The organism is Haloactinopolyspora alba (assembly GCF_003014555.1).
Taxonomy (GTDB): Bacteria; Actinomycetota; Actinomycetes; order Jiangellales; family Jiangellaceae; genus Haloactinopolyspora; species Haloactinopolyspora alba.
The window spans coordinates 280,637-369,711 of record NZ_PYGE01000004.1; the positions used below are offsets into that span (position 1 = coordinate 280,637).

At 70.6% G+C, this 89,075-nt stretch carries 87 protein-coding genes, 1 tRNA gene, 1 pseudogene and 1 riboswitch (1 of these 90 cut by a window edge); of the genes and pseudogenes, 46 read left to right on the top strand and 43 right to left on the bottom strand.

Annotated features, from left to right (window positions below; genetic code table 11):
- Positions 1-44: the start of a class I SAM-dependent methyltransferase gene (locus tag CLV30_RS07890; protein ID WP_106536636.1), read on the bottom strand. 682 nt of this gene lie to the left of the window's left edge; 44 of the gene's 726 nt are visible here — the first part of the coding sequence; it begins with the start codon at positions 42-44; the stop codon falls past the left edge of the window.
- An 88-nt stretch (positions 45-132) separates the two neighbouring features.
- Between CLV30_RS07890 and CLV30_RS07895 the strand changes: the two genes are divergently transcribed.
- The 4 genes from CLV30_RS07895 (at position 133) to CLV30_RS07910 (ending at position 3,644) form a co-directional block, all read left to right on the top strand.
- Positions 133-861 carry a PadR family transcriptional regulator gene (locus CLV30_RS07895; protein WP_106536637.1) on the top strand — a complete coding sequence of 243 codons (729 nt, stop codon included), beginning with the start codon at positions 133-135 and terminating at the stop codon, positions 859-861.
- Positions 858-1,298 (top strand): DUF1707 SHOCT-like domain-containing protein, encoded by a 441-nt coding sequence (locus CLV30_RS07900; RefSeq protein ID WP_106536638.1) that lies wholly within the window; start codon positions 858-860, stop codon positions 1,296-1,298. The genes CLV30_RS07895 and CLV30_RS07900 overlap by 4 nt, the downstream gene beginning before the upstream one ends.
- A 50-nt stretch (positions 1,299-1,348) precedes the next feature.
- Entirely contained in the window at positions 1,349-2,098 is a 750-nt protein-coding gene (locus tag CLV30_RS07905; RefSeq protein WP_106536639.1) for an endonuclease/exonuclease/phosphatase family protein, read from the top strand.
- An 826-nt stretch (positions 2,099-2,924) separates the two neighbouring features.
- Positions 2,925-3,644, top strand: coding sequence for a Fic family protein (locus CLV30_RS07910; RefSeq protein WP_106536640.1), 720 nt, complete (start codon positions 2,925-2,927; stop codon positions 3,642-3,644).
- A 246-nt stretch (positions 3,645-3,890) separates the two neighbouring features.
- On the opposite strand, the gene CLV30_RS07915 is transcribed toward CLV30_RS07910, so the two are convergent.
- Genes CLV30_RS07915 through CLV30_RS07925 form a run of 3 tightly spaced genes read right to left on the bottom strand, consistent with a single transcriptional unit; the run spans position 3,891 to position 6,293 of the window.
- Positions 3,891-4,811, bottom strand: a complete 921-nt coding sequence (locus CLV30_RS07915; RefSeq protein ID WP_129710861.1) for a hypothetical protein — start codon at positions 4,809-4,811, stop codon at positions 3,891-3,893.
- The gene (locus CLV30_RS07920; protein ID WP_106536642.1) at positions 4,811-5,674 is read right to left on the bottom strand and encodes a hypothetical protein; all 864 of its coding nucleotides are present in this window, start codon (positions 5,672-5,674) and stop codon (positions 4,811-4,813) included. The genes CLV30_RS07915 and CLV30_RS07920 overlap by 1 nt, the downstream gene beginning before the upstream one ends.
- Before the next feature lie 19 nt (positions 5,675-5,693).
- Complete coding sequence (locus CLV30_RS07925; RefSeq protein WP_129710860.1) at positions 5,694-6,293, bottom strand: hypothetical protein; 600 nt, start codon at positions 6,291-6,293, stop codon at positions 5,694-5,696.
- Between the two features lie 105 nt (positions 6,294-6,398).
- Here CLV30_RS07925 and CLV30_RS07930 point away from each other — a divergent pair, with 105 nt between their 5' ends.
- On the top strand, positions 6,399-6,848 hold the full coding sequence (locus CLV30_RS07930) for a tetratricopeptide repeat protein (RefSeq protein ID WP_106536644.1): 450 nt from the start codon (positions 6,399-6,401) through the stop codon (positions 6,846-6,848).
- Between the two features lie 66 nt (positions 6,849-6,914).
- On the opposite strand, the gene CLV30_RS07935 is transcribed toward CLV30_RS07930, so the two are convergent.
- On the bottom strand, positions 6,915-7,730 hold the full coding sequence (locus CLV30_RS07935; protein WP_106536749.1) for an HAD family hydrolase: 816 nt from the start codon (positions 7,728-7,730) through the stop codon (positions 6,915-6,917).
- Positions 7,731-8,203: 473 nt separating this feature from the next.
- Between CLV30_RS07935 and ssd the strand changes: the two genes are divergently transcribed.
- The 8 genes and pseudogenes from ssd to CLV30_RS27790 form a co-directional block, all read left to right on the top strand.
- A complete protein-coding gene (ssd, locus tag CLV30_RS07940; RefSeq protein ID WP_205740501.1) occupies positions 8,204-9,331 on the top strand; it encodes a septum site-determining protein Ssd in 1,128 nt (375 codons plus the stop codon).
- Positions 9,331-10,524, top strand: coding sequence for a TadA family conjugal transfer-associated ATPase (locus CLV30_RS07945; RefSeq protein WP_106536645.1), 1,194 nt, complete (start codon positions 9,331-9,333; stop codon positions 10,522-10,524). Before ssd ends, CLV30_RS07945 begins: the two co-directional genes overlap by 1 nt.
- Complete coding sequence (locus CLV30_RS07950; protein ID WP_129710859.1) at positions 10,518-11,342, top strand: type II secretion system F family protein; 825 nt, start codon at positions 10,518-10,520, stop codon at positions 11,340-11,342. Before CLV30_RS07945 ends, CLV30_RS07950 begins: the two co-directional genes overlap by 7 nt.
- A gap of 23 nt (positions 11,343-11,365) precedes the next feature.
- Positions 11,366-12,097: a type II secretion system F family protein gene (locus CLV30_RS07955; RefSeq protein WP_165358459.1), complete on the top strand. Its 732-nt coding sequence runs from the start codon at positions 11,366-11,368 to the stop codon at positions 12,095-12,097.
- 86 nt (positions 12,098-12,183) lie between these two features.
- Positions 12,184-12,603, top strand: a complete 420-nt coding sequence (locus CLV30_RS07960) for a TIGR03668 family PPOX class F420-dependent oxidoreductase (protein ID WP_106536647.1) — start codon at positions 12,184-12,186, stop codon at positions 12,601-12,603.
- 234 nt (positions 12,604-12,837) lie between these two features.
- Positions 12,838-13,020, top strand: coding sequence for a DUF4244 domain-containing protein (locus CLV30_RS07965; protein ID WP_106536648.1), 183 nt, complete (start codon positions 12,838-12,840; stop codon positions 13,018-13,020).
- 155 nt (positions 13,021-13,175) lie between these two features.
- Positions 13,176-13,508 carry a TadE family type IV pilus minor pilin gene (locus CLV30_RS27245; RefSeq protein WP_106536752.1) on the top strand — a complete coding sequence of 111 codons (333 nt, stop codon included), beginning with the start codon at positions 13,176-13,178 and terminating at the stop codon, positions 13,506-13,508.
- Positions 13,505-13,843 (top strand): annotated as a pseudogene (locus CLV30_RS27790) (Rv3654c family TadE-like protein); the annotation flags it as partial. The gene CLV30_RS27245 and the pseudogene CLV30_RS27790, both read left to right, overlap by 4 nt.
- Before the next feature lie 127 nt (positions 13,844-13,970).
- On the opposite strand, the gene CLV30_RS07980 reads toward CLV30_RS27790, so the two are convergent.
- From CLV30_RS07980 to CLV30_RS07990, 3 genes are all read right to left on the bottom strand, one after another.
- A complete protein-coding gene (locus tag CLV30_RS07980; RefSeq protein ID WP_106536649.1) occupies positions 13,971-14,852 on the bottom strand; it encodes an EamA family transporter in 882 nt (293 codons plus the stop codon).
- A 114-nt stretch (positions 14,853-14,966) separates the two neighbouring features.
- Positions 14,967-15,329 (bottom strand): hypothetical protein, encoded by a 363-nt coding sequence (locus CLV30_RS07985; protein ID WP_129710858.1) that lies wholly within the window; start codon positions 15,327-15,329, stop codon positions 14,967-14,969.
- Positions 15,330-15,412: 83 nt separating this feature from the next.
- Entirely contained in the window at positions 15,413-17,707 is a 2,295-nt protein-coding gene (locus CLV30_RS07990) for a DEAD/DEAH box helicase (protein WP_240723170.1), read from the bottom strand.
- Between the two features lie 100 nt (positions 17,708-17,807).
- On the opposite strand from CLV30_RS07990, the gene CLV30_RS07995 reads away from it, so the two are divergent.
- Together CLV30_RS07995 and CLV30_RS08000 are read left to right on the top strand one after the other, a co-directional pair.
- Positions 17,808-18,146 carry an STAS domain-containing protein gene (locus tag CLV30_RS07995; protein ID WP_106536651.1) on the top strand — a complete coding sequence of 113 codons (339 nt, stop codon included), beginning with the start codon at positions 17,808-17,810 and terminating at the stop codon, positions 18,144-18,146.
- Positions 18,147-18,373: 227 nt separating this feature from the next.
- On the top strand, positions 18,374-20,632 hold the full coding sequence (locus CLV30_RS08000) for a sodium-translocating pyrophosphatase (protein ID WP_106536652.1): 2,259 nt from the start codon (positions 18,374-18,376) through the stop codon (positions 20,630-20,632).
- Positions 20,633-20,731: 99 nt separating this feature from the next.
- Here the strand turns inward: CLV30_RS08000 and CLV30_RS08005 are convergent, their stop codons facing one another.
- A complete protein-coding gene (locus CLV30_RS08005) occupies positions 20,732-23,260 on the bottom strand; it encodes a beta-L-arabinofuranosidase domain-containing protein (RefSeq protein WP_106536754.1) in 2,529 nt (842 codons plus the stop codon).
- Positions 23,261-23,541: 281 nt separating this feature from the next.
- Between CLV30_RS08005 and CLV30_RS08010 the strand changes: the two genes are divergently transcribed.
- Positions 23,542-26,838 (top strand): LamG-like jellyroll fold domain-containing protein, encoded by a 3,297-nt coding sequence (locus CLV30_RS08010; protein WP_106536653.1) that lies wholly within the window; start codon positions 23,542-23,544, stop codon positions 26,836-26,838.
- 96 nt (positions 26,839-26,934) lie between these two features.
- On the opposite strand, the gene CLV30_RS08015 is transcribed toward CLV30_RS08010, so the two are convergent.
- Together CLV30_RS08015 and CLV30_RS08020 are read right to left on the bottom strand one after the other, a co-directional pair.
- Positions 26,935-27,363, bottom strand: a complete 429-nt coding sequence (locus CLV30_RS08015; protein ID WP_106536654.1) for a VOC family protein — start codon at positions 27,361-27,363, stop codon at positions 26,935-26,937.
- A gap of 62 nt (positions 27,364-27,425) precedes the next feature.
- Positions 27,426-28,121 (bottom strand): biliverdin-producing heme oxygenase, encoded by a 696-nt coding sequence (locus CLV30_RS08020; protein ID WP_205740500.1) that lies wholly within the window; start codon positions 28,119-28,121, stop codon positions 27,426-27,428.
- Positions 28,122-28,290: 169 nt separating this feature from the next.
- Between CLV30_RS08020 and CLV30_RS08025 the strand changes: the two genes are divergently transcribed.
- Complete coding sequence (locus CLV30_RS08025; protein WP_106536755.1) at positions 28,291-28,941, top strand: LysE family translocator; 651 nt, start codon at positions 28,291-28,293, stop codon at positions 28,939-28,941.
- Positions 28,942-29,018: 77 nt separating this feature from the next.
- On the opposite strand, the gene trxA is transcribed toward CLV30_RS08025, so the two are convergent.
- A complete protein-coding gene (gene trxA, locus CLV30_RS08030; protein ID WP_106536656.1) occupies positions 29,019-29,363 on the bottom strand; it encodes a thioredoxin in 345 nt (114 codons plus the stop codon).
- The gene (locus tag CLV30_RS08035; RefSeq protein ID WP_106536657.1) at positions 29,363-29,761 is read right to left on the bottom strand and encodes a MerR family transcriptional regulator; all 399 of its coding nucleotides are present in this window, start codon (positions 29,759-29,761) and stop codon (positions 29,363-29,365) included. Before CLV30_RS08035 ends, trxA begins: the two co-directional genes overlap by 1 nt.
- Before the next feature lie 87 nt (positions 29,762-29,848).
- Between CLV30_RS08035 and CLV30_RS08040 the strand changes: the two genes are divergently transcribed.
- Positions 29,849-30,091 (top strand): antitoxin, encoded by a 243-nt coding sequence (locus CLV30_RS08040; protein ID WP_106536658.1) that lies wholly within the window; start codon positions 29,849-29,851, stop codon positions 30,089-30,091.
- Complete coding sequence (locus tag CLV30_RS08045; RefSeq protein WP_106536659.1) at positions 30,085-30,429, top strand: type II toxin-antitoxin system PemK/MazF family toxin; 345 nt, start codon at positions 30,085-30,087, stop codon at positions 30,427-30,429. The genes CLV30_RS08040 and CLV30_RS08045 overlap by 7 nt, the downstream gene beginning before the upstream one ends.
- A gap of 63 nt (positions 30,430-30,492) precedes the next feature.
- Here CLV30_RS08045 and CLV30_RS08050 read toward each other — a convergent pair whose 3' ends face one another.
- From CLV30_RS08050 to CLV30_RS08070, 5 genes are all read right to left on the bottom strand, one after another.
- Positions 30,493-31,146 (bottom strand): class I SAM-dependent methyltransferase, encoded by a 654-nt coding sequence (locus tag CLV30_RS08050; RefSeq protein ID WP_106536660.1) that lies wholly within the window; start codon positions 31,144-31,146, stop codon positions 30,493-30,495.
- 15 nt (positions 31,147-31,161) lie between these two features.
- Positions 31,162-31,782: a CG0192-related protein gene (locus tag CLV30_RS08055; protein WP_106536661.1), complete on the bottom strand. Its 621-nt coding sequence runs from the start codon at positions 31,780-31,782 to the stop codon at positions 31,162-31,164.
- A gap of 97 nt (positions 31,783-31,879) precedes the next feature.
- A complete protein-coding gene (locus CLV30_RS08060) occupies positions 31,880-32,158 on the bottom strand; it encodes a type II toxin-antitoxin system RelE family toxin (protein WP_106536662.1) in 279 nt (92 codons plus the stop codon).
- Positions 32,155-32,439, bottom strand: coding sequence for a type II toxin-antitoxin system Phd/YefM family antitoxin (locus CLV30_RS08065; protein ID WP_165358457.1), 285 nt, complete (start codon positions 32,437-32,439; stop codon positions 32,155-32,157). Before CLV30_RS08065 ends, CLV30_RS08060 begins: the two co-directional genes overlap by 4 nt.
- Before the next feature lie 113 nt (positions 32,440-32,552).
- Positions 32,553-33,527: a helix-turn-helix domain-containing protein gene (locus tag CLV30_RS08070; protein WP_106536664.1), complete on the bottom strand. Its 975-nt coding sequence runs from the start codon at positions 33,525-33,527 to the stop codon at positions 32,553-32,555.
- 71 nt (positions 33,528-33,598) lie between these two features.
- Here CLV30_RS08070 and CLV30_RS08075 point away from each other — a divergent pair, with 71 nt between their 5' ends.
- Positions 33,599-34,231: an HD domain-containing protein gene (locus CLV30_RS08075; RefSeq protein ID WP_106536665.1), complete on the top strand. Its 633-nt coding sequence runs from the start codon at positions 33,599-33,601 to the stop codon at positions 34,229-34,231.
- Here CLV30_RS08075 and CLV30_RS08080 read toward each other — a convergent pair.
- Together CLV30_RS08080 and CLV30_RS08085 are read right to left on the bottom strand one after the other, a co-directional pair.
- Positions 34,185-35,168, bottom strand: coding sequence for a phosphotransferase family protein (locus tag CLV30_RS08080; RefSeq protein ID WP_106536666.1), 984 nt, complete (start codon positions 35,166-35,168; stop codon positions 34,185-34,187). The two genes, CLV30_RS08075 and CLV30_RS08080, sit on opposite strands and share 47 nt — an antisense overlap.
- Before the next feature lie 3 nt (positions 35,169-35,171).
- Positions 35,172-35,483 carry a DUF2470 domain-containing protein gene (locus CLV30_RS08085; RefSeq protein WP_205740499.1) on the bottom strand — a complete coding sequence of 104 codons (312 nt, stop codon included), beginning with the start codon at positions 35,481-35,483 and terminating at the stop codon, positions 35,172-35,174.
- A gap of 18 nt (positions 35,484-35,501) precedes the next feature.
- On the opposite strand from CLV30_RS08085, the gene CLV30_RS08090 reads away from it, so the two are divergent.
- Both CLV30_RS08090 and CLV30_RS08095 read left to right on the top strand, forming a co-directional pair.
- Entirely contained in the window at positions 35,502-36,986 is a 1,485-nt protein-coding gene (locus CLV30_RS08090; protein ID WP_211300021.1) for a DUF7059 domain-containing protein, read from the top strand.
- A gap of 130 nt (positions 36,987-37,116) precedes the next feature.
- Positions 37,117-37,230: riboswitch (SAM riboswitch) on the top strand.
- A 35-nt stretch (positions 37,231-37,265) separates the two neighbouring features.
- Positions 37,266-38,645, top strand: a complete 1,380-nt coding sequence (locus CLV30_RS08095; protein ID WP_106536668.1) for an aminotransferase class V-fold PLP-dependent enzyme — start codon at positions 37,266-37,268, stop codon at positions 38,643-38,645.
- Here CLV30_RS08095 and CLV30_RS08100 read toward each other — a convergent pair.
- Together CLV30_RS08100 and CLV30_RS26930 are read right to left on the bottom strand one after the other, a co-directional pair.
- Positions 38,528-39,361 (bottom strand): TetR/AcrR family transcriptional regulator, encoded by an 834-nt coding sequence (locus CLV30_RS08100; protein WP_106536669.1) that lies wholly within the window; start codon positions 39,359-39,361, stop codon positions 38,528-38,530. The genes CLV30_RS08095 and CLV30_RS08100 overlap by 118 nt on opposite strands.
- A gap of 9 nt (positions 39,362-39,370) precedes the next feature.
- The gene (locus CLV30_RS26930; RefSeq protein ID WP_205740498.1) at positions 39,371-39,643 is read right to left on the bottom strand and encodes a hypothetical protein; all 273 of its coding nucleotides are present in this window, start codon (positions 39,641-39,643) and stop codon (positions 39,371-39,373) included.
- 43 nt (positions 39,644-39,686) lie between these two features.
- Here CLV30_RS26930 and CLV30_RS08105 point away from each other — a divergent pair, with 43 nt between their 5' ends.
- The 4 genes from CLV30_RS08105 (at position 39,687) to CLV30_RS08120 (ending at position 42,840) form a co-directional block, all read left to right on the top strand.
- Positions 39,687-40,490, top strand: a complete 804-nt coding sequence (locus tag CLV30_RS08105) for a M28 family metallopeptidase (protein ID WP_205740497.1) — start codon at positions 39,687-39,689, stop codon at positions 40,488-40,490.
- Between the two features lie 102 nt (positions 40,491-40,592).
- A complete protein-coding gene (locus CLV30_RS08110) occupies positions 40,593-40,991 on the top strand; it encodes a MerR family transcriptional regulator (protein ID WP_205740496.1) in 399 nt (132 codons plus the stop codon).
- Positions 40,992-41,040: 49 nt separating this feature from the next.
- On the top strand, positions 41,041-42,039 hold the full coding sequence (locus CLV30_RS08115) for an aldo/keto reductase (RefSeq protein WP_106536671.1): 999 nt from the start codon (positions 41,041-41,043) through the stop codon (positions 42,037-42,039).
- A 108-nt stretch (positions 42,040-42,147) separates the two neighbouring features.
- Entirely contained in the window at positions 42,148-42,840 is a 693-nt protein-coding gene (locus CLV30_RS08120; RefSeq protein WP_106536672.1) for a YggS family pyridoxal phosphate-dependent enzyme, read from the top strand.
- A 219-nt stretch (positions 42,841-43,059) separates the two neighbouring features.
- On the opposite strand, the gene CLV30_RS08125 is transcribed toward CLV30_RS08120, so the two are convergent.
- Positions 43,060-44,334 carry an MFS transporter gene (locus tag CLV30_RS08125; RefSeq protein ID WP_106536673.1) on the bottom strand — a complete coding sequence of 425 codons (1,275 nt, stop codon included), beginning with the start codon at positions 44,332-44,334 and terminating at the stop codon, positions 43,060-43,062.
- A complete protein-coding gene (locus CLV30_RS08130; RefSeq protein ID WP_106536674.1) occupies positions 44,331-44,909 on the bottom strand; it encodes an ArsR/SmtB family transcription factor in 579 nt (192 codons plus the stop codon). The genes CLV30_RS08125 and CLV30_RS08130 overlap by 4 nt, the downstream gene beginning before the upstream one ends.
- A 138-nt stretch (positions 44,910-45,047) precedes the next feature.
- Here CLV30_RS08130 and topA point away from each other — a divergent pair, with 138 nt between their 5' ends.
- Together topA and CLV30_RS08140 are read left to right on the top strand one after the other, a co-directional pair.
- Positions 45,048-47,675, top strand: coding sequence for a type I DNA topoisomerase (gene topA / locus CLV30_RS08135; protein ID WP_106536675.1), 2,628 nt, complete (start codon positions 45,048-45,050; stop codon positions 47,673-47,675).
- Between the two features lie 31 nt (positions 47,676-47,706).
- Complete coding sequence (locus CLV30_RS08140; RefSeq protein ID WP_106536676.1) at positions 47,707-48,924, top strand: serpin family protein; 1,218 nt, start codon at positions 47,707-47,709, stop codon at positions 48,922-48,924.
- Here CLV30_RS08140 and CLV30_RS08145 read toward each other — a convergent pair.
- On the bottom strand, positions 48,912-49,625 hold the full coding sequence (locus CLV30_RS08145; protein WP_165358456.1) for a DedA family protein: 714 nt from the start codon (positions 49,623-49,625) through the stop codon (positions 48,912-48,914). The genes CLV30_RS08140 and CLV30_RS08145 overlap by 13 nt on opposite strands.
- A 233-nt stretch (positions 49,626-49,858) precedes the next feature.
- Here CLV30_RS08145 and tmk point away from each other — a divergent pair, with 233 nt between their 5' ends.
- From tmk to CLV30_RS08160, 3 genes are read left to right on the top strand one after another with little or no spacing between them, the layout of a single operon-like run.
- Entirely contained in the window at positions 49,859-50,482 is a 624-nt protein-coding gene (gene tmk / locus CLV30_RS08150) for a dTMP kinase (protein WP_106536678.1), read from the top strand.
- The gene (locus CLV30_RS08155) at positions 50,479-51,636 is read left to right on the top strand and encodes a DNA polymerase III subunit delta' (RefSeq protein ID WP_106536679.1); all 1,158 of its coding nucleotides are present in this window, start codon (positions 50,479-50,481) and stop codon (positions 51,634-51,636) included. The genes tmk and CLV30_RS08155 overlap by 4 nt, the downstream gene beginning before the upstream one ends.
- Positions 51,637-51,645: 9 nt before the next feature.
- A complete protein-coding gene (locus CLV30_RS08160; RefSeq protein WP_106536680.1) occupies positions 51,646-52,443 on the top strand; it encodes an MBL fold metallo-hydrolase in 798 nt (265 codons plus the stop codon).
- Positions 52,444-52,548: 105 nt separating this feature from the next.
- Here the strand turns inward: CLV30_RS08160 and CLV30_RS08165 are convergent, their stop codons facing one another.
- The gene (locus CLV30_RS08165) at positions 52,549-53,202 is read right to left on the bottom strand and encodes a GNAT family N-acetyltransferase (protein ID WP_106536681.1); all 654 of its coding nucleotides are present in this window, start codon (positions 53,200-53,202) and stop codon (positions 52,549-52,551) included.
- A 43-nt stretch (positions 53,203-53,245) separates the two neighbouring features.
- On the opposite strand from CLV30_RS08165, the gene CLV30_RS08170 reads away from it, so the two are divergent.
- The 5 genes from CLV30_RS08170 (at position 53,246) to CLV30_RS08190 (ending at position 58,235) form a co-directional block, all read left to right on the top strand.
- Positions 53,246-54,019 (top strand): hypothetical protein, encoded by a 774-nt coding sequence (locus CLV30_RS08170; RefSeq protein ID WP_129710857.1) that lies wholly within the window; start codon positions 53,246-53,248, stop codon positions 54,017-54,019.
- A 137-nt stretch (positions 54,020-54,156) separates the two neighbouring features.
- Entirely contained in the window at positions 54,157-55,038 is an 882-nt protein-coding gene (locus CLV30_RS08175) for a PSP1 domain-containing protein (RefSeq protein ID WP_106536683.1), read from the top strand.
- Positions 55,035-56,645, top strand: coding sequence for an alpha/beta hydrolase (locus CLV30_RS08180; protein WP_106536684.1), 1,611 nt, complete (start codon positions 55,035-55,037; stop codon positions 56,643-56,645). The genes CLV30_RS08175 and CLV30_RS08180 overlap by 4 nt, the downstream gene beginning before the upstream one ends.
- Before the next feature lie 30 nt (positions 56,646-56,675).
- The gene (locus CLV30_RS08185) at positions 56,676-57,911 is read left to right on the top strand and encodes a L,D-transpeptidase (protein ID WP_106536685.1); all 1,236 of its coding nucleotides are present in this window, start codon (positions 56,676-56,678) and stop codon (positions 57,909-57,911) included.
- Between the two features lie 248 nt (positions 57,912-58,159).
- Positions 58,160-58,235 (top strand) — tRNA-Thr (locus tag CLV30_RS08190).
- A 728-nt stretch (positions 58,236-58,963) separates the two neighbouring features.
- Here CLV30_RS08190 and CLV30_RS08200 read toward each other — a convergent pair.
- Together CLV30_RS08200 and CLV30_RS08205 are read right to left on the bottom strand one after the other, a co-directional pair.
- Positions 58,964-59,461 carry a GNAT family N-acetyltransferase gene (locus CLV30_RS08200; protein WP_420841962.1) on the bottom strand — a complete coding sequence of 166 codons (498 nt, stop codon included), beginning with the start codon at positions 59,459-59,461 and terminating at the stop codon, positions 58,964-58,966.
- Positions 59,462-59,647: 186 nt separating this feature from the next.
- On the bottom strand, positions 59,648-60,295 hold the full coding sequence (locus tag CLV30_RS08205; protein ID WP_106536688.1) for a dihydrofolate reductase family protein: 648 nt from the start codon (positions 60,293-60,295) through the stop codon (positions 59,648-59,650).
- Between the two features lie 479 nt (positions 60,296-60,774).
- Here CLV30_RS08205 and CLV30_RS08210 point away from each other — a divergent pair, with 479 nt between their 5' ends.
- From CLV30_RS08210 to CLV30_RS08230, 5 genes are read left to right on the top strand one after another with little or no spacing between them, the layout of a single operon-like run.
- Entirely contained in the window at positions 60,775-61,851 is a 1,077-nt protein-coding gene (locus CLV30_RS08210; protein WP_476729786.1) for a FecCD family ABC transporter permease, read from the top strand.
- Positions 61,848-62,618, top strand: coding sequence for an ABC transporter ATP-binding protein (locus CLV30_RS08215; RefSeq protein ID WP_106536689.1), 771 nt, complete (start codon positions 61,848-61,850; stop codon positions 62,616-62,618). The genes CLV30_RS08210 and CLV30_RS08215 overlap by 4 nt, the downstream gene beginning before the upstream one ends.
- A 47-nt stretch (positions 62,619-62,665) precedes the next feature.
- Positions 62,666-63,679: an ABC transporter substrate-binding protein gene (locus CLV30_RS08220; protein WP_106536690.1), complete on the top strand. Its 1,014-nt coding sequence runs from the start codon at positions 62,666-62,668 to the stop codon at positions 63,677-63,679.
- Between the two features lie 3 nt (positions 63,680-63,682).
- On the top strand, positions 63,683-65,356 hold the full coding sequence (locus tag CLV30_RS08225; protein ID WP_106536691.1) for an ABC transporter ATP-binding protein/permease: 1,674 nt from the start codon (positions 63,683-63,685) through the stop codon (positions 65,354-65,356).
- Complete coding sequence (locus CLV30_RS08230) at positions 65,353-66,981, top strand: ABC transporter ATP-binding protein (RefSeq protein WP_106536692.1); 1,629 nt, start codon at positions 65,353-65,355, stop codon at positions 66,979-66,981. The genes CLV30_RS08225 and CLV30_RS08230 overlap by 4 nt, the downstream gene beginning before the upstream one ends.
- Positions 66,982-67,204: 223 nt before the next feature.
- Here CLV30_RS08230 and CLV30_RS08235 read toward each other — a convergent pair whose 3' ends face one another.
- The 5 genes from CLV30_RS08235 to CLV30_RS08255 form a co-directional block, all read right to left on the bottom strand.
- Complete coding sequence (locus CLV30_RS08235; RefSeq protein ID WP_106536693.1) at positions 67,205-68,800, bottom strand: alkaline phosphatase D family protein; 1,596 nt, start codon at positions 68,798-68,800, stop codon at positions 67,205-67,207.
- Positions 68,801-68,823: 23 nt separating this feature from the next.
- Positions 68,824-69,636 (bottom strand): ABC transporter ATP-binding protein, encoded by an 813-nt coding sequence (locus CLV30_RS08240; protein WP_106536694.1) that lies wholly within the window; start codon positions 69,634-69,636, stop codon positions 68,824-68,826.
- 16 nt (positions 69,637-69,652) lie between these two features.
- The gene (locus CLV30_RS08245; protein ID WP_106536695.1) at positions 69,653-70,459 is read right to left on the bottom strand and encodes an ABC transporter permease; all 807 of its coding nucleotides are present in this window, start codon (positions 70,457-70,459) and stop codon (positions 69,653-69,655) included.
- The gene (locus tag CLV30_RS08250; RefSeq protein ID WP_129710856.1) at positions 70,456-71,187 is read right to left on the bottom strand and encodes an ABC transporter permease; all 732 of its coding nucleotides are present in this window, start codon (positions 71,185-71,187) and stop codon (positions 70,456-70,458) included. Before CLV30_RS08250 ends, CLV30_RS08245 begins: the two co-directional genes overlap by 4 nt.
- Positions 71,188-71,279: 92 nt before the next feature.
- Entirely contained in the window at positions 71,280-72,278 is a 999-nt protein-coding gene (locus CLV30_RS08255; protein ID WP_106536697.1) for an ABC transporter substrate-binding protein, read from the bottom strand.
- Positions 72,279-72,663: 385 nt separating this feature from the next.
- Here CLV30_RS08255 and CLV30_RS08260 point away from each other — a divergent pair, with 385 nt between their 5' ends.
- The 3 genes from CLV30_RS08260 to CLV30_RS08270 are packed head-to-tail and all read left to right on the top strand — an operon-like array spanning position 72,664 to position 76,466.
- Positions 72,664-74,946 carry an arylsulfatase gene (locus CLV30_RS08260; protein ID WP_205740492.1) on the top strand — a complete coding sequence of 761 codons (2,283 nt, stop codon included), beginning with the start codon at positions 72,664-72,666 and terminating at the stop codon, positions 74,944-74,946.
- A 2-nt stretch (positions 74,947-74,948) separates the two neighbouring features.
- Positions 74,949-75,791 carry a DeoR/GlpR family DNA-binding transcription regulator gene (locus tag CLV30_RS08265; RefSeq protein ID WP_106536698.1) on the top strand — a complete coding sequence of 281 codons (843 nt, stop codon included), beginning with the start codon at positions 74,949-74,951 and terminating at the stop codon, positions 75,789-75,791.
- A 48-nt stretch (positions 75,792-75,839) separates the two neighbouring features.
- Positions 75,840-76,466 carry a histidine phosphatase family protein gene (locus CLV30_RS08270; RefSeq protein WP_106536699.1) on the top strand — a complete coding sequence of 209 codons (627 nt, stop codon included), beginning with the start codon at positions 75,840-75,842 and terminating at the stop codon, positions 76,464-76,466.
- Positions 76,467-76,584: 118 nt separating this feature from the next.
- Here the strand turns inward: CLV30_RS08270 and rox are convergent, their stop codons facing one another.
- Positions 76,585-78,006 carry a rifampin monooxygenase gene (gene rox / locus CLV30_RS08275; protein WP_106536700.1) on the bottom strand — a complete coding sequence of 474 codons (1,422 nt, stop codon included), beginning with the start codon at positions 78,004-78,006 and terminating at the stop codon, positions 76,585-76,587.
- A 335-nt stretch (positions 78,007-78,341) separates the two neighbouring features.
- Between rox and CLV30_RS08280 the strand changes: the two genes are divergently transcribed.
- A complete protein-coding gene (locus CLV30_RS08280; protein WP_205740491.1) occupies positions 78,342-79,160 on the top strand; it encodes a TrmH family RNA methyltransferase in 819 nt (272 codons plus the stop codon).
- An 8-nt stretch (positions 79,161-79,168) separates the two neighbouring features.
- On the opposite strand, the gene CLV30_RS08285 is transcribed toward CLV30_RS08280, so the two are convergent.
- The 6 genes from CLV30_RS08285 to CLV30_RS08310 form a co-directional block, all read right to left on the bottom strand.
- Entirely contained in the window at positions 79,169-80,128 is a 960-nt protein-coding gene (locus CLV30_RS08285) for an ABC transporter permease (protein WP_106536701.1), read from the bottom strand.
- Between the two features lie 18 nt (positions 80,129-80,146).
- A complete protein-coding gene (locus tag CLV30_RS08290; RefSeq protein ID WP_106536702.1) occupies positions 80,147-81,091 on the bottom strand; it encodes an ABC transporter permease in 945 nt (314 codons plus the stop codon).
- A complete protein-coding gene (locus CLV30_RS08295; RefSeq protein ID WP_106536703.1) occupies positions 81,078-82,214 on the bottom strand; it encodes an ABC transporter ATP-binding protein in 1,137 nt (378 codons plus the stop codon). The genes CLV30_RS08290 and CLV30_RS08295 overlap by 14 nt, the downstream gene beginning before the upstream one ends.
- The gene (locus tag CLV30_RS08300; RefSeq protein WP_106536704.1) at positions 82,211-83,278 is read right to left on the bottom strand and encodes an ABC transporter ATP-binding protein; all 1,068 of its coding nucleotides are present in this window, start codon (positions 83,276-83,278) and stop codon (positions 82,211-82,213) included. Before CLV30_RS08300 ends, CLV30_RS08295 begins: the two co-directional genes overlap by 4 nt.
- A gap of 23 nt (positions 83,279-83,301) precedes the next feature.
- Positions 83,302-85,119 carry an ABC transporter substrate-binding protein gene (locus CLV30_RS08305; RefSeq protein WP_106536705.1) on the bottom strand — a complete coding sequence of 606 codons (1,818 nt, stop codon included), beginning with the start codon at positions 85,117-85,119 and terminating at the stop codon, positions 83,302-83,304.
- Between the two features lie 158 nt (positions 85,120-85,277).
- The gene (locus CLV30_RS08310) at positions 85,278-86,141 is read right to left on the bottom strand and encodes an NAD(P)H-binding protein (RefSeq protein ID WP_106536706.1); all 864 of its coding nucleotides are present in this window, start codon (positions 86,139-86,141) and stop codon (positions 85,278-85,280) included.
- A 113-nt stretch (positions 86,142-86,254) separates the two neighbouring features.
- On the opposite strand from CLV30_RS08310, the gene CLV30_RS08315 reads away from it, so the two are divergent.
- Positions 86,255-87,229: an AraC family transcriptional regulator gene (locus CLV30_RS08315; RefSeq protein WP_106536707.1), complete on the top strand. Its 975-nt coding sequence runs from the start codon at positions 86,255-86,257 to the stop codon at positions 87,227-87,229.
- Between the two features lie 45 nt (positions 87,230-87,274).
- Here the strand turns inward: CLV30_RS08315 and CLV30_RS08320 are convergent, their stop codons facing one another.
- The 3 genes from CLV30_RS08320 to CLV30_RS08330 all read right to left on the bottom strand — a co-directional run bounded on the left by CLV30_RS08320 (position 87,275) and on the right by CLV30_RS08330 (position 88,795).
- Positions 87,275-87,535, bottom strand: coding sequence for a hypothetical protein (locus CLV30_RS08320; RefSeq protein WP_106536708.1), 261 nt, complete (start codon positions 87,533-87,535; stop codon positions 87,275-87,277).
- A 441-nt stretch (positions 87,536-87,976) separates the two neighbouring features.
- The gene (locus tag CLV30_RS08325; protein WP_106536709.1) at positions 87,977-88,246 is read right to left on the bottom strand and encodes a hypothetical protein; all 270 of its coding nucleotides are present in this window, start codon (positions 88,244-88,246) and stop codon (positions 87,977-87,979) included.
- 48 nt (positions 88,247-88,294) lie between these two features.
- Positions 88,295-88,795: a DUF6098 family protein gene (locus CLV30_RS08330; protein ID WP_106536710.1), complete on the bottom strand. Its 501-nt coding sequence runs from the start codon at positions 88,793-88,795 to the stop codon at positions 88,295-88,297.
- Positions 88,796-89,075 lie beyond the last annotated feature (280 nt).

The following is an 89,075-nucleotide window of genomic DNA, read 5'->3' on the forward strand; positions in this document are numbered from 1 at the left end:
CTGTCGAACGATGCCGCTCTTCTGCGGAACTGATCGCTGTCCACGCGACGAAGCTTACCGGGGGACGGTTGTCACCCGACAGTTCCCGATATATCGTCTGAGTATCGCGACAGTTCGATCTGGGGAGGCATCATGATCGGAGCGAGTCATGCGGCTGGGCCGCCGTGGATGCGCGGACACGGGTGCGCGGGCGGCAAGTCCGAGTCGGCGGCCGATGCCGCCGCGAGTTGGTTCGCGGCGATGAGCGGACGGCGCGGTGGTCCCCACGGCGGCCCGCACGGAGGTCCGCATGGGTTCGGGCCACCGTGGGCGATGTTCGGCGGGCCGCCGCCGTGGATGGGGCACGGCGGGCCGCCGTGGGGACGCCGTGGCCCGAAGGCACGTCGCGGCGACGTCCGGGCCGCCATCCTGGCCGTGCTGGCAGACCGGCCGATGAACGGTTACCAGATCATTCAGGAGATCGCCGAGCGCAGCGAGGGCGTGTGGAAGCCCAGCCCTGGGTCCATCTACCCGACGCTGCAGCAACTCGAGGACGAGGACCTGGTCCGGGTCGGTGAACAGGGCGGACGCAAGATCTATCACCTGACCGCCGAAGGCGAGGAGTACGTCTCGACGCACGCCGAGGAGGTCGCGGCGCCGTGGGAGGCCATGTCGTCGCCCACCGATGACGACGTCAACGGCCTGCGCTCGCTGATCGGGCAGGCTGCCGCCGCGTTGTGGCAGATCCTCGCCACCGGCAGCGCCGACCAGCAGGCCAGGGCACGCGAGGTGCTCGCGGACACCCGCCGGCGCCTCTACGGGATCCTGGCCGAGGGCGACGAGCCGGACGACCCGGACGACGAGGACGGAGGCCGGACATGACCCAGACCCGGTCGCTGCGGATCGGCGACGCCGAGCGCGACGCGGCGGTCTCCGCGCTCGGCGAGCACTACGCCGCGGGACGGCTGACGAAGGACGAGTACGACGAGCGGGCGTCCGCGGTGACAGCGGCTCGCTTCGACGCCGATCTCGATCCGCTGTTCACCGACCTTCCCGCCGACGAGCGGGCGGTCGACACCCGGTCGGCGACACCCGCACGGCGTGTCGGGCGCGGCATCCCTGACCGCGCGCCCCGCGCCCGGGCGATGCTGCTGATCCCGCTGGCGGTGATGTTCGCCGGCGGCATGCTGTTCATGATCGCCAGCAGCGCGCCGTGGATGCTGTTCATCCTGTTCTGGCTGTGGGTCTGCGGCGGCGGTTTCGGGTTCCACCGCGCCCGGCATCACCACAGGACGGCCTCGGCCCACTTCCACGGCTGAGCTCGCCGCGCGAGCCGCCGTGCAGGACGGCGCCGTGAGACGATCCGGCCGTGAGTGCGCCACCAGCGTTGCGGTTCGCGACCTTCAACATCCGCAACGGGCGCGCGTTCGACGGGTTCGACTCCTGGCCGCTGCGGCGAGGGGCGACCGCCGCCGCCGTCGCGGCGCTCGACGCGGACGTGCTGGGTCTGCAGGAGGTCTACCAGTTTCAGCGCAGGTTCCTCGCGCGTCGGCTGCCGGGCCTGCGGTGGCACGGCCGAGGACGCGACGGCGGCCGCTCGGGTGAGCAGTGCCCGGTCGCGGTGGCGCACGAGCGCGTCGCCGTCACCGAGTCGCGGACCCGGTGGTACGGCGACGAGCCCGACCAGCCCGGCACCCGCCTGCCGGGAGCGTCGTTCCCGCGTATCGCCACGCTGCTGCGCTGTCGCGACACCGCGACCGCGACGGAGTTCCAGGTGGCGAACACCCATCTGGACGAACGCGTCGACGCGAACCGCGCCAGCAGCGTCCGCCAGCTCGCCGGCTGGCTCGACCTTTCCGTGCCGACGGTCGTGCTGGGAGATTTCAACACCACGCCCGGGGCCGCTGCGTTGCGTCCGCTGACCGAGGCCGGGCTACGGCTCGCACCGGTCACCGGCGGAACCAGCCACGGTTTCACCGGCCGCACCGACGGGCGCCGGATCGACCACGTCTACCTGAGCGCGCACTGGACCCTGGTCGACGCCGCGGTCGTCCACGAGCGCCCGGGCGGGCGGTTGCCCTCGGACCACTGGCCGGTCCGGGTCATCGCGCATCTGTGACGCCCGGGTGTCGGGGAGATCCGGGAGACCCGGGAGAATTGAGGCCTTCCGTCCTCATCCGTGGGTGGGCGATCGGTCGTTGCGCGGGGGCGAAGCGGCGGCATGGCCTTGGTGGTGGCTTGGCGCGCCGCAGCGTTCCACAAATGTGGCACTCCGGGCGCACCAGGGCACCTCGGCGGTGCCAAGACGCCGGCAGACACGCTTCGGTGCCCCGATCTCCCGTGATCATCAACGATCCCCCGGGTGATGGGGGCATGTTCACCGCACTGAGCAACCGCCGGAGCGGACGCGGGACTGCCTTTCGGGTTCGTGAGCTGCAAGGACACTGCCGTGATCCGCGGCCCTGCGGGCCAGGCGCCGTCGTGGGGCCACGGCACGGTGTGGCCGTCGTGTCGCTACAGCGCCCAGGGCCACGTCACGGTGTGACCATCGTGTCGCCACAGCGACACCAGATCCGCACCGTGCGCCGCCGGGCGCAGGCAGCCCCGGCCTCCCTCCTGCATTGATCATGTTCGCTCGCGGACGCGCCGCGACCGGGAACGGCCATACAAACCGGCGACACGACCGCCAGCGGACATGATCACCGGGAAACGCTCCAGGCGGCGCCGTCGGCGCCGTCGGCGCCGTCGGCGCGGGCGGCGCGGGCGGCGCGGGCGGCGCGATCACCCACGGATCGGGTCGAAGAGCCAGAATTGAGCGCCTCCGGGTTGATCTTGGAGTTCTTCGGCTGAACTTTGGACATTTCGGTCTCTGGGGCCGAACTTCTCCAAGATCAACGCGGCGGCGCTCATGATCGTGCGTGGGCCGCTCGGCTACGCTCGCGCGCATGAACGATCCGCTGGCCGGCGTCGCCGCACTGGACGGGGTCGGCGTCGCCGCCGCGCACGCACGTGATGCCGTCGACGCGCTGCTGCGGCACCCGGCGATGCGCCGGGACGCGGCAGCGGTCGCGGCCGAGTCGGCACTACGCGGAGCGCGGGCTTCGACCTGGCTCGCCGGCGGCGACCGCGACGACACTGCCGACGCGACGCTGCAGGGTGCCCTGCGGACCGTGGCCGAGGTCCCCGCGATGGCGGAGGTGTGGGAGCGCTCGCCACGCCAGGCGCTGGCGCGCCTGCACATGCTGGCCGCCCGTGACCTGGTGTCCGACCCCGACGAACTGGGCCGCCCGCGTCCGGACGCCGACAACGCCCGCCTCGACCAGCTGATGACCGTGGCCACCGCGTCGACGGACGCGCCTGCCGTCGTGGTCGCCGCGATCGTGCACGGTGAGTTGCTGGCGCTGCGTCCGTTCGGGACCGCCGACGGGGTGGTCGCCCGGACGGCCGAACGCGTCGTGCTGGTGGCACGTGGCGCCGACACGAAAGCCGTCAGCGTGCCGGAGGCGGGGCACGTCGCACTGTCGCGGGCGTACCTTCCGCTGCTGGACGCCTACGGTTCGGGTGCGGCCGACGGCGTGGGCGCCTGGGTCAGGCACTGCGCCGAGGCCTACGCCAGGGGCGCGGAGGAAGGGCTCGCGATCTGCGACGGCCGGGCCGGGACCTGAGGCACCGGAACGGGCTGCGTCCACGTGCGAGCGGCGCCCTGCGTGAGGTAGGGCGCCGCCGCTGACACAGCTGGACGGGGTACCAGTGCGTGCATCGTGTCCGTCGCCTCGGCTAGCCCGGGACGACTGCCCTTACATGGGTTGATCGCCGCGTGGGTTCCCATCTGCCGTGCAGTGGACCTTTACGGTCCGTACCTCGTTTCTATGCCCCCGAGCTGCGCTGACGAAAGAGCAACCAGGAGATCTTTACGTTTCGCAGACCCGCTCCGCCAGCCGGGCCAGCTCGGCCAGCAGCGCGGCGTCGAACGGATGGACGACCAGCGTTGAGCGTTCGCCCTGGGCGTCGTCGAACTCGTACTCGATCTCCGCAGCCGCGAGCTCTCGGGTGCCGTCGCAGTCGCCGACTCGCCACACGATCTCCAGCTGTCGGCGCCCCTCGGCCGGGACGGTGACCGGGGCGGCGTCGGCCGTGAAGCCGAGCGTAGCCGATGAGACCTCCTCGACCAGGACCTCTTCGTCGATCGGATTGGTGACCGGCACCATGGTACGGAGGTGGTCGTCGTGACGTGTCGTCGTCGCCTGCCCGAACTCGACGGCGCTCCGGTCGCACTCGTCGGCTCCTGACAAGGGGCCGCCGGTCGCACCCTGCACCGCCACCTCGCGGGTCGAGGTGTCGCCGCCGCTGCGTACCCGCGCCTCGATCGTTCCCGACGGTTCGACGGCGCAGTCCCGCCGCATGGACAGTTCGACCGTCGCCCAGCTCCGCGGCGCCGCGGTGACGGCGTCGTCCGGAGCTGTGCCCCCGAGTAGCTCGTAGCCGGGCACTCGAAGATCGAGCAGTTCGACCTGCTCGGGTCCGGCGTTGTAGACGTCGACGGTCACGTTTGCCGCTCCTGCCGGGGGTGCGCTGGTGTACGAGAACGACGCCAGCGCGAAGAGTTCGCCGCGATCGTCGCTCGTCGCCGCGTTCACCAGGACACCGGCGACGACTCCGGCCGCCAGCGCCGCGCCGATGGCGACCCGCCGGCGCCGTCGGTGCGGGTCGCTGTCGGGTGCGACGGGCGCATCGGGCTCGTCCGGTGCCGCGGTGTGCGGATCGTCTCCGCTGTGGGTGACCGTCCCGAGATCGAGCGGATCGCTGCGGAACTCGTCGTTGTGCCCGGACATCAGGACCGCTCCTGCCGGCCGCACGTGCGCTCGACCAGCCGCACCACCTCGGTGAGCGTGGTTCCCGAGCCCAGTGGGAGCCGAACCGACCGGGCCCGGTCGCCATTCGTCGGCACGATCTCCATCCGGATCGCGGCCTCGTCCCACGCCGGCGCGGCACCACACTCGCGCACCGACAAGCTGACGGTCACGGTGGTGGACCCGTCGGCGCCGGCGTCCCGCGGCAGTTCGCTCGCCGAGACCGCCAGGCCGGGAATCGTCGAATCGACGTCGAGTATCCGTGCCCGTCGGTCACCGTCGGGGGTGATCTGGACGGTGGCGTCGACACGGTCCGGTTCGATCCTCGAGGTGGTCGGCCCCCGGACCTGCAGCCCCATGCCAGACGCCGAGTCGCATCCGAACTTCCACAGCCTCTTCGTGAACTCGGTGGCCGCGGTGCCCAGCCGCCTGCGCAGCGTGGTGCTGGTGCCGTCGTCCGTGCGTACCTCGAGTTCTGCCTCGATCCGGTCTTCGTCGGCCGGGCGAGTGGTGCAGTCCGGCTCGAGCGGCATGACCAGGTCGGTCCAGGTGTCCGGTTCGGCCGCGACCGCGGCCCAGTCCCCGGTGCCCTGCGTGAACCCGGCCATGGTGACGTCGACGATGTCCACTGTGCGCCCACCGGTGTTCCGGACACTGAGCGCAAATGCGTTCGATGAGGTTTCGGCAAACCTGGCCGCGCCGAGTACCACCTCGACCTCGGAGCGCGCGACGGCCTGCTCACGAGCGTCATTGCCGACGAACCCGACGACGCCGCCGATCAGCACCGCGCCCGCGATCGCTCCCGCCCGCACGGAGGTGAGCCGTCGCAGCTGAACCGTTCTCACCCCCAACGTACGGCCGCGCTCACGACGGGGCGTCCTGCTCGCCCGTCCCGCACAGCCCGCGCCACAGCGAGACCACTGCCCGGGCGTCGGACGGCGTCGACATGGTCACGGTCGTGGTCCCGGACTCCGTGCGCAACCGTACACGGATCTCCTCCGACGGCTGGGCGGCGCAGTCGGGGATGGCGGGCGTGCGGTACCGCACCCAGCGGCCCGGCTCGGCGGTCACCGGAGCGGGCGCCGGCGTGGTCTCCGGGCGCCGGAAGCCGTCGACCTGGGCGTCGACGATGTCCACCGACTGCGTGCTGGCATTCACGATCCCGAGCGTCAGATAGTTGAACTCACCGCGAGGTAACGGCGCCAGCGGCTCCAGGAGCATGCCGGCGAGGCGGACGCCGGGATCGTCGCCCGGGCCTTCGCGCACTTCCGCCGCGACGGTGCCGATCACGGCTCCGGCGGCGAGCGCCACCGCGACGGGTAGCCACCGCGGCCACCGGCGCCGCGCGCCGTCGTCGTCCGGACGGGAGGTACCGGCGGCGGGCGTACGGCCGTCGTCGCTCCCCGCCGGCGACATCGTGCCGAGGTCCACCGGCCGCCCGCGCGCGCCGTCACGGCCCGTCATGGACCGATTGTCGGGCACGGACACCGGCCACCGACAGGGCTCCGCTGACGGGGTGCGATTCGTTCCGTTTGCGAGGGGTGCGAGTCAGGGCCATGATCGGAAGCCATGTGGAACCGGGGGAACCGGCTCAAGTACGCCATGTGGGTCGTGCTGGGCGGTGTGATCGTGCTGCTCGCGGCGCTGATCGTGGCTATAACCATCGGCGTCGAGATCTCGACGGGAGCCTCGGCCGGCATACTCGCCGCCTGTGGCGTGATCTCTGTCGCCCTGATCGTCAGCAGTTCGCGGCTGTCGTCGAACCGGCAGGCTGGTACGGACCAGTCGGCGCGATCGTCGGGAGATCCGGCGGTCAGCGGGAACGTGTCCAACTGGGTCTTCCTCGCCGACGCCTATGTGGCGCGCGAGGAGTTCGAATCGGCGGAGCGGCTGTACCGGCGTGCCGTCGAGGCCGGACACGTCGCAGCGCTCGCCCGCCTCGGCGAGGTCCTGTACGAGCTGGGACGCGACGACGAGGCGGAGTACTACCGACGGCGCGCACGCGAGGCCGGCGCTTGAGGTGCGGGCGGTGTCGGCGCTGCCGGCGGTTCCGGCGGCGCGGCGCCGGGGCGTGCCGGCGGGCCGTCAGCCGCGGACTCGCCTGCGTACCGCGTACCAGGCAAGACCGGCAGCGGCCGCGCCGGCACTGATGGCCGCCGCCGCGATGGCCGGCCTGGGCGCGTCCCGCAGCGAGGACGCGCGCTGCCGCAGGGCCACCGGCTTCGAGAACACGAGAACCGGCCAGCCGTTCTCGGCGGCCGTCTTGCGCAGCAGCCGGTCCGGATTGACGGCGTACGGGTGCCCGACGGCCTCGAGCATTGGCAGGTCGGTGGCCGAGTCGGTGTACGCGTAGCTGCGGCCCAGGTCGTAGCCGCGCTCGGCCGCGAGGTCGATGATGGCCGTGGCCTTGTTCTCGCCGTAGGCGTAGAAGTCGATGTCGCCGGTGAACCTGCCGTCGTCCCCGACGACCATGCGTGTCGCGATGATCGTGTCGGCGCCGAGCATCTCGCCGATCGGCTCGACCACCTCGGCGCCGCTGGAGGACACGACGACGACGTCGCGGCCGGCGACGTGGTGCTCCTCGATGAGGGTGACCGCCTCGTCGTAGACGATCGGGTCGACGATCGTGTGCAGTGTCTCGGCGACGATGTCCTTGACCGTCTGCACGTCCCACCCGGTCACCAGCCCGGACAGATACTCGCGCATCCGTTCCATCTGGTCGTGGTCGGCGCCACCCACGAGATAGACGAACTGCGCGTAGGCGCTGCGCAGGACGGCTCGGCGGTTGATCAGGCCGCCCTGGTAGAAGCTGCGGGAGAACGCCAGCGTGCTCGACTTCGCGATGATCGTCTTGTCGAGGTCGAAGAACGCTGCCGTACGGGGGTGGTCGTCGCTGTCCACGGCCCGAGGATAGCTGCCGTGGCGTGTGATGCCCGTGTGACCTGGTGTGGCCGCCAACGGTAATTTTCTGGATCGAGTGTGTTTGGCCTCCGGGACATCGGGGCACGATGCATCACGGCGGCACCCCCCCCGCCGCCGTGACCCGGCCCGCCCCCCTGGCCGGGTCTCTCACACGGCTCCTGCCACCCACCCGGCAGGAGCCGTGTCCATGTTCGGGGCGGGGGCCACCTCGCTCTACGTGGCGCGACGAAAATGACCACGTTCACCATGGAATTCCCTGCGTCACCACCCCTGCAGGCCTGGTGACGCGTGGACGATCCTGGTGATGCGACCTCGGCTGCGGAAGCGCCGACTGTCCACAGCGGGTGATCCCGTCACACCGTTGTCCACAGATCGCTGATGCCCCCTGGCGGCGAGCCGGCCGGTTGCCGATCGTGGAGCGCATCCGCATCGCGAAACACCCGGAGGCCGCCGTGTCCCGTCTGTCCGATGGACCCGTCCCGCGCACCGAACCGAACGGTGCGACCCTTCCGCAGTCACGACCGCTGGTGGTCACCGGTGACGAAGAGATGCTCGACGACCTGCTGCGCCTGGCCGCGGCTGCCGGGGTCGAGGTCGAAGTCGCCGGTGACGCGTCCGCGGCTCGAGCGCGCTGGTCCAGGGTGCCGCTGGTGATCGTGGCCGACGACCTGGCGGGCGGCTTGGCGCGGCTCGCCCCGACCCGCCGCGCCGGTGTCGTTCTCGTGGGCCGTGAGCGTGACGATCCCGGTGTCTGGCAACGCGGCGTCGCCCTGGGAGCCGAACACGTGTTGTTCTTTCCCGAGGACGAGCCGTGGCTGGCCGGTCGGCTCGCGGACGCGGCCGAGGGCGATACGAGTGACGCCGTCGTCCTGGGTGTCGTCGGCGGCCGGGGCGGCGCCGGGGCGTCGGTGCTGGCCACTGCGCTTTCCGTCACGGCAGGTCGTCGCGGCCGGTCGGTCGTCCTGGTCGATCTGGACCCGCTGGGCGGCGGCCTCGATCTCGTCCTGGGCGCCGAGAACTCCCCCGGGCTGCGTTGGGACGACCTCGCCGACAGCAGGGGACGGCTGAGCGCCCGGGCCTTGCGTGACGAGCTTCCCCGTGGTCACGGCCTGGCGGTGCTCTCCTGCGGCCGGAACGACGGGACTCTCGTCTCGCCGGTGGCGTCACAGGCGGTCCTCGCCGCCGCCCGACGGGCGTGCGACCTGGTCGTCCTCGACCTGCCGCGCCGCGCCGACGCGGCGGTGGACGAAGCACTCGCCCACTGCTCGTCGGTGCTGCTGGTGGTGCCGACCGAGGTGCGGGCGACCGCCGCGGCTACGACCGTCGCGACCGGGCTTTCCGCATCCGTGGCCGACGTCCGTGTCGTCACCAGGGGAGTGTCCCCGGCCGGGCTCGGTGGCAACCACATCGCCACCGCACTCGGTCTGCCGCTGGCCGCTCACATGGCCGACGAGTCACGGCTCCCCGAGTATCTCGACCGTGGCGAGCCACCCGGCTGCGATCCCCGGGGGCCGTTGGCCACGACCTGCGCGAGCCTTCTGGACGAACTGCTGCCCGCTCCGCACGCGGGTGCGGCGTGATGGGCACGCGTGTGGCTGATCAGGGCGTCGTGGACGCGGGGCTGCTCGAGCGCGTGCGTGCCGCGCTGGCGGCGGCGGTCGAAGCGCCGAGCCCGGCGCGGGTGGCTGCGGTACTGCGGTCCGAGGGTGCGGTACTCGGCGACGCCGCCGTGCTCGACATCACCGAGGCGCTGCGCGCGGAGATCACCGGCGCCGGGCCCCTGGAGACCCTGTTGCGTCAGCCCGGCACGACCGATGTCCTGGTCAACGGGCCGAATGCGGTGTTCGTCGACCGTGGTGCCGGTCTAGAGCGCACCTCCGTGTCGTTTCGTGACGAGGCCGAGGTCCGGCGGCTGGCCGGTCGGCTGGCCACGTCCGCGGGTCGGCGCCTCGACGACGCCGTGCCGTACGTCGACGCCAGGCTGCCCGGTGGGGCCCGGTTCCACGCGGTTCTGCCGCCGGTGGCTGCGGACGGCACCGTCATCTCGCTGCGGGTGATCCCGCGGCGCACGTTCGACCTGCCGGCCCTGGTCGACGCCGGCACCGTCCCCGAGCCGTTGGCGCCGTGGCTTCGCGCGCTGGTCCGGTCGCGGCTGGCGTTCCTGGTCACAGGTGGCACGGGGAGTGGCAAGACGACCGTGCTCAGCACGTTGCTCGGCCTGTGCGAGGACGGCGAACGGGTCGTCCTCGTCGAGGACGCCGGTGAGCTGCGGCCGGTTCACGGTCATGTCGTGCGTCTCGAGGCACGGGCCGCCAACGTCGAGGGGGCCGGCCGCGTCGGCCTCGACGACCTCGTCCGGCAGTCGTTGCGAATGAGACCGGACCGAATCGTCGTGGGTGAGGTCCGCGGGGCGGAGATCGTCGATCTGCTGGCGGCGTTGAACACCGGGCACGAAGGCGGCTGCGGCACGCTGCACGCGAACTCGGCGGCGGACGTGCCGGCGCGGCTCGAGGCGTTGGGCATCGCCGCGGGTCTGCACCGCGACGCCGTCCATGCACAGGCAGTGGCGGCTCTGGACGTGGTGGTCCACTTGACCCGTGACCGGGACGGGCGGCGCCGGCTCACCGAGATCGATCTGCTCGACCGGGGCAGGCAGGGCAGGCTTGAGACGATGCCGGCGTTCCGGGTCGACGACGCGGGCGCGCTCGTGCACGGGGCCGCCCACGAAGAGCTGAAGCGCCGGTTGGCCGAGCGCGGGTGCCCGCCGTGCTGACCGTACTGGCAGCCGTCATCGCAGCGGGCGCTGCGATGACGGCGTCGCGCCGCGATCCCGGCGGCATGCTCGTGCGGCGACTGGGGCTCGCGAGCCCGGCCGGCGCGCGCCGGCTCGATCGCCCCCGGACGTCGCCGCGGGTGCTGGCGGCAGGAGGAAGCGTGGCCGGCGCACTCGTACTCGGCACGGCGGCCGGCCCTGGCGGAGTCGTCATGGGCGCTGTCGCCGCACCGTGCACAGCCGTGTGGTGGTCGCGTCGACAGCGTGCCCGTGCACGGCACCGGCGTGAGACCGACGTCGACGAAGCATGCCTGGCACTCGCCGGCGAGCTCGGTGCGGGCATGGCTGCCGGCTCCGCGCTCGCCTCGGTCGCCGAGGACTGGCCGGAACTGTTCGCGGCGGCGTCGGGGCGGGCAGCGGTCGGCGACGACCCGGTGCCTGCGTTGCGGACGGCGGCACGGTTGCCCGGTGCGGAGGCGCTGTCGGCCGTCGCCGCGGCATGGGAGGTCGCAGAACGCAGCGGGGCAGGGCCGGCGACCGTGCTGCAGGCCGTTTCCGAGTCGCTGCGCAGCTTGAACGCCGTCCGGCGCGAAGCGGAGGCTCAGCTCGCGTCGGTGCGGGCGACGACCCGGCTGATGGCAGCGCTTCCGCTGCTCACGGTGGTGGTGTTCTCCGGCGGGGACGGCGCGACCGTCGATTTCCTGACCCGGCATCCGTACGGGCTCGCCTGCCTGGTCACCGCGGGCGTGTTCATCGCGCTCGGTGTCGTCTGGGTCGAACGTGCCGCCCGTGCCGCTCGACCGGTGTGGCCGGCGTGACCGTCGCCGCTGTGTTGTGTGCCGTGAGCGCGGCGGTCCTGCTCACCGGCCCGGCCCCGGGGGTGACAAGGGTGCGGGCGATCCTCGGATCCGGCGAAGCGACCCGTCGGCACCAGCGACGCTCGCGTCCCGGAACGCGTGACGGCAGAGGCTGGGCGGCCTCACGTCGCGGCCGTGCCGTCGCCGTCGGGTGCGCGACGCTGGCCGGATGGACGGTCGTGGGCGGCGTCCGGGGTGTGCTTCTCGGGGCCGGCGCGGGGCTGGCGGTGTGGACGGTCCTCGGTCGCCTCGAACCGGCAGCGCGGGCGCGCGAGCGTGAACGCGTGACCGCGTCGGTGCCGCTCGCGGCGGATCTGCTTGCGGCCACACTGGCCGCCGGCTGCCCGCCGACGACGGCTCTCGACGTCGTCGGGTCGGCGGTGGGAGGCCCGCTCGGACGCCTCCTGCTCGACGCGAGGGCAGCGTCCGATGTCGGTGCGGACCCGGCTCGGGCGATGGCTCCGCTGCTGGCCGTGTCAGGAGCACGCCCGATGGCCCGGGCCCTCGTGTCGACCATGAGCAGAGGAACCTCCCCGGTCGCTGCGCTGCGCCGGACCGCGGCCGAGGCACGCGAGGCTGCGCGATGGGCCGGTGAGGCGAAGGCTCGATCGTTGGGCGCTCGGGCGGCCGCGCCGCTGGGCCTGTGCTTCCTGCCCGCGTTCGTGCTGGTGGGTGTCGTGCCGATGGTCGCGACGTCCGGGATTCTCGGCAGCTGACCGCGCCACGTCGGTCGTCTGCGGTGGAGCGGGCTGGCACCGGAGCCAGCCCGCGTCGGTGCGGCCCTCACCCGTAGGGTCGTGTCATGCGGCTCGAGCAGGACGAATGCCGCGCCCGGCTGTCCGCGGCGCCAGTGGCGCGGTTGGCCACCGTGGGTGACGACCAATGGCCGCACGTCGTGCCGATCACATTCGCGGTCGTCGGTGAGCGGCTCGTCACCGCCGTGGACCGCAAGCCGAAGACCACGTACGCGCTGCGGCGGTTACGCAACATCGCGGCCAACCCGCGCGTCTGCGTGCTGTGTGATCACTACTCCGACGACTGGAACCAGCTCTGGTGGGTCCGCGCCGACGGCTACGCCACGGTCGAGGAGAGCGGCCCGGACTGCGAGGCGGCCATCGCCGCGCTGCGCGCGAAGTACGAGCAGTACCGGGTGGAACCGCCGCCCGGGCCGATGATCGTCGTCGTGGTCCGTTCCTGGTCCGGCTGGGCGTACAGCGGCTGAACGCTCCGGTCGCCGGCGAGGCTTTGCGCCAGGGGACGGGGAGGATGCGGCCGCCGGCCCTGGCGTCGCGTGGGCTGCTGAGCCGGCCGGGCTGTCCACAGCCGAGCGCGCGGGCGCGGGTTGTCCCCAGATGCGCCGCGGCCTCTGGGATCCGCTCACCGAACGGACGAGATTGGTCGCAGCTCGCACCTGCGAGCTCCGGACCGGCCGGACGCCGGAACCTGGGGAGGCCCCATGTCCACGCTCGTCAACCGGCTGCGCAACGGCGAGGACGGCATGACCACGGCGGAGTACGCCGTCGGCACGGTCGCCGCATGCGGCTTCGGCGGAGTGCTCTACCAGTTGCTGACCAGCGACTCCGTCCAACAGCTGCTGAGCGGCCTGGTCGAGAAGGCGTTCGGGGTCATCGGCGGATGATCCGGACGATCCGGTGCCGGCGGGTGGAGCCCCGCCGGCACCCGCTCCGCGCCACGCCGGGCCGATGCTCGCCCGGGTACGACCGGCGCGCTCGCGCTGGGCCGCGCCGCGACCGGTCCGTCCGCGGACGGCCGCGGATCCGCTCCGAACGGGGCATGGTCACCGCCGAGATCGCCACCGCCCTGCCGGCATTGGCGCTGGTGCTCGTCGCCGCCGTGTGGACGGTCGTGTTCGCCTCCGCGCAGCTGCGGTGCGCCGATGCCGCGCGGGAGGCGGCGCGGGCCGCGGCCCGAGGCGAGACCGCAGCGGTCGTGCGTCAGGTGGCGGCCGAGACCGCGCCGGACGGGGCCGACATCAGTGTCGACCGCACCGGCGGCCGCGTGGTGGTCGAGGTCAGCGCCGCGATCGCGATGCCCGGGCCGGTGGGCGACTCGGTTCCGGCGCCCACGGCGCAGGGGCGTGCGGTGGCCTTGACGGAGATCGGATGACCAGCGTCGAGGGCCGTGACGAGCGAGGTGCCGGCTCGGTGTTCGTGCTGTCGATCGCCATGGTGGTGCTGACGGCGCTGATGGCCGTGGTGGTGCTGGCGTCCGGGCACGCGGCACGCCGGCAGGCCGCGGCGGCTGCCGACCTCGCCGCCGTCGCCGCAGCCGAGACGGTCGCGGCCGGTGGAGCCGATCCGTGCGCGAGCGCTGCGCGGGTGGCCCAGGCGAACGGTGCGAAGTTGCGCGACTGCGTCGTCGACGGTCCGGAGGTCGAGGTCCAGGTCGAGGTGGACAACACCGGCGTGCCGCCATGGCTGCCGGATCAGCGGCGTCGAGCACGGGCCGGACCGCCGGGACGGAGACCGGTGTCGCGGCGGAGTTCGGTGTCGCGGCGGAGCCCGGTGCACGAGCAGCGAGAACGACGGGCGCGGCTCGTGCTGGCCGCGGCGGCCGGCGGCGCATCGATCACGCCCGGGTGTCGTCCGCCCGCCCATTCGAGCGGGCCCTGGTCGCGCCGAGGCACGCCACGACGACGCAGGCGATGGCCGCCCACTCTCGCACGTGCAGTATCTCGTTCAGCACCACGAGCCCGACCGTGGCCGCCACTGCGGGTTCGAGGCTCATCAGGATGCCGAACACCACGGCCGGCATCCTGCGCAGCGCCTCGAGTTCGAGGGTGTACGGAATCACCGACGACAACAGCGCGATCGCCGCCGCCACGGCCAGCGGCTCCGGCTGCCACATCTGCCCACCACCGCTGCTCAGGCCGATGGGGGTCATCGCCACGGCCCCCACCACGCTGGCCATCGTCAGCCCCGAGACTCCGGGGAAGCGCTGCCCGACCTGACGGCTCAGCAGGATGTAGGCGGCCCACCCGGTGGCGGCTATCAGCGCGAACGCGATGCCGACGGGGTCGACCGCCTCGGAGCCGCCGCGCGCCAGTAGCACCACCCCGAGGCCGGCCAGCGCGACCCACATCAGGTCGAGACGGCGGCGCGAGAACGCCACCGCGACACCGAGCGGGCCGAGGAACTCGATGGTGACGGCGATCCCGAGGGGGATGCGAGAGAACGATTCGTAGATGGCGAAGTTCATGGTCGCCAGTGCCAGACCGAAGCCGACCGCGACCACCAGGTCCGGACGCGACGCGCGGCGCACCGATCGGCGCACCGCGGAGAGCCCGACGACCAGCAGGATCAGCGCGGAGAAGGCGAGGCGCAGGAAGACGACCGCGCTCGGGGGCAGCGTGTCGAACAGACCCTTCGCCACGCCCGCACCGAGCTGAACCGAGACGATCCCGCCGAGGACGAGGCCGGGTGCGGGAATCGTTCGGAACACGGAGGTCACAGAGCCAGGTTAGGGGGTGGCTCGGTGGCCGGTAAGCGCCCGACCGGTGGATCGCGGCGTCGGCCGGTGCGGGGGTGTCGAGGCGCCGACCGGCGGGTCACGAACCGGGACGGCTCACCTGCGCTCGTCGGTCCCCGTGTCGTTCGTGCTGGTGGACGGGCCGTCAGCTCGACCGTCGGTTCCGGTGCCATCGGATGCCGACGTGTCGGCGGAGGCGCTGCGGTCGCCCCCGGCACGGCGCTCGAGGTCCCTGATTCGCTTGCGCTGTCGCCATCCTTTGCGCAGGCCGATGCGCAGCAGCCACAACGTGCCGACGGTGATGGCGCCGGCGACGACGCCCAGGACGTAGGCGCCTCCGCCGGACATCGTCAGGTCGGCGCCGAAAAGCTCGAACGTGAGCGACTCGCCGCCACCGGCGATCATCACGATGGTGAGCAGCAGGATGAGCAGGAGGACGACCAATGCGGCGGCAACCACCGCGACCACCTCCGATCACGTTTCGACACGCACACCGTACCGATCACCGGTCCCGGACGAGGCGCGGACGTGCCGATCAGCGGTCATTCCGCCTCGCGCAGCACCGTGTCCAGCAGCCGGACGGCGCCCGCCTTGTCCAGCGGGTCGTTGCCGTTGCCGCACTTCGGCGACTGGACGCACGACGGGCAGCCGTCGCGGCAGGCACAGGTCGCCACGGCTTCGCGGGTGGCGCTGAGCCAGTTCTGCGCGGCGTGGAACCCCCGTTCGGCGAAACCGGCGCCGCCGGGGTGGCCGTCGTGGACGAACACGGTGAGCATGCCGGTGTCCGGGTGCGCGACCGTGGACAGCCCGCCGACGTCCCAGCGGTCGCAGTTGGCCATCAGCGGCAGCATGCCGATGGCCGCGTGCTCCGCGGCATGTGCCGCGCCGGGCGCGCTGGCGGCGTCCACCCCGGCTGCTTCGACGGCCTCGTCCGGAAGCGTCCACCAGACCGACCGTGTGCGCAGCCGACGTTCCGGCAGCTCGAGCGGAATCTCGCCGAGCACCTCGCCGGTGCCCAGGGCTCGTTTCAGGTACCCGACGACCTGGCTGCTCACCTCGACGGTCCCGAACGCGAGCCGGGCCTGCCCCCAGGTGCGCGACGTCGTCTCCTCGAGCACGTGCAGCGTGCTGACCTCGCGGGCCGTCGTCGTGTATTCGGGGGTGTCGGCCCGCGCCATCGCGACGCCGTCGTCCAGGTCGAGTTCGTCGACCAGGTACGTCTCGCCCTGGTGGACGTAGACCGCGCCGGGGTGCGCCGTGAAGTGTGCGCGCACGGCGTCCACCGTGCCGAGCACGCGTCCGGTGCCCTGCTCCACCAGGCTCACCACGCCCCCGGAGCCGCGCAGGTCGGCCAGCTCGGTCGGGCGGTCCCGCCGGGTCCAGTGCCAGCTGGGCTGCCCCTTGGAGCGCCGCCGCAGCAACCGCTGGTGCTCCAGCGTGTGCAGGACGTCCTGGGTGGACGGCCCGAAGACGGCGGCGTCGTCGGGCGACAGGGGACGTTCCGCGGCGGCAGCGCACAGGTGCGGGGCGAGGACGTAGGGGTTGTCCGGGTCCAGGACGGTCGACTCGACGGGACGGCCGAACAGCGCATCGGGATGCCGGACCAGGTACGCGTCCAGCGGGTCGTCGTCGGCGAGCAGCACCGCGAGGCTCTCCCCGCCGGCCCGCCCCGCCCGTCCGCACTGCTGCCACAGTGAGGCCCGGGTGCCGGGCCAGCCCGCGACCAGCACCGCGTCCAGTCCGCTGACGTCGACACCGAGCTCCAGCGCGGTCGTGGCCGCGACGGCGCGAAGCGATCCGTCGTTCAGTCCCGCCTCGAGTTCGCGGCGCTCGTGGGCGAGGTAGCCGGACCGGTACGAGGCCACGTGCGCCGGCAACGACGGGTCGACCTCGGCCAGCGCCGACCGGGCCATCCCCGCGACCGACTCGGCCGCCCGGCGCGAGCGGACGAACGCGACGGTGCGGGCGTCCGCGACCACCAGGTCGGTCAGCAGATCCGCGGTCTCGGCAAGGACACCGCGGCGGTGCTCGCCCGACGACGACGTGTTCAGCGGAGGTTCCCACAGCAGGAACGTCTTCGCCCCGCTGGGCGAGCCGTCCTCGGTCACCGCTTCGACCGGTTCGCCGGTCAGCAGTTCGGCGGTGCGGGCCGGATCCGCCGTCGTCGCCGAGGCCAGGACGAACGTCGGGGACGCGCCGTAGATCGAGCAGACGCGCCGCAGCCGCCGCAGGACCTGCGCGACGTGCGAGCCGAACACGCCGCGGTACCCGTGGCACTCGTCGATGACGACGAACCGCAGCGACCGCAGGAATCCCGCCCACCGGTGGTGCCGCGGCAGGATCGCGTGGTGCAGCATGTCGGGGTTCGTCAGCAGGTACGTCGCGTGTGCCCGGGCGACGTCGCGCAGTTCGACCGGCGTGTCGCCGTCGTAGGTCGTGGCCACGACGTCCGGCACCGCCAGCTCGTCCAGAGCGCGCAGCTGGTCCGCGGCGAGTGCCTTGGTGGGCGAGATGTACAGCGTGGTCCCGCCGGTGCGGCGGCCGGCCCGGGCGGCGGTCAGCGCCGGCAGCAGGTACGCCAGGGACTTGCCCGACGCCGTCCCGGTGGCCACCACCGCCGAACGCCCGGCCCAGGCCAGCGACGCCGCCTCGGCCTGGTGTGTCCACGGCGTGTCGACCCCCGCGGCGACGAAGCGGTCGCGGACCACCGGGTCGACCCAGTGCGGCCAGTCGACCGGGCTCGACGTGCGTGCGGGGATCGTTTCGACGTGCGTCACCCGTCCGGATCGATGGGGTCCGGAGACGAGGACGTCGTGCAGGCGGTTCGGGCGGGGCACGTCCGCGAGTCTTGCATCATGGTTGAATGCGGGTGGGTCCGGCCGCCACGTGTTCGTCACCGTGGCCGGACGCACCGGGAAGGCCTTGGGGAGGATCTGCGTGGACCTGTCGTTGTCGACCAGGACCGAACGCGGCCGGAGCGTGGTCGCCGTCGGTGGTGAGATCGACGTGTACACGGCGCCGAGGTTGCGTGATCAGCTCGTCGATCTCGTCGACTCCGGTCATTACCACATCGTCGTCGACATGCGCGGGGTCGAGTTCCTCGACTCCACCGGGCTCGGCGTGCTGGTGGGCGGGCTCAAGCGTGTCGGCCAGCACGACGGCTCGCTGCGGCTCGTGTGCACCCAGGAGAGGATCTTGAAGATCTTCCGGATCACCGGGTTGACCAAGGTCTTTCCGATCCACGAGAGTCTGGACGAGGCGATCGCCGCGATGTGACGTATCCGTCCCGCCGCCGGCGGCGGCCGCTCGAGTTGCCCGGGTTCGACCGACCCCGATGTGACCTGAGCGGTCGTCGCGCTCTAGACTCCGCCAATCGGCCGGAGGACTTTATCCATGCTTGAGGTCCCCGGCCAGCGATCGCACACACGCTGACTGCGCTCGGCCGAGGCCGTGGCGCGGGCAACGTTCCAGGCCCTGCCCGAGGGCCACGTCAAGGAGGACGAATGAGCGGGCTCAACCTCTCCTACGTGGTCGTCGTCGCGTTGATCGCGGTGGCGGCCCTTGCCATGGCGGCGCTGTTTCGCCGAGAGGTTCTCGCTGCCGGAGAAGGCACCGAGAACATGAAGACGATCGCGCGCGCCGTGCAGGAGGGCGCCGCGGCGTATCTCAACCGGCAGTTCAGAACGCTCAGCGTCTTCGTGGTGCTGGTGTTCGGACTGCTGTTCCTCCTGCCCGGTGACACCGGCGTCCGTATCGGACGGTCGTTGTTCTTCCTGGTCGGTGCGGCGTTCTCGGCCGCCATCGGTTACCTGGGGATGTGGCTGTCGACGCGGGCGAACGTGCGGGTGGCCGCGGCGGCCCGGGATTCCGGGCGCGACCTCGCGATGAAGGCGGCCTTCCGCACCGGCGGCGTCGTCGGCATGGCGACGGTCGGCCTCGGTCTGCTGGGCGCCGCCGTCGTGGTGCTGGCCTACCAGGAGGACGCGCCCACCGTGCTGGAAGGCTTCGGGTTCGGCGCGGCGCTGCTCGCGATGTTCATGCGTGTCGGCGGCGGCATCTTCACCAAGGCGGCCGACGTCGGCGCGGACCTGGTCGGCAAGGTCGAACAGGGCATCCCGGAGGACGATCCACGCAACGCGGCGACCATCGCCGACAACGTGGGCGACAACGTCGGCGACTGCGCCGGCATGGCCGCCGACCTTTTCGAGTCCTACGCGGTGACGCTGGTGGCCGCGCTGATCCTCGGTCAGGCCGCGTTCGGCGAGGAGGGCCTGGTCTTCCCGCTGATCGTTCCGGCCATCGGGGCGCTGACGGCGGTACTCGGCATTTACCTGACCCGCCCGCGCGCCGGCGAGAGCGGCCTGACGACCATCAACCGGTCGTTCTACATATCCGCCGTGGTGTCGGCGGTGTTGTGCGGCATCGCCGCGTTCTCGTACTTGCCGGACAGCTTCACGCAGCTCGAGGGCGGCCTGGGCGACCACGACGGCGACCCGCGCCTGCTCGCGACGGTGGCGGTGCTCATCGGCATCGTGCTGGCCGGCGTGATCCTCTGGCTGACCGGGTACTTCACCGACACCGAGAAGAAGCCCACCCGCGATGTGGGGCGCACGTCCCTGACCGGCCCGGCGACGGTCATCCTGTCCGGGTTCGCGCTCGGGCTCGAATCGGCCGTCTACACCGCGCTGGTGGTCGGCGCCGCCGTCTACGGAGCGTTCCTGCTGGGTAGTGGGTCGGTCATCCTGTCGCTGTTCCTCATCGCACTGGCCGGAACCGGACTGCTGACGACGGTGGGTGTCATCGTCGCGATGGACACCTTCGGACCGGTCGCCGACAACGCGCAGGGCATCGCGGAGATGTCCGGCGACGTCGACGGCGAGGGCGCGGACATCCTGACCGAGCTGGACGCGGTGGGCAACACCACCAAGGCCATCACCAAGGGCATCGCCATCGCGACGGCCGTCCTCGCGGCGACGGCGCTGTTCGGCTCGTACATGGACGCCATCCAGAACGAGATCGCCGCGGTCGCCGGCAGCATCGAAGGCGACACGTCCTTCCTGCTCACGATCGTCTCGCCGAACGTCCTGGTGGGTGTGGTCATCGGGGCCGCCGTGGTGTTCCTGTTCTCCGGGCTGGCCATCAACGCCGTCGGCCGCGCCGCCGGTGCGGTGGTGTTCGAGGTCCGGCGGCAGTTCCGCGACGACCCGGGCATCATGGCGGGCACCTCGACGCCGGCGTACGGCCGCGTCGTCGACATGGTCACCAAGGACTCGCTGCGTGAGCTGGCGACGCCGGGTCTGCTGGCGGCGCTGGCGCCGATCGCCGTCGGGTTCGGGCTCGGCACCGGGCCGCTGGCGGGGTACCTCGCCGGCGCGATCGCGACCGGCGTGCTGATGGCGATCTTCCTGGCGAACTCCGGCGGTGCCTGGGACAACTCGAAGAAGCTGGTCGAGGACGGTTACCACGGCGGCAAGGGCTCGGACGCGCACGACGCCACGGTCATCGGCGACACCGTCGGCGACCCGTTCAAGGACACCGCGGGTCCGGCGATCAACCCGCTGATCAAGGTGATGAACCTGGTGTCGGTGCTGATCGCGCCGGCGATCGTGTCGATGAGCGTCGGCCCGGACGAGAACGACGCGTTGCGCTACACCATCGCGCTGGTCGCGGCGGCCGTGATCGTCGGCGCGGTGTGGCTGTCCAAGCGGCGTTCCGCGGTCATCGGTGACGACGAGCCGGTGCGCGAAGGCGCCTCCGTCTGACCCGGTCGACCCACGTACGACGAGCGGGGCCGGAATCCCAGCTGGGATTCCGGCCCCGCTTTCGCATGGTCCGGCGCCGCCGGGGCGCCTCGGCCTGGTTCAGCCGTCGAACTCGACCTCGAGGATGCCACCGGAGAAGTCCGGCTTCAGCTGGGCCTCGACCCGCAGCACCTGCGCCTCGACGGCGTCGAAGCCGACCGTGTTGAACCGGTCGAGCGCGGTGCCGAACGTTCCGGCACCCGTCACTGGGCGCCACGTGGAGCCGTCGAGCCACAACAGCCGCCACGAGTCCGGCACGCGGCACTGACCGAAGCCGGTGTCGTCGAACCAGTACACCGAGGCCCGCGAGATCTCCCGCGTCTCCCGCAGGTCCAGCTGGACCCACTCGACACTGCCGCGCCGGTCCCACCAGGTGAACCGCGGGATGGACGTGTCCGCGGAGCTGGACGGCAGCCGGCCGTCGTACAGCGCCTCGTACGAGTCACCGCCGAAGATGTGTGATGCGCTGGCCCGGGGCACGAGCTGCCACGGTTTGCCGCCCATGCCCGGCACGGTGGTCGGGAACGACGTGATGCGCAGCCGGGCGGCGCCCATCGGGATCAGCGTGACGGGCTCGACGTCGGCGTCCGAGCGGGCCGGGCTCGGCTGCAGCAGCCCGACGACGTCCTCGTTGTCCGCCTCCCATTCGGCGACCCGTTTCGCTCGTGCGCGCAGCTGGATCGGGGCGCCGTCGTGCGTGAACGGGTTGGCGCCCGGGTCGACGGAGCGTTGTACGACGTCGAAGGCGTCGTTGCCGTCGCCCAGCACCAGGCCGTAGTTCCAGGGCGTCTCCGGGTGGACGGCGAGCTCCGGCCACTCGGGCGTGCCGGCGAAGCGCTCCACCCGCTCGCCGATCTGCAGCGAGTAGGTCAACGGGCCGCGGTCGACCGAGACCGAGTCGTGGTTGTCCTTCCAGCGACGCGTGGACGTGCGCATCGGCAGGTGCAGTGTGATCCGGTCGCCGTCGCTCCACTGCCGCTCGACCTTGGCCCAGCTGCCCGGCTCGGTCTTGACCGGGAGCGGCTGCCCGCCGAGCTTGACGGTGGCGTCGTCGGCCCAGCCGGGGATCCGCAGATAGAGCGGGAACCGGGTCGGGCGGGGTGCGGAGACGGTCAGCGTCACCAGCTCGTCGAACGGGTACTCGGTGTCCTGCCTGACGCTCACCTCGGTGCCGTCGCCGACCAGCGCCGTGACGTCGTTCGCGCCGTAGATCGCGGCCGCTAGCCCGTTGTCGCTGGTGGCGAGCCACATCTCCTGCGCGAGGTACGGCCAGGCCATGCCGTAGTTGTGCGGGCAGCAGCGGTACTCGTGCACGGCCGGCTTGTAGGCCTGCATCGGGAACGCGTTCTGGAACTGGCCGTGCTTGAGCCGGTCGTCCAGCTGGATGCTGTTGGCGCTGGTGATGTAGTGGGTGACCTTCTGCTCGGCGTCGAACGCGGCGGGCAGCATGTTGAACGCCAGTTCCTCGCACCGATCGGTCCAGTTGATGTCGCCGGTGAACCGGGTGAGCATCTCGAAGCTGTGCATGTATTCGGCGATCCCGCAGGTCTCGAAGCCCTGTCGCGGATCGCCGAAGCCGGGCCGGCAGTTCTCGTCACCGGCGAACCCGCCTCCGGCGAACTGTCCGTAGCGCTGCATCACCGTCCGGTAGTTGCGGTACGTGGCGTCGCGGAAGCGCTGTTCGCCGGCGAGGAGCCCGTACTGCAGCGGCTCGCGGAACCCCTGCGCGAGGTTGACGTTGTGCCAGGTCGGGATGCCGTTGGTGTAGTCGGCCGAGCCTTCGTGCATCTTGGTGACGAGGTCGAGCAGCCATTCGTCGCCGGTGCGGTTGTACAGCCAGTAGGCGCTGTCGATGTTGTCGCCCCAGCGGAACGCTCCCCAGGACCGGTTGAACACCTCGGACGGCTGCCGGTTCTGGAACGCCAGATACTTCGTCATGAACGGCACGATGCGGTCGTCGCCGGAGTACTCCTGCCACGACCGCAGCGCGCCCAGCAGCGGCATACCGGGCCAGAAGTCCGGGCCGCCCTCGAGGGACGTGCGCAGCGCGTCCGGGCCGAACCAGCCGTCGGGCGCCTGGGTCGCCAGGATCCCCTGGATCCAGCGGTCGGCCTTGGCCAGGGTGGCTTCGTCGCCGGTGACGTAGCCGAGGTCCCCGAGCCCGCGCAGCCAGTACGGCAGCTCCTCCCAGGCCCACTTGTCCGGGTCGACCCATCCGTTGGTCTCGTAGACGAGGAAGTCCGAGATCTCGTCGTAGCGCCCGCACAACCCGTTCACCTGCAGGTCGAGCTGTTGGCGCAGCCAGCCGCGCGGCCGTACGGCACCGGGCGGCAGCTTCTGGAACGGCACCGGCTGCAGCGGCGCCCGGTTCGGCACGTAGTGCCCGCCCCGCGACGGGGCCGGGCCGCTGGTGCTTCGGGCGGTGGTGCTGCCTGCCGGATCGGTGGACGCGGCGGAGGCCGAACCGGCCCAGCCGGAGGCGGACACGGCGGCACCGCCGGCGACCGCGACACCTCCGAGGAATCGACGTCGATCGACGACCGGCGTCGTCGGGTCGTGGGGATGGTGTGGAGACGTCTCCCGGGGCATGACGACTTCCTTTCCGCTCGCGTCGGAGGTCCGACCGTTGTTGAGCACGTGGGCGGTCGTGCGGAGGTTCGGGCCGATGTTCGGGTCTCTGTCGCGATGTGCACATAACTGTGCGAGTTCCGAACGATAACTGTCAATGGATGCGGTGACGCCCGTCTCGTCCGCCGCGTGGGCGGCCGTCATCGGCACCTCTTGTTGTTATGTGCGTGAGATTGTGCGTTAATGGGCGGCCATGTGACATGTGGCGGTGGTTGTGCCGCCTTCGATGGGAGGAGACGCGCATGTCGAGACGGTCGACCGGGTCCCGTGCACTCGGCCGGGTCCTGCTACTGGCCGGAGCGCTCACCGTGCCGCTGGGCCTGGCGCCGCCGGCCACGCAGGCAGCTCCGCAGGCCGCTTCGCCGGCCGGGCAAGCCGCCCCGGAGGGCGCGGCGGCCGAGGCGCCGGGCGACGACCCGCATGCCGAACCCAACGGGCTCAAGGGTGAGTACTTCACCATGTCCGAGCCAGGCGCCCGCGACTTCGCGGAGCTGGGCGGGGTCTCCCTCGACCCGGACATCAACATGCCCGGTCTGGTCACCACGTACGAGCGGATGACCGGCCAGAGCGAGCACGTCACGGCTCGGTGGACCGGCCAGCTCGAGGTGCCCGAGACCGGCCGGTACACCTTCTACGCCATCGGCGACAACGGCTTCCGGCTGTCGCTGGACGGTGAGCCGGTGATCGACCACTGGGTCGGCGACTGGGACGTGGAACAGACCAGCGAGCCGGTCACGCTCGAGGCCGGCGAGCGCTACCGGTTCGAGCTCGAGCACTTCCAGGACGTCGGCGGCGCGAACATGTACCTGCGCTGGTCCGGCCCCGGCATCGACAAGCAGCTGGTCCCCGAGTCGGCGTTCCACCCGCCGGCGGACTACGAGGTGTACCCGGTGGCCACCTCGGTCGGCGAGACCGGCGAGACCGTGCGGGCGACGTTCGCGGGTGTTGTCGGCAACGTGGCCGGGCTCGTTGATCATGTCACCATCGAGGCGGACACGACGCCGATGCCGATCCGGTCCGTCGAACCGGCACCGGACGACCCGAACGCCGTCCTGTTCACCCTCGACGAGCCGGTGCTCCGGGACGCCCGGGTGCGCTTCTCCTACGACGGCGAGGCGGCCCTGACCGTCGCCGGCGAAGCCGTCCCGGAGATCAACCGCACCGCCACCAACCGTTCCACGCACCGGCTGCTCAGCGAGTGGGGTGAGAACCTCGACCCGCAGAACCCGCTGCCGGAGTACCCGCGGCCGCAGCTGGTCCGTGAGCGCTGGCAGAACCTCAACGGTCCGTGGCAGTTCGCCGGCGCCGCCGAGGGTGAGCAGCCGGACTTCGGTGAGCCGCTGGACGAGCAGATCATCGTGCCGTTCCCGGTCGAGTCGCAGCTGTCCGGGCTGGAACGGCACGAGGACCACATGTTCTACCGCAAGCTCGTCACCGTCCCGGACGGCTGGGACATCGGGTCCGGGCAGCGGCTGAAGCTGAACTTCGGCGCCGTCGACCACCGCGCCCGGGTCTGGGTCAACGGAAAGCTCGTGGCCGAGCACACCGGCGGCTACACCGCCTTCAGTGCGGACATCACCGACGCCCTCGTCCCCGGCGGCAAGCAGGAGATCGTGGTCGCCGTGACCGACACGACCGGCACGAACCAGCCCATCGGCAAGCAGTCGACCGACCCGGGCGGGATCGTCTACACCCAGTCGTCCGGCATCTGGCAGACGGTGTGGATGGAGCCGGTCTCCGAGGTGGCGGTCGACAAGCTCGTCACCACGCCGAACGTCGACGACGGCACGCTCACCGTCGAGGTCCGCTCCGAGGGCGCTTCGGAGAACGCCCGGGTCCGCGCTCTGGCGCGCGACGACCGCGGACGCGTGGCCGGTGTCGTCGTCGGCCGCGCGAACACCGAGCTCGAGCTGGAGCTGCGTGACCCGCGCCTGTGGTCGCCGGACGACCCCTACCTGTACGACCTCGAGGTCACGCTCCGCGACGGAGCCGCCTCCGACACCGTGGACAGTTACTTCGGGATGCGGTCGGTGTCGATCGAGGAGGTCGGCGGCTTCCAGAAGCTCGTCCTGAACGGCGAGCCGATCTTCTCGCTCGCCATGCTCGACCAGGGTTTCTGGCCTGGCGGGCTGCACACGGCGCCGAGCGACGAGGCGTTGCGCTTCGACCTGGAGAAGCAGAAGGAGCTCGGCTTCAACGCGGTCCGCAAGCACATCAAGATGGAGCCCGCCCGCTGGTACTACCACGCCGACAAGCTCGGCCTGCTGGTCTGGCAGGACTTCGTCAACGCCACCATCACGAACGAGAAGGGCCGGGAGGCGTTCCTCACCGAGGGCCGCCGGATGATGTCCCAGCTGCACAACTCGCCGTCCATCGTCGGCTGGGTGGTGTTCAACGAAGGCTGGGGTGAATGGGACCGCGAAGCGACCGGCCGGATCGCCGAGTCGGTCAAGAAGGCCGACCCGTCGCGCATCGTCAACGCGCACAGCGGCGTCAACTGCTGCGATTCCAAGGGCGACTCCGGCAAGGGCGACATCATCGACCACCACGACTACCTGAACGACGACCCGCCGTTCCCGGACGAGAACCGAGCCGCGATGGACGGTGAGCACGGCGGCTTCACGCTGCGCACGCCGGGTCACATGTGGCCGGGCCCGCCCGCGGACATCTACAGCGGCGTCGCGGACAAGGAGGCGCTCACCGACAAGTACGTGCAGAACACCGAGCACTACTACCTGGAGGCGGCGGGCGCCGAGCTCTCCGGGTCGGTCTACACCCAGATCACCGACCTGGAGAACGAGCTGAACGGATTCTGGACCTACGACCGCCGCGAGATCAAGGTCGACCCGGAACGGGTGCGAGCCGTCAACGAACGGGTCCTCGCCGCCGGTGCGTCGGCCGGCGAGCGCGAGAAGCTCACCGGCGGCGGGTACTGGCGGCTCGACGAGGGCGAGGGCACCACCAGCGCGGACTCCGGCGAGAACGGGCACACGCTCAGCCTCACCGACGGTGTCGAGTGGGTTCCCGGTGTCAGCGACAGCGCGCTGAGCTTCGACGGCAACGGGCAGTACGCCGAGACCGACGGCCCGGTGCTGGACACGACGCGGAACTACTCGGTGTCGGCGTGGGTGAGCCTGGACGAGCTGCCGGGCAACTACGCCAGCGCCGTCAGCCAGGACGGCCGGCGGGTCGAGAGCCCGTTCTACCTGCAGTACGGCCACGGCGCGTTCGCGTTCAGCATCCCCGGAGGCCAGAAGGCGACGTTCGAGACGACGCCGGAGCTCGGCCGCTGGTACCACCTGACCGGGGTGCACGACGTCGACGCCGGAGAGTTGCGGTTGTACGTCGACGGGCAGCCCGCGGCGAGCCTGCAGACCGACGACGTCTCCGTCAGCACCGGACCGCTGGCGATCGGGCGCGCCGAGTACGACGGCGGCAACACCGATTTCTGGAACGGCGCCATCGACGAGGTGCACGCCTTCGACAAGGCGCTCACCGACACCGAGGTCGCCGAGCTGTACGAGTCCGAGCGTCCCTGACCGAGGACATGTGACCGGGGCCCGTGCGGAGGCGACACCTCCGCACGGCCCCTGGTCACGTACCGCCCCTGGTCACTTACGGAGGGGGAGCGCCGGCTACTCGGACCCGGCCGCCTCGCGCTCCGCTTCTTCACGCGCCGCTGCTTCGCGTTCCGCCGTGCCGAGCTCGACGCAGAACTCGTTGCCGGCCGGATCGGCGAAGACCACCCAGCCGCGACCGTTCGGCTTGCGCCGGTCGTCGACGACTGTGCCGCCGAGCTCGGCGACGCGTTCCACCTCCTGGTCGCGTGGCTGGTCCGGCTCGAGGTCGAGGTGGATGCGGTTCTTGACGGTCTTCGGTTCCGGCACTCGGATGAACAGCAGTCCCGGCTGACCGTCCGGCATGTCCAGCAAGACCTCGTCGTCACCCGGCTCGTCGTCTGGGTGTAACGGATAGTCGAGCACCTTGCTCCAGAACTCCGCCAAGCCGTACGGCTCGTGCGGTGCGGCACAGTCGACGGTGATGTGCCGGACGGTCGAGGGCATGCGTCCTCCAGGTGTCGTGTGGCGGACGGTCAGCATGACAGAGACGGACCCGTCGGACGGAGTCAGCCGCCGGGGCAGTAGGTGCCGGCGAGCTCCGCGAAGATCTCGGTGTTGAGCTCGTACGCGACCAGTACCTCATCGACGACGCGGTCGCGTTCGGCGACGCTCCAGGGCACTGCGTCGAGCCGGGCGCGGTAATCGTTCTTGAACGCCGCCGGATGCGGAATCCGCTCGAACCTGTAGAAACGCACGCCGTCACCGCCGGGGGCGAAGCCGTAGACACGGGCGAGCACCGCGCCGATGGCCAGACCGCCGGACAGATCGCCCAGGTAGCGGGTGTAGTGATGGGCGACGAACCCCGCAGGCCAGTGTTCGTTCGCGCGTATCCGCTCGGCGTAGCGGCGGGTGGAGTCCAGAACGGCGAGACCGTCGGCCGACGGTGATCCGGTCAGGTGCGCGAGGTCGGCGCGGATGCTGGGGACACGTGTCAACTGCTCGGACACGAAGTCGCCGGCCACCGGGTCGTCACGCAGCGTCTCGGCCACCGACTCGAGGGCCTCGTAGACGCACAGATGCTGGGCGATCATGGCGACGTAGCCGGTGCGGTCGACGCGCCCGTTCAGCAGCGCCGAGACGAAGTCGGACTGCTCGGCCCGCTGGTGCAGGTGGCGGCTGCGCTCGCGCAGGACGGCGGAGAACGGCGGCGCCGGGTCGACCGGCGCGTCGGGCAGCGGGTGTGGCGCACGGATACTGGGCACGGACGCTCCTCCGGTCGGCACCTCGGACCTCGGCACCAGTATGCGTTGCTTAGGCTTGCCTATCCAAATGTCGTGCTTGTTCGGAATAGTTCCAGCATCCCCCGGGTTCGCACCATCGACCCGCCGACGGGCGCGGTCGAACCGTCGTGCCGACCCGAAGCAGGTGCTCATGATCACGACCAGCGCTGTCGTCGGAATCGCCCTGGTGGCGCTCGGACTGGTGCTCACGCCCGGGCCGAACATGATCTATCTGGTGTCCAGGTCGGTGACGCAGGGCCGTCGCGCCGGCCTGATCTCCCTGATCGGCGTCGCCGCCGGCTTCTTCGTCTACCTCGTCGCCGCGGCAGTCGGCATCGCGGCTGTGTTCACGCTGGTCCCGGCGCTCTACACGGCGGTCAAACTGGCCGGCGCCGGCTACCTGCTGTGGCTGGCGTGGAAGACGCTGCGCCCCGGCGGTTCGTCCGTGTTCTCGCCGGAGCCGATGCCGCCCGACGCCCCACGACGGCTGTTCACCATGGGTCTCGTCACGAACCTGCTGAACCCGAAGATCGCGATCCTGTACGTGTCACTGCTGCCCCAGTTCGTCGACCCGGACCGCGGCAGTGTGGCCGTGCAGAGCCTGTTGCTGGGCCTCACCCAGATCGCGGTGGCGTTGACGGTCAACGCCCTGATCGTGCTCACTGCGGGCTCGCTCGCGGCGTTCCTGGGTGCCCGCCCGACGTGGCTGCGGGTGCAGCGCTTCGTGATGGGGTCGGTGCTGGCCGCGCTGGCGGTGCGGATGATCACCGACCGTTCCCGCCCGGCCGCGGCGACACCGTGACCGACTCCCATGATCATCGGCACTTTGCCGTCATATGGGCGGCGAAGTGCCGATGATCATGGGGACATGCGTGCGCGTTAGCGGGACAGGGCGTCGTCGATCTCGGCGAGCAACCTGGCTTTCGGGCGCGCTCCGACGATGGCCCACAGCGGCTCCCCGCCGCGGAACAGCATCAACGTCGGTAGCGACCGGACCTGGTAACGCGCCGCGATGAGCGGGTTCTCGTCGGAGTTGATGGTGCGTACGGCGAGGGTGCCCGCCCGCTCCGCGGCGATCTGCTCGACGACCGGCGCGACCATCCGGCACGACGGGCACCACTGTGCCCAGAAGTCCACCAGTACCGGTGTGGAAAGCGCGAGGACGTCGTCGGCGAACGTGTCGTCGGTGACGACGCGGACGGAGCTCGTGGTGCTGGTCGGCATCAGTTCTCCTCAGGTGTGACGGTGTCCGAACCGCACGTACCCGTCCGCCGGGACCTGGCGTCAGCGAGCTTGGCGGCGATGTCGGTGCGGATCTGCGCCAACCGGTCGACGAGTGCGTCGATCTCGGTGAGCTTGCGTTCGTACACCTCGATCGAGTCGGCGCAGGCGTCCCCGGTGTGGTGCCCGGAGCGCAGGCACTCGACGAACGGCCGCGTGTCGTCGAGGCTGAATCCGATGTCCTGCAGGGTGCGGATCTCGCGCACCAGGGTCAGGTCGGCCTCGTCGTACTCGCGGTACCCGTTCGTCGTGCGCCGGGCGGTGAGCAGCCCCTGAGTCTCGTAGAACCGCAACGCCCGCGTCGTCGTCCCCGCCCGTCTCGCCAGGTCACCGATCCGCATGGCGACGACGCTAGACGTTGACGCTGGCGTCAAGGCAACAACGCCGCAAGACTTCCGTGGGCGTTCATACCCGGTTATACTACCGGTGTGAAGACTGCGATCTCCGTGCCGGACGAGACGTTCAATCGCGCATCCAAGCGAGCGGCGGAGCTCGGGATGAGCCGTTCCGAGTTCTTCACGCATGCTGCCCAGCAGTACCTGGAACACCTGGATGCTTCCGTGATCACTGAGCAGATCGACCGGACGCTCGGCCTGGTGGATGACGATGATTCGTCTGCCGTCGCTGCGCAAGCGGGACGACGCTTCTTGTCGCGAGACGACGAGTGGTGATCTCGCGCGGCGATCTGTACTGGGCCGATCTTGGTGACGCTCGCGGGAGCGGGCCGGCCAAGCGCCGCCCCGTGCTCGTGGTCCAATCGGATCCGTTCAACACCAGTCGACTGGCCACGACGCTCGCGACCGTCATCACCTCGAACACGACGCTGGCGGCGATGCCCGGCAACGTGTTCCTTCCAGCCGCAGCGACCGGCTTGCCCCGGGACTCGGTAGTCAACGTCACCGCGCTCGTCACTCTTGACAAGGACGATCTCGACGAGCTTGTCGGGCACGTGCCGGAATACCTCATGCGCGAAGTCGACCAGGGACTGCGTCAGGTGTTCGGTCTGTAGACGCCACGAACCACAGCAGCGGTCGCATGGTGACGGCCAGCGTCGATCGACCCGCACACCCAGCTACGCGGGCTTGCGAGCCAACAGACACGCGGTCGGCCGCGTCTTCCCTGCGCCGGCCTCCTGGAGCAGCCGTGTCTCGACCGTCAGTCCGGCATCCGCGACGAGCTCGGCGACGCGTTCGGCCGGCAGGAAATGAGCCTCGTAGGACACCGGGTGACCGCCGTACGCGTGCGTCGGGCGCAGCAGTTCGTCGTCACCGACATAGGTCCACAGCAGCAGCTGACCGCCGGGCGCCAGGGTCCGATGGAACTCGGCGAAGACGCCCGGCAGATGCTCCGGCGGCGTGTGGAACGTGGAGAACAGCGCCAGCACACCACCGAGCCGGCCGTCGTCGACGTCCAGCGAGGTCATCGATCCGACGTCGAACCGCAGTTCCGGGTGGGCCCGGCGTGCCAGCTCGACCATCGCCGGCGACACGTCGACGCCGAACGCCGGCGCGCCGAACTGCGTCAGGTAAGCCGTCACTCGGCCCGGTCCGCAGCCCACGTCGGCCACCGGCCCTAGGCCGGCGTCGTGCACCATCTCGGCGAACGCCCTCAACATCGCGCGGCCCAACGGGTCCATGTCGGCGGGCGCGGGAATGCGGTCTACGTAGTCGGCGGCGACGGTGTCGTAGGACTCCCGCACCGCCGAGAGGTACGCGGGTTCGCTCACTCGGACGCGTCGTGCTCAGGTAGCGCGCCGCACGCCCGCGAGCGTCGCCGGTCCGCCGTCGCGCCACGTGCCCGTGAGCGTGTGCTCGGCCGCCACGTCGGCGCCGACGACGCGCGCGACGACGAGCTCGAGCCCGCCGGCACGGACGACGGTCGTGTCGCCGTCGTCGTGGCTGTCCAGCGTGTCGATGCGGGGCACCGCGACATCGCCGGCGCTGCGGGACTGGACGGTCATCGTGGGCTCACGGGGAGTGAGGTCACCGTCGACGTCGACCATCTCGACGGCCTGGGGCTTGTTCTCCAGGACGGCCTTCGCCAGCTCGGCCACCCACACCGGGTCGCCGCATCCGTCGTAGACCCAGCGCTGCCCGAGGACGGAGTGCTCGGTCGTGCCGACCAGGAACGCCTCGGCTCCCGGGAGTGGCGCGCCCCGGTAGGTCAGCGGCGCGTGCAGCATGGTGCCGTCGGGCGCACGCACGAGGAACGCCTCGAGCCCGACCTCGCCGTCGGGATCGTCGAACCGGTAGGCGCCGATCTGTTCGATCTCGGCGTGGCCGGACCATGGGCGGCTGGGCAGCCACGAGCTGAGTAGTTCCCGCTTGTTCGGAGTCAAGGTCGCCTTGTAGATGAGAGCCACGGACCGACCCTAGCCGTGCCGCCGTTTCGGCCGCGGAGCGGCGTCCAGCCCGAGAACGATGAACGCAGCGATGCGGCAGCAACCATCCGGGTCGTGGTCAGCCGGCGCGGTACGCGTTGGCTCGGTGTATCACCGCGACGACGGTGACGCGACGGTGCTCGGCGTCGATGCGGTAGATGACGCGGTAGGTGCCACGACGAGCGCTGTGCCGGTCGTCCAGCGGTGGGCGTAGCCGCTTTCCGGCACGGTGCGGATCGTCGAGCAACGGACCAACGATGAACTCGTAGGCGGCGAAGGCTGCGGCCTCCGGTAGCTGGTGGGTGAGCTGGCGTCGTGCAGTCGGCGAGATGATCAGTTCGAAGCGTTCATTGCTCACGCCGAAGCCCGTCGACGTCGCATGGCCTCGGCGAGGTCGTGCTCGGTCACACCCTCACCTCGCGCGAGTTCGGCGTCGGAGGTGGCCAGCTGCCGAAGCGCGTCGCTGTCGGATAGGATGGCGATGGTTTCCTCGAGTTCCTCCAGGTCGTCGACCGCCATCAGGACGGCCGACGGTTTGCCGTGCACGGTGACCGTGACTCGGTCGTGCTGGCTGTTGACCCTGTTCACCAGCTGCGACAGCTGAGCCTTCGCCTCGGCCAGGGCAAGAACTTCGCTCATAGTCACAAGTATGACCAATACTCGCGCTGAGGTCCAGATCTTGCAGAGCGCCGGTGGCGTGTGTCGCGCGTTGAGGTGCGCCACATGTGCGGCGCGCCTCAAACGCGTGGCGGTTACGACGCTGAGTTCGAGATGTCGACGGTGTCGGTCTTGTGTCGGAACAGCGCGCGGTACTGCCGGGGCGACGTGCCGAGGTGTTGCCGGAACGCGGCCCGGAGCGCGGCAGGGCTGCCGATCCCGCTCAGGTCGCCGATCCGCTCGATCGGAACGTTCGTCTCTTCGAGCAGTTCGCGTGCCCGGTCGATGCGGGCACTGGTGAGCCAGGTCAGTGGCGAGGTGCCCGTCTCGTCGCGGAAGCGGCGAGTGAACGTGCGGCGAGAAATGTGCGCGCGTTGCGCGAGAGTGTCCAGAGTGTGGTGGTGTGCGAGGTTGGCCAGCATCCAGTCGCGGACGGCGGCGAGCTCGGTGCCGACCGCGGCCGGACGTAGCTGTTCGACGAACTGGGCCTGCCCGCCCGTCCGCTGAGGCGGCGCCACCAGCGCCCGGGCACGGGTGTTCGCGGCAGCGGTTCCGTGGTCGTGGCGGATGATGTGCAGGCAGAGGTCGACACCCGCGGTCACGCCCGCCGAAGTGAGGATGTCCGCGTCGTCGACGAACAGCCGGTTCGGCGCGACGGAGATCCGCGGATACAGGCGCTGCAGGCGGTCCGTGTCCTGCCAGTGCGTCGTTGCCGGGCGCCCGTCGAGAAGCCCCGCGGCAGCCAGTGCGAAGGCGCCGGTGCAGATCGAGACGATGCGTGCGCCGCGGGTATGGACGGCGCGCAGCGCTCGCAGCACGTTGCCGGGCACCGTCGCGTCCGCGGGTGCATAGCCGGGGACGACCACCGTGTCGGCCTCGTCCAGTGCTTCGAGCCCGGCCGACGCCGTCACCTCGAAGCCGCCACAGCGGATCGGCCCGGCAGCCGGGTCGGCGCACACGGTGACGTCGTAGTTCGGGTCCGACCCGAAGGTCTGGACCGGGATGCCGAGGTCGAGCGCCAGAACTCCGGGTAGCGCCAGGACCGAAACGCGGTGCCGGCTCGTCTGCATGGCCCGATCCTAACGACCTGTGGCCCTCGGGCCACTGTTGAGCAGGAGGCGCTGCTTCGTAGCGTCGAGCCGTGACATTCACCCTGGATCTGCCGACCGGGCCGTTGGCCGACGCCGTACTGCGCACGGTGCGGTCGTCGGAGACCGCATCGATCGCGAACCACAGTGTGCGCAGCTTCTACTTCTCGCAGCTTCTCGCCGAGCACGAAGGCGTCGCCGACGACGCCGCCTACGACCGCGACCTGCTCTACGCCGCGACCGTCATGCACGATCTGGGCGCCGGAGACCGCGCGCACGGCGAAGCTCGGTTCGAGGTGGAGGGCGCGGACCTTGCTGCCGCGCTACTGACCGAGTACGGCGTCGACGCACGGGACGTGGACCGGGTCTGGGAGGCGATCGCCCTGCATACCTCGCCGGGGATCGCCGAACGTCGTGGGCTGCTGGCCTACCTGACCCGTGCGGGCATAGGCATCGACTTCGGGCGTGACGCGGACGTCGTCGCCGACTGGCAGAAGGAGATCCACGGTGCGTACCCGCGGCTGGCGATGGCCCGGTCGTTGACCGACGCCATCGTGGAACGGGCCGGCCGGTCCGACGCGGCGGCGCCCCGCTACTCACTCGGCGGGGAACTTCTGCGCGAGCGCCGGGCCGACGGCGTCACCGCCCTCGAGCTCGCGGTGGCATCGTCGCCCTGGGGAGAGTGAACGCAGCGTCGAGGCGGCGGCGGGCGCCGGCGAACATCCGCTCGGCGTCGCGGCGGCAGAACTCCGGCATCGCGGGCAGTCCCGGACGCGCCGGCTGCCGCGCCGTCCACGCCTGGGCGGCACCGAACATCAGCAGCAGGTCGGTGACGACGTCGTCATCGGGCGCCTGCGGGACGGTCCGCATCCTCGCATCGAACTCCGGCGACTCGACCCAGCTGAGCGACAGGAAGAACAGGTCCGCCCACGCCGGGCCGAGGCAGGCCATCCCCCAGTCGAGCAGCACCACCGTGCCGTCGGGGCGGATCAGCAGGTTGTCGTCGCGCACGTCCCAGTGGCACAGCGACGTGACGGGCAGGCGCTCGCGCAGCGTGCGCACCCGTGCGTCCAGCCGGCCGAACCGGGCCGCCGCCCATGGCGGCAGGTACGCCGCCGGGTCCTCGGCGATGCTGCGCCAGCGCGCCGACCATCGAGCGACGACGTCGGGCAGGGTCCGTACGGCCAGCCCGGCCGGCGCGGGGGTCAGCTCCGCGGACTGGCGCAGCACGGTGGTCCAGACGGCGTCGAAGTCCCCCGTGTCGTTCAGGTCCGGGTACCGGCCGTCCACGTCCTCGAGCATGACCGCGACCCAGTTGCCGTCGTCGTAGGTGGCGATGGTCGCCGGGCGGTACGGCGCGGGCTCCAGCGCCTCGAGGACGTCGATCTCGCGGCGGAACAGGCTCGGCGTGTCCGGGTTCAGCTCCGGGCCCACCGCCTTGACGAACGCCGTGCCACCGCCCCGGGTGCGCACTCGGGCGGCGCACCCGGGGGACATGCCGCCGGCGTGTCCGGTCGCGTGCACCACCTCGTCGCCGAGGCACGTGTCCACCCAGCCCCGGACCCTGGCCGGCACGTCGGTGTACGCCGTGCGCTCGCCGACGGCACGAGGTCGCGGCGGCATCGGTCAGTGTTCGCCGGTGCGAGGCCGGAGGCCGTGCGCCCGTGCCGCCTCGGCGTACATCCGGATGAACTCCGGCCGGATCTCGGGACGCTCGGTGAGCCGGCGGCTCCACGGCACGCGAACCGTGCGCGGTGCCCCGTCCACGGTCGCGGTGAAGTCGACGCCGTCGCCGTCCAGCGACGTGACCTGGGCCGCTGACGCGCCGGGCTGGCCGCCCAGCGCCCGCACGATCAGCAGCGAGTCGTCGGCGTGGTCGTCGTTCATGTGCTCCGCGACGGCTTCGATGACGTCCGGGCCGAACGGGTTCTCGGTCACCCGGTCAGAATATGCTGCGTGACCACACCACACCCGGGACTGCCCCACGACGACACCGCGCGGCTGCGCGAGGCGCTGTCCGACGCCCGATACACCGTCGACAACGTCCGTGACCTGCTGGGCGAGCGGGCGTCCGCCGCTTTGGACCGAAACGAGACCACGCCCGGCCGGCTGCAGGTGCAGAGCGACAGTGCGCTGGAGACGATGACGCGGCTCTGGTCGCTGCAGGCGCCGGTCGGCCGCCGGGCCGCGGAGGCCGCGCTGCCGGTCGATGCGCTGGTCGCCGGTGGCTTCCTGGCTGCCGACGGCGACGACGTGCGCGCGCTCGTCGACGTGCGCCCCTATGCCGACGACGCCGGCGACTGGTGGGTGGCGGCGGACCTGACGCCCGGCATGGACGGCGACCGCGCCCGGATCCCGACCGATCACGTCCTGGGACTCAATGCGGCCTCGAGCACGCTGGCACAGCTGACGGTTCCGCGGCGGGCCGAGCGCGCCCTCGACCTCGGTACCGGATGTGGCGTGCAGGCGCTGCACCTCGCCCGGCACTGCGACACCGTCGTCGGGACCGATGTCAACCCCCGTGCGCTTGCCCTGGCGGCGGTGACGGCGCGGCTGAACGGCATCGACGTGGACCTGCGCCAGGGCAACCTGTTCGAGCCGGTCGAGGACGAGAAGTTCGACCTGATCGCCACCAATCCGCCGTTCGTGGTCTCGCCGGACGGCACGCACGTCTACCGGGACGGCGGGCTCAGTGGGGACGAGGTCTCGCGGCGGGTGGTGGTCGACGGGGCGGCACGGCTGGCGCCCGGCGGCGTCCTGCAGTCGCTGGCGAACTGGATGCACGTCCGTGGCCAGGACTGGACCGAACGGCTCGGCGACTGGGTCGCCGGCACCGGCTGCGACGCGTGGGTGATCCAGCGCGAGGTCCAGGACCCGGCGGAGTACGTGGAGCTGTGGCTGCGCGACGCCGGCGACGTCGACCGGCCCGGCTACCGCGAGCGCTACGAGGCCTGGTTGTCGTGGTTCGACGAGAACGACGTCGAGGGCGTCGGCTTCGGCTGGATCAACCTGCGCGCGGCGGGCTCCGCGGACCCGGCGGTGCGCGTCGAGGAGTGGCCGCACGCCGTGGAGCAGCCGCTCGGCGCCGAGATCGAACGCTGGTTCGCTCGCGCCGACCTCGCGCGGTCCGGCGACGACGCCCTGCTCGCGGCGCACCTCACCGTCGCCGGAGACGTCACCCAGGAACAGATCGGCCGTCCGGGCGACGAGGATCCGGAGCACATCGTGCTGCGGCAGCATCGCGGGCTGATGCGCGCGGTCGAGGCGGGTACCGCGGAGGCTGGGCTGGTCGGGGCGTGCGACGGGACGCTGCCGCTCGGCCGGATCGTGGCGGCGCTCGCGCAGGTGCTCCAGGTGGACGCGGACGCCTTGCGCGCCGACCTGCTGCCGCGGGTGCGATCGCTCATCCAGGAGGGCTTCCTGCTGCTCCCGTCCGCGTGATCATCAGGGATTTCGCTGCCCCTGCCGTAAGAGTTCCCTGCTGGTCACGCCGTAGGCGGTCTCGGCATGTGAACAGATCGTCCCGAGTAGTGGACAAGCCGCGGGCATTGCCCGTAATGTCTGGCGGCAAGGTCATGAGTGCCAGCGTCAAGCCCCGGCTTGCTGGCCGGCAACCCTCCTCCGCGGTGGGGTGCCCCGGGTGAGGACCTGGCCGGGCTCGAAGTGAGCCGGGCAAGCGCGGGCCCGTCGCGCCGGGTCCGATGACCTGGGGAGACGAGCATGACGCTGACCGACCTACCGCAAGCCGGCCACCGCGAAACCGAACTGCCGGCCGCTCCCGCCGCACCGCTGCTGCCGGTCATCGGCGCCGGCACACCGGTTCCGCTGGTGACCGGAGAGCGGCGGCCGTACGCGAACCTCGACTACGCCGCCAGCGCTCCGCCGCTGCGTGCGGTGGCCGACCACGTCGACGAGATCCTGCCGTACTACGCGAGCGTGCACCGCGGCGCCGGTTACGCCTCGCAGGTTTCCACCCGTGTCTACGAGGGCGCCCGGGAGACCGTCCGTCGTTTCGTCGGCGCGCGCGGCGACGACGCCGTCGTGTTCACGCGTCACACGACCGACTCGCTGAACCTGCTGGCCCGCTGTCTGCCGGACGACGGCGAGGTGGTGGTTCTCGACATCGAGCACCACGCCGACCTGCTGCCGTGGCGCTCGCACCGGGTGGTCGAGGCCGCGGCGACGCTGGAGCGCACACTGTCCCGGCTGGAAACCGAACTGGCCCGCCGGCCGGCGGCGCTGCTGGCGGTGACCGGCGCGTCCAACGTCACCGGCGAGCAACTTCCGCTGGGGTTGCTGACCCGCATCGCCCACCGCAACGGGGCGCGGATCGTCGTCGACGGCGCGCAACTGGTCCCGCATCGCAGAATCGACCTGGTGGCGTCGCAGGTCGACTACCTCGCCTTCTCCGGGCACAAGCTCTACGCGCCCTGGGGCGCCGGTGTGCTGGTCGGTCGCAGCGACTGGCTGGACGAAGCGGAACCGTATCTCGCCGGAGGCGGCGCGGTACGCGAGGTGGCCGTCGACCGGGTGGCCTGGGCGGCGGCGCCCGCCCGGCACGAAGCCGGCTCGCCCAACGTGCTCGGCGTGGCCGCGCTGGCGCGTGCCTGCCAGGTCCTCGCGGCGCTGCCGGAGGGTTGTCTGGAGGCGCACGAGGACGCCCTGCGGCGCCGGCTGGTCGGTGGGCTGCTGCGGGTGCCCGGGGTGGAGGTGCACCGGCTGTGGCCGGACAGCGCATCCGCCGTGGGCGTGGTCGCCTTCGACGTGGCCGGCCACGACCCCGGGGCGGTAGCGGCGTACCTGTCGGCCGAGCACGGTGTCGGCGTGCGCGACGGGCGGTTCTGCGCCCATCCGCTGGCCGCTCGGCTCGGCCGGCCCGAGGGCACGGTGCGGGCCAGCGTCGGGGCGGGAACGACCGCCGCCGACGTGGACCGGCTGGTCGCGGCTGTGGAAGGACTGGTGCGCGACGGTGCCGGCTGGACCTACAGCGTCGTGGACGGCCGCTGTGAGCCGGACCCCGATCCGCGTCCGTGGCCGGACTGGGCACCGGCCCCCGAGCCGTCCGCCGGTGCGGCGCCCTGTGCCGGCCAGGCGGTTTGACGCGGACGCCGGCCCGGAATCCGGTGCCCCGGGCCGCCGCCGCGCAGGTGGTCGGCGTTGCGCTGGGCACGGACCAGAGCGCGGTACATCTCCCGCGACGTCGGCGGTGGCGGCAGGGCGGGCGCAGCGTCGCCCTCGGCGGTGAACGCCTGGAGCATGTAGGCGACGAACCGCCGCCAGGTGTCGGGTGCCGCGTCCCTGGTCGCGGCGACCACACCGGCGTTGGCCATGAGCAGCATGCCGATGTCCTCGGGAGCGAAATCGTCCCGCAGCCGGCCCGCGGACTTGGCCCGGGTGATCAGCTCGACCATGCCGTCGTAGGCACGGGCGCGTTCGGCCTCGATGCGGCCCTGGCGCGGGAACGTCATGCTCAGCACGTGCGCGAAGCCTCGATCGTCGGCCTGGGTGGCGCAGATCTGCTCGATGAAGTGGCGGAAGCCCGACCACGGGTCCGGGTCGGCGAGCGCGTCGTCGACCAGTTCGCCGTACGCGGCGACCGTCCGCTCGAACGCACACGCCACCAGCTCGGCGCGGGAGCCGAACCTGCGGTACACCGTGGCCACGCCCACCCCGGCGACACGCGCGACGTCCTCCATCGGAGCGTCGGGCCCCTGCGCGGTGAACACCTGCCACGCTGCGTCGACGATCCGGGCACGGTTGCGCGCGGCGTCGGCACGGAGTGAACGCGGGGAGCCGGAACGGTGCGGCTCGGCCATGCGCCGATCCTACGAGCTCGGCGCCGGCAGGCTTGCCAGAACCGGTGATCCGGGTTGCCATGGATGCATGACCAGGAGCGGGTCGCGACGGACGGTGGCGGCCGCGGCCATGTGCGTGCTGCTGTCCGGTGGATGCAGCAACCCGTCCGAGAGCGCCGGTCCGTCTCCCGGGTCGCCGGGGACGGCCTCGGAATCCGCCGCCACATCGGCGCCGGGAACCGCCGCACCCACGGAACCGCACACGACGTCGACCAGGTCGCCCACGTCGCCTCGGGCGCCCACGTCGGCCACGTCGCCCGCAACGCCGTCGCCGTCGCCCACCCCCGTGGAGTTCGACCCGGCGGCCGCGTTCGACGTCGTGCAGCATCTGGCAGGAGAGATCGGCCCCCGGGAAGCGGCCTCCGCGGCGTTCGACCGGGCGGCGCGGTACGTCCGGCGCGAGCTGGCCGCGCTCGGCTACCGGGTGACCGCGGAGCCCGTGCCCGTGCCGGCGGGCGACTCCTGGGGGGTTGACGTGGGCGCCGGCCGCTCCGCGAACGTGATCGCCGACCCGCCCGGATTCGATCCGTCGAGCAGGCACGTGATCATCGGCGCCCACCTCGACACGGTGGCGCGAGCGCCCGGCGCCGAGGACAACGCGTCCGGTGTCGGCGTGCTGCTGGAGATCGCCCGGCTGGCCGCCGCCAGGCCGCCGGGCGTCCCGGTCCGGTTCATCGCGTTCGGGGCCGAGGAACCGCGCGGCGAAGGTGACGACCTGCACCACTTCGGTTCACAGCAGTACGTCGCGCGGATGCCCGACGCCCAGCGTTCGGCGCTGACCGCGATGGTGTCGCTGGACCGCGTCGGCGTCCCGGCCGACCACGTCCCGGTGTGCGCCGCCGGACGGCACGGCACCGGCCTGCGGGACGCGCTGCTGGCCGCCGCCGAGAACGTCGAGACACCGGCGCAGGGGTGCGAGGACCGGGCGAGCGACCACTGGTCGTTCGAGAAGGCGGCGCTCCCGGCGGCGCGCCTGGGTAGCGTGCCGTTCGCCGGGTACCACTCTCCGGACGACGTGCCGTCCGTCGTCGACCCGCACCAGCTGCACCGGGTCGGCCGCATCACGTGGACGTGGCTGCGCTCGCTGTGAGCACCGGCGCGTCCGGGGGACGGCGCCATCGCGCGGACAGCCGCCGGGGAACCTGGGCCGCGTATTGACTTCGAGTGCACTCGAAGGCCTACGTTCGTCGATGTGACCACGCCCGAACTGGACCTGCCCGACACCACCACCCCGACCGAGACCATCGCGGAGGTCGCGGCGCGGACCGGCGTGAGCGCCCACACGCTGCGGTATTACGAGCGCATCGGGCTGCTGACCGTCCCGCGGGACCACGCCGGCCGCCGGCTGTACACGGCCGACGACGTCGACCGCGTCGTGTTCATCACCCGGCTGCGCCAGACCGACATGCCGATCCGCGACATCCAGCGGTACTTCACGCTGGTCGCCGAGGGGGCGTCGACCGAGCAGGAGCGGCTGGAGCTGCTGCTCCACCACCGGGAGGCCGTCCAGGCCCGGCTCGACGCGCTGCACCGTGCGCTGGACGTCGTCGACTACAAGATCACCAAGTACGGCGGGTCCGCCCGACCGTGACGCCGCGCCGGCGAGCGTCGGCGAAACCTCGACAAGGAGAAACACGAGGATGTCCCTACCCGAACGCGCTCTCGGGCGCTCCGGTCTCACCGTCTCCGCGCTCGGCCTCGGCTGCATGGGCATGAGCGAGTTCTACGGCAGCCGTGACGAGAACGAATCGGTCGCGACGATCCGCCGCGCCCTCGACCTCGGCGTGACGTTCCTGGACACGGCCGACATCTACGGCCCGCACGCGAACGAGGAACTGGTGGGACGGGCCATCGCGGACCGCCGCGACGAGGTGGTGCTGGCCACCAAGTTCGGCATCGTCCGCGACCCGGACGATCCCACGAAACGCGGTTTCGACGGTTCCCCGGAGTACGTCAGGGCCGCCTGCGACGCCTCGTTGCGCCGGCTCGGCGTCGATCACGTCGACCTGTACTACCTGCACCGGGTGGACCCACGCACGCCCATCGAGGACACCGTCGGCGCGATGGCCGAGCTGGTGCGCGCCGGCAAGGTCGGCCATCTCGGGCTGTCCGAGGCGGCGGCGTCCACGATCCGGCGCGCGCACGCTGTGCACCCGATCGCCGCACTGCAGTCGGAGTGGTCGCTGTGGAGCCGCGACATCGAGAGCGAGATCGTCGACACCTGCCGCGAGCTCGGCATCGGGCTGGTGCCGTACAGCCCGCTCGGCCGTGGGTTCCTCACCGGCGCCATCACGTCGCCGGACGACTTAGACGCCGACGACTTCCGCCGGAACAACCCCCGGTTCAAAGGGGAGGCGTTCGCGCGAAACCTCGAGCTGGTGGAGGCGGTCCGCGAGCTGGCCGAGAGCAAGGGCGTCACGGCGGGCCAGCTCGCGCTCGCGTGGGTGCTCGCGCAGGGCGCGGACGTCGTGCCCATTCCCGGAACCAAGCGGCGCCGCTACCTCGAGGAGAACCTGGGCGCGATCGACGTCGCGTTGACGCCGGACGAGGTGGCGCAGCTCGACGACATCGTCCCGGCAGGCGAGCGGTACCCGGACATGAGCTTCGTCGCCGGGGTGTCTCCGCCGCCTTCCCCATGATCATCGGCACTTTCCCGGCACATGGACCGGAAACTGCCGATGATCATGAGCGGCTTCGGCGCCGCGGCGTACGGTTGACGAGCCGATACCTGCGGACGGAAGGACGTCATGCTCAGCGACGCGCAGATCAGCGCGAACCTCGCGTCGGTGCGCGACCGAGTCGCCGCCGCCTGCGAAGTGGTGGGGCGCTCGCCGGACGGGGTGCGTGTGCTGCTGGCGACGAAGACGGTCCCGGCCGAGCGGGTGGCGGCGGCCGTCCGCGCGGGCGCGGACCTGACCGGCGAGAACCGGGTGCAGGAGCTGGCCGAGAAGGACGCGGAACTGTCGGGTCTGCCGGTGGAGCGGCACTTCATCGGGCACCTGCAGACGAACAAGGTCAACCAGGTGCTGCGGTACGTCACGTGCGTGCAGTCGGTCGACGGGGTCGAGCTGGCCGACCGTCTGCAGCGGCGGCTGGAGGCGCTGGACGCGACCGTCGACGTGCTGGTGCAGGTCAACACCTCCGGCGAGGACAGCAAGTTCGGCGTCGAGCTGGCGTCGGCGGCGGAGGTCGTGCGCGCGGTGGCCAAACGCGACCGGCTGCGTGTGCGTGGGCTGATGACCATCGGGCTGCCGGCGGCGGACGTCGAGCTGGCCCGGCCGAGCTACCGCGCCCTGCGCGAGCTGCGCGACCAGGTGCGCGACGACGGGCTCGAGCTGCCGGTGCTGTCCATGGGGATGAGCGGTGATCTCGAGGTCGCCGTCGCCGAAGGCGCCACCATGGTCCGCGTCGGCTCCGCCGTCTTCGGCGCTCGCTCGTAGCGTGCCGTCGACCGCGGGGCCTGGTCCGCGGGTTTTTGGTCCGTGGGGCCTGGGCCGCGGGGTCTGGGCTGCGGTCACCTGATCGCCGCGACGGCAGTGATCAGGTGACGGAGTAGCGGCTCCGACGCGGCACAGTCTCGTTGGCCGTCACCTGATCATCTCCAGGATCTGGACACGGAACGATCAGGTGACGGCCAACGGCAGAAACCGTGCCGGGTGTCACCTGATCGTTTGCTCCGCTTCGGGCGTTGCCGAGCGGTCGCGGCGCTGCGCCCGGTGGGCGGGCAGGTACAGCGGCGCGGCGACGGCCAGCACGGCGGCGCCGACGAGCATCGCCGCCTGCACCGACACAGCGTCGGCCACAGCCATCAGCACGATCCCGCCCAGCGCTCCGGCCGGCTGCGCCACCATCGAGTTCAGCGACACGACCGTCGTCCGGTGCGCACTGGTCACCTGCTGGTGCAGCAGCGTCATGTGCATCGGGTTGGCCGCACCGTGGACGATGTACGTGGCGAAGTAGGCAGCGACGAGTCCCACCGGCCCGGCGAACAGCGCCATCGCGACGACCGTTCCGCCCTGGAGCACCCGCAGCGCCGCGGCTGTCAGCGGCACGCCGAGCCGCCGTGACAACAGCGGCACCAGGGCGGCGCCCACGGCGGAGAATCCCCAGGCTGCCGATGCCGCCGGCCCCATGATCGCGCCGGCCGCGTCCGAACCGCCGGCGACCTCGGCGAGCCGTACCGGCATCACCGTCTCGAACGCCACCATGCCGAAGCCCCAGAACAGCTCCACGCAGATGACGGCGGTGAGCACCCGCGAGTGGCGCAGCAGGCGCAGGCTGCCGGCGATCACGCCGGGAACGCCGCGCACGGAGGTCCGGACCGCACGCCACCCCTGTGCCGGGCGCACCTCGACGAGCAGGACGGCCGTGGCCACGACCGCGACGACCTGCACGATCAGCCCCACCAGGACCGGCACGGCCAGGGCCTCGACGCCGGGCAGCGGGTCCAGCGCCACCAGTCCGCCCGCGGTCAGCGCGCCGACGGCCACGGCGCCGCCCAGGGCGGTGCCTCCGTGGGACAGGCCGCGGGAGATGTCGGCATCCGGGTCGGCCGCGAGCGCGGCGTCGACGTACCACGCCTCGAGCGGGCCGCTGTCGAGCGCGCGGTACACGCCTTGCAGTGCGTAGGCGACGGCGAACGCGGCGACGGATTCCGCGGTGAACAGCAGGGCCAGCACGCCGACGTTGATCACGCCCGCGGCCAGCACCACCGGCCGGCGGCCGATCGAGTCCGAGAGCCCGCCGGTGGGCAGCTCCAGCGCCAGCACCACGAACCCCTGCGCGGCGACGACCATGCCCAGCTCGGACAGCGACAGGCCCCGTTCCAGCGGCAGCAGGGCGAGCACCGGGATCAGCATGCCGGTGGGAAGCCAGCGCAGCGCCAGCAGGACGAGGTAGCGCCGGCGTGCCTGCCGCGGGCCGAGGCGTGTCATTCCGGGAACCCTTCCGACGGGATGGCCAGCCAGTGCAGCGAGACGTGCGCGGCGGCCGGGTCGTCGGCGGGCCGGGCGTTCTCCGCGTAGCGGGCGACCACCTCCCACAGTTCGGCGGACAAAGCCGTCAGGTCGGCAGGGCGCACGAACAGGATCGCGTCGGAGTGCTCGGCGGCGTCCAGCCATTCGGGGTCCCACTCGTGCTGGATGGAACTCCAGTGTTCGAGCCGGTCGAGCATGATCTGCAGCTGGTTCCGGCGGATGAACTCGTCGGCCGCGCGGCCAGCTTCGCTGTCGGCGAAGTCGGCGGAGCGCCAGCTGGTGACGTCGTGTGCGGCCCGCCACCGGCGTTCGCGTTTCGACGGCTGCTCCTCGTCCTCGACGACGAAGCCGAACCGTTCGAGTTGGCGCAGGTGATACGACGTCGAGCCGCTGGACTCGTCGAGGTCGCGGCCCAGCTCGGACGCGGTGGCGGGGCCGTGGGCGCGCAGCCTGCCGAGCAGCTTGATCCGCAGTGGATGTGCCAGCGCGCGCAACGTGTCGACGTCGTCGACGTGCTTGCTGGAGAGAGCCATGTCGGCGAAGCTACAACCGCAAAGAGAATTTTGCAAACAACGCTTTGCAGTTACTCTGCTTCGCGAGTCGGGAACAACGTCGGATACCGTGCGTTGTCGCAGGGGAGAGGCAGCGGGTTGACGAGACGAGGAGCTTTCATGGCCCCATCCACGAACGGGACGTCGCGCCATCTGGTCGTCGTGGAGTCACCGGCGAAGGCAAAGACCATCGCCGGCTACCTGGGCGACGACTACATGGTGGAGTCCTCGTTCGGTCACATCCGGGACCTGCCGTCCAAGAAGACGGACGTTCCGGAAGCCCACCGCGAGCGCTACGGCAACCCCGTCGGCGTGGACGTGGAGGGCGGCTTCGAGCCGCTGTACATCGTTCCCGCAGGCCGGGCCAAGGACCAGGTCAAGAAGCTCAAGTCCATGCTCAAGGACGCCGACGAACTCCTGCTCGCCACCGATGAGGACCGCGAGGGCGAGGCCATCGCCTGGCACCTGCGCGAGGAGCTCAAGCCCAAGGTGCCGGTGCGCCGCATGGTCTTCCACGAGATCACCCGCGACGCGATCCGCGCCGCCGTCGAAGCGCCCCGCGACATCGACGAGGACCTCGTCGACGCTCAGGAGACCCGCCGCATCGTCGACCGGCTCTACGGCTACCAGATCTCGCCGGTGCTGTGGCGCAAGGTCATGCAAGGCCTGTCCGCCGGCCGGGTGCAGAGCGTCGCGACCAGGCTCGTCGTCGACCGCGAGCGCGAGCGGATGGCGTTCACCCCTGCCTCCTACTGGGACCTCACCGCGACGCTCGACACCCGCGGCTCGGACCAGCCCAGCACGTTCGAGGCGAAGCTCGTCACCGTCGACGGCGCGAAGGTCGCCACCGGACGCGACTTCGACGCGCTCGGCCAGGTCAAGTCGCGCGGCGACGTCGTCGTGCTCGACGAGCAGCGTGCGCACGCCCTCGCCGAGGCGCTCGGCGACGTCGACCAGACCGTCCGCTCGGTCGAGGCCAAGCCGTACACCCGCAAGCCGTACGCACCGTTCCGCACCACCACGCTGCAGCAGGAGGCCTCGCGCAAGCTCGGCTACGGCGCCGCGCGGACCATGCAGGTGGCGCAGCGGCTGTACGAGAACGGCTACATCACCTACATGCGGACCGACTCGATCACGCTGTCCGACGCGGCGCTGTCGGCCGCCCGGTCGCAGGTCTCCGAGCTGTACGGCTCGCAGTACCTGCCCGACGCTCCGCGTAAGTACACCAGCAAGGTGAAGAACGCGCAGGAGGCGCACGAGGCGGTCCGCCCGGCCGGCGACACCTTCCAGACACCGGCCGAGACCGGCCTGCGCGACGACGAGTACCGCCTGTACGAGCTGATCTGGATGCGTACGGTCGCCTCCCAGATGCGTGACGCGAAGGGCGAGACGCTCACCGTCCGCGTCGGCGCCACGGCCACCAGCGGCGAGGCCGTCGAGTTCAGCGCGACCGGGCGCACCATCACTTTCCACGGGTTCCTGAAGGCCTACGTCGAGGGCACCGACGACCCCGAGGCGGAGCTGGACGACCGCGAGCGGCGGTTGCCGCAGCTGGCCGAGGGGCAGAGCGTGAGCCCCGCGGGCATCGAGGCCGAGGGCCACACCACCAAGCCGCCCGCCCGCTACACCGAGGCGACACTGGTCAAAGAGCTCGAAGACCGCGAGATCGGCCGCCCGTCCACGTACGCGTCGATCATCCGCACCATCCTGGACCGTGGCTACGTGTTCAAGCGCGGCAACGCGCTGGTGCCGGCCTGGCTGGCGTTCGCCGTCGTGCAACTGCTCGAGAAGCACTTCACCCGGCTGATCGACTACGAGTTCACCGCGAAGATGGAGGACGCCCTCGACGGCATCGCCGCCGGGAACGCCGACCGGGCGCAGGAACTGGCGCAGTTCTGGCACGGCGACGACAGCATCGAGGGGCTGAAGAAGCTCGCCGACAACCTCGGCGAGATCGACGCCCGCGAGATCTCCTCGTTCCCGCTGGGTGAGGGGTTCACCGTCCGGGTCGGCCGTTACGGACCGTACGTCGAGGATCCCGAGGGCAACCGGGGCAGCGTCCCCGAGGACCTGCCGCCGGACGAGCTCGACGTCGAGACCGCGCGCGAGCTGGTGAGCCGCGGCAACGGTGACCGCGAGCTGGGCGTGAACCCCGAGACCGACCGCACGGTGGTCGCCAAGTCCGGGCGGTACGGGCCGTACGTCACCGAGCTGCTGCCGGACGACGCCCCGAAGGGCACCAAGGCGCCCACCGCGTCGTTGTTCAAGAGCATGTCGGTCGAGACGGTCACGCTCGAGGACGCGCTGCGGCTGCTCACATTGCCGCGCACCATCGGGCAGGACGCCGAGGGCACCGACATCGTCGCCGCCAACGGCCGGTACGGGCCCTACGTCAAGAAGGGCTCGGACTCCCGGTCGCTGCCGGACGAGGAGTCGCTGTTCACCATCACCGTCGACGAGGCCGAGAAGCTGTTCGCACAGCCCAAGGGCCGTCGTGGCGCCCGCGCCGCGACCCCGCCGCTGCGTGAGCTCGGCGAGGACCCCGCCAACGGAAAGCCGCTGGTGGTCAAGGACGGCCGGTTCGGGCCGTACATCACCGACGGCGAGACGAACGTGACGGTGCCGCGCGGCACCCCGATCGAGCAGCTGACGCACGAGCGTGCGGTCGAGCTGATGGCGGAGAAGCGGGCCAAGGGCCCGGCGCCGAAGAAGCGCGCGAGCCGCTCGCGCACCAGCAGCAAGTCCTAGCGACGCGGCACGGCGCGTAGGCTCGGCCCCCATGGAGACGCACGCGTCCGAGGTCAACGAGCTCACCTCGTCCTGGCTGGCGCACACCCGCGGCGCCGGCGTGCTGTCGGGCGCGGGCCTGTGGCCGTTGCTGGCCGTGCTGGCGGCGTCCGCGGACGAGCCGGGGCGTGCGGAGCTGGGCACGGCGGCGCGGCTGGCGCCGGACGCCGGCATGGACGCCGCCCGGGAGGTGCTCAAGGTCCTGGACGATCTGGACGGCGTGGACGCGGCGCTTGGCCTGTGGGCGCAGGAGGCGGCCCGGGTCAGTCCGCGGTGGCGCGACCGGCTGCCGTCCGGAACGTACGGAGAGCTGGTCGGGGACGCCGAGGTCGACCAGCCGGCCCTCGACCGGTGGGCGAACGAGCGCACCCGAGGCCTCATCGAGCGGTTCCCGGTGCAGACCGGTCCGGAGCTCATGCTGACCCTGGCCACCGCGCTGACGCTGCGGACGACGTGGACCCGCGCGTTCACCGACGAGCGGCTGACGCCGTCCGCCGGGGCGTGGAGCGGCCGGCGGCTCGCGGGCCTGAGCCGGAACACCGGCGAGCTCGACGACGTGCGTGTGGCCACCACCGCGGCCGGGCCGGTGACGGTGACCCGGGTCGCGGGCGAGAACGACATCGACGTGCACCTGGTGCTGGGCGGGGCGGGCGCCGGGCCCGGCGACGTCCTTCCGGCGGCGCTGCCGGTGGCGACGGGCGCTCACCCGTCCACCCACGGCAGCGAGGTTCTGGGGTCCGGCTCCGGCGACCCGGTGTCGGCCGACACGGGTGACACCGGGTGGCCCGGGCTGGCGGTCGTGGCGGCCGAACGGCCCGGGCTCGCGCTGCGGACGACCCGGTTCACCGTCCGCTCCGAGCACGACCTGCTTCAGCTGCCGCGGACGTTCGGGCTCGAGACGGTGAGCCGCCCGGACCGCGGGCACTTTCCCGAGATCGGCCCGGTGCCACTCCGGGTCGATCAGGCGAAGCAGGCCGCGGTCGCGATCTTCAGCGCCACCGGGTTCGAGGCTGCTGCGGTGACGGCCATGGGGCTGCGTGCCGTGTCGGCGCCGTCGAAACGCGCTCGTGGGCTCGCCGCCACCTACGACCGTCCGTTCGGGTTCCTCGCCGTGCACCGGACGAGTGGGCTGGTGCTGTTCGCCGGCTGGGTGGACGACCCCGCGCCGTGGACGCCGCCGGAGCCGCGCAACGCGCGTCAGGGACGCTGAGCCGCCAGTTGGTGCAGTCGTGACGGGCCGGACTCGCGCGGCGGGTCCTCGTCCCTGGCGCGCTGCCCGGGCTCGCGGGAGCTGCGGGCGGACGACTCGGCGTCGCGTGCCGCGCGGCCGGACATGCGGCGCCGGGTGCGAGAGATGGTGTGCAGGGTGCCGGCCCACACGCCGACGACGACGCCGATGGCGACGCCGATGGCGACCTGCAGCAGCAGCGGCGCGTCCGTGACGTTGCCGGTGACGAACCCGAGGCCGGCCGTGAAGCTCGCCCAGGACGCCGCACCCACCGCGGCGAGCACGGCGAATCGCCGCGGCCGGATGCCGGCCAGCCCTGCTGCGGCGCTGACCGTCGTGCGGCCCAGCGGGACGAACCGCGCGGCGATGATCGCGGCGGCGCTCGTGGAGCCCATCCGGGCGTGGGCGCGGTCGACGCTCGCCTGGATCCGCCGGCCCAGCCGGGATCGGTCCAGCACCCTCGGCAGTCGGTGCCGGCTGATGGCGTACACCGTGAGGTCGCCCGTCACGGCGCCCGCGGCCGCTGCCGCGACGGTCCAGCCCAGGTCGAGGTGCCCGGCCGCGGACAGTGCGCCGGCGGAGACCACGAAGACCTCGCCCGGCAACGCCGGGAAGAGTGCGTCGAGCGCCACCAGTGCCGCCATGACGAGATAGGCGGCGACCGGAACAGCGACGAACGACATGAGATCCATGCTGTCAACCGTTGCTGCCGGCGATCGTCGAATCAACGGCTGACCTGCGAATTCAGGGTTAACTCAGGGTCGAGTTCAGGGATCTACGGTGGCTGCCCCCACCCCCGCGGTTGCAGTTCTCTCGGGGGCGGGCCCTCCGGGGGTGGTTCTCCGGTGCCGGCTTTCCGGGCCGGGAGCGGCCGGGCGGCGGGCGTGGTGTCAGTGGCGTTCACTACGCTGGCCGCGTGACGGTAGCAGGTGGGGTGTTCATCGCCTTCGAGGGCGGCGACGGCGTCGGCAAGTCCACGCAGCTCGCGCTGCTGGCCGAGCAGTTGCGCGCTCGCGGCGACGACGTCGTGGTCACCCGTGAGCCCGGCGACTCGCGCATCGGGCCGCAGGTGCGCGCCCTCGTGCTCGACGGCGACGATCTCGACCCGCGTGCCGAGGCGCTGCTGTTCGCGGCGGACCGTGCCGACCACGTGGCCTCGGTCGTCCGGCCTGCCCTGCGCCGCGGTGCGGTGGTCCTGGTCGACCGCTACGTCGACTCGTCGGTCGCCTACCAGGGCGTCGGGCGCGGGCTCGGGGTCGACGAGGTCGCGACCATCTCGGAGTTCGCGACCGCCGGGCTGCAGCCGGATCTCACCGTTCTGCTCGACATCGACGAACCCACCCGGCGTGCCCGCGTCGAACGGCAGGGCCATGCCGATCGCATCGAACGCGAGCCCGGCGAGCTGCACGAGCAGGTGCGCCGGGCGTTTCTCGCCCGGGCCGCGGCGGCGCCGGAGCGCTACCTGGTGGTCGACGCCGGTCGAGCCGAGGACGTCGTCGCCGCCGAGATCGCCGCCGCCGTCGACAAGGTGCGCTCATGAGTGTCTGGGACGCCGTGGTCGGGCAGACCGTCGTGCCCGGGCTGCAGCGCACGGTCGAGGACGCGTCGGCTGCTCGGGCCGGTGACGGCCGCGGCGACATGACGCACGCGTGGCTGTTCACCGGGCCTCCCGGGTCCGGCCGGTCTGTGGTGGCCCGCGCGTTCGCCGCGGCGCTGCAGTGCCCCGACGGCGGGTGCGGCAGCTGCTCCGAGTGCACCGAGGTTCGCGCCGGCACGCATCCGGACGTCGCGCACCTGGTCACCGAAGGGCTGAACATCCGGATCGGGCAGGTCCGCGATCTCGTGCCGCGTGCGGCGCTGCGACCGTCACGTGGTCGCTGGCAGATCGTGGTGGTCGAGGACGCCGACCGCCTCGGCGAGGACGCCGCGGACGCGCTGCTGCTGTCGGTCGAGGAGCCGCCCGAGCGCACCGTCTGGATGCTCTGCGCGCCGACGGCGGAGGACATCGTGCCAACCATCCGCTCCCGCTGCCGGGTGGTGCAGCTGCGCACGCCGCCGTACACCGACGTCGCCCGGCACCTGGCCGCCACCGAGAACGTCGAGGAACGCACCGCCGAGTTCGCCGCCCGGGCGTCACAGGGCCATGTCGGGCGGGCACGCGCGCTGGCCACCGACGAGGACGCCCGCAACCGCCGCGCCGAGGTGCTGCGGCTGCCGTTCGACCTCACCGACCTGCGGCAGTGCCTCGACGCCGCGGCCAATCTCGTCGAGGCGGCCAAGGCCGACGCCGAGCGGCACTGCGACGCGCTGGACGAACGCGAGGTCGAAGACCTGCGCACCGCGCTCGGCGCCGGCACCACCGGGCGTCGGCCGCGCAACATGGAGAGCGCGGTGAAGGAGCTCGAGAAAGAGCAGAAGCTGCGCCGCACCCGGGTGCAGCGCGACTCCATCGACCGCGCTCTGGTGGACGTGCTGGCGCTGTACCGCGACGTGCTGATGATCCAGCTCGGGGTGCGGACCGAACTGGTCAACGAGGAGATGCGACCGTCGCTCGACCGGCTCGCCGGTTCCGGCCGTGCGGAGTCGACGCTGCGGCGCATGGAGGCGGTCGTCGCCGCGCGCGAAGCGTTGCAGGCCAACGCGGCACCACTGCTGGCGCTCGAGTCGATGGCGCTGACGCTGCGCGAGGGCTGACCTCGGCTCATGGCGAGACTCGTCGAGGTGACCGGCAGCGTCCTGGTTGGAACGAGCGACTTCTGCAGCACGACCACGACCGTCGTTCTCGGCGCCGACGACACCTGCCTGGTGGTCGACCCCGCCGTCACCCCGGACGACCTCGACGCCCTCGTCGCCGAGCTCGCCGAACGTGGGCTGCGCGTCGTGGCCGGGTTCTCGACCCACCCGCACTGGGACCACGTCCTGTGGTCGCGAGCCCTGGGCACCGGGCCGCGCTTCGCGACAGCCGCGGCCGTGCGAGCGATGGCCGCCGAGCGCCGGCGCGCGCTCGGCCTCGCCGAACGGTCCGCACCCGGGCACGATCCCGACCTGTTCGGCCGGCTCACGCCGTTGCCGGACGGCGCCGCCACGGTCCCGTGGGACGGGCCGGTGGCCGAGGTCATCGAGCATCGGGCCCATGCGCCCGGGCACGCCGCGTTGTACCTGCGTTCCGAGGGGATCCTGCTCGCCGGGGACATGTGCTCCGACGTCGAGATCCCGCTGCTCGATCTCGACGTCGCGGACCCGGTCGGTGACTATCGGCACGCGCTCGGTCTGTTCGCCGCGCTCAACGGTGTGGAGTACGTCGTCCCCGGGCACGGCTCCGTCGGCGACGGTGCCGAGTTCCGGCGGCGGGTGGCCGCCGACCGGCACTACCTGGACGAGCTGGAGGCCGGTCGCGGCTCGGACGACGCACGCCTCACCGACGACTGGCTCGTCCGCGATCACCGTGCCCACCTGCGGCACGTCTCGGGCAGCCCTGAGCCGCCGGAGCCGGCGAGTTGACACCGCGCCCGGACTCGGGCTCATCCGACGTCCGCCTCGAGTGCACCAAGTCTGGCCCCCGCTCGTCAGCGCTCACGTGTATGCGAAGGCGCGCTTGCCCGGGCACTATCCCCGTACCGGGTCACGCCACATCGCCCACATCGTCGGTCCGTCCGGCGCGAGGTGGACCTCGCCACTGACCTCGAAGCCCAGTTGCCGGTAGAAGGCGAGGTTGTCCTGGTTCGTCGTCTCGAGGTGGACTCCCAGGCCCGCCTGCTCGGCCCGGCGCAGGCCCGGTTCGACGACCCGGCGCCCCAGGCCGCGCCGCTGTTGCTCCGGGGCTACGGCCGCGAAGTGCAGGTAGGCGTGTGGTGTCGTCGGTGTGAGCCGGCGGATTCCGGCCAGCCCTTGCCCGACCTCCGTCGCCCGGCTCTGCCCTACCAGCGCGACCAGCAGTCCCGAGATCGTCGGCAGCGCCGACGCGCCGGAGGTCGCAGAGCCGGACGCCGACGTGCCGGACGCCGGTTCACGGTGCGCGGGCCAGACGGCCGCTGCTGCCGGGCCGTCGGTGCCGAGCGTGTCGCCGTTGCCGCCGTCGGCGTCGAGCGTGTCGACGTTGCCGCCGCCGGCGTCGGTCTCCACGAACAGCCCGAGCCAGGCGGCGACCGCGTCGAGGCGCGTTGCCGGGTCCGGGAAGATCCACGTCATCAACGGATCCGCCTCGTAGGCGCGGGCGAGCAGCGTCCTGACCTCTCGATGAGACGGCGCGGATGGCTCCATGCCGGAACCCTATCGACACGTCGTCGGCGCTATCGTGGCCGCCGTGGCAGACGCGGACGGACCGTGGCGGCTGGTGGACTCCCTGCACGGCTGGGCCGAGCGGACGCCGTGGTGCGACTGGCTCGAGCTGGCCGGCTCGCTGGCGCGCGACGCCGGTGACGCCTGGTCCGACGTCGACGCGGGTGTCGGTGTCGTGCTCGACGGCGTCGCGTACACGGCGCGCCGCGACGACGTCCTGGCCGCGGTACGCGGGTTCGCCGCCGTGGCCGACGAACTGATCCAGCCGCTCGGCACCGACGAGCGGCCTGCGGACCACCTGGTGCTGCAGTACGAGGACGGACGCCAGCTCAGTGTCGTGGTGATGGCGGCCGAGGACCGGTCCGGACTGCCGCCGGGCGCACGTGCGCTGTTCGACCGGTCCGGGCGGCTGAGCCGCGAGTCCGCGCCGCCCGTCGTGCGGGCCACGGACGAGCAGCGGCGAGAGTGGGCGTTCCTGGCCTGGTGGTCGCTCGCCGACGTCGCCAAGCACGCGGGCCGCGGCCGGCTCTGGCGCGCGCTCGAGTCGCTGCACGAGGCACGGACGCATGCCTGGCGGTTGTACGTCGCCGCGGCCGGCGTCGACTATCCCCTGTTCGGCGTGGTCAGCGCGGAGAACGCCGGCCTGCCGGGACCGGCCGGTATGGCGTCGACCGTGCCGGCCTCGGTCGCGGCGCCGTCGATCCGCGCGGCGGGCTCCGCGCTGGCCGGTGTGCTCGAGCCGCTGACGTCCGGGTTCGGCGTGGACGGCGTCCGGGCGCACGCGCGTAGCCGGCTGTGACGGCCGGCCGGCGGCCCGTCCGCGGCCGATCCGCACGGGCGCCCACACGGAGGGAAGGCCGGTGACCTACCGTTGACTGAACCGGGTTGCGGAGACCTGTGATCGTCCAGTGCAACGTTAGGGTGGTTTACGTGGGCATGGTGATGGCAGTGGCCTTCACCCGGTACGGGAAGCTCTACTACCTCGACCCGGGTGAGCACAGCCCACGTGTCGGGGACAAGGTGCTCGTGCCCACCGACGACGGCCCCGAGGTCGCCGAGTGTGTGTGGGCGCCACAGTGGGTCAGCGAGGACGTCGGCGGGCTGCCGGTCTGCGAGGGTCCGGCCACCGAGCAGCACCTCGAACGTGACGAGCGCAACCGGCAGCGCAAGGCCGAGGTCAAGGTCGTGGCTCGCCGGCTGATCCGCGAGCACGAGCTGCCGATGAAGATCGTCGGTGTCGACTACGTCGACACCCGGGACGACGTCGACCAGCTCGTCACCATCTACTTCAGCGCGCCGCACCGGGTCGACTTCCGTGACCTGGTACGTGACCTCGCGCGTACCCTCCGCGCCCGCATCGACCTGCGTCAGCTCGGTGCCCGTGACGAGGCGCGCGTCCAGGGCGGCATCGGCCCGTGCGGACGCGACACGTGTTGTTCGACGTTCCTCACCGACTTCGAGCCGGTGAGCGTGCGGATGGCGAAGGATCAGGACCTCCCGCTCAATCCGCTCAAGATCTCGGGGGCGTGCGGGCGGCTGATGTGCTGCCTGAAGTACGAGCACCCGCTGTACCAGGACTTCAAGCGCAGCGTGCCGACCGCCGGCTGCGACGTCGAGACCGACGACGGCGTGTCCGGCACCGTCATCGGGTACAACGTGCCGGCCGAGACCGTCTATGTCCGTGATCGTGAGACCGGTCGTGGTGTCGCCTGCCCCAAGGCGAGTGTGTGCGGGTCTCGCCAGGCCTACGAGGGCGCCGTGGCGCAGGGGATGCGCCGCACCCCCGACGTCGACGACGCCGACGAGGAGACACCGTGAACTGTCGTGCCCTGGTCGGTGTCGTCCTGACGGCGCTGGTGGCGGCCGGTTGTCAAGCCGATCCCGACGAGAACGACGGACAGCAGGTCGACCCGCCGGACGACTCCACCCCGGCGCCCGATGCCACCGAGGGCGTCGACGCGGGCCTCGCGCAGTACTACACGCAGACCCTGAACTGGGAGGACTGCGACGAAGAGTTCCAGTGCACTACTGCCACCGTGCCGGTGGACTACGACGAGCCCGACGGCGACACCATCGAGCTGTCCGTCCTGCGAGCGCCGGCGACCAGCGAAGATCGCATGGGGTCGCTGCTGGTCAACCCGGGTGGGCCGGGAGCGTCCGGCGTCGAGTACGCGCGAGTCGCCGGGGCCGTGGCCACCGAGCAGGTGCGCGAGCACTACGACATCGTCGGGTTCGACCCGCGCGGTGTCGGCGAGTCGCAGCCGATCGACTGTCTCGACGATGCCGAGCTGGACGAGTTCGTCGCGTCGGACATGTCGCCCGACGACGAGTCCGAGATCAGCGAGATGCGGGAGTCCGTGCAGGACTTCGCCGAGGGGTGCAAGGCCCGTTCGGGTGACCTGCTGCCGCATGTCGGCACCGACGACGTCGCACGCGACCTGGACATCCTGCGGGCGGCGCTGGGCGACGAGCGGCTGAACTACCTGGGCAAGTCGTACGGCACGTACATCGGCGCCATCTACGCGGACCTGTTCCCCGACCGGGTGGGTCGCATGGTGCTGGACGGCGCCATGGACCCGACACTGTCCAGCAAGGAGATGGCGCTGGGGCAGGTGCGCGGGTTCGAGCGGGCGCTGTCGGCGTTCCTCGACTGGTGCGTCGAGCAGGACAACTGTGCCGCGGGCTCGACCGAGAGCGGGGCCCGCCAGACGATCCGGGGATTCTTCCAGCAGGTCGACGAGGAGCCCCTACCGACGTCGGACGAGAACCGGCCGCTGACCGAATCGCTGGCGTTCTACGGCGTGATCCTGCCGCTCTACCTCACCGCGGCCGAGGGGTATCCGGCGCTGAACGAGGCGCTCGCGGCCGCGCTCAACGAGGGTGACGGCCAGCCGCTGCTGACGTTCGCCGACATCTACCTCGAACGCAACTCCTCCGGGGAGTACAAGAGCAACCAGAACGAAGCCATCGTGGCGGTGAACTGCGTCGACCATCCCAGCGGCGGAACCATCGAGGACGCGCAAGCCAGCGTGTCCGAGTTCAGGAAGGTGTCGCCGATCTTCGGCCCGTCCATGGCGTGGAACGGGGTCGGATGCGGCACGCTGCTCAGCAACGGTGACAACGGAGAGGACTCCGACAACGGGGAGGGCTCCGACGGCGGCGAGCCGACCGCCGCGGCGGACATCGCGCCCACCACCGCGGACGGCGCGGCGCCGATCCTGGTGGTCGGCACCACCGGTGACCCCGCCACCCCGTACGAGTGGGCGCAGTCCCTGGCCGACCAACTGTCCTCCGGCGTGCTGCTCACCTACGAGGCGTCGGTGCACACGGCCTACCTCTCCGGCAGCGATTGCATCGACAAAGCCGTCGACGCGTATCTGCTGAACGGAACCGCCCCTGAGCAGGGCAAGCGGTGTGCGTCATGACCAAGTCGGGTTCGTGCGGATAATGGGGAGATGCGGACGAGACGAACGGCCGTCGTCCTGACAGCTGTGGCGCTGCTGACGGCGGCGTGCAGTGGGTCGGACGACCAGGGTTCCGGCGGCGGTGGCGGCACCGGTGAGCCGGCCGAGGAGGCCGGGCCGAAGTCGCTGCGGACGTCGCTGCGGCTGGAAGGGGTCGGCGGCGACGTCAACTACGACAAGCCGATCGAGCTGACCGTGCCGCGCGGCGAGATCGATTCCGTCGAGGTGAAGCCCGACGGCGGCGAGCCGGTGGCCGGTCAGGTGAGCGGCAACGGCAGCACGTGGCGCAGCGAGGGAGTGCTCGAGCCCGGGGGCAGCTACGACGTCAACGTGGTCGCGGCCGACCACCTCGGCCGGCAGCACACGCTCACCGACAGCTTCACCGTCGCCTCGGTCCCGGACAGCGAGCGGCTGACGCTGACCATGCAGCCGGGCGACGGGTCGGTCGTCGGTGTCGGCGCCCCCATCACCGTCCGCTTCGACCAGGAGGTCAGCAACCAGAAGGCCGTCCAGCAGAACATGCACGTGTCGTCGTCGCCCCAGGTCCAGGGGAGCTGGCACTGGATCAGCTCCACCGAGGTGCACTTCCGTCCGCGCCAGTACTGGCCGGCCGGAACGCATGTCGGGCTCAACCTCGACCTCAACGGGGTGCGCGCGGGCGAGAACCTGTGGGGCGGCCGAGCGTACGACCTCGACTTCCAGATCGGTCCGAAGCAGGTCGCCCAGGTCGACGCCGAGAGCCACACCATGACCGTCAGAGCCGACGGCAAGTCGACACGTACCTGGGACACCAGTCTCGGCGCGCCCGAGTTCGCCACCCGCAACGGAACGTACATCGTCCTCGAGAAGTTCGAGACGAAACGGATGACGTCGTGCGGGGCGAACATCACCTGCGACAAGTCCAACCCGGAGTACTATGATCTCAAGGTCGACAACTCCGTGCGGCTGAGCTGGAGCGGGACCTTCGTGCACTCGGCGTCCTGGTCCGAGGGATCGCAGGGCTCGGAGAACGTGTCGCACGGGTGCATCAACCTGAGCCATGCCAACGGCGCGACCTTCTTCGATCTGGTGCGCTACGGCGACCTCGTGACCGTGAAGAACTCCACTCGCGGTCCCGGCGACCTGGTCAGCCGCGGCGACCCGGGCATGGCCGACTGGAACCTCTCCTGGCCCGAGTACGTCGAGGGCTCCGCGACCGGCGACCCCCTGACCACCGCTCCACTCTGACCCGGTGCTCGGGAATGATCACGTTCCGCATGGAATTCCATGCGTCACCACCCCTGCATGCCTCGTGACGCGTGTACTCGCCTCGTGATGGCCCAGGCCGTGTAGCGACATCACCGTTGCGCGTTTCAAGAGCCTCGCTCCTCAGCCAACGAGTCGTGGGCGTGCGCTGACGGACTCGTCAGCACCCGATTCGCGGTTCCGCGCTCCGGCGTCCTATACTCGTGCGGCGTGCCGTTCGGACGGCACTGGCCGCCTTAGCTCAGTCGGCAGAGCGTCTCACTCGTAATGAGAAGGTCGTCGGTTCGATTCCGACAGGCGGCTCCACTGTGACCAGCGTAAACGCTGTTCGTTCAGACGAGTGACGTTGCGGTGAACCACTCCGTGACACGGTCTGTGACACATCGGCGCTGTACCATCCGCGCACATGGCAGGTTCCGCAGCGCCGAAGAAGCGTCAGGGCGGCAGCATCGACGAACTGCCACGACCCCGCGGCTATTTGAAACGCTTGACACACGGCGGCGGCCGCCCACGCCCGGGCCAGCAGCGTCGATACGGCGCTCGCGATGACGCACACTCCCCGCTCACATCGCGCCCGACAGTCCGCGCGGCCAGAACCGGCCGACGCGCGGCGAACCTGCGGCCGCACGCCAAGCGTCTGGACGCGCCGTGGACGGGAGCGATCCAGCTGCCGTGGCCGCCGGGCTCATCGACAGGCCCCGCGACACCCTCGGCCGGCCCGGCCTGACGGTCGAGGAGGGCACCGAGATCGCGAAGTCGATCCTCGCCGTCGCGCCGGAGCGCGTGAAGCGCCCGACCGCGTACGTGCTCGCCTCGGTACAACGGGAACCACACCGTTGGCGCCCCACGCCCGCCGCGGGTGACCGCTGCGGGATACACCCGCACCATCAGGCCGCTCGCTGTCCTGACTGCCGCTCCGCACCCTCGGCCTCGCCGGAGACGATCCGCCGCGCCCGCGCGGCCTTGCGTCGACCGGAACCCGCGTAGGGCGCGTGTCCCAGGTCGTGCGGCCGGATCTGCGGCGCGCGGGCGGTTCAGTGGCGCGTTGTCGCGTAGAGGAGCATGTCGCGTCGGGTGCCGCCGATCTCCTGGTGGCTGCGCAGGAGGCCTTCTCGCTGGTATCCGGAGGCTTGGGCGACGTGGATGGAGCCGTGGTTCCACGGTTCGATGTACAACTCGATGCGGTGCAGGTCGGGGATGGTCCACGCGAACGTGGTCAACGCTTTCAACGCGTTGCTCGCGATACCGCGTCCGCGGTGCGCGGGGGCGACCGAATAGCCGGCTGTCGCGCGACCTGCTGACAGGTTCGGCAGCCACAGCCCGATCGCACCGACGGCGTCGTCGGACTCGACGTCTGCGATGGCGAAGGAGAACCCGAATCCTTCGGTCAGCCGGCCACGTTGTCGCTGGATCCACTCCAGGGCCTGCTGCTCGGTCGGGGCTGCGGGCAGACTCCCGATGAGCGGAACATACGGGTCCTGGCCCAACTCGACCGCGAGGTGCGCGTCGTCGTCGACGAACCCGCGCAGCATCACCGAACCGTGGGCTGGTGCTCTGGCCGGCCAGGCGGGCAGTTGCTGTGTCACCTGCCCATTGTCGCCCAGCTGCTCATCAACACCCGGTGCGCGTCGACCAACACGCAGCGTCATCCCGCGCGACGAACACCCCAGCCGATCGGAAGGCTCCGGTACCGGCAGCTCTTCGGCCGCTCCAGCGCGTCACTTCCGCCAGAACAGGTGGTGCACCACCCCGCTCGGGCTGGGGACCACGTCGAGGTGGAAGCGGTCGGTCAGCTCGTCCGGGGACTCCCACAGGCGGGCACCGGAGCCGAGCGTGATCGATGGGTTCACCACCACGTGCAAGGTGTCCACCAGGTCCGCCTCCAGGAAGGCGCGGATGGTCGTGGCGCCGCCACCGACGCGGACGTCCTTGCCCTGGGCCGCCTCCTTCGCCCTCTCCAGGACCTTGGCGGGGTCGTCGTCGACGAAATGGAAGGTTGTGTCCGACAAGGTGAAGGACGGGCGGGTGTGGTGGGTCATGACGAAGACCGGGGTGTGGAAGGGGGGCTCGTCGCCCCACCAGCCCTGCCACTCCTCGTTCTCCCAGGGGCCGCGCTGCGGGCCGAACTTGTTGCGGCCCATGATCTCGGCGCCGACGTTGTGGTCGTAGTCGCGGATGAAGTAGTCGTCCAATCCGCGGCTGCCACCCGGCTCCGTCCGCATCTTCCAGCTGGCCGTGGTGCCGGCCCAGCTCATCAAGCTCATCGGATCGGCGTGGCCGAAGGGCCGCTCCAGGCTCTGCCCCTCGCCCGCACCGAATCCGTCGCTCGAGACGGTGAAGTTCTGGACCCGCAGCAACTGCGTCATGGCGCTACCTGCTCCCGTTCGGTGCTCTCTGAGCATCGCTGTCGAAAGGGTAGACCCGCGGGCCCGGGAAGAGCCATCGCGGCCGTGCCTGCGGCCCGCTCGGCGGACTCCAGGTCGGCAACGGCGGTGCCAGCGTTGGAGTTGGGGGAGGTCGTGGCCTCGACAGCGGCCGCCTTACTCGTCGCGTCCACGCACTGTCCGGCGGGGAACTGCAGCGGGCGGCCTTGCCCCGGGCGCCGCTGCCCAAAGCCGCGGCTGCTGAGGAGGCGGTGGTCCACCGGCTGGCTCACCGTGTCGTGGAGATCGGCTCCGAGCCGTGGCTCGGCTAGCCGGATGAGGTGAGGGCGTGCCGCCCCAGCTGGCGAATGATGTGCCTCTCGCTCACACCCTTCCGAAGTTGGCAGTGGATATCGTTATCACTAGGATACTGCCTTGTGTCGACACGTTCCGCTGCGTCCGCTGCCCCCGTCGAGTCGCGGGTGTCCACGGCCGCGCGTACCCGCCGGCGCCGGGTGACTCTCTCGTGGACGATCTGTGTGCTCTTGACGATCGCGATCGGTGCGCTGATCGTCCTGTCCGGTGCGGTGGGGCCGGTGCAGGTGAGCCTGCGTGAGGCTGCTCAGATCGTCGTCGGCCACCTGGTGCCTGGGGTGCCGTGGATGGCGGACGGGTCGTTGACGCAGCTGCAGGATCAGGCGGTGTGGCAGTTCCGGCTTCCCCGTGCCCTGCTGGCTGGTCTGGCCGGAGCCGGTCTGGCGTTGGCGGGAGCGCTGATGCAGGTGACGGTGCGCAATCCGCTCGCTGAGCCGTACATCCTGGGTGTGTCCTCGGGCGCGAGCGTGGGGGCGGTGCTCGTCATCGTCATGGGCTCGGCGGCGTTGGGCGGGCTCTCGCTGAACGTCGCCGCGTTCGCCGGGGCGCTGGCGGCGTGCGTCGCGGTCGCGATGCTGGCGCGTAAGGACGGCACCCTGTCGCCGACGCGCATGATCCTGGCCGGCGTCGCGCTGGGGACACTGTTGAGCGCGGTGACGAGCTATCTGACGATCTCGACGGACGCGCAGAACGTGGTCAGCGTGCTGTTCTTCCTGCTCGGAAGCGTCTCGTCCGCGACGATGAGCAGCCTCGTCGGCCCGGCCGTCGCACTGATCGTCTCCTGTCTGGTCGCTGCGCTGCTGGCGCGGTCGCTGAACGCGCTGATGACCGGTGACGAATCCGCGATCTCACTCGGCGTGAACGCGACCCGGCTGCGCGGCCTGCTGCTCGTGGTCGCGTCGCTTCTGACCGGCACGGTGGTGTCGGTTGCTGGGGGGATCGGGTTCGTGGGTCTCGTCGTGCCGCACATCGCCCGGATCATGGTGGGCGCGGATCACCGGCGGATGCTGCCGGTAACGGTGCTGGGCGGGGCGGTGTTCCTGATGACGGCGGATCTGCTGGCGCGCACCGTCGCGGCTCCGACGGAAATCCCGCTGGGCATCCTCACCGCGTTCGTAGGTGCTCCGTTCTTCCTGTGGCTGATGCGCCAGGGCGGGGCCGAGAAGGCGGGGTTCGGACGGTGAGAGTCGAGTTCGAGAACATCACCGTGACTCTCGGGGGTCGAGATGTCGTCAGTGACGCGTCGGTGACTGCCGATACGGGACAGGTGGTCGGCCTCGTCGGACCGAACGGGTCCGGCAAGTCCACGCTGCTGCGCACCCTCTACCGCGCGGTCACGCCCCGGCAGGGCGCGGTGCGCGTGAACGGGCAGGACGTGCGCTCGCTGACCGGGAGGCAGACGGCCCGGACGGTGGCGGTCATGCTGCAGGACGCACCCACGGACTTCGATCTCAGCGTCGAGGAGACGGTGATGCTCGGCCGCGCCCCGCACCATCCGACGTTCGGCCGCGACACCCCCGAAGACCTGCGCGTCGTGGACGAGGCGATGGCGCATACGGAGATCACGGAGCTGGCCGACCGCATGGTCGCGACCCTTTCCGGCGGCCAGCGGCAGCGGCTGATGCTCGCCCGGGCGTTGGCGCAGCAGACGCCGGTGCTGGTCCTGGACGAGCCGAGCAACCATCTCGACATCAGCCATCAGCACGAGCTGATGAGCACCGTGCGCGGTCTGGACGGCACCGTCATCGCCGCCCTGCACGACCTGAATCTCGCGTCGCAGTACTGCGACAGCGTGGTCGTGCTGGCTGCCAGCCGCGTCGTCGCCGCCGGTCCGCCGGCCGAGGTGTTCACCCCGCACTTGATCCGCACCACCTTCGGTGTCGACGTCCGCATCCTCGGCGACACCACCGAGCCCGTGTTCGCGTTCCGTCGCCTGGAGCAGCCCGGCTGACGCACTGACCGCACATTCGCCTGACCGAGACAGAAAGTAGGGCTCCCGTGAGCGTTCCCACTCGACCGAGTTTCCGCGCCCGCACCGTCGCGACGCTGTCCGCCACGGCACTGCTGGTGACCGGTTGCGGCTCCGGCGTCACCAGCGACGTGGAGCAGACCGATACCGGGGAGGCGGTGACGATCGAGAACTGCGGCCGCGACGTGACAGTCGACGGCACCCCCGATGCGGCGGTGGGGATGCATCCGGCTCAGACCGAGCTGATGCTGCGTCTGGGACTCGCAGACCGCCTTGCTGGACAGGCACAGGCCACGGTGCAGGCGCTCCCCGACGACGTCGCGGCGTTGGCGGAGGACGTGCCGGTGATCGGTGAGGCGATGCCGCCGAGCCGCGAGGACCTGCTGGCGGTTGAGCCGGATTTCGTCTACTCGCCGACCACCTACGAGTTCTCCGCCGACCAGGGCTTCGCCAGCATCGAGCAACTGGGCGATGCCGGTGCCGCCGTGTACGTCGCCTCCGGCGGGTGTGAGGACCGCCGCATGACCGGTGAGGTCACCGACATCTTCACCGACCTCGAGAATCTCGGTGAGATCTTCGGGGTGCAGGAGGAGGCTTCCGACCTGATCGCCGAGAACCAGGCCGTGTTGGACGAGGTCGCGGACGCCACCGCTGATGTCGAGCCGCTCCGCGTCGCCCAGGTCTACTACGAGGGCGGCACCCTCCAGGCGATCGGAGCGGGCATCGAGTACGACATCCTCCGTCTGGCGGGAGCGGACAACGTGTACACGCCTGATCAGGAGGCGTTCTCGGGATTCTTCGCCGCCACGATCACTCCGGAGTCGCTCGCTGCGGAGGCGCCCGACGCGATCGTGTTCGCGGCGTTCGACGACGACCATGAGGCTTCGACTCGTGAGTACCTGACCAGCACGTTCCCCGATATGCCGGCGGTTCGGCAGGATCGGCTCATCACGGTCTCCACGTCGGACATGTTTCCCGGCACTTTGGGCAACATCTCCGCGGTACGGCACATCGCCGAGCGCCTCTACCCCGACGCGTTCTAGCTCGTGATCCATCGCCGTCTTCTCGAGCTGGCGGGCGCGGTACCGGGCGCGATCATCGCTCTTGCCGCCTGCGGGACCGTGATCAGCGCGCTGCATGTCGGGTTCGCGTTCACGCTCGCGGTGGTGATCTCCGCGCTCATCCGCGGCGAGGGTGACGTTGTGCCCGCGTTCCTGCTGCTCGCCATCCTTACCGTGGCGCGAGGGGCTGCGATATGGGGGCGCGAACTGCTCGCGGCACGAATCGGTGCGAGCGTGCGGATCAGGCTGCGAGCCCGGCTCCTCGACCGGCTCGCCGCCGTGCCCGCCGCCGAACGAGATTCCGGTGCGACCGCGACCACGGTGATCGACGGCGTCGAGGGGCTGGACCCGTACTACACGCGTTATCTGCCTCAGTTGCTGGTCGTGCTCGTGATGCCCGCGCTCATCGTGGCCTTGGTCTGGGCTCAGGCTCCCGCAGCCGGGGTGGCGCTCGCGGTGACGGTCGCGGTCGCCGTCTGCGCTCCCCGTGTCTGGGATGCCCGGCTACTGCGGAACGGGCGTGCCCGGTGGGAGCGGTTCACCCGCTTGTCCTCGGACTATGTCGAGGCGCTGCAGCAGATCCCGCTGTTGAGAGCGTTCGGGGCAGCCGATCGCACCGCTGTGCGCTTCGTCGCACAGGCTCACGAGCTCAGGAGCTCGACCATGAGGCAACTCCGCCTGTCATTGGTCGAGACCGGACTGAGCGCTTTGGCGATGCACCTGGGGACCGTGCTCGCTGCGCTGGCGGTCCTCGCCGCGGTGACCACAGGCAGCGCGGACACCACCTCGGCGGTGGTCGTGCTGATGCTGGCGGGGGAGTGTTTCCGCCCGGTGCAGGATCTCGGCACCAACTGGCACGCCGGGTACCTCGGCCTGACCGCCGTCGACGGACTCGACCACCTGCTTTCCACGCCTCGCGTCAGCGCCGGCAACCACGACCGACCGGCGAGCCACGGAACGGTCGAGGTCACCGAGGTCTCCTATCGATATCCTGGCGCACGGACCGGCGTGACCGACCTGTCGCTGCGCATCGATGCCGGTGAGACTGTCGCGGTGATCGGGCCGTCGGGATCGGGCAAGAGCACCCTGGCGCGGCTGCTGGAACGCGACATCGACCCTGACCAGGGAAACATCCGTGTCGGCGGAACCGACTTGCGGGACTACGTCCCCGAGGCCCGGTGCCGCAGCATCGTCGTCGTGCCGCAGGATCCGGTGCTGTTCGCCTGGACGGTGCGCGACAATCTCCGCCTCTATCGGCCCGACGCCACTGGAATCGACATCGAGCGCGCCGCTCGCGCCGTGCTCGTCCACGACGTCGTCGAGGCTCTTCCCGACGGGTACGACACGGTGCTGGCCGAGAACGGCGAGCAGCTGTCCGGCGGCCAGCGGCAGCGGCTGGCGATCGCCCGCGCGCTGCTTTCTCCGGCGCCCGTGCTCGTTCTCGACGAGGTCACGTCCGCACTCGACACCGACACCGAACGCGGCGTCGTGGACGGTCTCGCCACGCACACGAGCGGCCGCACCGTGGCCATCATCGCTCACCGCGAGACCGCCTGCAGCCACGCCAGCCGATGGATCGCGCTCCGAGAGGGCCGGATCGCCGAGACCGGTGACGGTGCCCCGGCAGGACACGTCGTCACCATGCCGGAGAGCCTATGAGAACCGTCCTGAGGCTGCTGCCGATCATCGCCACCCGGCGTGGCCTGTTCATCGAGACCGTGCTGTGGAGCGCGGTCACCCAGACCGCCGTGCTCGGCATCGCGCTCGGTCTGGCATGGACCGTCGGGCACGTCGTCGCCGGCGAGACCATCTCGCTCCCCGGCGCCGGAGTCGTGCTCTGCGGAATCGCGGTCCTTGCGGCAGTCGCGGCCTGGCGTGAATCCTGGGTATCGCACGACCTGGCCTATCGGCTCATCGCCACCCTCCGCGGAGAGGTCTTCGATGCGTTGCGCCGTGCCCTGCCATCCCGTACCAGGCACCGCCGCACCGGCGACCTGACCACGACCGTCGTCGCCGACATCGAGACCCTCGAGTGGCTTTACGCGCACACGGCCGCGCAAGCTCTCAGCTCCCTGCTCGTCCTGACCATCAGCACGATCGTCTCCATCACGATCGCCCCGCTCCTCATACTCGTCTGGGTTCCGCTGCTCATTGTCGGCGTCGCCGTGCCCCTTGCCACGGCACGGCGAGCCCGGCACGACGGTGAACGGCTCACCAGGGGCGCGGCGGCGCTGCGATCCGAGCTCCTGGACACGATCCGGGGCATGCGGGAGCTCGCCGGCTCCGGCATGCTCGATGCGCAACTGGAGCGGCTTTCCCATGCCACCCGGATGCTCGCCCGCACCCAGGCGCGAGAAGCTTCCCGTCTCGGCGCCGAGCGTGGCATCGCCGACGTCGCCCTCGCCCTCGCCGCGCTCGGAGCGATCCTCATCGCCCTCCTGGACCGCGCATCCATCGAAACCGCGCACATTCCGCTTACCGTCACCGTCGCCGTGGCGGGACTCGGCCCCGCCGCGCAGGTCGCCGACATGCTCCGCAACGCCGGAACGCTCCGAGCCGCCACGGACCGGATCACCGATGTCCTCGCCGAGCCGCCGGCGGTGACAGACGCCCCGCACGTCCGGGAGTCGACGCGTGCACGGGAGTCCGGGCTCGTCTTCGACGATGTCGGCTTTGCCTACGACGACGCGAGCACCGTGCTCGACGGCGTCACGATGCACGTCCGGCCCGGTGAGACCGTGGCCCTCGTCGGACCTTCGGGTGTGGGCAAGACGACCGCCGCGCGCCTCGCGCTGCGCATGTGGGACCCCGACACCGGCAGCGTCCGCATCGACGGTGCCGATCTGCGGCACATCGCCGACGTCGAGCTCCGCGGGCTCATCAGCACCGTCCCGCAATCCTCACCACTGTTGAGAGGAACGATTCGCTCGAACATCACCCTCGGTGACCCCGATGCGGACGACACGGCGATCCATGATGCCGCCACCGTCGCCGGGCTGTTCCACCCCGGAACCGGGCTGCCCGACGGCCTCGACACCCTGGTCGCCGAACACGGCGCCGGGCTCTCCGGTGGACAGCGCGCTCGGGTCGCCCTCGCACGCGCATTGCTCGGAAACCCTCGTGTACTCGTCCTGGATGAGCCCACCGCCTCTCTCGACACCGAAGCCGACAGCGCCATCATGGACGTCCTGCGCCGCTCCCCGCACCGCGCGGTCCTCTTGATCGCACACCGCCCCGCGACCATAGCCGCCGCCGACCGGGTCATCCATCTCGACGGGCCTTGACCGGCGAGAAACAGCGACTCAGGTGCGGGGACGATGGTCAGGCGGCGGGTTCCGTCTCGTCCTGCGTGGGTTCGCCGAAGGCGGCCAGTGCGACGGGTTCCCATTCGCGCCAGGTGCGCAGGCGCTCGGCGTAGATCTCTTCGACGTCCTCCAGTGGCTTGCCGAGAAAGTGACGTGGAGCGGAGGGTTCTCGGCATCGGCGATCGCGAGTCGACCGGCCGGGTCAGGCAGGCAGGATTCCGGGGTTCCCGTTCTCGACGACGTAGCCGGCTCGGGTCGAGATCGGCGCACCAGGGCTCGTCACCTGTGACACGACCCGGAAGTCGGCTTGCCATTGCTCGGGACGCACGGTGCACCGGACGTATCCGCGCTGACTGTTGGCGAAATGGAGATGGTCGTTCTCGGCGAGGACGACCTCGTCGAGCGCAGACCGGTCGGTGCCGTCCCCGCCGGACGATATCGAGGTGCCGGCGAACTCGGTGCCGATGGTCCTCGACGCCGGATCGTCGAAATCCTCCTTCAGGTCGGCTGCGTAGTTGATGTGTGCGTCGCCGGTCAGCACGACGAGGTTCTCGACATCGCGCTCGGTCATGCCGCCGAGCAGCCTGTCGCGTGCTGCAACGTATCCGTCCCAGTGGTCCATGCCGAACAACTCGCCGTCGCCGAGTTGAGCATCGCGCTGGAACATCAGGATCTGGTTGGCCAGGACGTTCCACCGCGCGTCGGATGCCTCGACGCTGTCGAACAGCCACGCTTCCTGTTCCGCGCCGAGCATCGAACGCGAGGGATCGAGACGGTCGTCGCAGGGCACCTCGCGGGTCGGCTCCTCGTCGGCTGGACCGCACACCTGGTTGGCCCGGTACTGCCGCGTATCGAGCACGTTCAGCTCGGCGAGCCGGCCGAACGTGAAGCTGCGGTAGGTCCTCATGCCGGTGTTCGACGGACGCGATTCCAGGCCGAGCGGGAGGTTCTCGTAGAACGCCTGGAACGCGGCCGCGCGGCGGCGCAGGAACGCCTCGACGTCGACCTCGCGGCCCGGCTCGACCTGCGGTATCTCGGCGGCGAAGTTGTTCTCGACGTCGTGATCGTCGATCGCCATGATCCACGGGAAGGCGGCGTGAGCCGCCTGCAACTCCGGCTCGGATTTGTACTGGCCGTATCGGATCCGGTAATCGTCCAGCGACTGCACCTCGTGATCGGGCACGTGCGCTCGCAGGCGGTCGCGGGTGGCGATCTCGTAGATGTAGTCGCCGAGGTGGACGACGAAGTCGAGGTCCTCCTCGGCCAGGTGCCGGTAGGCGGTGTACAGCCCGTCCAGGTAGTTCTGACAGGACGCGAACGCGAACGTGACCTTCGACGGGTCCGCGTCGACCGCCGGAGCGGTTCGGGTGCGGCCGACGGGTGAGATCTCGTTGCCGGCGCGGAACCGGTAGAAGTAGTCCCGGCCCGGCTGCAGTCCTTCGAGCGTGACGTGGACCGAATGGGCGAGCTCCGGCACCGCGAACGCGACGTTGCGGGTGATCACGTTCCGGAACCCCTCGTCGGTCGCCACTTCGTACCGCACCGGAACCTTGCGCGCGGGCATGCCTCCAGCAGGTTCCAGCGGCCGCGGCGCGAGCCGGGTCCAAAGCACCACACTGTCGGGGGCGGGCTCGCCCGAAGCCATCCCGAGGCTGAACGGAGTGTCCGGGAAGGCGGGCCTGTCGTTCTCGCGGAACCGGGACGCGCCGTGGCTGAGTGCAACCAGCGACAGTCCGGTCGTGCCGAGAAAGTGGCGACGGCTCAATGTCCGGGCATGCCGGGACAGCGAAATTGCCATGTGAGCTCCTCCGTGCGGCTGGTCTAGTCGTCGGTGGCGGCGTCCATGTCACTCGTCACGCCGAGACATTCGAGCGTCTCGGACAGCTTGTGGGCGTAGGCGGCGCTGCTCCGGTCGCGGTCCTCCCGGTTGATCTCGATGATCCGCACCACCGACGCCGGCCGGTGGCTCATGACCACGATGAAGTCGCCGAGCGAGATGGCCTCCGGCACGTCGTGGGTGACGAACATGACGGTCGGGGCGCTCAGCTTCAGCAATGACTTGAACTCCTGCTGCAGCTTCAGGCGCGTGAACGCGTCCACGGCCGCGAACGGTTCGTCCAGCAACAACAGCCGTGGCTGCAGGGCCAGTGCACGCGCGATGCCGACCCGTTGTGCCATGCCGCCGGAGAGCTGGGTCGGATAGGCGTCCTTGAACTCCGTCAGGCCGACCGTCTCGAGGAACTCGGCAGTGATCCGGGCCGCGTCCCGCTTGTCGTGCCCGCGCGTACGCAGGCCGACGGCGACGTTGCGTTCCACCGTCATCCACGGGAACAGGCCGGGCTGCTGAAACGCCATGCCGACGTCGCGGTTCTGCCCGAGCCGCACGGGGTCGCCGTCCCAGCGCAGCTCGCCCGCGGCCGGGCCGGCCAGCCCCGCGGACAGGTTCAGCAACGTGCTCTTTCCGCACCCGGACGGGCCGACGACGCAGGCCACGGCGCCCGGCGGAATCGTGAACGACACGTCCTGCAGAACGTCCACCCGTCTCGGCCCCGACGCGAAATGGTGGGACACGTTGTCGACGATCAGCTCGCCGCCGCGGCGGGTGGCCGGCGCCGGGTCCGAAACAGCGTTCATTCTCACGGGGTTCCTCTCAGACGTAGCTCAGGTACGACCGCGACAGCCAGCCGATGACCGCACTCACACCGGCGCCCACCAGCCCGATCACGACCATTCCCGCGATCACCACATCGGTCTGCAGAGACGTGGACGCGTTGATGATGAGCACGCCCAGCCCGGCGCTGGCGCCGACGTACTCGGCCGCGACGACGGCGATCCAGGCGATGGCGGCGGCGGCCCGGGCCGAGCTCGCGATGGTGGGCGCGGCCGCACGGAGCTGCACGGCGAAGGCGAGACGCCACCGGCTCATCCCGAGCATCCTGCCGACCTTGGTGAGCGTGGGATCCACCTGCTGCATCGCCTTGGCGGCCGACACGACCATGACGAAGAACGTCGCGTACGCCACGAGGAGTGTCTTGCCGAGCAGGCTGGTGCCGAACCAGAGGATGACCAGCGGGATCCAGGCGAACGGAACGATGAACCGCAGCGCTTCGACGACGGGGTGCACGGTGGCCCGGAAGACGCTGAACTCCGCCATCAGGACCCCGACCACCACGCCGGCGAACACGCCGATCACGTATCCGGAACCGAACTCGGTCAGGCTGACGACGACGTCGTCCCAGAACTCGCCGGACACCACCAGATCGCCCAGCGCCCGCAGGACCTCCATCGGCCGCGGCATGACGATCGAGTCGAGATCGTTCAGCCAGACGGTCACCTCCCACGTCGCGATCAGCAGGACGACACCGACCAGCGGAAGTCCGATCCTCTGGAGCGGATGACGGCTCCCGGTGCGGGGGCGCGTCGTCTTGCCGAGTGCTTCGGCTTCCTTGCTGGTCATCGCTGCTCCTCGAGTCGCCACGGGAGAAGCCGGCGTTCCACCCAGGTGAAGACCACGGTCATGAGGAACCCCGCGATGGCGAAGCAGAGCATGGTGGCCATCACCGCGGCGATGTCGTAGCTGCGCTGAACGGCCATCAGATGCGCGCCGAGGCCGGCGTCGGCCGCCACGAGCTCGGCGACGATCACCGTTCCCCACCCGGCCATGAGCCCGACCCGGAAACCGATCAGTACCTCTGACAGCGTCCCGGGCAGGATCAGGTTGCGGAACCGCTGCATCGGGGACATGCCGAGCATGGTCGACGTTCTGACGAGCTCGCCCGGTATCCGTGTGCACCCGTCGACCGCGTAGACGATCACCACCAGGAACACCGCCAACCCGACCAGGAAGACCTTGCTCGAGAAACCGAAGCCGAACCAGACGATCGACAGCGGCACCCAGGCGATGCTCGACACGGGCCGGATCGCCTCGATGATCGGCAGGAACATCCGGCCCAGCAGCGTGACCCTGCCGAGGAGCAGCCCTACCAGAGCTGCGAGGATACCGCCGCCGAGCCACCCGGCAACGAAGATCGCCAGGCTCGATCGCAGGTCGGCGACCATGCCGTCGGTGGCGTACGAGGCGAGTTGCTCGCCGACGGCCAGCGGGCTGGCCAGCCGTTGGATGGCGCCGCCGCCACCGGCCAACATCTGCGCGAGGATCGCCCAGATGCCCAACGCAGCAGCCACGCCGGCGGCTCCGTAGAGCCACCATCGCGGTTGGCCGCGCTGCCGTTCCGCCCGCTCGGGCGCTGCCGGCACCGTTTCCGGGGCCACGGTCGTCACTGCTCGCTCTCGACGGACTCGGCGAGCTCGGTGTTGAAGAATCCCGACGCGAATCCCGGAAGGTCGTCCACGCCCTCGGGAGCGAAGCCCAGCTCGTCGGCCAACGCGATGGCCTTCTCCAGGGCGCCGGTGTCGGGAACGTACGAGTCCGGGAACTCGATCATCCCGGATTCGAACGAGTACCGCACCGCTTCCTCCGACGCGTCGGCGAACTCGGCCATGACGGGGTACGCCTCGCCGGGTGCGTTCTTGATGTGGTCGGTAGCGCGGAACTGCGACCGCAGCACGTCCTTGGCGGCTTCCTCGTTCTCCGACATCCACTCGGTGCTCGCGATGAAGCCGTCGCCGGGCGCCGGTCCGCCGATCGCGTCGTTGGCGTCGAAGATCACTTCGCCGATGCCCTTGAGCACCATGTCGGCGGTGTACGGCACGTACCCGGCAGCCACCTCGACGTCGCCGGAGTCCAGGGCGCCCACCATTCCGGAGCCCGTGCCCGCGATGAAGTACTCGTTGGTGTTCGGGTCGACGCCGGCCTGACTGAGGCCGATCTCGAAGTAGATGGTCGAGGCCGTCGACTCGCCGCTGGCGACGACGTCGCGGTTGGTGATCTGGTCGATGCTGGTGATGCCGCTGTCTTTCCGCACGACGGTGACGTTCTCGTTGACGAACGACTGGCCGATGAACTGCGCCTGTTCCGGCGACTGGGAGAAGATGATCGTCGCCGAGAAGCTGTTTCCGTAGACGAGGTCGAGGCGGCCGGCGGCGAGCGCGCTGGCGGCGCCGGGCAGGCCCTGTTCGACGGCGACCCAGTTGACGTCGTACTTGTCGTTCAGCTCCGAGTCCTCCTGCATGAACGGGACCGGAGAGATGACGGGGAAGTAGCCGATGTCGATGGTCGGCTTTCCCGCTGACTCCGAGGAGTCGCTTCCACACCCGGCCACGAGGCTCATGATGAGCGCCAGCCCCGTGGTTGCCGCCAAGTATCTCTTGCTCATCTCGCTCCTTTGTCGAAGCTGTCGGCGCGGCACCGGGGTTTCGACGACGAAGTTCGTGCGGAACACGGAGCGCCGCTTCCTTGGGACGGCAAGCACATGCAACGTGAGTGGAGTTTGAAAGCACGCTAGTCATGTGATGTCACCCACCAGACGTTAACGTCAGGTCGGGAGGACCGCAAGACCCAACGGGCCCTCGACCTGCCGATCCTCGGCGGCCACGGCATCGTTTGAGCAGGTGGTGATCGTACTTGCCCCCGGGAGAGCAGGGCGTTACGCTCTGGATTCGACGTAACATCAGGTGAGTTTGTTTTAACAGTGCTTCCCACTCCGGATCGGCCGGAACCGAGCCCAGCCTGGGTGGACGACACGTGCGGAGGGATGCCCGGTGAGTTCTGTTCGGGTCAGCGAAACCTGGGCCAACGACGACTTCGCCGGTGAGATCGGGCGGACGTATCGCGATTCGCGCCCGTCATGGCCGGCACCGCCCCCCACCGGGTCGCTGCCGAACGTGATGTTCGTCGTCCTGGACGACACCGGCTTCGGCAGCCTCGGTTGCTACGGCTCGGAAATCTCGACCCCGGCGATCGACCGGCTCGCTCGCGAGGGCACCCGGTTCTCCAACTTCCACGCCACGGCGCTGTGCTCGCCCACCCGGGCCAGTCTGCTGACGGGACGCAACCACCACAACGTCGGTCTCGGGTACCTGTCCCACGTGGACGACGGCTACCCCGGATATCGCGGCCAGGTCACCCACCGGGCGGCCACGCTGGCCGAGATACTGGTCGACCACGGCTACAACACGATGGCCGTGGGGAAATGGCACCTCGCACCGATGGACCAGACGACCGCGGCCGGGCCTTACCACCAGTGGCCACTCGGCCGCGGATTCGAGCGTTACTACGGCTTCCTGGAAGGTCTGACCGACCACTACTATCCCGAGCTCTTCTCCGACAACCACGCCGTCGAGCCGGCGGCGTCGCCGGAGGACGGGTATCACCTCAACAGCGACCTGGTCGACACGGCGATCGGCTTCGTCCGCGATCAGACGTCGGTGGCGCCGGAGAAGCCGTTCTTCATGTACCTCGCGTTCGGCGCCACCCACACGCCGTTCCAGCCCCCCGCGGAGTACGTCGACCGGTACTCCGGTGTGTACGACGCGGGGTGGGACGAGATCCGCCGTCGACGGTTCGAGCGGCAGGTCGAGCTCGGCGTGGTTCCGCCCGGCACCGAGCTGCCACCACACAACGAAGGCGTCGAGGCCTGGGACGCGTTGTCGCCGGAGGCGCGCCGGCTGTATCCGAAGTTCCAGGAGGTGTTCGCCGGTTTCCTCGAGCACACCGACCGTGAGCTCGGCCGGCTGCTGGATTACCTCGAGTCGATCGGCCGGCTGGACGACACGATGGTCGTGCTCGTGTCCGACAACGGCGCCAGTCAGGAGGGCGGGCCCCACGGCGTCCTCAACACGACGATGTACGAGAACGGCCACCTGCCCGGCCTCGACGAGAACCTGGCGCGCATCACCGAGATCGACGGCTTCACCACGCACGTGAACTACCCGCTGGGCTGGGCGGAGGCCGCGAACACGCCACTCAAGCGGTACAAGCAGAACACCCATGCCGGCGGAATCCGCACACCGATGATCATGCGGTTCCCCGGATCCGTTCCCGAGGGCGAGATCCGCGACCAGTTCCATCACGTGACCGACATCGTGCCCACCGTCCTCGACGTCGCCGGGTTGGACGCACCCACGACGTACCGCGGCGTCGACCAGCTCGCTCTCGACGGGGTGAGCATCCGCGCGACGCTGGAGTCACCGGACGACGCGCCACGCCGGCCGGCTCAGTACTTCGAGACGCTCGGCCACCGGGCGATCTGGAAGGATGGCTGGAAGGCGGTCGCCTACCACGCCATGGGCACGGACTTCGACGACGACGTGTGGGAGCTCTACCACCTCGACACGGACTTCTCCGAGTGTCACGACCTCGCCGGAGCACACCCGGACCTGCTGGCCGAACTCGTCGCGGCCTGGTGGGCCGAGGCCGGCCGGAACGGCGTGCTGCCGCTGGACGACCGCCGGTTCGCGGAACGCTCGGCGCTCAACGTGCGACCGGATTCGCCGCGAAACCGCAGCGTCTTCACGTACCACCGCGGAATGCACCACCTGGGCTCGGCCGCGGCACCGATGGTGGCGGGACGGTCGTTCGAGATCCGGGCCGCGGTCGGCAGGGACGCCCCGTCCGACAACGGCGTCCTGATCGCGCACGGCAGTGTCAACAGCGGATACTGCCTGATGATCGACGACGGGCTTCTCGTCTACGACTTCAACTACTACGGCTCGCACACCGTCGTCCGTTCGGACATCCCGGTCCCGATCGGTGAGGCTGCCGTCGCCATGCGGTTCGACAAGAACAAGGACGACACGTCCGGGCGGGTACGCTTGTTCGTCGACGGCGACGAGGTCGGTTCCGGAAGCCTCTCCGCCACGTTCGAGCATCTGGTCGCATTTCAAGGGCTCGATGTCGGAGCTGACGGGCTGTCCCCTGCCCGTGAAGGCGGCAACGGCCGCTACCCGTTCGCCGGACGCATGGACAGGATTGTCGTGGAAGTGTTCGACGACACCGAACCGGCGTCGTCGGATGTGGGCAGCACGAGCGGAGGTACCCGATAAACATGTCCGCCTCCGCGACGCAACCGGCGGCTACGCCCGATGCCGGTGCGCCGGCGCGTCACACCCAGCAACGCAAACGGCAGGACCGCATCCGTGAGCGGGTCGTCGCCGACGGTTTCGTCCGCATCCCCGAACTGGCCGAAGAGTTCCGGGTCAGCGTCATGACCATCCATCGTGATCTCGAAACACTCGAGCGACAGGGGTGGTTGCGACGGATCCGCGGCGGCGCGACGGCGCAGCCGTCCGCCCTGTACCACGGGGACATCCGGCATCGGACAGCGACGGCGACGACGCAGAAGGCGTCGATCGCGGCCGCGGCCGAACAGTTCGTCGAACCCGGTCAGGCGCTCGTCGTCGACGACAGCACCACGGCACTGCAGCTGGTCGAACGGCTGCCCGCGCTCGGCCCGGTCACCGTGATCACCAACTTCCTGTCCGCGGTCAAGATCCTGGCCGGCGAGCCGGGGATCGACCTGGTCTGCCTCGGGGGTGAGTACTACCCGGCCTACGACTCGTTCTTCGGCATGCAGACCGTGTCGACCATGACCAGCCTGCGCGGCGACACGCTGTTCATGTCGACGACAGCCATCACCGACGGGCGCTGCTACCACCTGTCGCAGGAAACGATCCAGGTCAAGCGTGCACTGATGGCCGGGGTGTCGCGGCGAATCCTGCTCGTCGACCACACGAAGTTCAGCCGCAACGCGGTCCACGAGCTTGGTCGGCTGAGCGAGTTCGACGTCGTCATCGTCGACGCCGAGATCTCGGAGGCCGACCTGGACATGGTGCGGCGCGCCGGACCGCAGGTCGTGGTCGCCGAGACCGGAACGCCGGCCGATGGCTGAGTGCCCGCCCGGCCGCGGCGCCGACCACGCACATCCGGGGGTGCAGCGGTGACCGACATCGTGCTGGTCCGTCACGGCGAGACCGAATGGCATGCCGAGAACAGGTACTCGGGTAACACCGACGTGCAGCTCACGCCGCGCGGTACGGCCCAGGCACGCGAGCTGGCCAGATGGGCCCGCGCGGCCGGGCTGGACGCCATCTGGTCATCGGACCTGTCCCGTTCCCGCCACACCGCGCAGCCGGCCGCCGACGCCACTGGACTGGACCTCGTCGTGGATCGGCGGCTCCGGGAACTCGACTTCGGGCGCGCCGAGGGCCAGACCCGATCCGAGCTGCAGCAACTGGTGCCCGGCGTCGTGGAGGCGTTCGTCGCCGATCCCGTCGCGCATCACATGCCCGGCGGCGAGCACCCGGAGTCGGCGGCCGAACGCGGCCTCGAATGCCTGCGTGAGATCGCAGCAGCGCACCCGACGGGCCGGGTGCTCGTCGTCGGGCACACCACCCTCATCCGGCTCATGGTCTGCGCACTCTTGCAGCTTCCCCTGCGCGAGTATCGCCGTCTCATGCCGTTCGTCCACAACGGTTTCCTGAACGAGATCAGGCTCCGCGACGGACGAGCGTCGCTGCTGTCCTGGAACGCCCCACCCGGTCGACCGGAGGCGGACGTCTCGTGACGCGTTCTCCGCTCGCTGAGCGGCTCGGCCTTGTTGCCTGTGAGTCGCGGATGGAGCGGGCCGGACTGCACGTATCCGCGACTCACAGGCAACAAGCGTCGCCGACCGCCCGCTCGGTTCACGGCGCGCCGAACCACGTGGGCAGGTGGCTGAGCAGATCCTGCTGATCGTCGCCGACCCACGCGACGTGTCCGTCCGGTCGTAGCAGCACTGCGGGCACGTCCAACTCCTCGCTGCTGTCCACGACGTGATCGACCCGGTCAGCCCACCCCGCGACCGCCAGCCGGCCGGTCTGATCCAGCAGCAGTCCGCGGCCGCCGCGCATCAGCTCGTAGAGGCGCCCTCGTGTCAGCTGCACGTCCCGTAACCGCCGGCCGAGCAGCTCGTGGCCCTCGCCGAAGTCGTAGCAGACCCCGATCGCGGTGGTCTTCTCGATCAGGTACCGGCTCACGGCCTCGAAGTCCATCAGCTCGGCGATCAGCCGGCGCACCGCCTGCGGGCCCGGTTCGGGGGACGTCAGGACAGCCTGCGCGCGGGTGTGGTCCAGGACGTCGGCGGCGACCGGGTGCCGTTCGGCGTGGTAGCTGTCCAGCAATCCCTCCGGCGCCCAGCCGTTGACCTCGGCGGCCAGTTTCCAGCCGAGGTTGAACGCGTCCTGGATGCCCAGGTTGAGCCCCTGGCCGCCCAGTGGCGGGTGGACGTGCACCGCGTCGCCGGCCAGCAGCACCCGGCCGACCCGGTAGCGCTCGGCGAGCCGGGTCGCGTCGCTGAAACGGGACATCCAGCGCGGTGAGTGCACGCCGAAGTCGGTGCCGGCGAACGCCCCCAGCCGCTGTTTCATCTCCTCGAGGGTGGGCGGGATCGAGCGGTCCTCCGCCACGCTCTCGGCGGGCACGACGACGCGGTACACGCCGTCTCCGACGGGCCCGGCGCCGAACCCACGATGGGTCTTGCGGACCTCGGTCACCACGGCGTCCAGCTCCTCCGGCGGCACGTCCACCGCCATCTCGCCCAGCAGCCACTCGGCGCTGGCGGGTTCGCCCGGGAAGCCGACACCGAGCAGCTTGCGCACCGTGCTGCGGCCGCCGTCGCATCCGACGAGGTAGCGCGAGCGCAGCCGCGTGCCGTCGGCCAGTTCGGCGGTCACCCCGTGCTCGTCCTGGCTCAGCCCGACGAGTTCGCGGCCGCGCCGGATCTCGGTACCGAGCCCGGCGGCGTGCTCCGTCAGCAGGCGATCGGTGGTGGGCTGCGGGATGCCGAGGATGTACGGATGCGCGGTGTCCAGCCGCTCCGGCCCCGGCGCGTGGATGCCGGCGAAGTAACCTGAGTGCGGGTACTGCTGCCCGTGTGCGAGGAACCGCTCCAGCAGACCACGCTGATCCATCACCTCGATGCTGCGCACGTGCAGTCCGAGCGAGCGGACGACGTCGGTCGGCTCCGCGTCCTTCTCCAGCACGAGCACGTTCACTCCGTGCAGCCGCAACTCGCCGGCCAGCATCGTCCCGGTCGGTCCACCGCCGGTAACGATCACGTCGAACATCTGGAGCCCCCGTCTTCTGTCACTTGATCGCGTCTCACCGTGCGGCTACCGGACGATCAGGTGACCAACAGGCCGGGTACGGGGCCGATGTGTCACCTGATCGTCCGCGGTTCGGCCGACTCGACCGACAAAGTCTGCGGCGCGACCAGGGTCTTGCCACAAGCCCTCGGGTGCGCGATACGTTGAAAACGGCAGGGTTGACGAGCCGGCCGTCGCCGTCACGACGTCGTGCGACGCCCCGCGCCGGCGGCGGAGTCCGCGTCTCGCCCCACGACGATCACCGTGTCTTGGCCGCCGGCCTCGGGCCGCCCACGTCGAGCGGTAACGTCGTCGCCGTGCGGCCGCTCACGATAACCTCGCGCAACGCGCGCTTCCAGCAGTGGCAGGCGCTGCTCGGAAACCGTACGAAACGGCAGCGTGCCCGCGAGTTCCTGGTCCAGGGTGTCCGGCCGATCACACTGGCGATCGAGCACGGCTGGATGGTCCGCGCCCTGATACGTCCAACCACCGGAACCCGGTCGCAATGGGCGAAGCAGCTGCTGGCCGAGACCGACGCCGAGCCGGTCGCGATGGCGCCGGAGCTCATGCGTGAGCTGGGCGAGAAGCAGGACGACACGCCGGAGCTGCTGGCCGTCGTCGAGATGCCACCCGACCGGCTCGATCGCATACCCGCGGAGCCGAGCCTGCTCGTCGTCGTCTTCGACCGTCCCACCACCCCGGGTAACGTCGGAACGCTCATCCGCTCCGCCGACGCGTTCGGCGCACACGGCGTCGTGGTCACCGGTCATGCAGCCGACATCTACGATCCGAAGTCCGTGCGGGCCAGCACCGGATCACTGTTCGCACTGCCAACGGTGCGAGCAGTGCGGCCCGACGACGTTCTGAGCCGGCTGGATGCGGGCGTGGCGCAGGTGGTGGGTACCGACGAGACCGGAACGGTCGACGTCGACGCTCACGACCTCACCGGGCCGACCGTGCTGGTGATCGGCAACGAGACAGCGGGCATGAGCAGTGCTTGGCGCGACGCGTGCGACACGACCGTCACGATTCCCATCGGCGGGTCGGCGAGCTCGCTGAACGCTGCGGCCGCCGGTACGGCCGTGCTGTACGAGGCCGCCCGCCAGCGGCGGTCGCTCGACAGCTCACATGGCTGAGACAGCGGCTACGTGAGCCGGACCCGCGGGTCCAGGACCGCGTACGAGAAGTCGACGACGATGCTGGCCACCACGGTGAACGCCGACGCGACCATGACCACGCCGATCACCACCGGCAGATCGCCCTGGACCACCGAGGTCACCGCTATGTAGCCGAGTCCTTGCAGGCCGAAGACCTGCTCGGTGATGAGCACCCCGCCGACCAGCGTCCCGAAGTCGATCCCGAACTGGGTGACGACGGGCGTGATCCCGCCGCGCAGTGCGTGCCGCACGGTGACGCGGCTCTCCGTGATGCCTTTGGAGCGCGCGGTGCGGATGTAGTCCTCGCCGAGCGCGTCCAGCATCGAACCCCTGGTGAGGCGGATGTAGGTCCCGGTCAGAACCAGCGCGAGCGTGATCCACGGCAGGATCAGGTGCCGGGCCCACTGCCCGACGTCCTCGGTCAGGGGCACGTACGTGGCGGCCGGGAACCAGTCGATGCCGACCAGATGCAACTGGTAGAAGAGGAAGTACAACAGCAGCAGGCCGAGCAGGAACGTCGGCATCGAGTAGAAGAACAGCGCGAACGTCGTGGCGGCACGGTCGGCGATGGTCCGGGGACGCAGCGCGGACAGCACGCCGATGCTGACGCCGAGGACCACCCATATGACGGCCGCGCCCGCCGCGAGCGAGACGCTGATCGGCAACGCGTCCAGGATCTTGTCCGTCACCGGCTCGTCGCTGTAGTAGGAGTAGCCGAGGTCGCCCTGCAGCAGACCCCACAGGAAGTCTCCGTACTGCTCGAGCAGCGGCCGGTTCAGGCCGAGGTCCTCCCGGATCGCCTCCACCGCGCTCATGTCCGCCTGGCGGCCGGCGAGCTTGCGCGCCACGTTCCGCGGGGCCACGAAGAACAGGACGAACACGACGACGCTGATGACCCAGATGACCAGCACGCCGTACAGCGTTCGGCGGATGACGAAGCGCAGCATGCCATCGCTCCTCTCGCCCTAGCCGGCCCGTCCCAGCCGGCTGGCCTTGGGGTCCAGGGCGTCCCGCACGCCGTCGCCCAGCAGGTTGAACGCCAGCGTCGTCAGCAGCAGCGCACCGCCGGGGAAGGCGAACAGCCACGGCGCGACGGTGTAGTAGTCGATCGCCTCGCGCAGCATGACGCCCCACGCGGGCGTGCCCGGCGGTACGCCGAGACCGAGGAAGGACAGGCTGGCGGAGAAGATGATGGCGATCGGCACCAGCAGACTGGCGTACACCAGGACCGGCGCCAGCACGTTGGGCAGGATCTCGGTGAACATGATCCGGCGGTTGCTCGCGCCCAGCGACCTGGCCGCCTCGACGTACTCGCGTTCCCGGATGGACAGCGTCTGGCCGCGGACGATGCGGCCCACCGCCGCGAGCGTGAAGAACACGATGACGCCGACCACCAGCCACAGGCTCGGGCCCAGCACCGCGGCCAGCGCGACACCGAACAGCAGGAACGGCATCGACAGGATGACGTCGAGGGCGCGGGCCAGCAGGGTGTCGACGGCGCCGCCGTAGAAGCCGGCGAGCATGCCGATCACGGTCCCGAGCACGACCGCCCCGAAGCTCGACGCGATCCCGACGAGCAGCGAGATCCGGGTGCCGTAGAGCACCCGGACGAACACGTCGCGCCCGACACCGTCGGTGCCGAACCAGAACGTGGAGTCGGGCGGCTGCGGCACGCCGGCCGGGCTCAGCCCGATCTCGCGGTACTGCGTGTCCGGCGGATGGCTGATCAGGTCGGAGACCACCCCGGCGAGCAGTGCCGCGAGCCCGATGAGGACGATCACCACCGCGGCCGCCATCGCGACGTGGTCATGCCGTAGCCGTTCCCACCCCAGCCGCCACGGGCTGCGGCCCTTGACGACGTCCTGTTCCTGCTCGGGTTCACCCGCCCGTTCCGGATCAGCCGTGGCCATGACCGGACGTCCCTTCGGTGTGCGGCGGTGGGCCGGCGCCGGCGGCGCGGTGCGACTCGTCGATGCTGGGGCTCTCCAACGCGATGTCCTCGCCTTCGGCCACGGGGAAGTGGCACGACGCGACGTGGTCGTCGCGATCGCCGAGGCGTGGCTCGAGCAGGGGCACGTTCTCGACGCAGTACGGCGCCGCCTTGGGGCAGCGCGGATGGAACCGACAGCCCTCCGGCGGACTGATCGGCGACGGCATGTCCCCGGCGAGCACCACCCGTTCGCGCTGCTCCGCCCGGTCGGGATCGGCCACGGGGATGGCCGACAGCAGCGCGTTCGTGTACGGGTGGCGCGGACGGTTCATCAGCTCGTCGGTGGGCGCCAGTTCGACGACCTGGCCCAGGTACATCACCGCGATCCGGTCGCTGACGTGCTGCACCACCGACAGATCGTGGGCGATGAACACATAGGTGAGCCCCAACTCGTCCTGCAGGTCGGCCAGCAGGTTGATGATCTGTGCCTGGATCGACACGTCCAGAGCCGAGATCGGCTCGTCACAGATGATCATCTTCGGCCGCAGCGCGAGAGCCCGCGCGATGCCGATGCGCTGGCGCTGCCCGCCGGAGAAGTCGGCCGGGAACCGGTTGTAGTGCTCCGGGTTGAGCCCCACCAGCTCCATCAGCTCCTGCACCCGGAGCCGGCGTGCCCGCCTCGACTCGGTGCCGTGGATCGCGAACGGGTCGCCGATGATCGAGCCCACGCGGCGGCGCGGGTTCAGCGAGCCGTAGGGGTCCTGGAAGATCATCTGGATGTCCTGCCGGACCGGGCGCATCTTGCGCGCCGGCAGCCGGGTGATGTCCCGGCCCTGGAAGACGATCGAGCCGTCCGTGACGTCGTGCAGCCGCGCTACGCAGCGGGCCAGCGTGGACTTGCCGCATCCCGTCTCGCCGACGAGCCCCAGTGTCTCGCCGGCTCGCACGTCGAGGCTGACGCCGTCGACGGCGTGCACGTAGCTGCCGCCGCGGCCGAACCAGCCCGTCCCGCGTACGTGGAAGTGCTTGTAGACGTTCTCGAGCCGCAGCAGGGTCTCGGTGTCCTGCCGGTCCCGCTCGTGCGCCGCTTCCTCGGCCGTCATGGTGCGTCCCCGAACCGTCCGTGCACCGTCGCGCCGCGGGCGTCGTGTGCGTATGCGGCGCGCTGTTCGTCGACGTGTTCGCCGAGCCCGACGGCGTCGATGGGCAGCCAGCACGCGGACCGGTGCGAGCCGTCGCCGTTTCCGCCGGCGACCTGGCGCAGCGGCGGACGCTCGGTGATGCAGCGGTCCATCACGAACGGGCACCGCGGGTGGAACGGGCAGCCGGACGGCAGCGTGATCAGGCTGGGCGGCTGCCCGGTGATGGAGTCGAGCCGGCTCCTGCGCTCACCCGCCGGCAGCGAGCTGAGCAGCCCCCTGGTGTAGGGGTGGTGCGGTGCGTAGTAGATGGTGCGCCGCTGCGCCCACTCCACCGGTCCGCCCGCGTACATGACCATGATGGTGTCGGCCATCTCGGCGACGACGCCGAGGTCGTGGGTGATCATGACGACGGCACTGCCGATCTCGTCCTTCAGCCACTTGACCAGCTCCAGGATCTGGGCCTGGACGGTCACGTCGAGTGCCGTCGTCGGCTCGTCGGCGATCAGCAGCGCGGGTTCGAGTGCCATCGCCATCGCGATCATCACGCGCTGGCGCATCCCGCCGGACAGCTCGTGCGGGAAGGCGTCGACGCGCTGGTCCGGCTGCGGGATCCCCACGTGGTCCAGCAGTTCGATCGCCCGTGCCCGGGCGGCGCGCTTCGACGTCTGCCGCCCGTGTGCGCGGATCATCTCGACGATCTGCCAGCCCACCCGGTAGTGCGGGTGCAGGCTCGTGAGCGGGTCCTGGAAGATCATCCCGATCCGGGCGCCGCGGATGCCGCGGCGCTCGGCCTCGGTCATGGTGAGCAGGTCCTGCCCCTCGAAGTAGGCCTGCCCGGTGATCCGTGCGCCGTGGGTGAGTCCCATGACGGTCTGCATGAGCACGCTCTTGCCGGACCCGGACTCACCGACGATGCCCAGCGTCTGCCCGGACTGCACGGTGAACGACACGTCGCGTACGGCGTGCAGCATCCCGTCCGGAGTGGGGAAGGTGACGTTGAGGTTCTCCACCTCGAGCAGGCTCATGGTGCTCCCGTCGGCCGGGGCCCTCACTCGCTCAGCCACATGTGCGTGATGTCGCCGATGGCGTTCGGGTAGCCGGCGAAGCCCTCTACTCGCCGCGAGTGCAGCTGCGGGTTCTTCTGCCACATCACCGGCACGATGGCGGCTTCCTCGATGATCTGCCGTTGCGCGTCGGCGAACGCTGCGGCGGCGTCGTCGGGGTTCTCCGCCGTGGTCGCCTGGTCGATGAGGGTGTTGACCTCCTCGCTGTTGTAGAAGCCGTAGTTGGTGCCCCAGCTGCTGGCGTCACGGCTGAGGTTGGCGCTGTAGAACAGCGGCTGCAGGTACGTCCGCCCGTTCAGGCCGAACCAGTCGGGGATCCAGCCCGGCGCCGCGATGTCCCACGCGCCGCGGCGGGCGTTGTCCGGCACCTGGAGGAAGCCGGAGTAGAAGTCGTCGCCGGGCACCGGTTGCGTCTGCAGCGTGATGCCCGCGCGGCTCAGACTGTCCTTGAGTGTCTCGGCCACCTCGGGGTGGTTGCCTGTGTTGCGGTACTTCATCTTCAGCGTCAACCCGTTGGGGTAGCCGGCTTCGGCGAGCAGTTGCTGCGCCCGGTCCGGGTCGCCCGCGCTGTCCTCGGTGGCGTACGGGCACTCGAAGTCGTCGAGGTGCGCACGGGACGTCTCCGGCATGATCTGGCACGCCGGCGTCGCGATCTGAGGGCCGCCGTAGACCTGGATGATGGCCTGTTTGTCGACGGCGAAGTTGATCGCCTTGCGCACGGCCGGCTTGCTCATGGCGCTGTTCTCGTTCGGGCTGACCATGTTGAAGACGATGTACTTGTTGAACAGCCCGTTCTCCACGAGCTCGAGCCGCTCGTCCTCGTACAGCGTCGGCAGTTGGGCCGTCGGCGGCGGTGTGTCCCAGAGCAGGTCCGCCGTCCCCGCGGACACCTGCTGATAGGCGGACTGCTGACTCAGCCCTTCCTGGACGTGGATCGTGTCCAGATAGGCCTCGCGCACGTCGTCGGTGTCGGCGTTCCATGCGGAGTTGCGCTCGAGCACGATCTCGTTGCCGGGGTCGTACGTCGCCACCTGGTACGGGCCGTTGGACAGCACGTTCTGGTTGAACTCCTGGCTGCTCGGCACGTACTGCAGGTACTCCTCGGGGGCCGGTGTGGCGAAGTACTCGGCCATGATGTTGAGGAAGTCCGGGGCTGGTTGGCTCAGCGTGAACTCGATGGTCCGTTCGTCGACGACGTTGATGCCGGAGATCGAGTTGTCGCGGATGTAGCCGCCGATCGCCTGCGCGGTGCCCTCGACCTGCGACAGCCCGTCGCAGTACTGCTGCATCCCGCTGATCGTGGACGTGTAGTAGGACAGTGCCCCGCTCGGCTTGACCGGGTTGCACAGCCGCTCGATGCCGCGTTCCATGTCCGCCGCGGTGACCTGGCGCGGTGGACTCGTGTTCCACTGCACGCCTTCCTTGATCGTGAAGGTGTACGTCAGGCGGTCGGAACTGATGCCGCCGTTGTCGACGGTGGGCACCTCGGTGGCCATGTCGGCGACGATCTGGCCGGCCTCGTCGACGTTGTTCGTGGTCGGATAGGTGACGAGCTGCCGGGTGAAGCCCCGCATGATCGCGTAGTTCAGCGTGTAGTACGAGAACGCGGTGTCCATGCTGGTGACGTCGCCTTTGCCGACGATTTTCAGCGTGCCGCCGCGCTCGGGTTCGCCGGCTTGATCGCCACCTCCGCCGCCTCCCGTGCCGCCGCCGTCGTCGCCGGCGCAGGCGGCCAGAACCAGCGAGGTGGCCAGACCCAGAGCTGCCCAGGTCATGGGCGTGCGCTTGGTTCGCGAGTCCATGGTCAACAACCTCCAGTTCCCGCGGTGGCTCAGGGGCGCGCGCGAGGTCGTCGCGGTGTGCTCACATGAGCGCAGTTGCCTGGTGAGGACGTCGAGAAACGGGGCCACTCACTGGCTGTTACCGGACCGTTATCATTCTGTTTCGCACGGTTCGGCGGCTATGTCCGTGCTGACGAGGTCAACCGGCGCAGCGTGTCGCCGATCTCGGTGGTGCACCGGCGTTGCCGGTCGCCGCGGGCCTGGAGGATGCCGCGTTCGCCGGCTTCGTAGAGCTCGGCCAGCTCGGCCGCGAAGGCCGGCGGCAGCCCGGCGTCGACCAGGGCGTCCACCCACCCCGCGCGCGGGACCGTCGTCACCTGCAGCGTGGTGCCGAGAACCGCGGCGAGCTCGTCCGCGACCTGCCGCTCGGTGTACTGCGGGCCGTCGAGGTCGACGATCTCGCTCCGCGCGGGCGGCGAGAGCAGGGACTCCGCGGCCACGGCACCGATGTCGCGGGTGGCGATCATCCGGGTGGGCACGTCGGCGGAGTCGCCGAAGACGGGGAAGGTCCCGGAGCCGGCGGCCACGTCGAGGACGTCCTCGACCTTCTCCTGGAAATGCCACGAGCGGATCGAGGTCAGCAACACGCCCGTGGCGCGTAGCCGGTTCTCCAGGTGGTGCAGCCAGCGGATCGGCCCGGTCCCGTCGGCCAGGTCCGCGCCGATCGACGAGAGGAGAACGGCGTGCGGGACGCCGGCGGCCGCCACCCCTTCGGCAATGTGGTCCGCGAGCCGGCGATGGTCCTCGTCGGAGCCCGTCGGATCGGTCGGCAACAGGACGAACACGCCACGGCAGCCGCGCAGCGCCTCGGCCAGGGCGGCCGGCTCGCCCAGATCGGCGACGGCGACGTCCGCGCCGCGGCCCGACCAGGACGCCCCCTTGTCCGCGTCCCGGACCACGACACGGACGGGTTCGTTCGCGGCCAGCAGGTGCTCGGCGGTCGCCCCGCCGACGTGGCCGGTTGCTCCGGTGATCGCGTACATAGGATCCTCCCGATCCTTCGGTGGTCGTCGTTGATGACAGTGAACCGTCGAACCGTGAGACGCTCCATATCCGTCGCGCTCCGTTGCATGTCCGATCGTCTACGCTTGTCGGCATGGATGCACTGGCGGACCTCCTGAACGGTGTCCACGCCCGAAGCGCCGCGTTCTGTCAGGCGATCCTGGAGCCGCCGTGGGCGCTGCGTATCGCCGACGGCGCCGCACTCGCGCTGGCCACGACGTTGCGCGGGCACGCGTGGATCGTGCCGGACAACGACGCGCCGGTGCGGATGAGCGCCGGTGACGTGGCGATCGTCAAGGGCCCGGACCCATACACCGTCGCCGACGATCCCGCCACCGTGGCCGAGATCGTGGTCCGACCGGGGAACCGTCTCACCACTCCGGGCGGCGACGACATCACCGCCGATCTGGCGCTGGGCCCGCGGACCAGCGGCATCGCCCCGGACGGCTCGGCTGTCGTGGCCAGCGGCACGTATCAGGTCGACGGTGACGTCAGCCGGCGCCTGTTGAGCGCGTTGCCCGCCGTCGTCCTGGTGCCCGCGGCCGACGTACAGTCGCCGATCATGGACCTGCTCGCGCGGGAGGTCAGCAGGGACGCGCCGGGCCAACAGATCGTGCTCGACCGGCTGCTCGATCTCGCGCTGATCGCTACGCTGCGTGCGTGGTTCGACCGGCCCGAGGGCGCCGCGCCCGGGTGGTACCGCGCGCTGAGCGATCCGCTGATCGGCCCGGCGCTGCGCCACATCCACGACGATCCGGGCCACCCGTGGACCGTGGGCACGCTGGCCGGCAGGGCCGGCGCCTCTCGCGCGGCCTTCGCGCGGCGGTTCGCATCACTGGTCGGCGAGCCGCCGATGACGTACCTGACGCACTGGCGGATCGCGCTGGCGGCGGACCTGCTGCGCGGTACCGACGCCACCATCGACTCGATCGCCAGGCGGGTCGGCTATGCCAACGCCTTCGCCTTGAGCGTGGCGTTCAAACGGATACGCGGAGTGTCGCCCCGCCGGTACCGCGGAGGTGACGAACCCCTGCAGAGCCCGGAGCTGGTACCGAGCGCGTCGTCGTGACCGCTCGGCGTGCGTCACGTGCCGGGAGCGTGCGTGCTCCCTGAGTCAGGCGCGGCCGAGGAAAGCGCGGACGTCGTCGACGAGGACGCTCTGGTCGGCGTCGTCGTCATCGGGCGGCGAGATCTCCCAGCGCCCGTCGATGGTGCGGCTGACACATCGTTCGGACTCGGTGCCGTCGGGCTGGTGCACCCGGACACGACAGTCCCAGGCGCTTCCGCCGGGCGAGATCATCTCGACGGGTACGCCCAGGGTGACGAGCTCGGCCTGGGTTGCGCGGTAGCGCTCGTGCAGCGAGAGGTGTTCCATCGGCCGTCCTTGTGAGGGTGGTGTGTACACAGAGTAACGAACCACCGGATGAACACAGCCTTCATGATCGACATCATTGTGTCAACAAGCGGGTCGGCCGGTACACGCGGGCGACGTGACGGATGTCACACAGTGTGACGCCGGACATCTGGCCGATCCGGGATGTTCACCTCAACCAGGTACGAGCTCCCCTCTCGGAGGTGTGCGCGTACCGGGTGGTGAAGCTGCGCGAGCGAGCCGGCATCAACGCCAGTGCGGCCGAGTGATCCGTGTCCGGAGCGACTCGGGTTCCAGGGTGTTCCGCGCTCCGGGGTGCCGTTAACGGCAACCATTGCCAGTTGTGTCACCCGTCTCGACATCAGTAGCCGGACGGCCCGGTTTGCCGTTCCGCCTCGCATGTTTACATCATGCGCGCCTCGCGGGCTGCCGTCGTGCCGCTGTTCAGCGCTCCTGGTCGTCGCGGCGATCCGTCGTGCCGCCCGCGCCGGCCTGTTCGTCTTCGGGGCGTTCCCGCGGAGGAGGCGCCGTCAGGTCGTCGGCATCCGCTTCGCCCTCCGCGGTCTCGCGGCGCTTCTCGACCTCGGTCTCGCGTTCCTTCGCAGTACGCAGGCGCTGCCGGTCGAAGGGCCGCGCGAGCGGCAACCGCCACAGCGCGACGGCCAGGATGATCACCAGTACGACGATGACCACGGTCAGCGTTTCGGTGCTCATGGTGAGCGCCCTTCGTCGTCTCGGCGACGCGGGTCTTCACCGGCCCGCTCAGGTGGCCGTTACCCGACGTGACGGTGGATAAACGCGGGCCTCGGCCGAGGGCCGGCCGAGGTCGTCCCCGTGCCCGTGCTCGCGCCCGGCCGAGGGGTACCGGGCCGTGAAGTGCTGTCGTGCCTGGTCGACGACGTCGTGATCGATCCACGCGACCGGTTCGATGTCGGTCACGAGCGGCTCGTGATGCGGCCCGTAGCCGACGAAGTGGCCGTACAGCAGCCATGGTCGCCGGTCGGGCTGGTCGGAGCTGGTGGCGTTCATGATCACGCGCCGCGCGATCCAGTCGATGGCCGGGCCCGGCCACCATGGTTCGGGATCGATCCTGGCGACCGGGACCCCCGGAAGGCGGATTCCGGTCACGTCGTCGATGCGTGGATCCGCGCTGCTGCCGGGCGCGACCCCCTGGCGGAGGTACATCCCCGGGCGCCAGCGGACGAGTTCGTCGAGCGCGTCGAGGCTCGACACGACGGGAATGTCCCGGCCGGGTAGTGCCATGTTCGAAATGTACCCCGGATCGGCGGCTCCATGCGCAGGGAAGCCGCGGAAAGGTGCGACGGGCTTGATAACGGGGTCATAACGTGTTGTGGTGGGTTCGTGGTCAAGAAATCGCCACATCGCTTCTGATCAGGAGAGGTGGCGACTATGGATGTCCACACTCTTCCCGGTGCAGCCTCCCGTGCCGACGTGCGTCGCCGCGACCGTGAGTCGTTGACGAACGAGCTGTTCAAGAAGGCTGCGGGTGCGTCGGAGCAAGAGCGACGCCGGCTGGTCGACG

Coding starts and splice junctions, on each gene's coding strand:
- CLV30_RS07895 (WP_106536637.1), top strand. CDS start 133: ATGATCGGAGCGAGTCATGCGGCTGGGCCGCCGTGGATGCGCGGACAC.
- CLV30_RS07900 (WP_106536638.1), top strand. CDS start 858: ATGACCCAGACCCGGTCGCTGCGGATCGGCGACGCCGAGCGCGACGCG.
- CLV30_RS07910 (WP_106536640.1), top strand. CDS start 2,925: ATGAACGATCCGCTGGCCGGCGTCGCCGCACTGGACGGGGTCGGCGTC.
- CLV30_RS07915 (WP_129710861.1), bottom strand. CDS start 4,811: ATGTCCGGGCACAACGACGAGTTCCGCAGCGATCCGCTCGATCTCGGG.
- CLV30_RS07925 (WP_129710860.1), bottom strand. CDS start 6,293: ATGACGGGCCGTGACGGCGCGCGCGGGCGGCCGGTGGACCTCGGCACG.
- CLV30_RS07930 (WP_106536644.1), top strand. CDS start 6,399: ATGTGGAACCGGGGGAACCGGCTCAAGTACGCCATGTGGGTCGTGCTG.
- CLV30_RS07945 (WP_106536645.1), top strand. CDS start 9,331: ATGGGCACGCGTGTGGCTGATCAGGGCGTCGTGGACGCGGGGCTGCTC.
- CLV30_RS07960 (WP_106536647.1), top strand. CDS start 12,184: ATGCGGCTCGAGCAGGACGAATGCCGCGCCCGGCTGTCCGCGGCGCCA.
- CLV30_RS07965 (WP_106536648.1), top strand. CDS start 12,838: ATGTCCACGCTCGTCAACCGGCTGCGCAACGGCGAGGACGGCATGACC.
- CLV30_RS27245 (WP_106536752.1), top strand. CDS start 13,176: ATGGTCACCGCCGAGATCGCCACCGCCCTGCCGGCATTGGCGCTGGTG.
- CLV30_RS08000 (WP_106536652.1), top strand. CDS start 18,374: ATGAGCGGGCTCAACCTCTCCTACGTGGTCGTCGTCGCGTTGATCGCG.
- CLV30_RS08005 (WP_106536754.1), bottom strand. CDS start 23,260: ATGCCCCGGGAGACGTCTCCACACCATCCCCACGACCCGACGACGCCG.
- CLV30_RS08010 (WP_106536653.1), top strand. CDS start 23,542: ATGTCGAGACGGTCGACCGGGTCCCGTGCACTCGGCCGGGTCCTGCTA.
- CLV30_RS08015 (WP_106536654.1), bottom strand. CDS start 27,363: ATGCCCTCGACCGTCCGGCACATCACCGTCGACTGTGCCGCACCGCAC.
- CLV30_RS08025 (WP_106536755.1), top strand. CDS start 28,291: ATGATCACGACCAGCGCTGTCGTCGGAATCGCCCTGGTGGCGCTCGGA.
- trxA (WP_106536656.1), bottom strand. CDS start 29,363: ATGCCGACCAGCACCACGAGCTCCGTCCGCGTCGTCACCGACGACACG.
- CLV30_RS08035 (WP_106536657.1), bottom strand. CDS start 29,761: ATGCGGATCGGTGACCTGGCGAGACGGGCGGGGACGACGACGCGGGCG.
- CLV30_RS08065 (WP_165358457.1), bottom strand. CDS start 32,439: ATGAGCGAAGTTCTTGCCCTGGCCGAGGCGAAGGCTCAGCTGTCGCAG.
- CLV30_RS08070 (WP_106536664.1), bottom strand. CDS start 33,527: ATGCAGACGAGCCGGCACCGCGTTTCGGTCCTGGCGCTACCCGGAGTT.
- CLV30_RS08080 (WP_106536666.1), bottom strand. CDS start 35,168: ATGCCGCCGCGACCTCGTGCCGTCGGCGAGCGCACGGCGTACACCGAC.
- CLV30_RS08095 (WP_106536668.1), top strand. CDS start 37,266: ATGACGCTGACCGACCTACCGCAAGCCGGCCACCGCGAAACCGAACTG.
- CLV30_RS08100 (WP_106536669.1), bottom strand. CDS start 39,361: ATGGCCGAGCCGCACCGTTCCGGCTCCCCGCGTTCACTCCGTGCCGAC.
- CLV30_RS08115 (WP_106536671.1), top strand. CDS start 41,041: ATGTCCCTACCCGAACGCGCTCTCGGGCGCTCCGGTCTCACCGTCTCC.
- CLV30_RS08120 (WP_106536672.1), top strand. CDS start 42,148: ATGCTCAGCGACGCGCAGATCAGCGCGAACCTCGCGTCGGTGCGCGAC.
- CLV30_RS08125 (WP_106536673.1), bottom strand. CDS start 44,334: ATGACACGCCTCGGCCCGCGGCAGGCACGCCGGCGCTACCTCGTCCTG.
- CLV30_RS08130 (WP_106536674.1), bottom strand. CDS start 44,909: ATGGCTCTCTCCAGCAAGCACGTCGACGACGTCGACACGTTGCGCGCG.
- topA (WP_106536675.1), top strand. CDS start 45,048: ATGGCCCCATCCACGAACGGGACGTCGCGCCATCTGGTCGTCGTGGAG.
- CLV30_RS08140 (WP_106536676.1), top strand. CDS start 47,707: ATGGAGACGCACGCGTCCGAGGTCAACGAGCTCACCTCGTCCTGGCTG.
- CLV30_RS08145 (WP_165358456.1), bottom strand. CDS start 49,625: ATGTCGTTCGTCGCTGTTCCGGTCGCCGCCTATCTCGTCATGGCGGCA.
- CLV30_RS08155 (WP_106536679.1), top strand. CDS start 50,479: ATGAGTGTCTGGGACGCCGTGGTCGGGCAGACCGTCGTGCCCGGGCTG.
- CLV30_RS08160 (WP_106536680.1), top strand. CDS start 51,646: ATGGCGAGACTCGTCGAGGTGACCGGCAGCGTCCTGGTTGGAACGAGC.
- CLV30_RS08165 (WP_106536681.1), bottom strand. CDS start 53,202: ATGGAGCCATCCGCGCCGTCTCATCGAGAGGTCAGGACGCTGCTCGCC.
- CLV30_RS08175 (WP_106536683.1), top strand. CDS start 54,157: ATGGTGATGGCAGTGGCCTTCACCCGGTACGGGAAGCTCTACTACCTC.
- CLV30_RS08185 (WP_106536685.1), top strand. CDS start 56,676: ATGCGGACGAGACGAACGGCCGTCGTCCTGACAGCTGTGGCGCTGCTG.
- CLV30_RS08200 (WP_420841962.1), bottom strand. CDS start 59,461: ATGCTGCGCGGGTTCGTCGACGACGACGCGCACCTCGCGGTCGAGTTG.
- CLV30_RS08205 (WP_106536688.1), bottom strand. CDS start 60,295: ATGACGCAGTTGCTGCGGGTCCAGAACTTCACCGTCTCGAGCGACGGA.
- CLV30_RS08230 (WP_106536692.1), top strand. CDS start 65,353: ATGAGAACCGTCCTGAGGCTGCTGCCGATCATCGCCACCCGGCGTGGC.
- CLV30_RS08235 (WP_106536693.1), bottom strand. CDS start 68,800: ATGGCAATTTCGCTGTCCCGGCATGCCCGGACATTGAGCCGTCGCCAC.
- CLV30_RS08240 (WP_106536694.1), bottom strand. CDS start 69,636: ATGAACGCTGTTTCGGACCCGGCGCCGGCCACCCGCCGCGGCGGCGAG.
- CLV30_RS08245 (WP_106536695.1), bottom strand. CDS start 70,459: ATGACCAGCAAGGAAGCCGAAGCACTCGGCAAGACGACGCGCCCCCGC.
- CLV30_RS08255 (WP_106536697.1), bottom strand. CDS start 72,278: ATGAGCAAGAGATACTTGGCGGCAACCACGGGGCTGGCGCTCATCATG.
- CLV30_RS08265 (WP_106536698.1), top strand. CDS start 74,949: ATGTCCGCCTCCGCGACGCAACCGGCGGCTACGCCCGATGCCGGTGCG.
- rox (WP_106536700.1), bottom strand. CDS start 78,006: ATGTTCGACGTGATCGTTACCGGCGGTGGACCGACCGGGACGATGCTG.
- CLV30_RS08285 (WP_106536701.1), bottom strand. CDS start 80,128: ATGCTGCGCTTCGTCATCCGCCGAACGCTGTACGGCGTGCTGGTCATC.
- CLV30_RS08290 (WP_106536702.1), bottom strand. CDS start 81,091: ATGGCCACGGCTGATCCGGAACGGGCGGGTGAACCCGAGCAGGAACAG.
- CLV30_RS08295 (WP_106536703.1), bottom strand. CDS start 82,214: ATGACGGCCGAGGAAGCGGCGCACGAGCGGGACCGGCAGGACACCGAG.
- CLV30_RS08300 (WP_106536704.1), bottom strand. CDS start 83,278: ATGAGCCTGCTCGAGGTGGAGAACCTCAACGTCACCTTCCCCACTCCG.
- CLV30_RS08305 (WP_106536705.1), bottom strand. CDS start 85,119: ATGGACTCGCGAACCAAGCGCACGCCCATGACCTGGGCAGCTCTGGGT.
- CLV30_RS08310 (WP_106536706.1), bottom strand. CDS start 86,141: ATGTACGCGATCACCGGAGCAACCGGCCACGTCGGCGGGGCGACCGCC.
- CLV30_RS08315 (WP_106536707.1), top strand. CDS start 86,255: ATGGATGCACTGGCGGACCTCCTGAACGGTGTCCACGCCCGAAGCGCC.
- CLV30_RS08320 (WP_106536708.1), bottom strand. CDS start 87,535: ATGGAACACCTCTCGCTGCACGAGCGCTACCGCGCAACCCAGGCCGAG.
- CLV30_RS08325 (WP_106536709.1), bottom strand. CDS start 88,246: ATGAGCACCGAAACGCTGACCGTGGTCATCGTCGTACTGGTGATCATC.
- CLV30_RS08330 (WP_106536710.1), bottom strand. CDS start 88,795: ATGGCACTACCCGGCCGGGACATTCCCGTCGTGTCGAGCCTCGACGCG.